This window comes from Streptomyces sp. NPDC050211 (assembly GCF_040656035.1).
Lineage (GTDB): Bacteria > Actinomycetota > Actinomycetes > Streptomycetales > Streptomycetaceae > Streptomyces.
In genome coordinates this window covers 287,564-370,128 of record NZ_JBFALC010000003.1, presented here as the reverse complement: position 1 = coordinate 370,128, position 82,565 = coordinate 287,564, and the positions used below count along the sequence as shown (strand labels likewise).

The 82,565-nt window shown below is 69.6% G+C and carries 68 protein-coding genes and 2 tRNA genes; 50 read left to right on the top strand and 20 right to left on the bottom strand.

Features of this window, described 5'->3' with window-relative positions:
• The first annotated feature begins 311 nt into the window (after window positions 1–311).
• Entirely contained in the window at window positions 312–2,090 is a 1,779-nt protein-coding gene (locus tag AB0I98_RS05610; protein WP_362935710.1) for a TIGR03767 family metallophosphoesterase, read from the top strand.
• A gap of 39 nt (window positions 2,091–2,129) precedes the next feature.
• Here AB0I98_RS05610 and AB0I98_RS05605 read toward each other — a convergent pair whose 3' ends face one another.
• Entirely contained in the window at window positions 2,130–2,759 is a 630-nt protein-coding gene (locus AB0I98_RS05605) for a TetR/AcrR family transcriptional regulator (RefSeq protein WP_362935707.1), read from the bottom strand.
• 95 nt (window positions 2,760–2,854) lie between these two features.
• Between AB0I98_RS05605 and AB0I98_RS05600 the strand changes: the two genes are divergently transcribed.
• Window positions 2,855–3,595 (top strand): SDR family oxidoreductase, encoded by a 741-nt coding sequence (locus tag AB0I98_RS05600; RefSeq protein WP_362935704.1) that lies wholly within the window; start codon window positions 2,855–2,857, stop codon window positions 3,593–3,595.
• 162 nt (window positions 3,596–3,757) lie between these two features.
• A complete protein-coding gene (locus tag AB0I98_RS05595) occupies window positions 3,758–4,897 on the top strand; it encodes a serine hydrolase domain-containing protein (protein WP_362935701.1) in 1,140 nt (379 codons plus the stop codon).
• 2 nt (window positions 4,898–4,899) lie between these two features.
• On the opposite strand, the gene AB0I98_RS05590 is transcribed toward AB0I98_RS05595, so the two are convergent.
• Together AB0I98_RS05590 and AB0I98_RS05585 are read right to left on the bottom strand one after the other, a co-directional pair.
• A complete protein-coding gene (locus tag AB0I98_RS05590) occupies window positions 4,900–5,826 on the bottom strand; it encodes a serine hydrolase (RefSeq protein ID WP_362935698.1) in 927 nt (308 codons plus the stop codon).
• Complete coding sequence (locus AB0I98_RS05585; RefSeq protein ID WP_362935695.1) at window positions 5,823–6,728, bottom strand: LysR family transcriptional regulator; 906 nt, start codon at window positions 6,726–6,728, stop codon at window positions 5,823–5,825. Before AB0I98_RS05585 ends, AB0I98_RS05590 begins: the two co-directional genes overlap by 4 nt.
• 142 nt (window positions 6,729–6,870) lie before the next feature.
• Here AB0I98_RS05585 and bla point away from each other — a divergent pair, with 142 nt between their 5' ends.
• On the top strand, window positions 6,871–7,815 hold the full coding sequence (gene bla / locus AB0I98_RS05580) for a class A beta-lactamase (RefSeq protein ID WP_362935692.1): 945 nt from the start codon (window positions 6,871–6,873) through the stop codon (window positions 7,813–7,815).
• 85 nt (window positions 7,816–7,900) lie between these two features.
• Here bla and AB0I98_RS05575 read toward each other — a convergent pair whose 3' ends face one another.
• Both AB0I98_RS05575 and pepN read right to left on the bottom strand, forming a co-directional pair.
• Window positions 7,901–8,938 carry a hypothetical protein gene (locus AB0I98_RS05575; RefSeq protein WP_362935689.1) on the bottom strand — a complete coding sequence of 346 codons (1,038 nt, stop codon included), beginning with the start codon at window positions 8,936–8,938 and terminating at the stop codon, window positions 7,901–7,903.
• A 246-nt stretch (window positions 8,939–9,184) separates the two neighbouring features.
• Window positions 9,185–11,773 carry an aminopeptidase N gene (gene pepN, locus AB0I98_RS05570; protein WP_362935686.1) on the bottom strand — a complete coding sequence of 863 codons (2,589 nt, stop codon included), beginning with the start codon at window positions 11,771–11,773 and terminating at the stop codon, window positions 9,185–9,187.
• Window positions 11,774–11,920: 147 nt separating this feature from the next.
• Here pepN and AB0I98_RS05565 point away from each other — a divergent pair, with 147 nt between their 5' ends.
• Window positions 11,921–12,565, top strand: coding sequence for a DsbA family protein (locus AB0I98_RS05565; protein WP_362935683.1), 645 nt, complete (start codon window positions 11,921–11,923; stop codon window positions 12,563–12,565).
• Window positions 12,566–12,575: 10 nt separating this feature from the next.
• Here the strand turns inward: AB0I98_RS05565 and AB0I98_RS05560 are convergent, their stop codons facing one another.
• From AB0I98_RS05560 to AB0I98_RS05545, 4 genes are read right to left on the bottom strand one after another with little or no spacing between them, the layout of a single operon-like run.
• Window positions 12,576–12,770 (bottom strand): hypothetical protein, encoded by a 195-nt coding sequence (locus tag AB0I98_RS05560; RefSeq protein WP_362935680.1) that lies wholly within the window; start codon window positions 12,768–12,770, stop codon window positions 12,576–12,578.
• Window positions 12,770–14,215 (bottom strand): FGGY-family carbohydrate kinase, encoded by a 1,446-nt coding sequence (locus AB0I98_RS05555; protein ID WP_362935677.1) that lies wholly within the window; start codon window positions 14,213–14,215, stop codon window positions 12,770–12,772. The genes AB0I98_RS05560 and AB0I98_RS05555 overlap by 1 nt, the downstream gene beginning before the upstream one ends.
• Window positions 14,216–14,234: 19 nt before the next feature.
• Window positions 14,235–15,269 carry a 2-hydroxyacid dehydrogenase gene (locus AB0I98_RS05550; RefSeq protein WP_362935674.1) on the bottom strand — a complete coding sequence of 345 codons (1,035 nt, stop codon included), beginning with the start codon at window positions 15,267–15,269 and terminating at the stop codon, window positions 14,235–14,237.
• Window positions 15,266–16,078, bottom strand: a complete 813-nt coding sequence (locus AB0I98_RS05545; protein ID WP_362935671.1) for a DeoR/GlpR family DNA-binding transcription regulator — start codon at window positions 16,076–16,078, stop codon at window positions 15,266–15,268. Before AB0I98_RS05545 ends, AB0I98_RS05550 begins: the two co-directional genes overlap by 4 nt.
• A gap of 162 nt (window positions 16,079–16,240) precedes the next feature.
• Between AB0I98_RS05545 and AB0I98_RS05540 the strand changes: the two genes are divergently transcribed.
• From AB0I98_RS05540 to AB0I98_RS05530, 3 genes are read left to right on the top strand one after another with little or no spacing between them, the layout of a single operon-like run.
• Window positions 16,241–17,674, top strand: coding sequence for an FGGY-family carbohydrate kinase (locus AB0I98_RS05540; RefSeq protein WP_362935668.1), 1,434 nt, complete (start codon window positions 16,241–16,243; stop codon window positions 17,672–17,674).
• 54 nt (window positions 17,675–17,728) lie between these two features.
• Window positions 17,729–18,349 (top strand): histidine phosphatase family protein, encoded by a 621-nt coding sequence (locus AB0I98_RS05535; protein WP_362935665.1) that lies wholly within the window; start codon window positions 17,729–17,731, stop codon window positions 18,347–18,349.
• A 21-nt stretch (window positions 18,350–18,370) separates the two neighbouring features.
• Window positions 18,371–19,144 (top strand): SAM-dependent methyltransferase, encoded by a 774-nt coding sequence (locus AB0I98_RS05530; protein ID WP_362935662.1) that lies wholly within the window; start codon window positions 18,371–18,373, stop codon window positions 19,142–19,144.
• Window positions 19,145–19,285: 141 nt separating this feature from the next.
• On the opposite strand, the gene AB0I98_RS05525 is transcribed toward AB0I98_RS05530, so the two are convergent.
• On the bottom strand, window positions 19,286–19,927 hold the full coding sequence (locus AB0I98_RS05525) for a superoxide dismutase (protein ID WP_362935660.1): 642 nt from the start codon (window positions 19,925–19,927) through the stop codon (window positions 19,286–19,288).
• A 103-nt stretch (window positions 19,928–20,030) separates the two neighbouring features.
• Window positions 20,031–21,407: an amino acid permease gene (locus tag AB0I98_RS05520; RefSeq protein WP_362935657.1), complete on the bottom strand. Its 1,377-nt coding sequence runs from the start codon at window positions 21,405–21,407 to the stop codon at window positions 20,031–20,033.
• A gap of 285 nt (window positions 21,408–21,692) precedes the next feature.
• On the opposite strand from AB0I98_RS05520, the gene AB0I98_RS05515 reads away from it, so the two are divergent.
• Entirely contained in the window at window positions 21,693–22,277 is a 585-nt protein-coding gene (locus AB0I98_RS05515; protein WP_362935654.1) for a biotin transporter BioY, read from the top strand.
• A gap of 87 nt (window positions 22,278–22,364) precedes the next feature.
• Here AB0I98_RS05515 and AB0I98_RS05510 read toward each other — a convergent pair whose 3' ends face one another.
• Window positions 22,365–23,090, bottom strand: coding sequence for an LPXTG cell wall anchor domain-containing protein (locus AB0I98_RS05510; RefSeq protein ID WP_362935651.1), 726 nt, complete (start codon window positions 23,088–23,090; stop codon window positions 22,365–22,367).
• A 194-nt stretch (window positions 23,091–23,284) separates the two neighbouring features.
• Here AB0I98_RS05510 and AB0I98_RS05505 point away from each other — a divergent pair, with 194 nt between their 5' ends.
• Complete coding sequence (locus AB0I98_RS05505) at window positions 23,285–25,150, top strand: protein kinase (protein ID WP_362935648.1); 1,866 nt, start codon at window positions 23,285–23,287, stop codon at window positions 25,148–25,150.
• Here the strand turns inward: AB0I98_RS05505 and AB0I98_RS05500 are convergent.
• Window positions 25,137–26,579, bottom strand: a complete 1,443-nt coding sequence (locus tag AB0I98_RS05500; RefSeq protein WP_362935645.1) for an amino acid permease — start codon at window positions 26,577–26,579, stop codon at window positions 25,137–25,139. The two genes, AB0I98_RS05505 and AB0I98_RS05500, sit on opposite strands and share 14 nt — an antisense overlap.
• 216 nt (window positions 26,580–26,795) lie before the next feature.
• Here AB0I98_RS05500 and AB0I98_RS05495 point away from each other — a divergent pair, with 216 nt between their 5' ends.
• Complete coding sequence (locus AB0I98_RS05495; RefSeq protein ID WP_362935642.1) at window positions 26,796–27,281, top strand: ribose-5-phosphate isomerase; 486 nt, start codon at window positions 26,796–26,798, stop codon at window positions 27,279–27,281.
• 67 nt (window positions 27,282–27,348) lie between these two features.
• A complete protein-coding gene (locus tag AB0I98_RS05490) occupies window positions 27,349–28,167 on the top strand; it encodes a DNA-formamidopyrimidine glycosylase family protein (RefSeq protein ID WP_362935639.1) in 819 nt (272 codons plus the stop codon).
• A gap of 7 nt (window positions 28,168–28,174) precedes the next feature.
• On the opposite strand, the gene AB0I98_RS05485 is transcribed toward AB0I98_RS05490, so the two are convergent.
• On the bottom strand, window positions 28,175–29,428 hold the full coding sequence (locus tag AB0I98_RS05485) for a GNAT family N-acetyltransferase (protein WP_362935636.1): 1,254 nt from the start codon (window positions 29,426–29,428) through the stop codon (window positions 28,175–28,177).
• 162 nt (window positions 29,429–29,590) lie between these two features.
• Between AB0I98_RS05485 and AB0I98_RS05480 the strand changes: the two genes are divergently transcribed.
• Together AB0I98_RS05480 and AB0I98_RS05475 are read left to right on the top strand one after the other, a co-directional pair.
• The gene (locus tag AB0I98_RS05480; protein ID WP_362935633.1) at window positions 29,591–30,772 is read left to right on the top strand and encodes a PP2C family protein-serine/threonine phosphatase; all 1,182 of its coding nucleotides are present in this window, start codon (window positions 29,591–29,593) and stop codon (window positions 30,770–30,772) included.
• Between the two features lie 21 nt (window positions 30,773–30,793).
• The gene (locus tag AB0I98_RS05475) at window positions 30,794–31,261 is read left to right on the top strand and encodes an HD domain-containing protein (RefSeq protein WP_362935630.1); all 468 of its coding nucleotides are present in this window, start codon (window positions 30,794–30,796) and stop codon (window positions 31,259–31,261) included.
• Window positions 31,262–31,264: 3 nt separating this feature from the next.
• Here AB0I98_RS05475 and AB0I98_RS05470 read toward each other — a convergent pair whose 3' ends face one another.
• Window positions 31,265–32,413: an acyltransferase family protein gene (locus AB0I98_RS05470; RefSeq protein ID WP_362935627.1), complete on the bottom strand. Its 1,149-nt coding sequence runs from the start codon at window positions 32,411–32,413 to the stop codon at window positions 31,265–31,267.
• Window positions 32,414–32,857: 444 nt separating this feature from the next.
• Between AB0I98_RS05470 and AB0I98_RS05465 the strand changes: the two genes are divergently transcribed.
• Complete coding sequence (locus AB0I98_RS05465) at window positions 32,858–33,052, top strand: hypothetical protein (protein WP_210577588.1); 195 nt, start codon at window positions 32,858–32,860, stop codon at window positions 33,050–33,052.
• A 50-nt stretch (window positions 33,053–33,102) separates the two neighbouring features.
• Here AB0I98_RS05465 and AB0I98_RS05460 read toward each other — a convergent pair.
• Window positions 33,103–33,176 (bottom strand) — tRNA-Gly (locus AB0I98_RS05460).
• A gap of 131 nt (window positions 33,177–33,307) precedes the next feature.
• Between AB0I98_RS05460 and AB0I98_RS05455 the strand changes: the two genes are divergently transcribed.
• From AB0I98_RS05455 to clpX, 5 genes are all read left to right on the top strand, one after another.
• A tRNA-Pro gene (locus tag AB0I98_RS05455) sits at window positions 33,308–33,384 on the top strand.
• Between the two features lie 178 nt (window positions 33,385–33,562).
• Window positions 33,563–34,945, top strand: a complete 1,383-nt coding sequence (gene tig / locus AB0I98_RS05450; RefSeq protein ID WP_362935624.1) for a trigger factor — start codon at window positions 33,563–33,565, stop codon at window positions 34,943–34,945.
• Between the two features lie 349 nt (window positions 34,946–35,294).
• On the top strand, window positions 35,295–35,909 hold the full coding sequence (locus tag AB0I98_RS05445; RefSeq protein WP_362935621.1) for an ATP-dependent Clp protease proteolytic subunit: 615 nt from the start codon (window positions 35,295–35,297) through the stop codon (window positions 35,907–35,909).
• A gap of 51 nt (window positions 35,910–35,960) precedes the next feature.
• Window positions 35,961–36,641 (top strand): ATP-dependent Clp protease proteolytic subunit, encoded by a 681-nt coding sequence (locus AB0I98_RS05440; protein WP_362935618.1) that lies wholly within the window; start codon window positions 35,961–35,963, stop codon window positions 36,639–36,641.
• A 184-nt stretch (window positions 36,642–36,825) separates the two neighbouring features.
• Window positions 36,826–38,112 carry an ATP-dependent Clp protease ATP-binding subunit ClpX gene (clpX, locus tag AB0I98_RS05435; protein ID WP_210577586.1) on the top strand — a complete coding sequence of 429 codons (1,287 nt, stop codon included), beginning with the start codon at window positions 36,826–36,828 and terminating at the stop codon, window positions 38,110–38,112.
• A gap of 74 nt (window positions 38,113–38,186) precedes the next feature.
• Here the strand turns inward: clpX and AB0I98_RS05430 are convergent, their stop codons facing one another.
• Window positions 38,187–39,149 (bottom strand): hypothetical protein, encoded by a 963-nt coding sequence (locus tag AB0I98_RS05430; protein WP_362935616.1) that lies wholly within the window; start codon window positions 39,147–39,149, stop codon window positions 38,187–38,189.
• A 136-nt stretch (window positions 39,150–39,285) separates the two neighbouring features.
• On the opposite strand from AB0I98_RS05430, the gene AB0I98_RS05425 reads away from it, so the two are divergent.
• From AB0I98_RS05425 to AB0I98_RS05375, 11 genes are all read left to right on the top strand, one after another.
• On the top strand, window positions 39,286–41,910 hold the full coding sequence (locus AB0I98_RS05425; protein WP_362935614.1) for a valine--tRNA ligase: 2,625 nt from the start codon (window positions 39,286–39,288) through the stop codon (window positions 41,908–41,910).
• 161 nt (window positions 41,911–42,071) lie between these two features.
• A complete protein-coding gene (locus tag AB0I98_RS05420) occupies window positions 42,072–43,556 on the top strand; it encodes a folylpolyglutamate synthase/dihydrofolate synthase family protein (protein ID WP_362935611.1) in 1,485 nt (494 codons plus the stop codon).
• An 8-nt stretch (window positions 43,557–43,564) separates the two neighbouring features.
• On the top strand, window positions 43,565–43,918 hold the full coding sequence (locus AB0I98_RS05415; protein WP_362935609.1) for a DUF4233 domain-containing protein: 354 nt from the start codon (window positions 43,565–43,567) through the stop codon (window positions 43,916–43,918).
• Between the two features lie 68 nt (window positions 43,919–43,986).
• The gene (ndk, locus tag AB0I98_RS05410; RefSeq protein WP_362935607.1) at window positions 43,987–44,400 is read left to right on the top strand and encodes a nucleoside-diphosphate kinase; all 414 of its coding nucleotides are present in this window, start codon (window positions 43,987–43,989) and stop codon (window positions 44,398–44,400) included.
• Between the two features lie 318 nt (window positions 44,401–44,718).
• Entirely contained in the window at window positions 44,719–45,738 is a 1,020-nt protein-coding gene (locus AB0I98_RS05405; RefSeq protein WP_005479350.1) for a rod shape-determining protein, read from the top strand.
• 135 nt (window positions 45,739–45,873) lie between these two features.
• Window positions 45,874–46,821, top strand: coding sequence for a rod shape-determining protein MreC (gene mreC, locus AB0I98_RS05400; RefSeq protein ID WP_362935605.1), 948 nt, complete (start codon window positions 45,874–45,876; stop codon window positions 46,819–46,821).
• Between the two features lie 10 nt (window positions 46,822–46,831).
• Entirely contained in the window at window positions 46,832–47,503 is a 672-nt protein-coding gene (gene mreD / locus AB0I98_RS05395) for a rod shape-determining protein MreD (protein ID WP_362935602.1), read from the top strand.
• Between the two features lie 80 nt (window positions 47,504–47,583).
• Window positions 47,584–49,824, top strand: a complete 2,241-nt coding sequence (gene mrdA, locus AB0I98_RS05390) for a penicillin-binding protein 2 (protein WP_362935599.1) — start codon at window positions 47,584–47,586, stop codon at window positions 49,822–49,824.
• Window positions 49,821–51,017: a rod shape-determining protein RodA gene (rodA, locus tag AB0I98_RS05385; protein WP_362935596.1), complete on the top strand. Its 1,197-nt coding sequence runs from the start codon at window positions 49,821–49,823 to the stop codon at window positions 51,015–51,017. Before mrdA ends, rodA begins: the two co-directional genes overlap by 4 nt.
• Window positions 51,018–51,108: 91 nt before the next feature.
• On the top strand, window positions 51,109–52,653 hold the full coding sequence (locus AB0I98_RS05380; protein WP_362935593.1) for a CYTH and CHAD domain-containing protein: 1,545 nt from the start codon (window positions 51,109–51,111) through the stop codon (window positions 52,651–52,653).
• A gap of 50 nt (window positions 52,654–52,703) precedes the next feature.
• Entirely contained in the window at window positions 52,704–54,647 is a 1,944-nt protein-coding gene (locus tag AB0I98_RS05375; protein ID WP_362935590.1) for a TIGR03960 family B12-binding radical SAM protein, read from the top strand.
• 26 nt (window positions 54,648–54,673) lie between these two features.
• Here the strand turns inward: AB0I98_RS05375 and AB0I98_RS05370 are convergent, their stop codons facing one another.
• Window positions 54,674–55,405, bottom strand: a complete 732-nt coding sequence (locus tag AB0I98_RS05370) for an SDR family oxidoreductase (RefSeq protein ID WP_362935587.1) — start codon at window positions 55,403–55,405, stop codon at window positions 54,674–54,676.
• 88 nt (window positions 55,406–55,493) lie between these two features.
• Between AB0I98_RS05370 and AB0I98_RS05365 the strand changes: the two genes are divergently transcribed.
• Entirely contained in the window at window positions 55,494–56,090 is a 597-nt protein-coding gene (locus tag AB0I98_RS05365) for a TetR/AcrR family transcriptional regulator (RefSeq protein WP_362935584.1), read from the top strand.
• A 36-nt stretch (window positions 56,091–56,126) separates the two neighbouring features.
• On the opposite strand, the gene AB0I98_RS05360 is transcribed toward AB0I98_RS05365, so the two are convergent.
• Window positions 56,127–56,774: a dihydrofolate reductase family protein gene (locus AB0I98_RS05360; protein WP_362935581.1), complete on the bottom strand. Its 648-nt coding sequence runs from the start codon at window positions 56,772–56,774 to the stop codon at window positions 56,127–56,129.
• A gap of 135 nt (window positions 56,775–56,909) precedes the next feature.
• Here AB0I98_RS05360 and AB0I98_RS05355 point away from each other — a divergent pair, with 135 nt between their 5' ends.
• The 14 genes from AB0I98_RS05355 to AB0I98_RS05290 all read left to right on the top strand — a co-directional run bounded on the left by AB0I98_RS05355 (window position 56,910) and on the right by AB0I98_RS05290 (window position 76,955).
• Window positions 56,910–57,800, top strand: coding sequence for a LysR family transcriptional regulator (locus AB0I98_RS05355; protein WP_362935578.1), 891 nt, complete (start codon window positions 56,910–56,912; stop codon window positions 57,798–57,800).
• An 18-nt stretch (window positions 57,801–57,818) separates the two neighbouring features.
• Complete coding sequence (locus AB0I98_RS05350; protein WP_362935575.1) at window positions 57,819–58,316, top strand: hypothetical protein; 498 nt, start codon at window positions 57,819–57,821, stop codon at window positions 58,314–58,316.
• A gap of 43 nt (window positions 58,317–58,359) precedes the next feature.
• On the top strand, window positions 58,360–59,454 hold the full coding sequence (locus AB0I98_RS05345) for a hypothetical protein (RefSeq protein WP_362935572.1): 1,095 nt from the start codon (window positions 58,360–58,362) through the stop codon (window positions 59,452–59,454).
• Window positions 59,455–59,502: 48 nt separating this feature from the next.
• A complete protein-coding gene (locus tag AB0I98_RS05340; RefSeq protein ID WP_362935569.1) occupies window positions 59,503–60,270 on the top strand; it encodes a TIGR03936 family radical SAM-associated protein in 768 nt (255 codons plus the stop codon).
• 262 nt (window positions 60,271–60,532) lie between these two features.
• Entirely contained in the window at window positions 60,533–64,528 is a 3,996-nt protein-coding gene (locus tag AB0I98_RS05335) for an Rne/Rng family ribonuclease (protein WP_362935566.1), read from the top strand.
• A gap of 228 nt (window positions 64,529–64,756) precedes the next feature.
• Complete coding sequence (gene rplU, locus AB0I98_RS05330) at window positions 64,757–65,077, top strand: 50S ribosomal protein L21 (protein WP_030601628.1); 321 nt, start codon at window positions 64,757–64,759, stop codon at window positions 65,075–65,077.
• Window positions 65,078–65,091: 14 nt separating this feature from the next.
• Window positions 65,092–65,346 carry a 50S ribosomal protein L27 gene (rpmA, locus tag AB0I98_RS05325; protein WP_328364533.1) on the top strand — a complete coding sequence of 85 codons (255 nt, stop codon included), beginning with the start codon at window positions 65,092–65,094 and terminating at the stop codon, window positions 65,344–65,346.
• Between the two features lie 104 nt (window positions 65,347–65,450).
• Window positions 65,451–66,887, top strand: a complete 1,437-nt coding sequence (gene obgE, locus AB0I98_RS05320) for a GTPase ObgE (RefSeq protein WP_362935563.1) — start codon at window positions 65,451–65,453, stop codon at window positions 66,885–66,887.
• A gap of 143 nt (window positions 66,888–67,030) precedes the next feature.
• Complete coding sequence (locus tag AB0I98_RS05315; protein ID WP_362935560.1) at window positions 67,031–68,509, top strand: FG-GAP-like repeat-containing protein; 1,479 nt, start codon at window positions 67,031–67,033, stop codon at window positions 68,507–68,509.
• A gap of 269 nt (window positions 68,510–68,778) precedes the next feature.
• Window positions 68,779–70,329, top strand: coding sequence for an alkaline phosphatase D family protein (locus AB0I98_RS05310; RefSeq protein ID WP_362935557.1), 1,551 nt, complete (start codon window positions 68,779–68,781; stop codon window positions 70,327–70,329).
• 123 nt (window positions 70,330–70,452) lie between these two features.
• Window positions 70,453–71,649 carry a hypothetical protein gene (locus tag AB0I98_RS05305; RefSeq protein ID WP_362935554.1) on the top strand — a complete coding sequence of 399 codons (1,197 nt, stop codon included), beginning with the start codon at window positions 70,453–70,455 and terminating at the stop codon, window positions 71,647–71,649.
• Between the two features lie 213 nt (window positions 71,650–71,862).
• Complete coding sequence (locus tag AB0I98_RS05300; protein WP_362935551.1) at window positions 71,863–73,359, top strand: bifunctional cytidylyltransferase/SDR family oxidoreductase; 1,497 nt, start codon at window positions 71,863–71,865, stop codon at window positions 73,357–73,359.
• Between the two features lie 152 nt (window positions 73,360–73,511).
• Entirely contained in the window at window positions 73,512–75,542 is a 2,031-nt protein-coding gene (locus AB0I98_RS05295) for a hypothetical protein (RefSeq protein ID WP_362935743.1), read from the top strand.
• A gap of 204 nt (window positions 75,543–75,746) precedes the next feature.
• Complete coding sequence (locus AB0I98_RS05290) at window positions 75,747–76,955, top strand: glycosyltransferase family 2 protein (RefSeq protein WP_362935548.1); 1,209 nt, start codon at window positions 75,747–75,749, stop codon at window positions 76,953–76,955.
• A gap of 97 nt (window positions 76,956–77,052) precedes the next feature.
• Here AB0I98_RS05290 and AB0I98_RS05285 read toward each other — a convergent pair whose 3' ends face one another.
• Window positions 77,053–78,447 carry a polysaccharide pyruvyl transferase family protein gene (locus AB0I98_RS05285; protein ID WP_362935740.1) on the bottom strand — a complete coding sequence of 465 codons (1,395 nt, stop codon included), beginning with the start codon at window positions 78,445–78,447 and terminating at the stop codon, window positions 77,053–77,055.
• Between the two features lie 212 nt (window positions 78,448–78,659).
• Here AB0I98_RS05285 and proB point away from each other — a divergent pair, with 212 nt between their 5' ends.
• The 4 genes from proB to AB0I98_RS05265 all read left to right on the top strand — a co-directional run bounded on the left by proB (window position 78,660) and on the right by AB0I98_RS05265 (window position 82,507).
• The gene (gene proB / locus AB0I98_RS05280; protein WP_362935545.1) at window positions 78,660–79,787 is read left to right on the top strand and encodes a glutamate 5-kinase; all 1,128 of its coding nucleotides are present in this window, start codon (window positions 78,660–78,662) and stop codon (window positions 79,785–79,787) included.
• A gap of 135 nt (window positions 79,788–79,922) precedes the next feature.
• Window positions 79,923–80,375, top strand: a complete 453-nt coding sequence (locus AB0I98_RS05275) for a hypothetical protein (RefSeq protein ID WP_301987333.1) — start codon at window positions 79,923–79,925, stop codon at window positions 80,373–80,375.
• A 94-nt stretch (window positions 80,376–80,469) separates the two neighbouring features.
• A complete protein-coding gene (locus AB0I98_RS05270) occupies window positions 80,470–81,756 on the top strand; it encodes a glutamate-5-semialdehyde dehydrogenase (RefSeq protein ID WP_328364547.1) in 1,287 nt (428 codons plus the stop codon).
• Window positions 81,757–81,931: 175 nt separating this feature from the next.
• On the top strand, window positions 81,932–82,507 hold the full coding sequence (locus AB0I98_RS05265; protein ID WP_362935542.1) for a hypothetical protein: 576 nt from the start codon (window positions 81,932–81,934) through the stop codon (window positions 82,505–82,507).
• Window positions 82,508–82,565 lie beyond the last annotated feature (58 nt).

Here is an 82,565-nt window from a genome sequence, read left to right as displayed (position 1 = left end):
CCCCTTAAGGGGCGCGGGGAACTGCGCGACCAGCCACGACGGACCCGCAGCCAGCACCCCGGAATTCCGCGGAGGCTTTGCTTCAGTACCCCCGAAGATGAACGCTGAGTGACCGTATCCCGGACGTTCGCGGAGCGGTCGCGTACGCGCAGGGTAGTCCAAGATCGACGTACGGTGATCGGCGTTGCGCGTTGTGGTCTTGTTTACGCGCAGGTCACCCCTGCTGCCAACGATCCAGTACGAGCGGGCAGTTCGCGAGAGCGACGGCTCGTGACCACTGTCGACGCGTTCGCACTCGGGGAGACACGCGCATGTCGCGGATACGCTCTGTCGCCAGCTCCGCGCTGGGGGTCCACCGTCGTACGCTGCTCGCCGCCACCGGGGCGGTGTCCCTGTCCGCCGGCGTCGGCTACGCCCTGCGGCCCACCGACAGCCAGGCCGCCACCGCGAGCGCCCATGCCGCCGACACGGGAGCCGCCGCCAAGGAGGCCCCGGTCATCGCCGCCCGCGAGGCCGCCACCGCACCCCTCGCGCCCTACACGCGCGGCACCACACTCGCCGGCGTCGCCGCCCCCCGCACCTCCTCCGGCTACCGGCGCCTCGGCGACGGCCCCGGCTGGCAGCGCGTCGTGCGCAGCGACCTGGCCGCGCCCAAGTCGGGGCGCGCGGGCCGCCGTACCGCGCTCGCCGCGTTCGTGCAGCTCACCGATCTGCATCTGATCGACAGCCAGCACCCGCTGCGTCTGGAGTTCCTCCGCTCGACGGACGTACACGCCTGGCGGCCGCAGGAGGCGCTGACCGTGCCGGGCGCCATCTCGCTGGTGGAGCGGGTCAACGCGCTGCGGGGAGCCCCCGTCACCGGCTCCCCGCTCCACTTCGCCATGACCACCGGCGACAACACGGACAACAACGCCAAGTCCGAGCTGGAGTGGTTCCTGACGATCATGAGCGGCGGCCGCGTCACCCCCAACACCGGGGATCCGCGCCGCTATGAGGGCGTCCAGAACAGCGGCCTCAAGCAGTACTGGCAGCCGGACTCCACCACCCGTGACGCCGACAAGCAGCTCGGCTTCCCGCACCTCAAGGGCTTCCTCGCCGCCGCGATCCACGAGATGAACAGCCCGGGACTGACCATCCCCTGGTACTCCACGGTCGGCAACCACGACGCCATGCCGCTCGGCACCTACGGCCACGGAGACTCCTACCTCGCCGAGTTCGCCGTCGGCGGCAAGAAACTGATGAGCCTGTCGGCATCTGAGGCGAAGAAGCTCCAGGACACGCTCAAGGGGGACACGGACCCCAAGGGCACCTGGTTCCGCGACCTGCTGAAGGCGCACTCCCGCGATCTGCGCTCGGTCACCCCGGACGACAGCCGCGCCCCGTTCACCGCCGCCGAGTACGTCAAAGCCCACCTGGACCCGGCGTACAAGGGCGCGGGCCCGGTCGGGCACGGCTACTCCGCGGCCAACGCCGAGGCGGGCACCCAGTACTACAGCTTCCGCATCTCCGACGACGTCATCGGCATCAGCCTCGACACCACCGACGCGGGCGGCCACTACAACGGGTCCATCGGAGCAGCCCAGTTGAAGTGGCTGGACCGGACGCTGAAGCAGAACAAGCACTCGTACGCGATCATCTTCAGCCACCACACCAGCGGCACGATGACCAACCTGCGCCCCGACCCCGCCCGCCCGAACGACCGCCGGCACGGCGGCGAGGACGTCCTCGCCGTGCTCGGTCGCAACAGCAACGTCCTCGCCTGGGTGAACGGCCACATCCACCGGAACGTCATCACCCCGCGCACCGGCTCCGGCGGCCACTCCTTCTGGGAGATCTCCACCGCCTCCCACGTGGACTTCCCCCAACTCGCCCGCATCATCGAGGTGGTGGACAACAAGGACGGCACCCTGTCCCTCTTCACCACCCTCATCGAGTCCGCCGCCCCGCACCGCACCGACTTCACCGACCTCTCCCAGACCGGCCTGGCCGCCCTCTACCGCGAACTCTCCTTCAACGCCCCGGGCGCCAGCACGAAGCTGGCGGGGGAGTCGGGCGACCGGAACACCGAGCTGGTGCTGAAGAAGGGGTGAGCTACCGGGCGCTGAAGTGCCGGGCCCGCACAACGGGCATCACGGGAGCTGTGCCGGGTTCGTGGCCGGCGGCCAGCTTTGCAGGGTCATGTCGGCCACCTGCTGGAGGACGTCGCGGGTGATGCCGCCGGCGGCTTGGACGGCGATGCCGTTGGCCACGGTCATGAGGTGGCGGGCGAGCAGTCCGGGATCGGTGCCTGGGGGCAGGTCTCCCTCGTCGACGGCTTGCTGGAACCGGTCGCGCAGGAGCGAGGTGTGCTCATTGCGCCAGGTGGTGAGCGCGTCGCGGGCGCCTCGTCCCGGTTCGCCTGCGGCGAGGGACCCTTGGACTCCCAGGCACCCGGTGGGGCAGCTGGGCCGGGTGGTGGCCCGCACGGAGCCGTTGAGGAACGCGGTGGCCACCTCGCGGGCGGTCGGCTCTTGCAGGGCCCGCGCCCCGTACGAGGCGGGGCCCTCGGTGTAGCGCTCCAGGGCCTTGCGGAACAGCTCCTCCTTGTTGCCGAAGGCCGCGTACATGCTGGTGCGGGTGATGCCCATGGCGTTGGTCAGGTCGGTGAGGCTGGCGCCTTCGTAGCCCTGTTCCCAGAAGACCCGCATGGCCTGTTCGAGGGCCGCGTCGGCGTCGAAACCCCTCGGTCGGCCGATCGGTGCCTTCTGCCGTTTCTCCATGCGAGCGATCGTACCTCTTCTGTACTGGTCGGTGCGGAAGGTGTTACGGTCTCCTTCGGTACCGATCGGTACCGAAATTTATGGAGGTCATATTCATGGGGCAGCTTGAGGGCAAGACCGCGGTCGTCACCGGCGGCGGCACCGGGATCGGCCTGGCGACTGCGAAGCGATTCGCCGCCGAGGGCGCGCACGTGTTCATCACCGGCCGGCGCGAAACCGAGCTGGAGAAGGCCGTCGCCGCCATCGGCTACGCCACCGCGGTGCCCGGTGACGTCAGCGTCGCGGCTGATGTGGACCGCCTGTACGAGCAGGTGCGGGAGCACGGTCAGGGCCTGGACGTACTGTTCGCCAACGCGGCCATCAACCACATCGCGACGTTGGACGAACTCACCGAGGACATCCATGACGCGGTCTTCGACATCAACGTCAAGGGCACCTTCTTCACGGTGCAGAAGGCCCTCCCGCTGCTCAACGAGGGCGCCTCGGTGATCCTCGCCGCCTCCACCGCCGCCGAGGGAGGCGCCGCGGGCATGAGCGCCTACGGGGCGTCGAAGGCGGCCGTGCGGGCCTACGCGCGCGCCTGGGCCGACGAGCTCGGCAGCCGGGGTATCCGGGTCAACGTGGTCTCGCCGGGCCCGGTGAACACCCCGCTGTGGGACGCGGCTTTCGGCGATCGCGCCGGGGAGATGCTCAAGGCGGTCGCGGCGGGCTTGCCCCCCAAGCGGGTCGCCGACCCCGACGAGATCGCCGCCGCCGTGACCTTCCTCGCCTCGCCGGACAGCAGCTTCGTCTACGGCGCCAATCTCTACGTCGACGGCGGGATGAACCAGATCTGACCGGACCGCATCATGAACGGCTGGCCGGTCGCCAGGTCCCTGACGACAAGGGCTGAAAGCCGCTCAACCTCGCCGCAGCGCGGCAACCTTCCCCCCGGACGCCGGGTCCTTCCCCGCGACCGAGCTCAAGGGCGTAGACAAGGTAGACAAGTGGGGGAAGACATGACCGTACGGATGACCCTGGCGGCGGCGACGGCAGTCGCGCTGTCGGCCGTGGCACTCGCGGGACCCGCCGTGGCCGCAGACCGCGGCGGTGACCACGACGCCACCCGCAAGGCGATCGAGGCCGCCGTCGACGCCGGTGTCCCCGGCGTCACGGCGACCGCGAAGGACGGCCGCGGCAGCTGGTCCACGACGGCCGGCGTCGGCAACATCAAGACGGACCAGCCGCGGTCGGAGCACGACCGGTACCGCGTCGGCAGCATCACCAAGACCTTCGTGGCCACGGTGCTGCTCCAGCTGGAGGCCGAGGGCAGGCTGTCCCTGGACGACACGGTGGAAAAGTGGCTGCCGGGCGTGGTCGAGGGCAACGGCCACGACGGCGCGCGGATCACCCTCCGGCAGCTCCTCAACCACACCAGCGGCATCTACAGCTACACCTCGGACGACGACTTCGTCCGCAAGTACTTCCTCGCGGACGGCTTCTTCAAGCACCGCTACGACACCCTGACGCCCCGGCAACTGGTGTCGATCGCGACGCGGCACAAGCCGGAGTTCGCGCCCGGTACTTCGTACAGCTACTCCAACACCAACTACATCGTCGCCGGCATGGTGATCGAGAAGGCCACCGGACACTCGTACGGCGACGAGGTGCGCCGGCGCATCATGCAGCCCCTGCATCTCACCGCCACCTCCGTCCCCGGCACCCGGGCCACGGTCCCGCAGCCCAGCAGCCGCGCCTACTCCAAGCTGGCCGAGGACACGACGGGACCGACCTACGACGTCACGGTGCTGAACCCCTCCGGAGCCGGCGCCGCGGGCGGGATGATCTCCGACTCGGCGGACCTGAACCGCTTCTACCGCGCCTTGATGCAGGGCAGGCTGCTCCCGGCCGAGCAGCTGAAGGAGATGAAGACCACCGTGACGGACCCCGACACGAACGACATCCGCTACGGCCTCGGCCTGATGGACGTCAAGCTCAGCTGCGGCGTCCACGTCTGGGGCCACGAGGGCGGCATCCACGGCTCCTCCTCGGTGGCCGTCACAACCGCCGACGGCCGCCACTCCCTCGCCTTCAACTTCAACGGGGACTGGACCGGCGACGCCGCAGCGGTGCTCGAGGGGGAGTACTGCGGCAAGTGAAGCTAGACCCACCTCGAACGGAGTTCGTCGCGCAGGCGCCGGGCGACCTGGCCCATGAGGGCGTCGGCGCCCGGCTGCCGGCCGGCGGCCACCTGTGACTCGGTCAGGGCGGCTATGGCGTAAGTCTGGCCGTCGGCGTGTTCGACGACGCCGACCTCGTGGCGCAGGTTGAGCAGCGTGCCGGTCTTGGAGGACCAGATGGAGGCGTCGGACTCGAAGTCCGGGGCGAGGCGGTTGCGCAGGAGGTTGTTGGCCAGGAAGCCGCGTACCTGTGCCGCGACCTCGGGGTGGATCGCCGGGCGCTCGGCGCCCTCGGTCCACAGGGCCTGGAGGAGGTCGACGAAGGCCCGTGCCGTGCCGGTGTTCGCACGCGAGATGTCGAGTTGCGGCACCCGGTGGCCGCGCCCCGGCGTGCCGGCGTCGATCGCGAGGGCATGCGCGAGGTGGACGTCGGCGGGGTCGAAACGCTCCACCGGGGTGTCCATCAGCTCGCCCATGGTGTGCCGGACGGCGATGCCGCGCAGCCCGAACTCGTGCAGGACCGCCCCGACTTGGGCAGGGGGCGTGAGGGCGAAGAGGGCGTCGGCGGCGTTGCTGTCGCTGATGCAGGTGCTGAGGTAGAGCAGGTCCTCCACGGCGATGTGGGCGGCGTGCCGGAACCGGCTCAGACCGGTCGGACCGGGCGTGGTGACCCGCCCGGGCTCCACCTCGATCACCTTGGCGCCGTCGAGTTCCCCACGCCGGATGCGTTCCAGCGTCGCCAGGGCGAGCGGGATCTTCACGAGGGACGCGGCCGGCAACTCGGTGTCGGGGTCGATCCCGATCTCGTCGCCCGTCGCCAGATCCCGGACGAGGAAGGAGCCGTACAACCCGCCGTCGTGCAGGGCCCGGCGCAGCTCGCCGAGCAGTCTCTCGGTACCGGTGGTCATACGGCCCCCTCCGCGCTCTCCGTGGCGCCGAGGCACCGGGCGATGCCGGGCGCGCAGGCCTGGCGTACGTGCCCGGCATCGACGTCCGTCTCGTCCGCCACCGCGAGCGAGAACCCGCGGGCGAAGCCGGGGCCCAGTTCGCCGACGGGCCGCCAGTGAAGGCGGAGTTCGCGGGCCTGCGGGGCCGAGCACAGCAGCGCGTCGCCGTGGCTGAGCACGTCCGCCGCGGCGGCGGCCACGGCCGGTGCGACGGCCAGCTGGGCCGGGCGCAGCCCGACGGCGTCGCGCAGCCGGGTCAGCCGGTCCCGGACGTGCGGCACGTCGTCCTCCGGCTGCAGCCACACCCGCCGGGGCCGCCGGTCGCGGTCGGCCCGGCCGGGGCGCAGAGTGTCCAGGTAGATCGCCCCGCCGCCGGGCTCGTCCGCGACCGCCAGCCCCAGCGGCACCGTCCAGGCCGCCTCGGCGGGCGCCACCGCGAGCAGCGCCGCGCGCACCTGCCGGGAGGACACGAGGTCGGCCCGCTCGGCCGGACCGGCGGGAAACGGGTCGAGCAGGACGCCCTGCTCGTGTGCGTCGGCGATGAGCCGGGCGAGGGCGCCGGTCGGGCAGACGGCGGGCACGGCGAGCCGCAGCGGCCGGCGCCGGGCCGCCTCCGCCTCGTACTCGAACCGGTCGGCGAGCAGCACGAGTTGCCTCGCCGTCGGCAGCATGTCCCGGCCGAAGGGCGTCAGCGTCACCGCCCGCGAGGACCGGTCAAGGAGCCGCTCGCCCAGGCGTTGTTCCAGCGCGGCGACGCGACGGCTCACCACGGACTGGGCCGTACGGGCCGCCGCGGCGCCCACCGTGAAGCTGCCGTGCTCGCTCACACTGACGAACGCCCGGCATGCCGCGACAAGATCCACGCGCCCTACTATGCCAAAACAGCATGGAGTTGAACGTCCGCGTCTTGGACCTCGGCACCCCGCGGCCCGGAGAGTTGGTCGCGGCCCAGGGGTTCCCCGGGGCCCACGGCCCATTGCCCATCGACGGCCTGGAGGTTCATCCATGACGTATCCGCTTCGCACCCGCCGAGGCGCCGCCTGGGCGGCGGCCGGACTGCTCGCCCTGGCCGCGCTTCCGGCGTGCGGCCAGGAAGCCGCGTCCGGGACCGGCTCATCCGCTAGTGCGGCGAGAGCCGAGTCGCTGACGGCAGCCACGAAGCAACCCACCGGCCCGGAATTCCGTTCCCTGGAGCGGCAGTTCGACGCACGGCTCGGTGTCTACGCCCTGGACACCGGCACGGGCCGCTCGGTCGGCTACCGCGCGGACGACCGGTTCGCGTACGCCTCCACGTTCAAGGCGCTGGCGGCAGGGGCGATCCTCCGGAAGTACGGCACGGACGGCATCGACAAGGTGGTCAAGTACTCCCGCGACGACCTGGTCGAGAACTCGCCCGTGTCCGAGAACTTCGTCGACACCGGCATGACCCTGCGGGGGCTGTGCGCCGCGACCCTCTGGTACAGCGACAACACAGCCGTCAACCTGCTCCTCGACGAACTCGGCGGCCCCGACGGCCTGGAGAAGGTGCTGGAGGAGTTCGGCGACGACGTCACCGAGATGGACCGCTACGAGACGGAGATGAGCGAGGGCACTCCGGGCGACATCCGCGACACGAGTACACCCCGCGCGATGGCGGGAAGCCTGCGCGCCTTCCTCCTCGGCGACGCCCTGAAAAGCGACGAACGCCTGCTCCTCAGGCAGTGGATGACCACGAACATGACCGGCCGCACCCTCATCCGGGCCGGCGTCCCCAAGCCCTGGGACGTCGCCGACAAGAGCGGCACCGCCGGATACGGCGGCCGCAACGACATCGCCGTGATCTGGCCGGACGACGGCGGCAACCCCATCCTCATGACCGTCCTGTCCACCCGCGGCAAGAAGGACGCCGAACGAGACGACGCACTGATCGCAAAGGCCGCCACGGTGGCGGTCGAGGGCCTCGGCCGCTAGGGGCCACGTGTGCATGAGGAGGGGCCCCGGGCATCGGGCCCGGTGGCCCCTCCTCTCCCCTCCTGATGCCGGTCCCGGTCCGTCGTTACCGGGGCAGCACCACGACATACGCGGCCGGATCGCGGTCCGCCGACGCCATCAGCGCCGTGCGGACGACCGTGGCCTGCTGTTCCATCGAGTCCCGGAGCTTCTTCGGCGTGATGTGGACGACGGTGATGCCGAGGCGCTCCAAGTGCTCGCGCTTGCGGGCGTATTCGGACCACAGGGCGTCCTCGTCCTGGCGGGGTGCCCGGGTGTCCAGCTCCACGGCGACCGCCTGCTCGGGCCAGTACGCGTCCAGGCCGCCGAGGTGAGGGCCACCGGGTAGCCGCAGGTCGACGTTCCACACCGGGTCGGGCAGGCCGAACTCGCGGACCATGCGGTACAGCCGGTCCTCCGCGATCGCGCGGCCCTCGGCCAGCAGGGAGTCCACCGCGTCCACGACATGCGGCCGGCTGAGCAGCTTGGCGTTGTTCAACTCCCGGACGACGGAGGCCGGCTCGCAGTGACCGCCGCGTACGGCTTCGGTGAGGAGGCGGCGTACGGCGCCGGCGTCCGCGAGGCCGGAGACCGCGTCGGCGAGGGCGCGGGGGACGGGGGCTACGGGCACGCCGGTGACCTGTTGCGGGGTGGGCAGGGCAGCCGTACGGACGATCCGGGCCGGCCCCGCGGAGCGCAGCCGGCGCAGCCGGGGGACCAGGACGTCGAGCTTCTCCAGGGACAGCAGCGGGGGAGCGGAGGCGAAACCGTGGAGGGTCAGCGCCGCGAGGCCCGTGATCATGGCCTCCGCGTACACGGGTCGGTGCGGGTCGCCCGCGCCGGGCTGGGCCGGCACGCCGGGGGACGACTCGCGTGCCGCGTACATCAGGACCGCGTGCAGCCGCTCCTCGCCGGTCGGCGGGCCCGGGTGGAGCAGGAAGACGCCCGGCAGGATCTGCTGCCAGGGGCCACCGGGCCGGCACTGGTCGTTCGCGTCGGCCGCGGACACGCCGTGCGAGCGGAGCTGGGCCGCGGTCATGACGCGGCGGTGCACCTCGGAGAGGTGGCGGAGGGGGCGGGGGGAGAGCGGGGTGTTGTGGTTCATGACCCGGAGGCTTCCGCGTCCGATCCGCCCCTTAACCGTTGTTACACGCCCGTCGACAAAAGCGGACAACCTGGCACTAAAGGACGGGTGTTCGGATGCCGAGTAGGCACGGAAAACCCCTGGTCCGTTCGGGTTGGACCAGGGGTTACGGCTGCTATTGCCTGAATTCCGTAACGGTCACGGAGGGCCGTGATCGTTGGCCAAAGGTCCCACGAGTCATGGATCAAAGGTCCTACGAGTCATGGATCACCGGCCGTCGGCCGCCGCATCGCACGCCTGCCCCCGCAGCCCCCGCGCCAGATCGTCCCGCGCCTCCAGCACCAGCCGCCGCAGCGCCGGAGCCGCCGACTCGTGCGCCGACAGCCAGACATCCGTGGCCGCCAGGGTCTCCTCGGAGTCCCGCAACCCCGGGAACAGCCCCCGCACCACATCCATCCCGATCTGGATCGACCGCTCGGACCACACCCGCTCGATGGCCGCGAAGTACTTCTCGGCGTACGGCGCGAGCAGCTCCCGCTGCGACGGCTGTCCGAACCCCGCGATCGTCGCCTCGACCAGCGCGTTGGACAGCGCGTCGGACTCGACGACCTGCGCCCACGCCTGCGCCTTGACCGCGGCCGACGGGCGGGCGGCGAGACAGCGGACCTGGTGCCGCTTGCCGGACGCGGTGTCGTCGCGGGCCAGTTCGGCGGCGAGCACCGACTCGTCGGCGACCCCGTGCGCGGCGAGGGGTTCCAGGAACGCCCACCGCAGCTCCTGGTCCACCGCCAGGCCCTCGATCGTCTCCGTGCCCTCCAGCAGCCCCTTCAGCAGCTTCAGGTCGCCCTCGCCCACCGCCACCGTCGCGAAGAACCGCGCCCACGCCAGCTGATGCTCACTGCCCGGCTCGGCACCCCGCAGCTCACGCAACGCGCCCTCGGCCAGCAGCCGTTCGCCGACCGGCCGCCACCCGGGCGCCACATAGTGCACCAGCGCCGAGTTCGCCCAGGCGTGCAGCATCTGGAGCACCCCGATGTCCGACTCGCGCCCCGCGAACCGCAGCACAAGACCGATGAAGTCCCGCGCCGGCAGCAGCGCGTCCCGGGTGAGATTCCACAGCGCCGACCAGCACAGGGCCCGCGCCAACGGATCGGTCATCCCGCCGAGACCGTCCTTCAGCGTGGCCAGCGACGCTTCGTCGAAGCGGATCTTGCAGTACGTCAGGTCGTCGTCGTTGACCAGGACCAGCTCCGGCGCCTGCGCACCCACCAGCTCCGCCACGACCGTACGCGGCCCGTCGACGTCCACCTCGGCGCGCGCGTACCGCTCCAGCGCCCCGCCCTCGGCACGCCGGTACAGCCCCACCGCCACCCGGTGCGGCCGCAGCTCCGGATGCGACTCCGCCGCCTCCTGCAACACCGCCAGCTCGTCGACCCGGCCCTCGGCGTCCAGCAGCACCTGCGGAGTCAGCGAGTTCACCCCGGCCGTCTGCAGCCAGGACCGCGCCCATGTCCCCATGTCACGCCCGCTGGTCTCCTCCAGCACCGACAGCAGATCACCGAGGCGCGTGTTGCCGTACGCGTTCCGCTTGAAGTAGCGCCGTGCGCCCTCCAGGAACGCGTTCTGACCGACGTAGGCGACGAGTTGCTTCAGGACCGAAGCCCCCTTGGCGTACGTGATGCCGTCGAAGTTCAGCTTCGCGTCCTGGAGATCACGGATGTCCGCCGTGATGGGGTGCGTGGAGGGCAGCTGGTCCGCGCGGTACGCCCACGCCTTGCGGCGGTTGGCGAAGGTGATCCAGCCGTCCTGGAAGCGGGTCGCGCCCACCAGGGCGAAGGCGCCCATGAAGTCCGCGAACGACTCCTTCAGCCACAGGTCGTCCCACCACTCCATGGTGACCAGGTCGCCGAACCACATGTGCGCCATCTCGTGCAGTACGACGTTCGCGCGGCCCTCGTACGACGCCCGCGTCACCCTGCCCCGGAAGATGAACTCCTCCCGGAAGGTGACCAGTCCCGGGTTCTCCATCGCACCGAGGTTGTACTCGGGCACGAACGCCTGGTCGTACTTCCCGAACGGGTACGGGTAGTCGAAGTGGTCGTGGAAGAAGTCCAGGCCCTGCTTGGTCACTAGGAACACGTCGTCGGCGTCGAAGTAGGGGGCGAGCCCCTTGCGACACAGGGCGCCGAGGGGGATGTCCATAGTCGTGCCGTCGGTGAAAGTGCGGGAGTACGAGTCCGTGACGTAGTGGTACGGGCCCGCCACCACACACGTGATGTACGTCGAGATCGGCTTCGTCTCCGCGAACCGCCAGATCCCGTCCGTGAGTTCACCGACGCCGTTGCTCCACACCGTCCACTCCTCGGGCGCCCGCACCTCGAAGCGGAACGGGGCCTTGAGGTCCGGCTGCTCGAAATTGGCGAAAACGCGGCGGGAGTCGGCCGGCTCGTACTGCGTGTAGAGGTAGACCTCGCCGTCCTCGGGGTCGACGAAGCGGTGCAGGCCCTCGCCGGTGCGGGAGTAGGCGCACTGGGCGTCGACGACGAGTTCGTTGTCGGCGGCGAGGTCCTCCAGGGTGATCCGCGAGCCGTCGAAGACCTCGCTCGGGTCGAGGTCCTTGCCGTTGAGGGAGAGGGCCGTCACGCTCGGCGCGATCAGGTCCGCGAAGCTGGTCGCGCCGGGCTCGGCGCAGCGGAAGCGGATCGTGGTGACCGAACGGAAGGTGCGCGGCGCCCCGTCCTCGCCGTCCCCGCCACCGATGGCGGAGCGCACATCGAGGGACACGTCGTACCCGTCGACGGACAGCAGGGCGGCCCGCTCCCGGGCCTCGTCGCGGGACAGATTCTCACCGGGCACGGGCGGCACTCCCTCGGGGTCTGTTCAGTATGTGGACGGCACTGATCCTGCCATGTGGCTCTGACCGGCGGCATCAGGGAATGGCCGGGCGAGCAGGGACGTTCTCCAGACGTTCCGCGGAGACCTGCCCGCCTCATGAGGAGAGACATGTCGGACAAGACCCCCGTCGATTTCTGGTTCGACCCGCTGTGCCCCTGGGCCTGGATGACCTCTCGCTGGGTGCTGGAGGTGGAGAAGGTCCGGGACATCGAGGTCCGCTGGCACATCATGAGCCTGGCCGTGCTGAACGAGCCGAAGCTCGACGAGCTGCCCGAGGAGTACCGCGAGCTGCTGGAGACCAAGGCCTGGCAGCCGATCCGGGTGGTGACCGCGGCCTGGCAGAAGCACGGCTCCGAGATACTCGGCCCGCTGTACACCGCGCTCGGCACCCGGATCCACAACGAGGACCAGGGCCCGACCCGGGAGGCCGTCGTCGGCGCCCTCGCCGAGACCGGCCTGCCCGCCGACCTGATCGACTACTTCGACCAGGAGGACTTCGAGTTCGACGCCGAGCTGCGCGCCTCCCACAAGGAGGGCATCGACAAGGTCGGCCAGGACGTAGGCACCCCCGTCATCGCCGTGCCCGGCGCGGACGGCCAACAGCTCGCCTTCTTCGGCCCCGTCGTCACCCCCGCCCCCAAGGGCGAGGAGGCCGCCCGCCTCTGGGACGGCACCCTCGCCGTGGCCTCGGTCCCCGGCTTCTACGAGATCAAGCGCACGCGGACGAAGGGGCCGGACTTCAGCAACCTGTAAGCATCACGACTCACTCGGGGAAGTTCCCCCCGTCGTCCCACTTGAGTTTCCGCTGGAACCGTCTGCAGCCGTCGCGGGCGCACCGGACGTAGGCCTCCGGCGGAAACTCCTTCTTCTGCTGCCGGACGATCTCCTTCTCCGCGTCATTCAGCTCGCGGAACTCCTGGAGCGGGCCGCCACCGCAGTTCGGGCAGCGCCTGAACATCAGGCGGTCCGCCCCGCGGCGCCGACAGCGGCCCGCGCCTGCGCCAGCCGGGCGAGGTGGTCCCGATACCCCCGCGCGTAGTACGCGGCCCGGCCCGCGTCCGGCTCGACGACCTCCGTCGGCTCCGTCCACACGCCCTCGTCCAGCGCGACCCCGTACCGCTCGGCCGCCGCCAGCACCGCGCCCCGCGCGCCCACCTCGCCCTCGACCACCCGCAGCGGCCGGCCCAGCACATCGGCGAGCAGCCGCATCCAGGCGTGGCTGCGGGTACCGCCCCCGCACACCGCGAGCGACCCCGTCAGGCCCGCCGCCTCCAGACAGTGCCGGGCGGCATAACCGATGCCCTCGCAGGTCGCCCGGACCAGGTCGCCACGGGTCGACTCCAGGCTGACGCCCGTGAGTTCGGCGCGCAGGCCGGGCTCGACGAAGGGCGCGCGCTCGCCCGAGGGCGCGAAGTACGGCAGGACGCGGACGCCGTGCGCACCGGGCGGCGTGTCGGTCAGCAGGGCGTCCACCTCCTCATGGGCGACGCCCGTCGTCGACAGCACCCAGTCCAGCGCCGCCGTCCCGACCATCGCCGGCATCGCACGCAGCCAGTGGCCGGGCCGGTCGGTGGAGATGTACAGCCCGGCCGGCTCACCGGTCAGGTCCAGGTCGGTCGTCGCGACGAGGGCGGCCAGGCATGTGCCCACGATCAGCAGACCGTCGCCCGGGGAGGTGACGCCGGCGCCGAGCGCGCTGGCGGGGAGGTCGTACGGGCCGTTCGCGAGCGGAGTCCCGGACGGCAGCCCTTCTCCGCGCGCCTCGGCGGTGGCCAGCGGGTCGCTGATGGGGGCGAGCAGGCCCCGGCGGTGGGTGAGGCCGAGCAGCTCCACCACCCGGTTGTCGTACGACCGCGACCTCGGGTCCAGGAACGGCATCGACGCATCCGACACGTCCGTCGTCGCCCGCGCCGCCCCCGTCAACCGCTGGAACACCATGTCCTTGCAGTACACGGCGGCCTTCGCGGCGTCGAGCGACTTCGGCTCGTGCGCGTCCAGCCAGGCCAGGAGCGGGCCCGGACAGCCGGGGAACATCGCGTTGCCGGTGCGCCGGAACACCGTCTCGAAGGTGCCGTCCGCCTGCCACCGGTCGAGCAGTTCGTGCGCGCGGCCGTCCATCCAGGAGGCGGCGGGGCGGATCGGGCGTCCTGAGTCGTCGACCAGCCATACTCCGTCGCCCTGGCCGGTGAGGCCCGCCAGTTCGATCGGTTCCTCCGGCAGGCGGGCGGTCAGCGCGTCGAGTACGGCGACCACCGCCCCGTACACCTCTTCCATGTCCTGCTCGACGAAACCGCCGTGGAGGGACAGCCGCACCGGCCGTGCCTCGACGGCGAGTTCACGGCCGCCACGGTCGAAGGCCGCGGCCTTGACCATGGACGTGCCCACATCGATCCCGACGTACATAGAGCCCTACCTCCAGTCCTCACCCCAAGGAGTGCGCCAGCGGCTCCCCGCGCACCCACCGTCCGACCTCCCCGGCCGCGATCGCCGCCGCCTTCTCGGCTGTCGCTCGGCTCGCTCCGCCCAAGTGCGGGGTCAGTACGACGCGTTCCGCGAGGCCCAGCAGTCGCGAGCCGGCGGGGAGCGGCTCCCGCTCGTATGTGTCCAGGGCCGCCGCCGACAGCCGTCCGCTCTCCAGCGCGTCGCAGAGGGCGTCCTCGTCGAGGAGGGGGCCGCGGGCCGCGTTCACGACGACCGCGCCGGGTGGGAGGAGCGCGAGTTCGCGGGCGCCGATGAGGCCGCGGGTCTCGGGGGTGAGGCGGGCGTGCAGGGTGATCACCTGGGAGCGGGTGAGCAACTCGTCCAGGGACGACAGCCGCAGTCCGTGGATCTCGCCGTGGACGTAGGGGTCGTAGACCATGACCCGGGCGCCGAAGGCGCAGAGGACGCGGGCCACACGGCTGCCGACCGCCCCGTAGCCGACGAGCCCGACGGGCAGGTCCTCCAGCTCCAGGCCGCTGTGCTCGTACGTGTAGTAGGTCGCCCCTTGCCAACTCCCTTGCCGGGCAAGGAGGTCATGGGCCTGCGGGATGCGGCGCAGGGCCGCCAGCATCAGGCCGACGGTGAACTCGGCGGTGGCGGCGGCGTTGCGGCCGGGTGAGAAACACACCCGTACGTCACGGGACTTGGCCGCTTCCAGGTTGACGTTGACCGGGCCGCCGCGGCAGACGACGACCAGGCGGAGGGAGGGGGAGGCGTCGAGGACGCGCTCGGTGACCGGGGCCATCTGGGTGACCAGCACTTCGCGGTCGTCCGACAGCGCCGCGATGAGATCCTCCTCGGCGTCGCTCGCCTCCGTCACCTCGGCGACCGGGCCGAAGGGTTCCAGGGGCCAGCCGAGGGTCAACTCCCGTACGTCACAGGGGTGGTCGCGGAGTTCCTGGCCCACCGACGACGCGATGAGCGACGGCAGTACGAAGTGATCCCCGGCGGCGAGGACCCGTAGCGTTCCGTTCATCGCGGTGCGTCTCCCATCGGCGTCGAAGACATGACGACCTCGTAGCGGACCTTGTGCTCGTCCAGGTCCCGCAGCGCCTCGGCCGACGCCCCGTCGTCGACGAGGAGCAGATCGAAGCGGGAGAGCGGGGCGACCCGGTGCAGGGCGACCCGGGCGAGCTTGGTGTGGTCGATCAGCAGGACGTTCCGCGCGGCCGAGTCGAGCATCGCCCGCTTCACGGACACGATGTGCTGCTCCTGGTGGTAGGCGTAGCCCCCGTGCACGGCCGACGTGGACGCGAAGCAGACGTCGACGCGGAGCGACTGCGCCGCCTCCACGCAGGACACGCCGAGGAAGGAGGAGTGCAGCGGATCGTAGTCGCCGCCGAGCGCCATCAGGTGGATGCCGCGCTGGTCGGAGAGGAGGTTGATGGCCTCCAGGAAGTTGGTGACGACCGTCAGCGGGGTCACCTCGCCGAGCCGCAGCCGGCGGGCTATCTCCAGGGCGGAGGTGGAGTCGTCGAGCATGATCGCCATGCCCGGCTCTATCGACTTCATCGCATGCGCGGCGACCGCGGCCTTCTCCGCCCGCATGGTCTTCAGCCGGTACTGCACATTCGACTCGAACACCCCGGACGGCTGCGCCGTCACGCCACCTCTGAACTTCCGTACGATCCCCTGCCGTTCGAGCTCGTCCAGATCCCGGTGGATGGTCATCAGGCTGACCCCGAAGCGCTCGGCCAGCTCGGCGGCGGTCGCCGAGCCGTCGGCCAGGACCAGCTCCGCCATGGCGGCCTGACGGGCCGCGGGCCCCTGCTGTGTGTTGCTCATTGCCCGATCCTTCGTCCTGGACGCTCCGGCCGGGTGCTGGGCCAACGGGTCGAGTCGACTCGTTAACAGAGGGTGGAACGGTGGAAGTGGGGCGTCAATCCCTCGCGCAGGTGGAAACCTCGGTGCAGAGTGAGAAGTTCACGGCCAGGTGTGGGAGGTCCGATGGAGTCATGGCTCGGGATCGACCTGGGGACGCAGGGCGTCCGGGCGCTGCTCGTCGCCGCGGACGGCACGGTCCTGGGCAGGGGTACGGCCCCGCTGACCGGTCGGCGCGACGGCGTACGGCACGAGCAGGATCCGGGGGAGTGGTGGGACGCGGTGTGCACGGCGTCCCAGGCCGCCCTGCCCCGGCACGCAGCGGTGCGCGGGGTCGCGGTGTGCGGGACGTCCGGGACGGTACTGCTGACCGACATCTCAGGGGAGCCGATCAGCCCGGCCCTGATGTACGACGACGGGCGGGCAGGGGAGCAGGGAGCCAAGGCCCGGGCGGCGGGGCTGTCGGTGCAGGACACCTGGGCACTGCCGAAGGCACGGTGGCTGGCGGAGACATACGGGCCCGGACGGCTCACCCACCAGCCCGACGTGATCACCGCACGGCTCGTGGGCCGGCGGGTGCCGGCCGACTCCAGTCATGCGCTGAAGACGGCGTACGACGTGGAGCGCGACGCCTGGCCGGACATCCTCGGCCTGCCGGACGGGGCGCTGCCGGACGTCGTACCGCCCGGCACCCGGCTCGGCGAGGTCTGCGTGGCCGCCGCCGAGGCCACCGGCATCCCCGCCGGCACCCCGGTGATCGCCGGGATGACCGACGGCTGCGCGGCCCAGATCGCCTCCGGCGCGCTGCGCGAGGGCTCCTGGAACTCGGTGCTCGGCACGACGCTGGTACTGAAGGGCGCCACCTCGCACCCCGTCCGGGACCCGGCCGGCGTCGTCTACAACCACCGTGCGCCGGACGGGGGGTGGCTGCCGGGCGGGGCGTCCAGCGTCGGCGCGGGCGTGCTCACCGCCGCGTTCTCGGGTGCCGACCCGGCCGCCATGGACGCACAGGCGGCGGCCTTCGAACCGTCCGGCGCGGTGACCTACCCGCTGGCGTCACCCGGCGAACGCTTCCCGTTCCTGGCGCCGGACGCCACCGCCGTCGTCCTCGGCGAACCCAGCTGCGACGCCGACCTGTGGGCCGCGCTGCTCCAGGGCGTCGCCTTCACCGAGCGCCTCTGCCTGGACTACCTGCACCACCTGGGCGCCCCGCTCGACGGCACCCTCACGTTCACCGGTGGCGCCGCCCGCAGCCCGTACTGGAACCAACTGCGCGCCGACGTCCTGGGCCGCACGGCCCGCGTACCGGAACAGACGGAACCGGCCCTGGGCATGGCCGCGTTGGCGGCATACGGCACCGGAGCCGGCACCTCCCTCGCCGACACAGCCGAACGCATGGTCCGCATCCGAACCGTCATCGACCCCCGCCCCGACCGCACAGTCCTCTTCGCCGAACCGTACGCCCGCCTCATCGACGAGTTGGAGGCGCGCGGCTGGCTACCGCCCCAGATCGCGGCCCACGCCCGCGCCCGCCTCACGATGGATACCGCCGAACCATGAGGCCCACCATGGATACCGCCGAACCATGACGCTCACCGTGGATACTCCCGAACCATGAGCACCACCACGACCCTTCTCCTGGCCCGCCACGGCCAGACCGTCTGGCACGCCGAGAACCGGTACGCCGGAGTCAGTGACATCGCCCTGACCGACACGGGCCGCGCCCAGGCCGAGGCGCTGGGCCGGTGGGCGGCGGCGCATCCGGTCGACGCGATCTGGACGTCCCCGCTCTCCCGGGCCGTCGCCACCGCGGAACCCGCCTGCCGCGCCCTGCGCCTCACCCCGCACCGCGAACCCGCCCTGGCCGAATGCGACTTCGGGGTCCTGGAGGGCCGTACGCTTGCGCAGTTCGCCGCCGAGAACCCCCAACGCGCGAAGGCGTTCCGTACCGACCCGGCAGCGAACCCCTTCCCCGAAGCCGAGGACCCGGTGACCGCCGCGGCCCGCGGCACGGCAGCCCTCCGCCGCATCGCCGCAGCCCACCCCGGCGACCGCGTCCTCGTCGTCGCCCACAACACCCTGCTCCGCCTCGTGCTGTGCAGCCTGCTGTCCATCCCACTGAGCGAATACCGCCGCGTCTTCCCGAAACTCCACAACACGGCACTCACCGAACTCCGTATGAACACCGGCGGCTCCGCCGCCCTGATCTCCCTCAATGTGCCGTGCGAGCTCTAACTGCCGTAGCACTATGGCCACATGACGGAGATCGACACCTCGGTGCCGCACTCGGCCCGGATCTGGAACTACTGGCTCGGTGGCCAGGACAACTACCCCGCCGACGAGTTGGCCGGCGACGCCTACACGGCCGTCTTCCCCGGCATCTCCACCATCGCCCGCAGCAGCCGCGCCTTCCTCGGCCGCACCATCCGGTACCTGACCAATGACGCAGGCGTTCGCCAGTTCCTCGACATCGGCTCCGGCCTGCCGACCGTGGACAACACTCACGAGGTCGCCCAGCGCCACGCTCCCGAGTCGAGGATCCTCTACGTCGACCACGACCCGCTGGTCCTCGCACACGCCCGCGCCCTGCTCACGTCCACGCCGGACGGCTCGACGGCATACGAGCACCTCGACCTCCACGACCCGGACCGCATCCTGGCCGCCGCGAACCGCCACCTCGACCTGACCCGCCCCACCGCCCTCATCCTCAGCGGCGTCCTCGGCCACATCCCCGACCACGACCGGCCCCGCGACATGGTCCGTCAGCTGCTGGACGGCCTGCCCTCCGGCAGCTACCTCTCCATCAACGACGGCTCCCGTGGCACCGACCGGGCCTATGAACAGGCCCAGGACACCTACAACGAGTCCGGCGCCGTGCCGTACTTCCTGCGCCCCGTCGACCAGATCGCGGCGTTCTTCGAGGGCTTGGAGCTCGTGGAGCCGGGAGTCGTCTCGGTGCCTCTGTGGCGCCCGGAGACCGAGAACCCGACGCCGATCGGTCAGCACGGGGGGCTGGGCCGCAAGCCCTGAAGTCCCGAAGCCCCGGCATATTCAGAGCCGACCCCGCGAGTCACGTCCTCGCGGGGTCGGCTCCTTCATCCGCCTGCCGAACGTGAACGGTGAGAAGACGATCACGAGGCAGGACGTCTCAGGGATCAGGGGATCAACGCATCAGGGCGTGAGCAGCAGGACGTCCGTGCGGGACTTGGCGGCCTCGTAACGGCGGGCCACGTCCTGCCAGTTGACGACCTGCCACATCGCCTCGATGAAGTCGACCTTCTGGTTCCGGTACTGCAGATAGAAGGCGTGCTCCCAGGCGTCGAAGACGAGGATCGGCGTGGCGCCCTGCCCGACGTTGCCCTGGTGGTCGTAGACCTGCTCCACGATCAGCCGCCCGCTCAGCGGCTCGTACGCCAGCACACCCCAGCCCGAACCCTGCGTCGTCGCGGCGGCCTTGGACAGCTGCGCCTTGAAGCCCGCGAAGGATCCGAAGGACTCGGCGATCGCGTCCGCGAGCTCTCCCACACCGTCCTTCTCCAGCGGCTCGCCACCGCCGTCACCGGTCATGTTCTGCCAGTAAATGCTGTGCAGGATGTGCCCGGAGAGATGAAAGGCCAGGTTCTTCTCCAGCCCGTTGATCGAGCCCCACGATTCCTTGTCCCGCGCCTCCGCCAGCTGCTCCAGCGTGTCGTTGGCGCCCTTCACATAGGCCGCGTGGTGCTTGTCGTGGTGCAGCTCGATGATCTCGGGGCTGATCACGGGGGCGAGCGCGGAGTAGTCGTAGGGCAGTTCCGGGAGTGTGTAGACGGGCATGAAGGGTCCCCTCAGGCTTGTTGCAAGTAGCTTGCAATAACAAGCTAACAGCAAAAAGCCCCCGGGTGGATCACCCGGGGGCTTTGGTGCCGTCGCAGGGGCGTCAGCGCTTGGCGCGCACCCTCTGCCACCCATACCCGGTCCCTGCCAGCACCAGCGTCATCGCGCCCGTCGAGTACAGCTGGACCCGGGTGTCGGGCTCGCGGGCCATCAGGGTGAGGATCGCTGCCATGCCGGCGAGGGCGACCCAGGTGAGGGTGGGGAAGGCCCACATGCGGACGACGAGTTTTTCCGGGCTCTCGCGTTCCAGGCGGTGGCGGAGGCGGAGTTGGGAGGTGGCGATGAAGATCCAGACGACCAGGATGACCGCGCCGATCATGTTCAGAAGCCAGGAGAAGACGTCGTCGGGGCGCCAGTAGCTGAGCAGGACGCAGCCGAAGCCGAAGAGGGAGGAGGTGAGTACGGCGGTCCGGGGCACGCCCGAGGAGACCTTGCCGAGTGCCTTCGGGCCCTGGCCGCGTTCGACGAGCGAGTAGGCGATGCGGGAGGCGCCGTAGATGTTGGCGTTCATCGCCGACAGGAGGGCGACGAGCACCACCACGTTCATGAGTTGGCCCGCGCCGGGGATGCCGAGTTCGTCGAGGGCGGCGACGTACGGGCCCTTCTCGACGACCTCCTTGGAGTCCCAGGGGACCAGGGTGACGATGACGGCCATGGAGCCGATGTAGAAGAGGGCGATGCGCCACATCGCCGTGCGGACCGCGCTCGCCACGCCCCGGACGGGGTTCTCGGACTCGGCCGCGGCGATCGTCACCGTCTCCAGTCCGCCGTAGGCGAAGACGGACGCGAGCAGGCCGATGACCAGGCCCTCGCCGCCGTTGGGGAGGAAGTCGGTGAGGTGGGCGGTGCCGGGGGAGTCCGTGCCGGGCAGGACGCCGGTGATCGCCAGCATGCCAAGGGCCAGGAACAGCGTGATCGCGCCTACCTTCAGCGCGGCGAACCAGAACTCGAACTCGCCGAAGTTCTTCACGGCGGCCAGGTTCGTGCCGCAGAACACCACCATGAAGAGGGCGACCCAAGCCCACTCCGGCGTGCCGGGCAGCCAGCCCGTCATGATCTTCGCCGCGCCGATGCCCTCCAGGCCTACGGCCGTACAGAGCAGAACCCAGAAGGACCAGCCCGCGGTGAAGCCCGCCCAGGGGCCGATCGCGCGCTCGGCGTGCGCGGAGAAGGAGCCCGAGGAGGGGTACGCGGCCGACATCTCGCCCAGCATCCGCATCACCAGCATCACGAGGATGCCGGAGAGGGCGTAGGCGACGACGATCGAGGGTCCCGCGGCGGCGATACCGGCGCCGGAGCCCACGAACAGGCCCGCGCCGATGACACCGCCGAGGGCGATCATGGACAGATGGCGCTGCTTCAGGCCGTGGGAGAGGGAGACGTCCGCGTCGGGCGGCGTCTCGACGGTGGTGCTGGGCATGGGCGCGGCTCGTCCAATGCGTGAGGGGGTGCGACCTCAGGAGTGTAAAGGGGAGGTATCGGTTCCGGATTGGCGAGACCCTACAGTGCCTGCATACGGCCGTATGGGTGACCCACGTGGCCTTACCTCAGTGACCCGTATCACGCCGGGTCACGTGTAACCGGCACTCTTTGTCAGGAGCCCACCACAGCCGCGCTCCGGCCTTTGTCGAGCGGTGACGGTGCTGCGCTCAGGTGCCCTGGGTTAGCGTCACGGTGTCCCGAACCGCCCTGACTCGGAGTCCCCATGAGCACCGCTGCCGTCGCCGCCCCCGCCCGCACCGGGCAGGTCCTCGCCGACCTCCTCCCCGCCTCCCGCGTCCGGGACGCCGCGCTCGTGCTCGGCGGCGCCGCGCTCACCGGCCTCGCCGCCCAGCTCGCCGTGCCGGTGCCCGGCTCCCCGGTGCCGGTGACCGGACAGACCTTCGCCGCGCTGCTGATCGGCACGAGCCTCGGCGCCGGGCGCGGGCTGCTCGCGCTCGTCGTGTACGCGCTGGCCGGCCTTGCCGGTGTGCCGTGGTTCGCGAACGGGGCGTCCGGGGTCTCCGCCTCCTTCGGCTACATCATCGGGATGATGCTGGCGGCCACCGTCGTCGGCGCCCTGGCCCGCCGCGGCGCCGACCGCTCCGTCCTGCGCATGGCGGGCGCGATGCTGCTCGGCGAGGCGATCATCTACGCGATCGGCGTGCCGTATCTCGCCTTCGCCGCCGACATGTCCGCGTCCGCGGCGATCGCGGCCGGCCTCACTCCGTTCCTGATCGGCGACGCCCTCAAGGCGGCTCTGGCGATGGGGCTGCTGCCGACCGCCTGGAAGTTCGTCAACAAGCGCTGAGCTACTGGCTGTTGTGAGTCGACAGCGTGAAACCGGGGTGCGGCAGTGAGCCGCACCCCGGTTTTTTGTGCTCTTTTGTGCCGAGGCTCAGGTCTCGCGCCTCCGCTGCGACCACCACAGCCCGGCCGCGCCGGCCGTGATCAGCGCCGCGCCCGCCGCGCCGAGCGGCAGGACGTCACGTCCGGGACCGGTCTTCGGCAGCTCGTCGCTGCCCGGAGCCACCGGCGCGTTGTCGGTGCCGAGCAGCAGCGGGGTGGCCGGGGCGTCCGGTGACGGGTTCGTCGTGCCGAACGGCACCGGGCCCTGTTGCCAGAATGTCTTGCTTCCGTCGCTGTTCTGCACGGGCAGACAGATCTTTCCGGTTTTCTCTCCGGTCTGGCTCACGTCGTACGTCGCATCGACGTCGTACGACTTGGAATCACCGGCCGCGAGATTGTCGATCGGGCAGGTGTAACCGCTGTTCGAGCCCTCGGGAAGATCGCCCTCCGCAATCGGCGAACACCCCTGGACGTTCTTTACGGTCAGGCCGTCGAAGCCAACGACCCAGAGCCTGATTTTGCCGCTGTCCTTGGTCCCCTCGTTCTTCACCGTGGCGGTCATCGCCGTTTCCTGTGAACTGTTGTCGACCGAGATCTCCTCGGGCAGCAGTGTGGTCAGCTCGACATCCGCCGGCGCCTCGTCAACGGCCTTGCCCCCCTTGCTGCTTCCGGGCCCCTGGTCATCCGCACTGGCGGTGACGGAAAAGATCATCACCGACGAAAGGGATGCCGCAACCAGCGATCCCGCGATGGTCGTCATACGACGAGAACTCATGTTCGTCCCCCTTGCCTGCGCCTGAATTCGCAGTACTTGAAGAGCTACCACAAGATTTCTCCGCACTATGCTGGTACGGCCTGAAGTGTGACCATTGTGTTTCAGACGAGGAGCAGTTGAGGGGGTGCAGCGGATTGCCGGGGAATACGGAAAGCACGGGAAACACGAGGAGCGGCGGGGTTCCTGGGCTATTGGTGACGGGGCGCTACCGATTGGTCGAAAGTATTGGGCAGGGAGGTATGGGGCGGGTGTGGCGAGCCGCCGATGAAATACTCGATCGTCAGGTGGCCGTGAAGGAAATGCGCATCGACGGCCTCGATGCCGAAGACGCGCGTACCCGCCGGGAACGCACCCTGCGCGAGGCCAGGGCCACCGCCCGGATCGACCACCCCAACGTCGTGCGGGTGTATGACGTGGTCGACGAGGGCGAACGCCTGTGGATCGTCATGGAGTTGGTCGCCGGCCGCTCCCTGGAACGGATCATGGCCGAGGACGGGCCGCTCGGACAGCGCGAGGCGGCACGGATCGGACTCGGCCTGGTGGAGGCGCTGCGCCAGGTGCACGCACGTGGCGTGCTGCACCGCGACATCAAACCCGGGAACGTCCTGGTCGAGAGCGGCGGACAGCGCGTCGTCCTCACCGACTTCGGCATCGCCGCCATCCAGGACGCCAAGGCGCTCACCATGGTCGGCATGCTGGTCGGCTCGCCCGACTACATGGCCCCCGAGCGCGTCTCCGGCCGCCCTCAGGGCCCGCCGTCCGACATCTGGTCCCTCGGCGCGACACTCTGCGCGGCGATGGGCGGCCGCTCCCCCTTCTCCCGCGACACCACCCTGGCCACACTGCACGCGGTGTTGTACGAGGAGCCCGAAATCCCCTCCTCCGCAGGCACGTTGGCCACGATCCTGGCTTCCCTTCTGGAGAAGGAGCCGTCGGTACGGCCGGGCCTGGACGACCTGGAGTCCACGCTGCGTTCCGTCGCCGCGGAAGCCGTAGAAGGGGAAGAGCAGGAGGAACCGGCGCCCACGCGCGCGGAACCGGAGCCACAGGACGCCCCACGGCCGCCGGAATCACCCACTCCGGCTCTCATCGAGCACCACCGCATTCCCGCCCCGCGCGACCCCCGGCAGTCGCAACCGGAACCCATCGAGGACGCGAAACCTCCCCAGTCCCAGGTCCACCCCCAGCCGCAACGACCCGTCGACACCCACGACTTCGGCCCCAGCCGCACCTCCATCCCCACTCCCGCATCCGCCTCGACCGAAGCCGCCTCCGAGTTGCGCTCGGAGACCCGCTCCGAGACCCCGTCCGCCAACTCGGCGGCAGGCAGCAGGACCGGTGTCTCCTTCGTACGCGCCGAGGCGGCGACGCAGGCGCACAGTCCGCCGTACGCCGCCCAGCCGGTCGCGATGCCGCCCGGCGAACTCCCGGGCCCCGCCGTCCCGGCCGGCGGCGGCACCGGGCGCGGACGCCGTCGTACGGGCCTGCTGGCCGCCGTGGCAGCGGTCACCGCCGGTGCCGTGATCGCGGTCGTGCTGATGCTGAACTCCGGGTCGCCGGACGACAAGAAGGCGGGAGCGTCCACGCCCTCGAGCGACACTCCCTCGGCCACCGTAGAAGGCACGTCCAGGCCGCAGACCCTGCCGCCGGGCGCCCGGAAAGAGGCGGGCGGATACGCCTGGGTGCCGCCCGAGGGCTGGCGGCGCGATGTGAAGACGGGCTCCGAGGTGCACTACACATCCCCGGACGCCAAGCAGGAACTCGCCACGAAGTCCGCGGTGGCCCGCGGTGACCTGCTGGAGACCTGGCGGCGCTCCGAGCAGAACGCCCAAGAAGGGCAGTACGACACGATCCGCCTGGAGGAGACGACCTTCCGCGGCTACCCGGCGGTCGTCTGGGAGTACGCCTTCACCATCAAGGGCGTCGCCTGGCACGCCGAGCTCCTGGGTTTCACCGTGGAGGGAACGTCGTACCAGGTCAACACGTGGTATCAGCCGGACATCGAGGCGCAGGCGCTGAAGACGTACAAGAAGGTCAAGGACACCTTCACCGTGCTGTAGGCGCCTTCGTCGTGCGGGCCAGCTTCTCCTTCGCGAAGGCGATGGCCAGGACGACCGCGGCGACCAGCAGCGACAGCAGTACCGTCTTGCGTCCGTCGTGCTCGGTGTCGGTGAGCATGTAGCCGAGGACGAACACGATCAGCGCGGCCGTGGCCCAGGTGAGGTACGGGTACAGCCACATCCGGACGACCAGCTTCTCCGGTGCCTCGGCCTGGATGATCTTCCGCATGCGCAGCTGCGAGAAGCAGATGACGAGCCAGACGAACAGCGCCACGGCGCCGGACGAGTTGACCAGGAAGAGGAAGACGGAGTCCGGGAACTTGTAGTTGAAGAAGACCGCGACGAAGCCGAAGACAACGGACGCGATGATCGCCGCGAGCGGCACTCCACGGCTGGTGGTCTTCGCGAAGGCCTTGGGCGCGTCACCGCGCTGACCGAGCGAGTAGGCCATGCGGGAGGCCGTGTAGAGGCCGGAGTTGAGGCAGGACAGCACCGAGGTCAGGACGATGAAGTTCATGATCTGACCGGCGTGCGGGATGTCGAGGGAGTCGAGGGCGGCGACGTAGGAGCCGTCGTCGGCGATCGACTTGCTGTCCCAGGGGAGCAGGGAGACCACGACGAAGATCGAGCCGAGGTAGAAGACGGCGACCCGCCAGATGATGCTGTTGGTGGCCTTGGTGACGGCCTGCTGCGGGTTCTCGGACTCGCCGGCGGCGAGCGTGGCGATCTCGCTTCCCATGAAGGAGAAGACGACGAGCAGCACACCGGTGAGGATCGCGCCCGGCCCGTTCGGCAGGAATCCGCCGTGGTCGGTGAGGTTGCTCAGCCCGGCCTGCTCGCTGTCGACGCCCGGCAGCAGCCCGAACACGGCGAGACCGCCGATGACGATGAACGCGGCGATCGCCACGACCTTGATCCCGGCGAACCAGAACTCGAACTCGCCGTACGACCCGACGGAGACCAGGTTGGTGGCGGTCAGCACCACCATCACGATCAGGGCCCAGGCCCACTGCGGGACGGCGGGTATCCAGCCCTCCAGGATCACCGCACCGGCGGTCGCCTCGACGGCCAGCACCACGACCCAGAAGAACCAGTACAGCCAGCCGATGGAGAACCCGGCCCAGCGCCCGAGCGCCCGGTCGGCGTGCGCCGAGAACGAACCCGAGGTCGGGTTGGCCGCCGACATCTCACCGAGCATCCGCATCACCAGCACCACGAGCGTGCCGACGAGGGCGTACGACAGGAGGATGCCGGGTCCGGCGGTGGCGATACCGGAACTGGAGCCGACGAAGAGTCCGGCTCCGATGACACCGCCGATGGCGATCATCGACAGATGGCGGTTCTTGAGACCTGCCTGGAGGCCGTTACCGGGATCGCCGGTGGGTCCAGGTTCCTTGCTGGCCTTGGAAAGGGTCGGCTGCGAGGTCATGGAGGGGATTTCCTTTGCGCCGGACGAGCAGATTCCCGTGCGAGCGGTGCACGGGGGCGTACGAATCGGTCCAGTGAATCGGAGGTGAATGGATTATTGAACCTTTGATTCCGGATCGTTACTTGAGGTTTTCCTGAGGTTCTGTAGTGTTGCTCACACTTTTCCTGAGTGGGCCCCGAGGCTGCCGCCCGGAAACAGCCGTGTCACACTCTCCCCATGCGCGTGTATCTCGGCTCCGACCATGCGGGCTTCGAACTCAAGAACCACCTCGTCGAGTGGCTCAAGGCGGCCGGCCACGACCCCGTGGACTGCGGCCCCCACATCTACGACGCCCAGGACGACTACCCGCCCTTCTGCCTCCGCGCCGCCGAGCGCACCGCGGCCGACCCCGACTCCCTCGGTATCGTGATCGGCGGCTCCGGCAACGGCGAGCAGATCGCCGCGAACAAGGTCAAGGGCGTCCGTGCGGCCCTCGCCTGGAGCGAGGAGACGGCGTCGCTCGGCCGGCAGCACAACAACGCCAACGTCGTCGCGGTGGGCGCGCGCATGCACACGACGGACGAGGCGACCAAGTTCGTCGAGACCTTCCTCGGCACACCGTTCTCGGGCGACGAGCGCCATGCGCGGCGGATCGAGATGCTGGCGGGGTACGAGACGACGGGGGACCTGCCGCCGATCCCGGCGCACCACCCGCAGCAGTAGAGGTTTTTTCGAGGCCCGCCTGTCAGGAGACCGAGACAGGCGGGTGGGTGGGAAAGGATCGCGGGACTTGCCCGAGGGCCACACAATTCACCGGCTGGCGCTGGACTACGCGGACCGCTTCTCCGGCCGTAGAACCCAAGTCACCAGCCCTCAGGGCAAGTTCTCCGACGCCGCCGCCCTCCTGACCGGCGGAACCCTCCGGACCGCCGACGCCCACGGCAAGCACCTCTTCCTCGGCTTCCGGGACGCCGACTGGATCCACATCCACCTCGGCCTCTTCGGCAAGGTCGGCTTCGGCGACGCCCCCGCACCCCCGCCGACGGACACGGTCCGCCTCCGCCTCGCGAACAGCACGTCGTACGTCGATCTCCGCGGCCCCACGACCTGCGCCCTGATCACGGACGCCGAGAAGGACGCGATACACGCCCGCCTCGGCCCGGACCCCCTGCGCACGGACGCCGACCGGGACGCCGCCTACCGGCGTATCTCCCGCAGCCGCACCACCATCGCCGCGCTCCTCATGGACCAGAAGGTCATCGCCGGCGTCGGCAACGTCTACCGCGCCGAGGTCCTCTTCCGGCAGGGCATCGACCCGTACCGCGAAGGCAAGGACATCACCCCGGCCGAGTGGGACGCGATCTGGACCGACCTCGTCGAGCTGATGCGTGAGGGCGTCCGCAACAACCGCATCGACACCGTCCGCCCGGAGCACACCCCGGAGGCGATGCGCCGCCCGCCCCGCGTCGACGACCACGGCGGCGAGGTCTACGTGTACCGCAGGGCCACCCTGCCCTGCCACATCTGTGGCGGCGAGATCCGCACCGCCGATCTCGCCGCCCGCAACCTCTTCTGGTGCCCCAAGTGCCAGCACTGCCAGCGAAGCTGACCAGACGTCAGAACCCGTGCGGCAGCCAGGGCGCCACGGTCGACGCGAACGCCACCGACGCCTCCGTCAGCGCCCCGTCCCGCAGCTCCCGCACCCGCCCGGCCGCCCCCAGCGCGCCCAGGGTCACGCCGCCGAGGTACGCCGCCCCCAACTCCCGTACGGACAGGGCGAGATCGGCCGCGTCCTCGGTACGCGCGCAGGACGCTCCCTTGGCGTCCCCGGTGAGCCGCCAACGCCCCGCGTTCCAGGGGCAGAACGCGTCCTCGACCTCGAACACCACGTCCACCGGGGCCTGATACGTCCGCGCCTCGAGCGCCGCCCCCACATCCACCAGCCGTACATGCAGCGAGTCCCGCACCTGCAGTGAACACCGCCGGATGTCGGACACCATGTACTGCCACGCCTCGTCCAGCGGCCGCCCGCGCGCACTCAGTGTCGAGGTGAGGTCGATGTCGCACAGGAAGCGCCACAGCGCGGCGTGCGCCGCCGGGTCCACCCCGAAGGCGTCCCGCAGCTGCACCGTGCCCTTGGGCCCGGTGACGTCCCACTCGGGCTTCACATGGAAGCGCGCATACCCGACGACCTCGCCGTCCCGCTCCGCCACCACGCACTGCAGCGCCGACGCACCCTCCCGTTCGCTCTCCGGGTCGAGCAGCCCCACCCGCTCCCACCCCGGCCGCCTGGCCAGCATGCCCGGCCGCAGCGACACCTCGCGCGCGTACAGCGCCTCGCATACGTCGAGCACGTCGGCCGGCGCCGAGTACCGCAGCCGTACGTCATCGGTGCCGGGCGGCACGGACAGCCGTACACGATTCGTGTCGATCTCGACGTTGGCGTGAAATGTCGCGACGCCGTACCCGAACCGCCCGTAGATCTCCGGCTCGGAGGCGGTCAGTACGGCGAGCGGCTCGCCCCAGGAGCGGACGTCGTCCAGCTGCCGCCGCATCATCGACGTCAGCAGCCCGCGCCGCCGGTGGGTGGCGGCCACGCTGACCATGGTGACGCCCGCCGCGGGCACCGAGGCACCGCCGGGCACGGTCAGCCGGAAGGTGAACGCGCCGGCCGTGCCGACGCACTGGTCACCGTCCCAGGCGGCGATCGAACGGTCCGTTTCCGTGAGCGAGTTCCACAGCTCCCGCTCCTCGGCCGACTCCGGGACCCCGCCGAAGGCGCGGATCAGGGAGTCGTAGAAGGTGTTCCACTCGTCCTGTCGCAGCACCCGCAGGTCGGTCTCGGCGTCCGTCGCGCTGTCTGTGCCCATGGCCCATGCCTATCAGGGTGTTGCGGGACGGGCGAGGGAATTTTGCCGGGGCGGGGGCGCGACGGGTTTCTGTGAAGTTCACTGTGAAGTCCAGCCTCGGACGGGGGACAAGTGGGACCTCCCGTGCCAAGCGGCTGGTCGGATGGATAGGGTCCCGAACTAATGGCAGCAGGACGAGAGCGGCGCACGGCCGCCGAGACGTTCACGGCCCGGTTGAAGATGCACGTGCACCGGGTCCGCACCGGCCTGCGCAGAAGTGCCGTCGACTACTTCCGCGGCGACGGCTCGGACTGGATCGCGCTGGCCGGACTGCTGCTCACCATCCCGCTGATCGCGATCACCACGCTCGCCAACTCGGTGTGGTGCTCACCGGCCGCGCTGGTCCTGCCCATCGTCGCGGGCGGGCTGCTGCTGCGCCCCGCCAGCCTGCTCGGCCTCTACGCGGCGGCGGCGACCGCGCTGATCGTGGAGTCGGTGCAGCTCGGGCCGTACACGGAAGGGCCGTCCCGGGTCACGCCGGGTGTGGTGCTGGTGGTCGCCGCCTGCGGGTTCTTCGGGCTGCTGATCGCACAGTTCCGCAGCCGGGTCGGCGTGCCCTGGCGGCGCGGCGGCACGATGCTGTTCGACCTGCGGGAACGTATCCGGGTGCAGAGCAAGTTGCCGAAGCTGCCGGTGACGTGGCACCGCGAGATGGCGCTGCGGCCGGCCGGCGGGCAGTCCTTCTCGGGCGACTTCGTGGTGGCCGCCCGCACGAACGGCGGGCGCACGCTCGAAGTAGTCCTCACCGACGTCTCCGGCAAGGGCATGGACGCGGCATCACGGGCGCTGCTGCTGTCGGGCGCCTTCGGCGGCCTGCTCGGCAGCCTGCCGCCGCACGCCTTCCTCCCCGCCGCCAACGGCTATCTCCTGCGCCAGGACTGGGACGAGGGCTTCGCCACCTCCATCCACCTCGTCCTCGACCTCGACTCCGGCGACTACGAGCTGTACTCCGCCGGGCATCCACCGGGGCTCCAGCTCAGCGCGGGCAGCGGACGCTGGGAGGAGAAGGCTGCCGAGGGACCGTTGCTGGGCGTGTACGACGGTGCCCAGTTCGACCCGGTGAAGGGGTCTTTGCGCCCCGGTGACGTGTTGATGCTGTTCACCGATGGTCTGGTGGAAACGTCCGACCGTGACATCGTCGAGGGCATCGACCGCCTCACCGGCGAGGCCGACCGCTATGTCGCCGGCGGCTTCCACGGCGCGGCCTGGCATCTCATCGAGGCGGTGGCGAAGGACGTCAACGACGACCGGGCGCTGCTGCTGATCTGCCGCGAGGGTCCGACGGCTCAGGCCGCGGCCCGCTGAGGGGTGACTCACACTGGAGGGGTGACTCCAACGCCCTTGACCCTCCCCGAAGTAGAAGCCCTCGCCCGCGCCGCCCACCGAGACCAGACCGACAAGGCCGGACGGCCCTACGCCGAGCACCTGCGGGCCGTCGCCGAGGGCGTAAGCGTGCGGGGCGGGGACGACGAGCAGATCGCGGCGGCCTGGCTGCACGACGCCGTCGAGGACGACAAGCTCTCCGACCAGTGGCTGGACGGGGCCGCGCTGAGCCGTCGTACGAAGGACATCGTGCGCGCGGTCACCAAACGGGCCGGGGAACCCCCAGAGGCGTACGCCGCACGCATTCTCACCACCCCGGGCGCCCTGCTGGTCAAGGAGGCCGACCTGGCACACAACGCGAACCCGGCGCGCCTCGCCGCACTCGACGCGCCCACCCGCACACGACTGACCGAGAAGTACGCACGGATGCGCGCGCTTCTCGGTCTGAAGGGTGAATCGAGCGGTGGATAGTGCCTAGGCGCGTGCCTTCTCGCGTTCGCGGGCCAGCTCGGCCGCGTCCCGTTTGAACGCCCACTCCATCTTCGGCTCCATCGCGAAGCGGAACACCCGTCGCACCGGCGCCGTGCAGAGGAGCGTCACGACGGCCGCCGCGAGGACGGTCACGATGATCTCGCCGAGCGGGCGGTGCAGCCAGGCGTGGTCGAACCAGCCCTGGTAGTCGCCGGCCTTGACCAGGAATCCGTGCAGCAGATAGCCGTACAGCGTGCCCGCGCCGAGCGCCGTGAACCACATGTGGCGGCGCGGCACCCAGGCGAAGAAGCAGGCGGTCAGCAGCGTCGAGCAGCCGAACGTCGCCAGCACCATCACCGGCCCGGTCCACCAGGGAGCGCCCAGGTTCTGCGCGGCGTCACGGTGGTAGAACCACGCGGTGTTCATCCGCGGCACGGCCCACCAGCCGACCATCAGCGCCGCCGCGAACACCGGCACGGACGCGATCCGCACCGAACGCCGGCGCACCAGCTGGAAGTGCTCGGGCTTCATGCACAGACCCAGCACGAAGTACGGCAGGAACTGCAACACCCGCTGCAGATCGAGGTCGTTGCCGATCTCCGGGGTCACCGACGCCAGCATGGCGATGGCGAGCGCGAGCGGCAGCGGCCACCGCACCAGCTTCCAGATCGGCGTCGTCATCCGCCAGATGAACAGCGCGCACAGGAACCAGGTGAGATACCAGGGGTCGAGCAGACTGACCTCCTGGCCAGGATCGTCGGCGACGACACGCTTGAAGAGCGGATAGGCCGTCTCGAAGAGGATGTACGGCACCGCCACACCGGTGATCAATCGCTTCAGCCGGTCCGGGCGCATGTCGAAACTGCGCGAGAAAAAGCCGGAGATGACGATGAAGGCCGGCATGTGGAACGAGTACACGACCGAGTACACGGCCTCCAGGATCCGGCTGTCCGCCTTGAGCGGTTCCCAGGAGTGGCCGATCGCCACCAGCACGATCGCCAGATACTTGGCGTTGTCGAAGAAAGCGTCGCGCTGCTGTTTCTGCTGTCTCTGCGGTGCTCCCGAACTCGGGGCTCCCGACGTCGGCGACTGCGCCGGGGGGAGCGGCGCTCGGGTGTGACCGCTGGTGGAGGGCGTGGCGGCGTGGAACATCTGAGGCACCCTAGCGTTGCCTGTGGGCTCTCGTAAAACCCCGACGTCATTCCCGCTTTTCCGCCGCGACCACCTGTGTTTGCCGGAAGTTGGCATGGCGGATGGAGTGACGGTGAACACACTGGGTCACTTGCGCCGAGCGACGGAATGTCCGCTTCCGTTGCCTTTGCGTGCAACAAATCGAATTCCCTGCGAACGGGTTGTGTGGACACCGAAACGAACCGGCCGAATTCCTTGCGCAGTTGACCGGCGAATTGTGTCGCAAGCTGTGACAGAGATATGAGTTCGTACGGACAGATCCGGACTTGTCGGATACGGGTGTGGCAGACGATACGTCACGGGCCGCATACCGGGGCCCCGTTGGTGGCACGATGGTTCTGGCGGGGGTGCGCGGGGCGGCATCCCAGGCCGGGAGAGCGGATCCGACCGAGGGTGTGATCAGTTGTGGCCATTTCACTGTCAGTGGTGCTGCTATTGGCGATCATCCTGGTGGTGATGATCCGGGCAGGGAACATCAAGGCCGGCCCCGCGGTCGTCGCGGTCCTCTTCGGCTTCTTCCTCGCCTCGACGGGTATGGCCGACGACATCCAGCGCTTCCTCGACTCGATAGCCCAGACGATCAACGAGATCCAGTTCTGACCGGACCCGTGACATGCAGAAGGGCCCGGTTCCGAAGAACCGGGCCCTCATGGAGCGGGCGACGGGAATCGAACCCGCGTAGCTAGTTTGGAAGACTAGGGCTCTACCATTGAGCTACGCCCGCACAGCACGCGCCGCAGGTCAGGTGACCGCGGCACTGCAGGCATCGTAGCGGGTCGTGCCCCCTCACCGCACACCCCATAATTGCGGCAGCCGCACTGCCTGCGGGCATGTACCCTACGTGTCGCACCAGCACGGGGTGTGGCGCAGCTTGGTAGCGCGTCCGCTTTGGGAGCGGAAGGCCGTGGGTTCAAATCCCGCCACCCCGACCACGTACGGATCTCCTCGCATGATCGCCTTTGGGGGCGTCCGGCGGCTACGGCTACTATGCAAGCTGCGCGTCCGTGTGTCTCGGCAGTGAAGATCACTGAAGTCCTCCGGGCGGCGAAATCCGCCGGGCCAGTCTGGCTCCGGCAGAAACCAAGAAGTCAGCCACAAGGAGACCGAACCGTGAAGAGCGCCGTGGAGACCCTGAACCCGACCCGGGTTCGGCTCACTGTCGAGGTGCCCTTCGAGGAGCTCAAGGACAGCCTCGACGCGGCGTACAAGAAGATCAACCAGCAGGTCACGGTGAAGGGCTTCCGCAAGGGCAAGATCCCGGCCCGCGTCATCGACCAGCGGTTCGGCCGCGGTGCGGTGCTGGAGGAGGCCGTCAACGACGCGCTGCCCAAGTTCTACACCGAGGCGGTCAACGAGGCCGAGATCGACGTCCTGGGCCAGCCCGAGGTCGACATCACCGAGCTGAAGGACGGCGAGACGCTGAACTTCACCGCCGAGGTCGACATCCGCCCGGCCCTGGAGATCCCGGACTTCTCCGGCATCGAGGTCGAGGTCGACGCCGTCGAGGTGACGGACGACGACATCGCGGAGTCGGTCGAGCAGCTCCGCGAGCGCTTCGCCTCCACCTCCCCGGTCGAGCGTGCCGCCGAGGACGGCGACGTCGTCACCCTCGACCTGGAGGCCAAGGTCGAGGGCGAGATCCTCGAGGACGGCGTGGCGAGCGGTGTCTCCTACACCATCGGCTCCGGCGAGCTCCTCGACGGCATCGACGACGCCGTGAAGGGCCTGGAGGCCGGTGGCGAGGCCACCTTCACCTCCGAGCTCAAGGGCGGCTCCGCGGCCGGCAAGGAGGCCGAGGTCACCGTCAAGGTCTCCCAGGTCGCCGCGCGCGAGCTCCCCGAGCTGGACGACGACTTCGCGCAGCTCGCCTCCGAGTTCGACACCCTCGAGGAGCTCAGGGCCGACAGCCGCAAGCGCCTCGAGAACATGAAGCAGTACGACCAGGCCACGCAGGCCCAGGAGCGCGTCCTGGAGAAGCTGCTCGAGCTGGTCGAGGTGCCCGTCCCCGAGAAGCTGCTCGAGGACGAGATCAACACCCGTAAGCACAACCTCGAGCACCACCAGCTCGGCCAGATGGGCCTCGACCTCGCGAAGTACCTGGAGATCCAGGGCAAGACCGAGGAAGAGTTCGAGACCGAGACCCGCGAAGCCGCGGTCAAGGGCATCAAGACCCAGTTCGTGCTCGACGAGCTCGTCAAGCAGGAGAAGCTCAACGTCAACCAGGAGGAGCTCACCGAGCACCTCATGCGCCGCGCCGCTTCCTCCGGCATGTCCCCCGACCAGTTCGCCCAGGCCGTCGTCGAGGGCGGCCAGGTCCCCCTCCTGGTCGGCGAGGTCGCCCGCGGCAAGGCCCTGGCCGTCGTCGTCGAGAAGGCCACCGTCAAGGACACCAACGGCGAGATCATCGACCTCGACGACGAGGACGAGGACGAGCAGGCCACAGAGACGGTCGAGCTCGCGGAGGGCGCCGCCGAGGAGAAGACCGAGGGCTGAGCCCACGGCGCTTGGCAGGTCGTAGGGAGGGCTCCTGGGTGGTTGTGAAACCCGGGGGCCCTTCTGTCATGCGGCCGGACAGCCAACCCAGGGGCGCGGGGAACTGCGCGAGCAACCACGACGCACCCGCAGCTGCCCACGTACCCGCACAATCACGGCGAGTAGCCACCGCCCAGCCCGCCGCAGGCTCTACGCCCCCGGCGAACACCCCTCTCTCCGGGATTCCCCGAAGGGACCAGCGCGTTAGGGTCCATGAATACGGGGCCCAGAACTCGGCCAAACCGCCGGAGGCCCCCGCAGGGATACGTGAGACGGCCCGGCGCCGTCGTTTAGACGAGCAGGTGGATACGTGACGAATCTGATGCCTACAGCCGCCGGCGAGCCTTCCTTCGGTGGCCTCGGCGACCAGGTCTACAACCGGCTGCTCAACGAGCGGATCATCTTCCTCGGCCAGCCGGTCGACGACGACATCGCGAACAAGATCACCGCGCAGCTGCTGCTCCTTGCCGCTGACCCGGACAAGGACATCAACCTCTACATCAACAGCCCCGGCGGCTCGATCACGGCCGGCATGGCGATCTACGACACCATGCAGTTCATCAAGAACGACGTGGTGACGATTGCGATGGGCCTCGCCGCCTCGATGGGCCAGTTCCTTCTCAGCGCGGGTACCCCGGGCAAGCGCTTCGCGCTCCCGAACGCCGAGATCCTGATCCACCAGCCCTCCGCGGGCCTCGCCGGCTCGGCCTCGGACATCAAGATCCACGCCGAGCGGCTGCTGCACACCAAGAAGCGCATGGCGGAGCTGACGTCCTTCCACACCGGCCAGACGATCGAGCAGATCACCCGCGACTCCGACCGCGACCGGTGGTTCGACGCCGACGAGGCCAAGGAGTACGGCCTGATCGACGATGTCATCACGCACGCCGCGAGCTTGCCGGGCGGCGGCGGCACCGGGGCCTGAGGCCCCCGCGCAGCCCCCAGCCGACCGCCTCAGCCTTCTAGGAGACAGACAGTGAACGACTTCCCCGGCCGCGGCATGTACGACCGCGCACGCGCCGAGAGCACGGTGCCCGTCGCCGAGTCCCGGTACGTCATCCCCCGCTTCGTCGAGCGCACCTCGCAGGGCGTCCGCGAGTACGACCCGTACGCGAAGCTCTTCGAGGAGCGCGTGATCTTCCTCGGCGTGCAGATCGACGACGCCTCCGCCAACGACGTCATGGCGCAGCTGCTGTGCCTGGAGTCGATGGACCCCGACCGGGACATCTCGGTCTACATCAACAGCCCCGGTGGTTCCTTCACGGCGCTGACTGCGATCTACGACACGATGCAGTTCGTGAAGCCGGACGTCCAGACGGTCTGCATGGGCCAGGCGGCCTCCGCCGCGGCCGTCCTGCTCGCGGCCGGCTCGCCCGGCAAGCGCATGGCGCTGCCGAACGCCCGCATCCTGATCCACCAGCCGTACAGCGAGACGGGCCGCGGTCAGGTCTCCGACCTGGAGATCGCCGCCAACGAGATCCTCCGGATGCGCGCGCAGCTGGAGGAGATGCTGGCCAAGCACTCCACCACGCCGATCGAGAGGATCCGCGAGGACATCGAGCGCGACAAGATCCTCACGGCCGAGGACGCGCTGTCGTACGGCCTGATCGATCAGATCATCTCGACCCGGAAGATTAACAACGAATCGGTCCGCTGACGCGGAAGGCTGTATCGTCTGCCGCTCCTTGGCACGGTTCGGCACTGTGCACGACAAAGCGCGCGTGGAAGTGAACCGTGCCAAGGGGGGCCCGAACGAGGGCCCCGGCAAGGTACCGTCGGACATAAGGCAGCACCAGGAGCCGCTGGACCTAGGCGTCTCCCAGGCGAAGGGGAAGCACACCGTGGCACGCATCGGTGACGGCGGCGATCTGCTCAAGTGCTCGTTCTGCGGCAAGAGCCAGAAGCAGGTCAAGAAGCTCATCGCAGGCCCCGGTGTGTACATCTGCGACGAGTGCATCGATCTCTGCAACGAGATCATCGAGGAAGAACTCGCGGAGACCAGCGAGGTGCGCTGGGAGGAACTCCCCAAACCGCGCGAGATCTACGAGTTCCTCGAGGGCTATGTGGTCGGCCAGGAGGCCGCCAAGAAGGCGCTCTCCGTCGCGGTGTACAACCACTACAAGCGGGTCCAGGCCGGTGAGAACGGCGGCGCCCAAAGCCGCGAGGACGCCATCGAGTTGGCGAAGTCCAACATCCTGCTCCTCGGCCCCACGGGCTCCGGCAAGACCCTGCTGGCCCAGACCCTCGCGCGCATGCTCAACGTCCCGTTCGCCATCGCAGACGCGACGGCGCTGACGGAGGCCGGGTACGTCGGCGAGGACGTCGAGAACATCCTGCTGAAGCTCATCCAGGCGGCCGACTACGACGTCAAGAAGGCCGAGACCGGGATCATCTACATCGACGAGATCGACAAGGTGGCCCGCAAGAGCGAGAACCCGTCGATCACCCGGGATGTGAGCGGCGAGGGCGTCCAGCAGGCGCTGCTGAAGATCCTCGAAGGCACGACGGCCTCGGTGCCTCCACAGGGTGGGCGCAAGCACCCCCACCAGGAGTTCATCCAGATCGACACGACGAACGTCCTGTTCATCGTAGGCGGCGCCTTCGCCGGACTGGAGAAGATCATCGAGTCCCGGGCCGGCGCGAAGGGCATCGGCTTCGGCGCGACGATCCGCTCGAAGCGGGAGCTGCAGTCCAAGGACCAGTTCGAGGACGTCATGCCGGAGGACCTGGTCAAGTTCGGCATGATCCCCGAGTTCATCGGCCGCCTCCCCGTCATCACGAGCGTCCACAACCTGGACCGCGAGGCCCTGCTCCAGATCCTGATCGAGCCGCGCAACGCGCTCGTGAAGCAGTACGAGCGCCTCTTCGAACTCGACGGCGTGGAACTCGACTTCGAACGCGAGGCCCTCGAAGCCATCGCCGACCAGGCCATCCTCCGCCAGACCGGCGCCCGCGGCCTGCGCGCCATCATGGAGGAAGTCCTCCAGGGCGTGATGTACGAGATCCCCTCCCGCAAGGACGTCGCTCGCGTCGTCATCACCGCCGAGGTCGTCCACTCGAACGTCAACCCGACCCTGATCCCGCGGGACGCGCGAGGGCGGGGCTCGGGCGAGCAGAAGTCGGCGTAGCAGCCGTACGCACACGGCAAGGGGCCCCGGTCAGCCGACCGGGGCCCCTTCGCGCTCGACGGGTGTGCGAGGCGTCAGGCCTTGACGCGGATCTCCTCGCGGAGCTTGCTGGTGAGGTCGGCGGCGACGTCCTTCGTCATGTCCTTGGCGGCGTCACCGGGGGAGACCATGGCCATCGTGCTGTAGTCGGCCCAGGCACAGAACCAGTCTGTCTTCGCCTTCTGCGTGGCCAGGTTGGTGCCCTTGGCCGCCTGGCACTTCATCACCGCACCGTCGATCTCGACCTCTTCGGGCTCGCCGACCATCTCGGTCTTCGGGGCCGCGGTGCTGCCCGAGGACGAGGAGTTGTCCTGGGACTCCTTCTTGATCAGCGCGAAGAACTCGTCCAGGGACTTCTCGGGATCGGCGATCTCACCGTAGGCGCCGATGTAGGTGATGCCCTTGGCCGTCGCGATTTCGCTGGGGTCGGGGGCGGTGGAGGGGTCGCTGGGGTCGTAGTCGCTCAGGTCGGCCGTCGAGTAGATGCCGGAGACCGCGGTGCCGTTCTTGACGCCGCTCTTCGTCAGGTCCTCCGCCGTGTCCGTGCCGGAGCCCTCGGAGTCCTTGGTGAACAGCTTGTACTCGCTGAGCACCGTCTCCGGCGTCGTCAGCTTGTGCGCGCCGTCGTCCTCGATGCCGCCCGCGCCGGCGCCGCCGCCGATCAGGAAGTACGCACCGACACCGATCGCCGCCACGACGGCCACCGCGCCGATGATGATGCCCGTCTTCTTCCCGCCGCCGCCCGGAGCCGGCGGCTGGGGGGCGCCGTACGGGGCCTGGCCGTACGGAGGCTGCTGGCCGTAGGGAGGGGTCTGGGGCGGGACGCCCTGCGGGGGCTGCTGGGGGTAGCCGTAACCGGGCTGGGCGGGCGGAGCCTGCTGGGGGTAGCCATAGCCGGGCTGGGGGGCCTGCGGCTGCTGGCCGTACGGACCCGGCTGGCCGTACGGTCCGGGCTGCTGGGGCTGCCCGCCGTACGGGCCCGGCTGGTTGTAGCTCATTTCTGGGTTCCCCTCCAGATGCTTATGTGTTCCCGACATCCTGGCGCAGGCACAGGGGGCGCACGGCATCGGGGGGCGCAGTGTTACAGAACAAACGCGTTTCGGGACACGCCCGCGACACCTCTAAACTGAGCGGGTGACCGAGAACGCTCAGCAGCAGCCATCAGCGCCCGACACCGAACTGCCGACCCAGTACGCGCCGGCCGATGTAGAAGGGCCGCTGTACGAGCGCTGGGTGGAGCGGGGTTACTTCGAGGCCGATGAGAAGAGTGACAAGCCTCCGTACACCATCGTCATTCCGCCGCCCAACGTCACCGGCTCGCTCCACCTCGGGCACGCCTTCGAGCACACCCTCATCGACGCGCTGACCCGTCGTAAGCGCATGCAGGGGTACGAGACCCTGTGGCAGCCCGGCATGGACCACGCGGGCATCGCGACGCAGAACGTCGTCGAGCGCGAGCTGGGCAAGGAGGGCAAGTCCCGGCACGACCTGGGCCGTGAGGCCTTCGTCGAGCGGGTCTGGCAGTGGAAGGGCGAGTCCGGCGGGCAGATCAGCGGTCAGATGCGGCGGCTCGGTGACGGTGTCGCCTGGTCGCGTGAGCGCTTCACCATGGACGAGGGCCTGTCCCAGGCCGTTCAGACCATCTTCAAGCGGCTCTACGACGACGAGCTGATCTACCGCGCCGAGCGCATCATCAACTGGTGCCCCCGGTGTCTGACCGCCATCTCCGACATCGAGGTCGAATACCAGGACGACGACGGCGAGTTGGTCTCCATGAAGTACGGGGACGGGGACGAGACGATCGTCGTCGCCACCACCCGTGCCGAGACCATGCTCGGCGACACGGCCGTCGCCGTTCACCCCGAGGACGAGCGGTACAAGCACCTCGTCGGCAAGCTCATCAGGCTGCCGCTGACCGACCGTTCCATCCCGGTCGTCGCCGACGAGCACGTCGACCCCGAGTTCGGCACGGGTGCCGTCAAGGTCACCCCGGCCCACGACCCGAACGACTTCGAGATCGGCCAGCGGCACGACCTGCCCGCCATCACGATCATGGACGAGCACGCCGTCATCACCGCCCACGGCCCCTTCCAGGGCCAGGACCGGCTGGAGGCCCGCTCGGCCATCGTCGCCGCGCTGCGCGCCGAAGGGCGGATCGTCGCCGAGAAGCGGCCGTACGTCCACTCCGTCGGCCACTGCTCACGCTGCAAGACCACCATCGAGCCGCGCCTGTCGATGCAGTGGTGGGTCAAGGTCGGCCCGCTGGCGAAGGCCGCCGGTGACGCGGTCCGCGACGGGCGTGTCAAGATCCATCCGCAGGAGATGGAGAAGCGGTACTTCGACTGGGTCGACAACCTCCACGACTGGTGTATTTCGCGGCAGTTGTGGTGGGGTCACCGGATCCCGGTCTGGTACGGGCCGAACGGCGAGGTCGTCTGCGTCGGCCCCGACGACGAGACCCCGACCGGCGAGGGCTGGCACCAGGACACCGACGTCCTCGACACCTGGTTCTCCTCCGGCCTGTGGCCCTTCTCGACCCTCGGCTGGCCCGAACAGACCGAGTCGCTCGCGAAGTTCTACCCGAACTCCGTCCTGGTCACCGGCTACGACATCCTCTTCTTCTGGGTCGCCCGGATGATGATGTTCGGCCTGTACGCGATGGACGGCACCCCGCCGTTCCACACCATCGCCCTGCACGGCATGGTCCGCGACCAGTTCGGCAAGAAGATGTCGAAGTCCTTCGGCAACGCGGTCAACCCGCTGGACTGGATGGACAAGTACGGCAGCGACGCCCTGCGCTTCACCCTGGCCCGCGGTGCCAACCCCGGTACCGACGTCCCGATCGGCGAGGACTGGGTCCAGGGCTCCCGCAACTTCGCCAACAAGATCTGGAACGCGACGCGCTTCGCGCTGATGAACGGCGCGACGGTGGAAGGCCCGCTGCCGTCTCCGGAGCAGATGTCGGCGACGGACCGCTGGATTCTGTCCCGCCTCAACTCCGTCGTCGCCGAAGTCGACGCGCTGTACGAGGACTTCCAGTTCGCGAAGCTCTCCGACGCGCTGTTCCACTTCGCGTGGGACGAGGTCTTCGACTGGTACGTCGAGCTGTCCAAGACCACGTTCAACGCGGGCGGCGAGCCGGCGGAGGTCAGCAAGCGCGTCCTGGGCGAAGTCCTCGACGTCACGCTCAAGCTGCTGCACCCGGTCGTTCCCTTCGTCACGGAGACGCTGTGGACGACGCTGACGGGCGGCGAGTCGCTCGTGATCGCGGACTGGCCGAAGGACAGCGGCTTCCGTGACGCGGCCGCGGAGCAGGAGATCGGGGCGCTGCAGCAGCTCGTCACGGAGGTCCGCCGCTTCCGCAACGACCAGGGTCTCCAGCCGGGCCAGCGCGTCCCGGCCCGCCTGACCCTGGACGGCACGGGGCTCGCCCCGCACGAGCCGGCCATCCGCCAGCTGGGGCGCCTGCAGCCGGAGGGCGAGGGCTTCTCGGCGACGGCGACGCTGCCGGTCGCGGGGGCGACGGTCGCACTGGACCTCTCGGGCGCGATCGACGTGGCCGCGGAGCGCAAGCGCCTGGCCAAGGACCTGGCCGCCGCGGAGAAGGACAAGGCCCAGTCCACCGCCAAGCTCGGCAACGAGGGGTTCCTCGCGAAGGCGCCGGACCACGTCGTGGAGAAGATCCGCACGCGGCTCGCCAAGGCGGACGAGGACATCGCGCGGATCAAGGCGCAGCTGGACAGGCTGCCGCCCGCGTAAGGGTTTCTACGTTGCCCAAGGCCCCCGGAGCTTGTCGGTTCCGGGGGCTTTTGGTTGCCGTCGGGGCGAGTCGCTCGCCCGCGCTGCGGGGTGCCGCCTGCGCCCACCCGTGCCGCCCCAGCGGCACGACTGCCCGCAGGCTGGGTACGTAGACTGACCCCGTGAGTGAAAGCGACCCGTTCGACGAGATCGTCGCCGCCGAGACAGACCGCGACCCCGACCTCGCGGTCATCGAGGCCGGCAGCCGCACCCTGCGTACCCAGGGCGGCCCGCCGGAGGCCACCGTGCCGGTGCGCCCCGAGGACCCCGAGGTCGACAAGGCCCTCCGTGAGGTCGAGGGGGAGCTGGCGACCCGTTGGGGCGAGACCAAGCTGGAGCCGTCGGTCGCCAGGATCGCCGCACTCATGGACGTCCTGGGCGAGCCGCAGCGCGCGTACCCCTCGATCCACATCACCGGCACCAACGGCAAGACCTCCACCGCCCGCATGATCGAGGCCCTGCTCGGCGCGTTCGAGTTGCGCACCGGCAGGTACACGAGCCCGCATGTGCAGTCGATCACCGAGCGGATCAGCCTGGACGGTGCGCCGATCTCCGCCGAGCGGTTCATCGAGACGTACCAGGACATCAAGCCGTACATCGAGATGGTGGACGCCCAGCAGGAGTTCCGCCTGTCGTTCTTCGAGGTGCTGACGGGCATGGCGTACTCCGCCTTCGCGGACGCGCCCGTCGATGTGGCCGTCGTCGAGGTCGGTATGGGCGGCTCCTGGGACGCCACCAATGTGATCGACGGTGATGTCGCCGTCGTCACTCCGATCGACCTCGATCACACCGACCGGCTCGGCGAGACGCCAGCCGCGATCGCCGGGGAGAAGTCCGGGATCGTCAAGCAGGACGCGACGGTCATCCTGGCGCAGCAGCCTGTCGAGGCGGCGCAGGTGATGCTGAAGAAGGCGGTCGAGGTCGACGCCACGGTGGCTCGCGAGGGGCTGGAGTTCGGGGTGGTCGCGCGGCAGGTGGCCGTCGGCGGGCAGTTGGTCACCCTGCGCGGGCTCGGCGGTGAGTACCCCGAGGTGTATCTGCCGCTGCACGGCCCCTACCAGGCGCACAACGCGGCCGTGGCGCTCGCCGCCGTCGAGGCGTTCTTCGGCGTCGGCGCGCAGCGTTCCGACCCGCTCGACATCGACCACGTCCGCAAGGCGTTCGCCTCCGTCGCCTCGCCGGGACGGATGGAAGTCGTACGGCGTTCCCCGACCGTCGTCCTGGACGCGGCCCACAATCCGGCGGGCGCCCGCGCAACCGCCGAGGCGATCGGGGAGGCCTTCGACTTCAGCCGGCTGATCGGGGTGGTCGGGGCCAGCGAGGACAAGAACGTACGGGGGCTGCTGGAGGCCTTCGAGCCGATCTTCGCCGAGGTCGTCGTGACGCAGAACTCCAGCCATCGCGCGATGGACGCCGACGCACTGGCCGCGATCGCCGTCGAGGTGTTCGGGGACGACCGGGTGCAGGTCGAGCCGCGGCTGCCGGACGCCCTGGAGGCCGCGATCACGCTGGCCGAGGAGGAGGGCGAGTTCGCCGGTGGCGGTGTGCTCGTCACCGGTTCCGTCATCACCGTCGGCGAGGCCCGGCTGCTGCTGGGGAAGGGCTGAATCCACGCATGCGTACGCTCTGTTCCTCGACCCTGATCGGCGAGCTGTTCATCATCGGCTTCGCTGGTCTGGTCGCGATGAAGGACGACGATCTGTCCATGACCACGGTGTGGACGGTCAGCGGTATCGCGATGTTCCTGTGCCTGGTGCTGTGCGGCCTGGTGACCCGGCCCGGCGGCGTCGCCCTCGGCTGGGCCCTGCAGCTCGCCCTCATCGCCTCCGGCTTCATCGTGCCGAGCATGTTCTTCCTGGGGGCGATCTTCGCGGCGCTGTGGTGGGCGTCGGTGCACTACGGCCGGAAGATCGACGAGGCGAAGGCCAGATTCGCGGCAGCCCAGGCGGATCAGCCTGACGCTGCGTAACAAGCACCAGGTTGCGCCCCGTATGCTCAGACCACCCCGCACAACCTTTGATTCAAAGGAGCTCGCTCGTGACCCAGCGCACCCTCGTCCTCCTCAAGCCCGACGCCGTACGTCGTGGCTTGACCGGCGAGATCATCGGCCGTATCGAGCGCAAGGCCGGCTGGCGGATCACCGCGCTGGAGCTGCGCACGCTGGACCAGGAGACCCTGGAGCAGCACTACGGCGAGCACAAGGGCAAGCCCTTCTACGAGCCGCTGGTGGAGTTCATGGCCTCGGGCCCGGTCGTGGCCATGATCGTCGAGGGTGAGCGGGTCATCGAGGGACTGCGCGCCCTGGCCGGTCCGACCGACCCGATCGCCGCCGCTCCCGGCTCCATCCGCGGTGACTACGGCGTGATCGTCCGGGAGAACCTGATCCACGCCTCCGACTCCGAGGAGTCCGCGGAGCGCGAGGTGAAGATCTTCTTCCCGGGCCGCGGCTGACCGTAGGCCCATGCGTCACCGAGCCTTCATCTGAGAGGCCGTCAGTTCCCTCGTGTCACCCTGCTTGACCTGGGACGGCTGGCTATTTCCGGCCGTCCCCCGGCATATGCGTGCCGATCGGGGGAACGAGAGCCCCCGATGGACCGTCTGAGGCAGCGAGGCGGCTCATCATCTGCTGACAATGGCGAAGACCCTCGCGCAGTGTTCGGGAAGGCGCGTCTACGATGGAAGCCTTCACGTCACAGCACCCACTTCGCCGACCTGAAAAGCCCTCAAAAGCTCTGTGGGAAGGCCAGACGAATCCTGATGGGGAACTCAATGTCGTTCATCGGCCGTGACATGGCTGTCGACCTCGGGACCGCCAACACGCTGGTGTACGTCAGGGGTCGCGGGATCGTACTCAACGAGCCGTCCGTGGTCGCGATCAACACCAATACCGGTGGCATTCTCGCGGTCGGCGCCGAAGCGAAGAAGATGATCGGGCGCACGCCCGGCAACATCGTTGCCGTACGTCCGCTGAAGGACGGCGTGATCGCCGACTTCGAGATCACCGAGCGAATGCTCCGCTACTTCATTCTGAAGATCCACAAGCGGCGGTATCTGGCTCGTCCGCGGGTCGTCGTCTGTGTGCCCTCGGGCATCACGGGCGTCGAGCGCCGTGCCGTCATCGAGGCGTCGTCCCAGGCCGGCGCCCGCCAGGTGCACATCATCGAGGAGCCCATGGCGGCGGCCATCGGCTCCGGCCTGCCGGTCCACGAGGCCACGGGCAACATGGTGGTGGACATCGGCGGCGGCACCACGGAGGTCGCGGTCATCTCCCTCGGCGGCATCGTCACCGCCCAGTCCATCCGCGTCGCCGGCGACGAGCTGGACAACGCGATCATCCAGCACATCAAGAAGGAGTACTCGCTCCTGCTGGGTGAGCGGACGGCCGAGCAGATCAAGATCACGATCGGTTCCGCGTACGACCTCGATGCTGACGAACACACCGAAATCCGCGGCCGGGACCTGGTTTCCGGGCTGCCCAAGACCGTCGTCATCTCGGCCGGTGAAGTGCGCAAGGCGATCGAGGAGCCGGTCAACGCCATCGTCGACGCCGTGAAGACGACCCTCGACAAATGCCCGCCGGAGCTGTCCGGCGACATCATGGACCGCGGAATCGTGCTCACCGGCGGCGGTGCTCTGCTGCGCGGCCTGGACGAGCGGCTGCGCCGGGAGACCGGGATGCCGATCCATATCGCCGAGGATCCGCTGGACAGCGTGGCGCTCGGTTCCGGTAAGTGTGTCGAGGAGTTCGAGGCGTTGCAGCAGGTGCTCGACGCCCAGCCCCGCAGATGACGTAACTCTTCGATTCCGCCGTACGAGACGATCTCTTCTTGTACGGCGGATCGTTGATATAGAGACATAAGCTCACCCATAAACGCTTCTCTTCAACACCTGCACATTCCTAGAGGGAAGGCACGGCCGCCGCACGTGAGGGACACGAAAGAGAGCCGGCTGCTTCTGGTGCTGCTGATCGCCATCGCGTTCGCACTGATCACGGTGGACATCCGCGGCGGGGAGGACTCACCGGTCGACGGTGCGCGCCAGGGAGCGGCAGCCGTGTTCGGCCCGATCGAGGACGGGGTGTCCAGCGCGGTCGACCCGGTCGGCAACGCCGTCTCCGCGATCCGTGACTCCGGCGAGCGGCACGACCGGCTCGCCGCCCTGGAGCAGGAGAACGCGGCCCTCAAGGCGAAGCTCGGCAGCGACGACCGCAACCGCAGTCGGCTGGCCCAGCTCGACAAGATGCTGAAGGTCGCGGGCAAGGGCCAGTACGGCATCAAGGGCGCGGAGGTCATCGCGATAGGGGCGGCCCAGGGCTTCTCCTGGACCATCACCATCAACGCGGGCGCCAACGACGGCATCAAGCGCGATATGACCGTCCTCAACGGCGACGGCTTGGTCGGCCGGGTGACGACCGTCGGCCCCAACACGGCCACCGTGCTGCTCGCCAGCGACCCCGACTTCACCGTCGGCACCCGGATGGAAGCCAGCGACGAGCTCGGCTTCGCCTCCGGACAGGGCGACCGTCCGCTGCGCGTGGAGCTCCTCAACGGCAAGGCCGAGGTGAAGAAGGGCGACCGGCTGGTCACCTTCGGCTCGCAGGCCGACAAGCCGTTCGTGCCCGGCGTCCCGGTCGGCGTGGTCTCCCGCGTCGACCCCTCCGGCGGCGACCTGACCCGCACGCTGTACGTCACGCCGTATGTCAGCTTCACCAAGCTCGACGTCGTCGGCGTGGTCGTCGAGACCCCGAAGCAGGATCCGCGCGACACGGTGCTGCCGGACAAGCCGCAGCCCAAACCCACGCCTACCGTGACGGTGACGGTCACGCCGTCCGCCGAAGCGCCCCTCGACGGCCAGTACGAGCAAGAGCAGTAGGAGCTGAGTCATGCGCGTCAACCGGATCCTGCTCTCCTCCTCGCTCGTCGTCGTCGCCCTGGTGCTCCAGGTGAGCGTCCTCGCCCGCCTCCACCTCCCGGGCGCCGTCCCCGACCTGCTGCTGCTTACCGTCCTGGGCCTGGCCCTGGTGTACGGCCATGTCGGCGGCGCCCTCGTCGGCTTCGGCGCCGGTCTCCTCGCCGACCTCGCCCCGCCCGCCGACCACGCCGCCGGCCGCTACGCGCTGGTGCTGTGCGTCATCGGCTATCTCGCCGGGCTCGTCAAACCGGAGAACGGCCGGCTGAAGTCGGCCACCGGCCCCATGGTCGTGGTCGCCGCAGCCGCCATCGGCTCCACCCTCCTGTACGCCGGAGTCGGCGCCCTCGTCGGCGACACCGCCGCCCGCCATGTCGGCCTCGGCAGCCTGCTGTTCACGGCCGCGCTGTACGACCTGCTGCTCGCCCCCTTCGTCGTCCCCGGGATCATGGCGCTGGCCCGGCGCGCGGAGAACGATCCGCTCGCCGACACCACGTCGGCCGCCAAGTCCGCCGACATCTCCACCGGCTGGCTCTCCTCCGGCACCGGCCTGCGGATCGGCGGCCAGCGAGGCGGCCTCAAGGTGAAGGCGGCCCGCGCACGGGTGGCCCGCGCCGGACGCATCAAGGGGGTCAAGCGGCTGTGATCCCCAGGGAGTTGGTGGCAGCGCCCACAGGTCCGTCGGATATGAAGACGTCGCACACGCTCTGAGAGGGGGAGCCAGCAGTGACCAACATCCCGGAGACCGGCCGGACGCCACGCGTGCAGATCCGGCTCGTCGTCATCCAGATCCTTGTCCTCTCCCTGCTCGGCACCCTCGGCGGACGCCTGTGGTACCTGCAGATCCGCGAGGGCGACGAGTACGCCAAGGAGGCGTCCGGCAACCACGTCCAGCAGGTCGTCCAGCCCGCCGTACGCGGCTCGATCCTGGACGCACGCGGAGTCGCCCTCGCGGACAACGAGACACGGCTCGTGGTGTCCGCCTCGCGCACCGAACTGCTGAAGATGAAGGACGACGGCAAGGCCGTCCTCACCAAGCTCGCGGGCGTCTTGGGCATGAAGCCCAAGGAGGTCATGGACAAGGTCCGGCTGTGCGACGCGAAGACGCCGCAGCCCTGCTGGAACGGCTCGCCGTACCAGCCGATCCCGGTCACCGACGAGGCCACGCCCCGCCAGGCCCTGCAGATCCGTGAGCGCACCGAGGACTTCCCCGGCATCACCGCCGAGCCGCAGGCCGTACGCCGGTACACCAGCCCCGGCGCCGCCAACGCCGCGCAGGTCCTCGGCTATCTCTCCCCGGTCACCGACGAGGAGATCACCAAGGCGCAGGACACCGACTCGCCCTATCTGCGCTCCGACCAGGTCGGCCGCTCGGGCCTGGAGCGCGCGTACGACAAGGAGCTGCGCGGCAAGGCCGGCGTCACCCGCTACGAGGTCGACAACCTCGGCCGCGTCATCGGCCAGGCCGAGGCCGACGAGGCCCAGCCCGGCGACAACCTCGTCACCAGCATCGACGCCCGGGTCCAGCGGGTCGCCGAGTACGAGCTGAACGAGGCGATGAAGAAGGCCCGCGACGTGTTCGACGACAACACCGGCGAGAACTACAAGGCGGACTCCGGTGCCGTCATCGTGATGGAGGCCAAGACCGGCCGCCTCGTCGCCATGGCGTCCAACCCGACGTACGACCCGAACGCCTGGGTGGGCGGTATCTCCGCCAAGGACTACACGCGGCTCACCGGCAAGTCCTCCAACTACCCGCTGCTGAACCGGGCCATACAGGGTCAGGCCGCGCCCGGCTCGATCTTCAAGGTGGTCTCCACGGCCGCCGCGGTCGAGGCCGGCTACCCGTTCGACGGCAACTACGACTGCTCCAGCTCCTACTCCGTCGGCGGCCAGGTCTTCAAGAACTTCGAATCGCAGAGCTACGGCCCGATCGGCCTCGGCCGGGCCCTGGAGGTCTCCTGCGACACCGTCTTCTACCGGCTCGCGCACAGCGAGTGGCAGAAGGACGGCGGCATCAACCCCAAGAAGGGCGAGCCCAAGGACTACTTCTACAAGGCCGCCCACCAGTTCGGCCTCGGCAAGGAGACCGGCATCGACCTGCCCAACGAGGTCACCGGCCGCGTCCCGGACCGCCAGTGGAAGCAGTCGTACTGGGAGGCCAACAAGGACGCCTGGTGCAAGACGGGGAAGAAGAACGGCAGTTACGTCGAGAAGATCTCGTACGAGAACTGCCTCGAGGGCAACAAGATGCGCGCCGGTGACGAGATCAACTACTCCATCGGCCAGGGCGACACCCTCGTGACCCCGATCCAGATGGCCACCATCTACGGGGCCATCGCCAACGGCGGCACCCTGTACGACCCGACCGTCGGCAAGGCGATCATCAGCGCCGACGGCAAGACCGTCTCGCCGATCAAGCCCAGCGCGCACGGCAAGCTGCCCGTCAGCCGGAAGACGCTCGCCGAGATGAACGAGGCCCTGGCCGGCGTCGCCACCCGCGGTACCGCTGCCTGGCGGTTCGGCGGCTGGCCGCAGGACAAGATCCCGATGCACGCCAAGACCGGTACCGCCGAGGTCTACGGCAAGCAGACGACGTCGTGGTTCGCGACGTACACCAAGGACTACACGGTCGTCATGACGATCTCCCAGGGTGGTACGGGTTCCGGCGCCTCGGGTCCGGCCGTCCGCAACATCTACGACGCGCTGTACGGCGTCTCCGACGACGGCCAGATCAACCCGAAGAACGCGCTGCTGCCGACGCCGCAGAAGAGCCTGCCGAAGATCAAGACGGACGGTTCGATCACCGCGCCCAAGGTCAAGGGGGACCCGGCGAAGGAGCAGCAGGCCAGCCAGAAGGGGGAGGCCGAGCCCGACGAGACCCAGCAGGCGGCGACCGTGCAGACGCCGGCCACGGGCAACCGTGACACCCGCAGGAGGCAGCGGCGTCTCAGGAGGCGCACATGACCGGCAACAGCTTCTCCGTCTCCGGGTACGGGCCCAAGCGCGCGGGCTGGACCCGGCTGTTCGCCCGTGACTCCCTCGCCCGCCGGCTCGACTGGCCGATACTGCTGTCGGCCATCGCGCTGTCGCTGATCGGCGCGGCCCTCGTCTACTCGGCGACCCGCAACCGCACCGAGATCAACGAGGGCGACCCGTACTACTTCCTGGTCCGGCATCTGCTCAACACCGGCATCGGCTTCGCCCTGATGATCGGCACGGTCTGGCTCGGCCACCGCACCCTGCGCGGGGCCGTGCCGATCCTGTACGGCCTCTCGGTGTTCCTGGTGCTGCTGGTGCTCACGCCGCTCGGCGCGACCATCAACGGCGCCCACGCCTGGCTCGTCCTCGGCGCCGGATTCTCGCTCCAGCCCTCGGAGTTCGTGAAGGTCACGATCATCCTCGGCATGGCGATGCTGCTGGCGGCACGGGTGGACGCGGGCGACAAGCAGTACCCGGACCATCGCACGGTCTTGCAGGCCCTCGGCCTGGCCACCGTGCCGATACTGATCGTGCTGCTCATGCCCGACCTCGGCTCGGTCATGGTCATGGTGATCATCGTGCTGGGCGTGCTGCTGGCCTCCGGCGCCTCCAACCGCTGGGTCTTCGGGCTGCTCGGCGTCGGTGTCGCGGGCGCGATCGCGGTCTGGCAGCTGGGGGTGCTGGACGAGTACCAGATCAATCGCTTCGCCGCCTTCGCCAACCCGGAGCTGGACCCGGCGGGCGTCGGCTACAACACCAACCAGGCCCGTATCGCGATCGGTTCGGGCGGACTGACGGGCTCGGGCCTGTTCAACGGCTCGCAGACCACCGGCCAGTTCGTGCCGGAGCAGCAGACCGACTTCGTGTTCACGGTCGCGGGGGAGGAGTTGGGCTTCCTCGGCGGCGGCCTGATCATCGTGCTGCTGGGCGTGGTGCTGTGGCGCGCGTGCCGGATCGCCCGTGAGACGACCGAGCTGTACGGCACGATCGTCGCCGCCGGGATCATCGCCTGGTTCGCCTTCCAGTCCTTCGAGAACATCGGGATGACGCTCGGGATCATGCCGGTGGCGGGACTGCCGCTGCCGTTCGTGTCGTACGGCGGTTCATCCATGTTCGCGGTGTGGGTGGCAGTGGGACTGTTGCAGTCGATTCGGGTGCAACGGCCCATGTCGGCGTAAGTCATTCAACCTCCCGGAACCCTGGCGTTCATTCGTGATTCACCTCCTGTAGGCACTGTCATCTGATCCCGACTGCCACTAGATTCGGTCCATGGCGGACACGAAGCGCGAAATCGAGCGCAAGTATGAATCCGACGAGAGTGGTCTGCCCGACCTCACCGGCGTCGCCGGAGTCGCGGCCGTCATGGACAAAGGTGTCGCCGAACTCGACGCCACCTACTACGACACGGTCGACACCCGCCTCGCGGCGGCCTCGATCACCCTGCGTCGCAGGACCGGCGGCTCGGACGCCGGCTGGCATCTGAAGTTCCCGGTCGGCCCCGGGGTCCGTGACGAAATCCAGGCCCCCCTCTCCGACACCCTGCCGCGCACCTTCGCCGGGCTCGTCCGCTCCCGCGTCCGGGACGCCGAGCTGGTCCCCGTCGTCCGGCTCCGCTCCGCCCGCGACGTACGCGACCTCCTGGACGCCGACGGCCGGCTGCTCGCCGAGGTCAGCGTCGACGCCGTACGCGCCGAGCGGCTCACCGAGGGCGGCGGCACCGCCCAGTGGACCGAGATCGAGGTGGAACTCGCCGACGGCGGCGACCCGGCCTTCCTCGACAAGGTGGAGAAACGACTCCGCAAAGCGGGCGTACGACCGTCCGCCTCGCCCTCCAAGCTGGCGCGCGCTCTGGCCGACACGGCCCCCAAGAAGAAGCGGCGCAAGGAGAAGCAGGCCCCCGCGACCGCCGCGCCCCGGACCGCCGGGGACCATGTGCTGGCCTATCTGCGGGCCCAGCGGGACGCGATCGTCGAGCTCGACCCGGCCGTCCGGCGCGATGTGTACGACTCCGTGCACCGCCTGCGCGTCGCCACCCGCCGGATGCGCAGCGCCTTCAGGTCGTACGGCAAAGTCCTCGACCGCACCGTCACCGACCCGATCGGCGACGAGCTGAAATGGCTCGCCGGCGAGCTGGGCGTCGACCGCGACCAGGAGGTGCTGACCGAGCGCCTCACCGCCGCACTGGACGAACTGCCCAGGACCCTGCTGTCCGGCCCCGTCCGGACCCGGCTGCGCACCTGGTCGCACGCCCGGCGCGGCGGCTCCCGGCGGCGGCTGATCGCCGTACTGGACGGGAAGCGGTACCTCGCACTGCTGGAAACCCTCGACGCCCTGATCGCCGACCCGCCCCTGCTGGCAGCGGCGGCCGGCAGTCCGGAGAAGGTGATCGGGAAGGCCGTACGCAAGGACTTCTCGAGGGTGTCCGAGCTGATCGAGGAGGGCCTCGCTCTGCCGTCGGGCCATGACCGCGATGTCCCGCTGCACGAGGCGCGGAAAGAGGCGAAGCGGACCCGCTACTCGGCCGAGTCCGCGGTCCCGGCCCTCGGCGATCCGGCCGCCGCCCTGCTGAACTCGATGAAGTCCCTGCAGAACCTGCTCGGCGACCACCAGGACAGCGTGATGGCCCGGGAGGCGCTGCGGGAGCTGGCGCAGCAGGCGCACGCGGCGGGGGAGAGCGCCTTCACCTACGGGCTGCTGTACGGACGTGAGGAGCAGCGCGCCGCCGCGGACGAGGCGGAGCTGCCCGGACTCTGGGCCGAGATCAAGGCCCGGACGGACAGCTGGGTGGGCGGGGGAGGTCGTCGGCCGCGTTAGGCTGGATGGTCACCCCCGTCAGTACCGTCCAGCCCACGAAGGTTCGCGAGATGCCCTCCGAAGTCGCTGCGGCCGCAGAATCCGTGTTCCCGCAGCTCGAAGCTCTGCTCCCACATGTGCAGAAGCCGATCCAGTACGTCGGCGGAGAGCTCAACTCCACGGTCAAGCCGTGGGAGTCGTGCGACGTCCGCTGGGCCCTGATGTACCCCGACGCGTACGAGGTCGGGCTGCCCAACCAGGGCGTCATGATCCTCTACGAGGTCCTGAACGAACAGCAGGGCGTCCTCGCCGAGCGCACCTACAGCGTCTGGCCGGACCTGGAGGCGCTGATGCGGGAGCACGACGTCCCGCAGTTCACGGTGGACAGCCACCGGCCGGTGAAGGCCTTCGACGTCTTCGGCCTCTCCTTCTCCACGGAGCTCGGCTACACGAACATGCTCACCGCCCTGGACCTGGCGGGCATCCCGCTGGAGTCGAAGGACCGCGGCCTGGACGACCCGATCGTCCTGGCCGGTGGCCACGCCGCCTTCAACCCCGAGCCGATCGCCGACTTCATCGACGCGGCGATCATCGGCGACGGCGAGCAGGCCGTGCTCGACATGACGCGGATCATCCGCGAGTGGAAGGCGGAGGGGCGTCCCGGCGGCCGCGAGGAGGTCCTCTTCCGCCTCGCGAAGACGGGCGGGGTGTACATCCCGGCCTTCTACGACGTCGAGTACCTCCCCGACGGCCGCATCGCCCGCGTCGTCCCCAACAAGTCGGGTGTCCCGTGGCGTGTGTCCAAGCACACGGTGATGGACCTGGACGAGTGGCCGTACCCCAAGCAGCCCCTCGTCCCGCTCGCGGAGACCGTCCACGAGCGCATGTCGGTGGAGATCTTCCGCGGCTGCACCCGAGGCTGCCGCTTCTGCCAGGCGGGCATGATCACCCGCCCGGTCCGTGAGCGCTCGATCACGGGCATCGGCGAGATGGTGGAGAAGGGCCTGAAGGCGACCGGCTTCGAGGAGGTCGGCCTGCTGTCCCTGTCCTCCGCGGACCACTCGGAGATCGGCGACATCGCGAAGGGCCTCGCGGACCGCTACGAGGAGGACAAGATCGGCTTGTCCCTCCCGTCGACCCGTGTCGATGCCTTCAACGTCGACCTGGCGAACGAGCTGACGCGCAACGGCCGCCGCTCCGGCCTCACCTTCGCCCCCGAGGGCGGATCGGAGCGCCTGCGCAAGGTCATCAACAAGATGGTCTCGGAAGAGGACCTGATCCGGACGGTGGCGACGGCGTACGGCAACGGCTGGCGTCAGGTGAAGCTGTACTTCATGTGCGGCCTGCCGACGGAGACGGACGACGACGTCCTCCAGATCGCCGACATGGCGATGAACGTGATCCAGAAGGGCCGCGAGGTCTCGGGCCAGAACGACATCCGCTGCACGGTCTCGATCGGCGGCTTCGTCCCCAAGCCCCACACCCCCTTCCAGTGGGCCCCCCAGCTCTCCGCCGAGGAGACGGACGCCCGCCTGGAGAAGCTCCGCGACAAGATCCGCGGCGACAAGAAATACGGCCGCTCGATCGGCTTCCGCTACCACGACGGCAAGCCGGGCATCGTGGAGGGCTTGTTGTCCCGCGGCGACCGCCGTATCGGCGCGGTCATCCGCGCGGTCTACGAAGACGGCGGCCGCTTCGACGGCTGGCGCGAACACTTCTCCTACGACCGCTGGATGCAGTCCGCCGACAAGGCGCTGGCCCCCTTCGGCGTCGACGTCGACTGGTACACCACCCGCGAACGCACCTACGAGGAAGTCCTCCCCTGGGACCACCTGGACTCGGGGCTCGACAAGGACTGGCTCTGGGAGGACTGGCAGGACGCCCTCGACGAGACGGAGGTCGAGGACTGCCGGTGGACGCCGTGCTTCGATTGCGGGGTGTGTCCGCAGATGGACACGTCCATTCAAATCGGGCCTACGGGGAAGAAGTTGCTCCCGCTGACGGTGAAGAAGTAGGTATGCCCACCGTTTGAGGGGCGCGGTCAGACCTGTGCCAGGCCTCCGTCGGCGAACCAGTCGACGCCGTTGACGAAGCTGGAGGCGTCCGAGGCCAGGAAGGTCGCCACGGCGGCGATCTCGTCCGGGCGGGCGATTCTGCCGAGCGGAATGGCCGAGGCGAGCTGGTGGTCCGGGCCTACGGCGCCGAGCAGGCCCGGGGTCTCGGTCGGGCCGGGGCTCAACACGTTGACCCGGAACTTCCGTTCCTGCGCGCTGCGCGCCCAGCTGCGCACCAGGTTGCGCAGCGCTGCCTTCGATGCGCCGTAGATTTCCATGCCCGGTGCGGGGCGGAGGCCGTCGGTCGATCCTGTCACCATGATCGAGGCGCCGTCCGACAGCAGGGGCAGCGCCTTCTGGACGGTGAAGATCGTGCCCTTCACGTTCGTGCCGAAGGTGGCGTCGAGGGCTTCCTCGGTGATCTCACCGAGACGCTGAGGGACGGTGCTGCCGGCGTTGGCGACCAGCACGTCGATGCGGCCCGCCTCCTCGCGTACGACCGAGTAGAGGGCATCGAGGTCCGCCTGCACCGAAACGTCGGTCCTCACACCGGTGGCCGCCGGCCCGATCTCAGCGACGGCCGCGTCGAGCGGCTCCTGACGGCGACCGGCCAGGAACACCCGTGCCCCCTCCGCGGCGAACCGCCTGGCGATGGCAAGCCCAATGCCGCTGCTGGCTCCGGTGACCACCGCCACCTTGCCTGCGAGTACTTCCGTCATCACGCGCCCGCCTCTCAATTCTTGACTGGTTCGTCCATAACGCTAGACCGTTATGGACGAACCAGTCAAGAATGGGTAGGCTGCCTCCATGGCACGGCCCAGGAAGTTCGACGAGCAGCAGGTACTGGACACTGCCCGGGAGCTGTTCTGGTCGGGCGGTTACGCCGCCACGCGCATGGAAGACATCGCCGAGGCAACGGGGCTCGGCAAAGGCAGCCTGTACGGCGCGTTCGGCGGGAAGCAGGAACTGTTCCACCGCGTGTTCGACGATTACTGCGGCTCCGTCGTCGATGCGGTGAGCCGGCAGTTGAGCGGCAGCGACGCGGACGCCTACGCGCGGCTGTCCGCCCACGTGTACGCGGTGGCCGCGGCGACTGCCGCGGACACCGCCCGCCGCGGATGTCTGCTCGCCAAGGGCACCGCCGAACTGGCCGAACACGACGAGACGGTGGCCAAGCGGGCGCACGCGGCCATCGAGGCGCTGCAGACGCTGCTGGAGCGCGACATCGCGGCCTGTCAGCGCAATGGCGACATCGCCGCCGACGCGGATCCGGGAAAGCTGGCCGCGCTGGTGCTCGCCGTACTGCGGGGCATTGAAGCGCTGGGCAAGGCCGGAGCGAGCGAGCAGACGCTGACCGATATAGCCTGCACGGCCCTTGCGGTACTGCCCCGCCCCGCTGACTGAGCTCGTCGGTGACGGGCGGGCGGACTGCTCGGCCGTTTAGAGGCCCGCGCGGGTGAAGGTCACGTGGGTGACTCCGGTGGGCGAGGAGGCGGACTCGATCTTGTAGTCCTGCTCGGTGGCCTCCAGTCCGTCCCAGAGGCGGACGCCTCGGCCGAGCAGGATCGGGGTCACCACGACGTGCATGTGGTCGATGAGGCCGGCGGCGAGGAAGTCGCGGATCACGGTGGGGCCGCCGCCGATGCGTACGTCCTGACCGTCCGCGGCCTCGCGGGCCGTCTCGAGTGCCTTTGCGGGCGAAGTGTCGAGGAAGTGGAAGGTCGTGCCGCCCTCCATCTCGATCGACGGGCGCGGGTGATGGGTGAGGATGAACGTCGGTGTGTGGAACGGCGGGTTGGGCCCCCACCACCCCTTCCAGTCCGGGTCCTCGTGCCATCCGGGGTAGCCGAACTTGCCGGCGCCCATGATCTCGGCGCCGACCCCGGGCTCGAACTGCCGCGCGAAGGCGTCGTCGAGGCCGCGGGTTCCGCCGGGCCGGCCGGTCATGTTGTGCCAGAACCCGGTGGTGAACATCCACTCGTGCAGCCTTTCGCCGGCGTGGCCGAACGGTGCGTCATGGCTCTGACCGTCACCGGTGCCGAAGCCGTCGAGGGAGATGGAGAAGTTGTGGACACGGGCGAGCGACATGGCTGGTGCTCCCTTGCGTCAGCTTTCGTTGTGTCAGCTTTCGGTGTGTCAGCTCTTCATGAAGCGATGATGGCCGTCCCGGTGCCATGACGTCTAATGTCATTTATTCCCAGGTCTCATAGATAAACTTAATCCATGCTGAACCTGACGCATCTCAAGGTGCTGGAGGCGGTCGCCCGTCATGGATCGGTGACCGAGGCGGCGAAGGAGCTGCACTACTCCCAGCCGTCGGTCAGCCACCACTTGGGGCGGCTGGAAGCAGCCACCGGAGCCAGGCTCATCCAACGAGCGGGCCGCGGTATCCGGCTCACCCCCGAAGGCGAACTCCTCGCCCAACGGGCGACAGAGATACTGGGACGCGTCGACGCCGCGTCTGTCGAGCTGGCCGCCCGCGTGGGGCTTCGCGCCGGACGGGTACGGCTCGCCGGTTTCCAGACCGTCCTCAGCACGCTCGTACCGAAGGCCGCCGCCGAACTGTCCCGGTCGTACCCGGGAATCGAGCTGAACCTCGTCGATGCCCACCCCGTCGAGGGCCTGCAGATGCTGCGTTCCGGAAACGTCGACATCGCCTTGATCTTCCGGCACGCCGACACTCCGCTGGAAGAGGAGGGAATCCGGCTCACCCACCTGCGGGACGACCCCCTCTACCTCATCAGCGACCAACCCCATCCGCGTCTCGAAGACCACCGTGACTCCGCCTGGGTCGGCGGCTGCGAACGCTGCCGAGCCGCCACGGTCACGGCATGCGAACGCGCCGGCTTCTCCCCACGCATCGCCTACTCCTGCGACGACACGGTCGTCACCCAGGCACTGGTGGCCGCCGGGATGGGTGTCGCCATACTCAACGGACTCGCGTTGCAGGCTCACCGGGCGCCGGGCATCCACACCACACAGCTCACCGGCAACGCCCGCCGGATCTACGCCGCCACGTACGGCGACCCACCGGACCCACCCGCCACCACCGCGCTGATCGAGATCCTGACCTCACAGTCCCGGGTACCGGACCGGGACCCCTCCCGTCAGTGAGCGCATAGCGTCCGCAAGGTGGCAGATCTCGGACGTCGGGGAGCGCTTGTGCTTGCGCTGGGTGGGGCAGTGGCGCTCTCCGCGTGCAGGCAGGGTTCGAGCGGCACCGATGGCGACAAGGTCCGTACGGACGTGGCACCACTGGAGCGCCGGTTCACCGCGCTCGGCCCACTGTCCGACGCTCATTGGCTGGGCATTGTCATGGGCTCCGACTCACGGGTGCAGGCGCCGGGCCCGACGGATGTGCGTGTCGTCGGCTTGGCGCGGCTGAGAGCGGGTGGCGTCGCCACACTCGTAGGGGCGCCGCAGTGGGACTTTCAGCCCGCCGAACCGGACCAACCGCCGGGTGTCCTCGCGCAGTTCATACCGAAGGGCGCAAGGTGGGTCCGTAGCGAGTCCTTTGACAGTGCGATGGCGAGCGATGCCGACCACGGCACGTTCTCCTTCGATCCGGGTACGGACACCGTCTACTTCGACACGATCAACCCGAGTCCTGCCTCCAGCTCCGGCCCGTGATGCCTACTGCATCCGAACGGGGCGATGCAGCGTCTACGCAGGTATGGATCTCGAGAAGTCACCCCCGCCGCAGCAGCAGAACCCCGAGGGGTGCCTTGTCGTCGCGATTCGGATACCCGTACGGATCGTGGTGCTGGTGCTGGTCGTGCCCGTACGGATGGTCTGGGACGGGCTTGTCGTCGCCGGGCGGTTCCTGAACGACACGGTGTTCCGGCCGCTCGGGCGGGCGTTGCTGTGGGTGGGGCGGGCGGTCTTCGTGTGGCCGTTCGTCGGGTTGTGGCGGTATGTCGTCGTGCCCCTCGGCAAGGGGCTGGCATGGCTCGGGAACGTGCTCGTCGTCGTGCCGTGTGTGTGGGCGTATCGGTACCTGCTGACTCCGGTCGGGCACGCGATCGTCTGGGTGGCCCGGGGGATCGGAGCCGGGCTCGCGTGGATCTACGTACGGCTGCTGACGCCTCTCGGACACGGGATCATGTGGGTGCTCAGGGGCATCGGGATGGTGCTTGCCGCCGTCGGGGCCGGTGTGTACGGCGTCGTGGCCTGGCTGGTGCGGTATCTGCTCGTCGTACCTGCTCTGTGGCTGTACGAGTGGGTCCTGACGCCCGTCGGACGGGCCACCGCGTGGTGCGTGACCGGGCTCGTCCGGGTCATCGGCGCGGCCCTCTACTGGACCGCGCGGATTCTGTTCGTGCTGCCCGCCCTCGGATTGTGGCGGTACCTCCTCGTGCCCGTAGGCCGGGTGCTCGCCGTCATCGGGCGGGAGGTCGGGGAGGCGCTCGGGCATGCGTGGCGGGTCGCGGGGCGGATCTCGCGGGCCGTGGGGCGGTTCCTCGGGACGCTTCTGCGGTGGATCTTCGTCGAGCCGGTGCGGTGGGTGTACCGGAGCGTGCTGACGCCGGTGGGGCATGTGGTGCGGGACGCCGTGCTGCGGCCCGTCGCCGAGGCCGCGCGCGGTGTGGGAAGGGTCGCCCGGCACGCGCTGGAATCCGCGCGGGAGTCCGTGCGGCAGGCCAGGGCCGACGTCCGGCAGATGCTGTTCGGCCGGCCGCGGGAGCGGGAGGAGGTCGTACGGCGGGAACCTGCGGCCGCCGAGACACGTACTCTTGGTAGCAGTACGACCGCTCTCACGAAGGACTGAACGACACTGGGCAAGCGACAGCCCGAAGGCCCGCCGCCCGCACCCGCGGTGCAGCGCATCCGACTGCGCTACACCAAGCGCGGCCGCCTCCGGTTCACCAGCCACCGTGATTTCCAGCGCGCCTTCGAGCGTGCGCTGCGCCGTGCCGAGGTGCCGATGGCGTACTCGGCGGGGTTCACGCCGCATCCGAAGGTGTCGTACGCCAATGCCGCACCCACCGGCACGGGCAGTGAGGCGGAGTACCTGGAGATCGCGCTCACCGAGGCGCGCGACCCGGAGAAGCTGAGGGTTCTGCTCGACGAGTCGATGCCCACCGGGCTCGACATCATCGAGGCGGTCGAGTCCCGCACCTCGGGGCTCGCCGACCGGCTCACGGCATCCGAATGGGAGCTGCGGCTCGACGGAGTGGACCCGGCCGACGCCGAGCGCGCGGTCCGGGCCTTCACCACCGCCGAGTCCGTGGAGGTCCAGCGGAGAACCAAGAACGGCGTACGGACCTTCGACGCCCGCTCGGCGGTCGTCAGCCTTGAAACGCACAGTTCGGCAGCTGATAGGCCGACCGACCAGCCCTGTGCGATACTGCGGCTGGTTGTTCGGCACGTGACGCCTGCCGTACGACCCGACGACGTCCTGTCCGGTCTCCGCGCCGTGGCCGACCTGGCGCCGCCGGTCCCCGCAGGGGTGACCAGGCTGGCGCAGGGGCTGTTCGATGAAGAGACCGGCACGGTGACCGACCCGCTCGCGCCCGACCGCGAGGCAGACACGGCCCCCCCATCGGCCGAACCATCGTCTGCCGCCGCGAAGGCGCCGGCGTAAGGAAGGTTCCGCGTAGGACGGACGTCGTAGCGCCGCCCTGGTACTCGGGAGCCACCTGGGTCGGGCAGCGCACCGACCACAAGACTTTCGCCAGGCCGTACGCAAATCGGCGTACGGAACCGGCGAGACAGGACACAGAGAGCTCCCGAGCGGCGCCCGCGCCCCGGACGGCGGCACCGCGCATCGCGCGAGCCGCGGACGTCACCGGCATCCACGCCGGACCAGGTGCGGCGCCCGGGAGCCTGACGGGAGAAACGCCCGCATGCTCGAGCCGACCGAATCGAACGAGTCCGTCATGGACTCCGAACCGAACACCCCAAGCGACACCCTGCCGCCGCGTCGTCGGCGCCGTGCCGCTTCCCGCCCGGCGGGACCGCCCACCGGCACCACAGAGGCCGCGGCGGAGACCGTCGCGCCGGCCATACCGGCCGTAGCTGAGCCCGCCGACCTCGCCGAAGAGGCTGTCGGGGCCGCTGCGACCGAGGCGAGCGTCGTGAGTGACGTGACCGAGAACATCGAAGAGGCCGCAGCGGTTGCAGCGGCCGAAGAGACTGAAGAGGCCGGAGACGCCGTGATGGCTGAAGAGGCCGCTGAGGTCCAGAAGACTGAAGAGGCTGAGAAGCCTGCTGAGGCTGAGGTTGCGGAGACGGCCGCGCCCGCCGGTCGTACGCGTCGTCGTGCTGTCCGCCGTGCGTCGGCACCTGCCGGGGCTCCGGTGGCAGCCGAGGCCGCCGAGGCCGCCGAGACCGTCGTACCGGCCACCGAGGTGGTCGTGCCCGCCGCTGAGACCGTCGAGCCTGCTGCCGACGTGGCCGCCGAGCCGGTCGCGGAGGCCGTCGAGGAAGCCGCTCCGCCCCGTGCGCGTCGGCGTGCCACTCGGCGGGTGTCCGCGCCTGCCGCCGCTCCTGCGGCCGCGGAGTCCACCGAGACCGCTGAGGCGTCCGCCGAGGCGGAGCCGGTCGCGGCTGCCGAGGTCGCCGAAGTCGCCGAGGAGGCCGCTCCGCGTCGTTCGCGTCGCCGGGCCACCCGGCGTGTGACCGCCGCCGAGTCCGCCGTAGAGGCTGCTCCCGCTGAGGCGGAGAAGGCTGCCGAGGAGGTCGCGGAAGAGCCGCGTGCCGCGGAGAAGCCCGTCGCCGAGGCTGCCGAAGGGGCTGCCCCCAAGCGTTCGCGTCGCCGCTCCATGCGTTCGGCTGCCGTCGGGTTCGCCGAGCCCGCGCAGCCTGCCGCGGCGGAGGGCGTCGAGGGCGAGGAAGAGACGTCGCGTCGGCCCAGGCGGCCGGTCGCGCCGGTGTTCCAGGCGCCCGTTTTCACCGAGCCGAAGTTCCAGACGCCCCAGCGGGCTGCCGCCGAGGCGGCAGCGGAGGCCGAGGTCGTGGAGCCCGAGGAGTTCCCGGAGGAGGAGCCGGCCGGGGCGCGGCGTCGGCGCCGGCGCCGGGGTGCGGCCTTCGCTGAGGAGGCCGAGCCGCAGGCCGCCGCCGAGACCGCCGTGGAGGACGCGGCGGACGAGGCCGAGGAGCAGGCCGAGGACACCGTCGAGAGTGACGAGGCCGAGGAGACCGGCTCGCGTCGTCGCCGTCGTCGTGGCGGCCGTCGCCGTCGCCGTGGTGAGTCCGCGGAGTCGGGTGGCGAGGACGAGTCGGAGGAGACCGAGGAGGTCGCCGCCGAGCAGGCCGCGCAGGACGCCGAGGACACCGCCGAGCAGGTCGAGGAAGACGAGGAAGAGGCCGAGGGCCGCGAGGAGCAGGGCGGTGGGTCCGGCGGCTCCAGCAGCAGCCGTCGCCGGCGCCGTCGTCGCCGTCGCTCCGGTGACGGCGGGGATGCCGGTGAGCTGTCCGAGGACGACCCCGAGCGCACCGTCGTCAAGGTCCGCGAGCCCCGCCCGAAGGCCGAGCCGTCCGACGAGGTGCAGTCCATCAAGGGCTCCACGCGTCTGGAGGCCAAGAAGCAGCGCCGCCGCGAGGGCCGTGAGCAGGGGCGCCGCCGCGTCCCGATCATCACCGAGGCCGAGTTCCTGGCCCGCCGCGAGGCCGTCGAGCGCGTCATGGTCGTACGGCAGAGCGGTGAGCGTACGCAGATCGGCGTCCTGGAGGACGGCGTGCTCGTCGAGCACTACGTCAACAAGGAGCAGGCGACCTCGTACGTCGGCAATGTGTATCTCGGCAAGGTGCAGAACGTCCTGCCCTCGATGGAGGCCGCCTTCATCGACATCGGCAAGGGCCGCAACGCCGTGCTCTACGCCGGTGAGGTCAACTTCGAGGCGCTCGGCATGGCCAACGGGCCGCGGCGCATCGAGTCCGCGCTGAAGTCGGGCCAGTCCGTCCTCGTGCAGGTCACCAAGGACCCGATCGGACACAAGGGCGCCCGGCTCACCAGCCAGGTCTCCCTCCCGGGCCGCTACCTCGTGTACGTCCCCGAGGGCTCGATGACCGGCATCAGCCGCAAGCTGCCCGACACCGAGCGGGCGCGGCTGAAGACCATCCTCAAGAAGATCGTCCCCGAGGACGCGGGCGTCATCGTGCGCACCGCCGCCGAGGGCGCGAGCGAGGACGAGCTGCGCCGGGACGTCGAGCGGCTGCAGGCGCAGTGGGAGGACATCCAGAAGAAGGCCAAGAGCGGCAACGCGCCGACGCTGCTGTACGGCGAGCCGGACATGACCGTCCGCGTCGTCCGCGACATCTTCAACGAGGACTTCACCAAGGTCATCGTCAGCGGTGACGAGGCCTGGGACACCGTCCACGGGTACGTCGCCCATGTCGCGCCCGATCTCGCGGACCGGCTGCAGAGGTGGACCTCCGAGGTCGACGTCTTCGCCACGTACCGGATCGACGAGCAGCTGATGAAGGCTCTCGACCGCAAGGTCTGGCTGCCCAGCGGTGGTTCGCTGGTGATCGACAAGACCGAAGCGATGATCGTGATCGACGTCAACACCGGCAAGTTCACCGGTCAGGGCGGCAACCTCGAAGAGACCGTGACCAGGAACAACCTGGAGGCGGCCGAGGAGATCGTGCGCCAGCTGCGGCTGCGGGACCTCGGCGGCATCGTCGTCATCGACTTCATCGACATGGTGCTGGAGAGCAACAGGGATCTGGTGCTGCGGCGCTTGCTCGAGTGCCTCGGCCGGGACCGGACCAAGCACCAGGTGGCCGAGGTGACCTCGCTGGGCCTGGTCCAGATGACCCGTAAGCGGGTCGGACAGGGGCTGCTGGAGTCCTTCTCGGAGACCTGCGTCCACTGCAACGGGCGCGGTGTCATCGTGCACATGGAGCAGCCGACCTCCACCGGAGGCGGCGGCAAGCGCCGTAAGCGCGGGCGTGGCGGTGACGGGCAGGTCCACGAGCACGAGGCCGCGGCCGTCGTCGAGGGCGCCGAGGCCTTCGAGACCGTCGAGCAGGAGGCGGAGAGCGAGGCCGAGGTGGCCGCCGAGGTCGCCGAGCCGGTCGCGCTGACCGCTCCCGAGTACGCGCCGGACGAGGAGCTGTACAGCAGCGTCGCCGAGGCGGAGGCCGCGGTCGGGCGAGGCCGTTCGCGGCGCCGGGCCGGCCGTCGGGCATCGGCTCCGGCGGGCGCGCCCAAGCGCGAGGCGGACAAGGCCGACCGCGCCGAGCGGGCCGCCGAGATCGAGCGGGAGGTCGAGCGTCCGGTGCAGCCGGAGTCGGCCGCCGAGGCGCACGCCGAGCCGGTCGCGGTCGAGGACCCGGTCGTTCCGGCCGCCGAGGAGGCCGCGCCCAAGGGCCGTACGCGTCGCCGCGCGACCCGCAAGGTGTCCGCACCGGCAGGTTCACCCGCGGGCGCCGAGGCTGCCGTGGTGACGGTCGCCGAGCCCGCGCCCACGGCGGTCGCCGAACAACCGCGGGCCGAGGCTCCCGTCGAGGCTCCGGCCGCCGAGGAGAGCGCGGCTCCGGCCCGCACGCGGCGCCGCGCGGTACGGAAGGCCACCGCGCCGACCATGTCCGAGGACACGGCCGTCGTGGTCGTACCGTCGGCCGGGGAAGCTGCCGCTGAGGCCCCTGCTGAAGCAGAGGGCGCCGAGGAGGCCGCTCCGGTCAAGAAGACGGCCCGTAAGACGGCCAAGAAGGCCACGGCGAAGAAGACCGTCGCCAAGAAGACGGCGGCCACCAAGACCGCCGCCAAGAAGACGACGGCCAAGAAGACGGCGAAGTCCACCGCCACCAAGAAGGCCGCGAAGTCGACGTCGAAGAAGACTGCGGCGGCGGAGCAGACGCAGCCGTCCGTCACGGCCTCCGCCGACGAGAGCTAGAACCGAACGCTGGTGTGCGGCCGATCACCTCGGCCGCACACCAGCGGGCCCGGTTTGACCCGTTCGGCCTCGGCCCCGTAGCCTTGACCGTCGGCGTGTCCACAGATGACAAGCCACATCCCCGTAAACCTCTTCCTCTCGGGCCGGTACCGGCCGGGAGAGGCTGCTCGCTCTGCCGGGCGGCTGGACTGCGGGGGTGCCGTTCCCGAGCGAGAGAGTGAGATCCGCGTGTACGCCATCGTGCGCAGCGGTGGTCGCCAGCACAAGGTTGCTGTCGGCGACATCGTTGAGGTTGACAAGATTTCCACTGCCAAGGTTGGCGACACGGTCGAGCTCTCGACCCTGCTCGTTGTCGACGGCGAGGCCGTCACCAGCGACCCGTGGGTGCTGGCCGGCATCAAGGTCCAGGCCGAGGTCGTGGACCACCACAAGGGCGTCAAGATCGACATCCTTCGCTACAAGAACAAGACCGGCTACCGCCGTCGTCAGGGCCACCGCCAGCAGTACACGGCGATCAAGGTCACTGAGATCCCCGCGGCTGCGAAGTAAGGGACTGAGGAGAGATGGCACACAAGAAGGGCGCATCGTCCACCCGTAACGGTCGTGACTCCAACGCTCAGCGCCTCGGCGTGAAGCGCTTCGGCGGTCAGGTCGTCAACGCGGGCGAGATCCTGGTCCGCCAGCGCGGTACCCACTTCCACCCCGGTGCGGGCGTCGGCCGTGGCGGCGACGACACGCTGTTCGCGCTGCAGGCCGGTGCTGTGGAGTTCGGCACCGCCCGTGGCCGCAAGGTCGTGAACATCGTTCCGGTCGCCTGATCGGAAGCTTTCGCGAGGCGGACCTCACTTCCCTCACGGGAAGCGGGTCCGCCTTTCGCGTGTTGATCAGAAGACATTCGCGTACGTAACTGGAGGCACCCCACATGACCACCTTCGTGGACCGCGTCGAACTGCATGTCGCCGCGGGTAACGGAGGCCACGGCTGTGCCTCCGTCCACCGTGAGAAGTTCAAGCCGCTCGGCGGGCCCGACGGCGGCAACGGCGGGCGCGGTGGCGATGTCATCCTCACCGTCGACCAGTCCGTCACCACGCTGCTCGACTACCACCACTCCCCGCACCGCAAGGCCACCAACGGCAAGCCCGGCGAGGGCGGCAACCGCTCCGGCAAGGACGGGCAGGACCTGATCCTTCCCGTGCCGGACGGCACCGTCGTCCTCGACAAGGCGGGCAATGTGCTCGCCGACCTGGTCGGGCACGGCACGTCGTACGTCGCCGCGCAGGGCGGCCGGGGCGGGCTCGGCAACGCCGCTCTCGCCTCCGCCCGCCGCAAGGCGCCCGGCTTCGCGCTGCTCGGTGAGCCGGGGGATCTGCAGGACATCGTCCTGGAGCTGAAGACCGTTGCTGACGTGGCGCTGGTCGGGTACCCGAGTGCAGGCAAGTCGTCCCTCATTTCTGTGCTGAGCGCCGCCAAGCCCAAGATCGCCGACTATCCGTTCACGACCCTCGTCCCGAACCTGGGTGTCGTGACCGCCGGGTCCACCGTCTACACGATCGCCGACGTGCCGGGACTCATTCCCGGGGCCAGCCAGGGCAAGGGGCTCGGCCTGGAGTTCCTGCGCCACGTGGAGCGGTGCAGTGTGCTGGTCCATGTGCTGGACACGGCGACCCTGGAGTCCGAGCGCGATCCGCTGTCCGACCTCGATGTCATCGAGGCCGAGCTGCGGGAGTACGGCGGGCTCGACAACCGGCCCCGGATGGTCGTCCTGAACAAGGTCGACGTACCGGACGGCAAGGACCTCGCCGAGATGGTGCGGCCGGATCTGGAGGCTCGTGGTTACCGGGTCTTCGAGGTGTCCGCGGTGGCGCACATCGGGCTGAAGGAACTGTCGTTCGCGCTCGCGGAGGTGGTGGGGCAGGCGCGGGCCGCCAAGCCGAAGGAGGAGGCGACGCGGATCGTCATCCGGCCCAAGGCCGTGGACGACGCGGGCTTCACCGTCACGCGTGAGGAAGACGGGCTGTTCCGGGTCCGGGGCGAGAAGCCCGAACGCTGGGTGCGCCAGACCGACTTCAGCAACGACGAGGCCGTGGGCTATCTCGCCGACCGGCTCAACCGCCTTGGTGTGGAAGACCAGTTGATGAAGGCGGGCGCCCGGTCCGGGGACGGTGTCGCCATCGGGCCCGAGGAGAACGCGGTCGTCTTCGACTGGGAGCCGTCGGTGATGGCCGGTGCGGAGATGCTGGGCCGACGCGGTGAGGACCACCGGCTCGAGGAGCCCAGGCCCGCGGCGCAGCGGCGGCGGGACCGGCAGGCGGAGCGGGACGAGTCGGAGCAGGAGTTCGACGACTTCAATCCGTTCTAGGCCGCAGCCCAAGGGGCGTTGTGGGCTTGGGCGGCGAATTTGGTTAACGGCAGGGAAAGTTGGGGCTGCTGCAAAGCAACCTGGTGGCTTGTCGGTGGGTCGTAGAAAGTGATAGCTCTACCCCACTAGACGCCAGGAGCCTCATGAGTAACCGCACGTCGTTCCGTCGTATCGCACTTGCCGCCGCCATCGCCGTCGCCGGTGCTGTCATCGCGCCGGTGACCGCGACGGCGGCCGAGGCGCAGCCCAACGCGGTGAAGCTGCGCAGCGACTTCGACGGGGACGGATATCAGGACGTCGCCGTCGCCGCGCCCCGCGCGAAGGTCGACGGGAAGGTGCGGGCCGGGTACGTCGCCGTGGTGTACGGCTCGGCAAAGGGGCTCGACCTCGCGCACCGGCAGGTCATCAGCCAGAACAGCCCCGGTGTACCTGGTGTCGCCGAGGCCGACGACTCTTACGGCGACAGCCTCGCCACCGGTGATCTCGACGGCGACGGCTACGCGGACCTCGTGGTCGGCTCCTCCGGTGAGGACGTCGGAGAGGTCCGCGACCCGGGCACGCTCGCCGTGCTGTGGGGCGGGGCGAACGGGCTGTCCGGCGGGACGGGGGTCGCGACCGGCGAACAGACCGACGGCCTTGACGTCCGGACCGCCGTGGGCGACTTCGACGGCGACGGCCACCTCGACATCGCCACGCCCGACCGTGTCCTGGCCGGGCCCTTCAGCCGTACGACGGGTGCGGCTGGCACCACCGCCCTGCAGCTCGACGCCTCCTACGTCACGGACGACATGGCGGCCGGCGACGTGGACCACGACGGCGTCACGGACCTCGTCGCCCTCATCCACGACCCCAGCGACAGCGACACGCACGACCCGGACGCCTTCAACCGCCGGGCCGTCCACCTGCGCGGCACCCCGGACGGCCTGTCCGCCCCGGTCACCCTGAAGAACCCCGACGGGACCGTGATGCGCGGCGGCGAGAGCGTGGGCGTCGGCGATGTGGACAAGGACGGGTACGGCGATGTCGTCATCGGGCGGACCAAGGACGGGTGGGGCGAGGTCCCGGACGTCGACCCGCAGCTGATCGGCGGTCAGATCGGCGTGGTGTACGGCTCGGCCGCCGGCCCCGACACCTCCCGTACGACGACCCTCACGCAGGACACCCCGGGCGTGCCCGGCGCCGCCGAGTACAGCGACTTGTTCGGCTCGGACATCGCGGTGGCCGACGTCGACGGCGACGGCTACGCGGATGTCGCCGCGGGCTCGGCGGGCGAGGATCTCGGCAGCGTGATCGCGGCGGGGCAGGTGAACGTGTTGCGCGGCAGCGCGGCCGGGCTCACCGGGAGCGGCGCGAAGTCGTTCAGCCAGAACACCGTGAACGTGCCCGGTACGGCGGAGCAGAACGACTACTTCGGCGCCCACACCGCGCTGGTCGACACCGACCGCGACGGCAGGGCCGAGCTGTACGCCGGTGCGGCGAGCGAGAACCAGGGCGACGGCGCGGTCTGGGCGTTCCGCTCCAACGCCACGGGTCCGACCACGACCGGCTCCCTCAGCTTCGGCGCGGGGACGCTGGGCGCTGAGCCGGCGGAGGCGAACCTCGGTGGTGAGTTCGCGCGGTAACGCTCTGCGGGGCCGTCCTTAGTCTGCGGGTTCGCTGTGGCTGGTCGCGCCGTTCCCCGCGCCCCTTTGGGGCGCTGACCTCACCGCCTGACGGTCCATGAGACCCGTTACGGCAAGATCGCGTTTGTCGTTCTGTATCCGTGTCGCAACGGGTCTCCTCTTGTCTCCCTATTTGTCATGCACGCGCACCCCTCTGTTCAACGGGTGGTCCGCCCGGAAGCGTGAGCCTTGCAGTGTCCAAGAGGCCAGCGAGGCAAGGGAGTTCGCGCATGACCCCAGCCGTATCCCCCGACCGACGCCGCTTTCTGACCGCGGGCGCCGCCGTCCTGGGCGCCGCCGCCTCCGCCCAGCTGTGGCTGCCGGCTGCCGCCCGAGCAGCCGAAACCCCGCTTCCCGACGGGGTGTTCAGCCTCGGTGTCGCCTCCGGTGACCCGCTGCCCGACGGCATCGTGCTGTGGACCCGGCTTGCCCCCGACCCGCTGAACGGCGGCGGCATGCCCGCGCGCACCGTGCCGGTGGAGTGGCAGATCGCCGAGGACGAGCGGTTCCGCAAGGGAGTGCGCCGGGGTCTTGCCCAGGCCCGGCCCGAGTACGGGCACAGCGTTCACGTCGATGTACGGGGACTGCGCCCGGGCCGTACGTACTGGTTCCGCTTCCGCACCTCCGGCCAGCTCTCGCCCGTCGGCCGTACCCGCACCGCGCCCTCCCGCCTCAGCTCCGGCGGACAATTGCGCGTCGCGCTCGCCTCCTGCCAGAACTGGCAGCACGGCTACTTCACGCCGTACGCCGACATGCTCGCGCAGGACCCGGACGTCGTGGTGTTCGTCGGCGACTACATCTACGAGTCGACGCCGTCGGCGACCGCGCTGCGCAAGCACGAGGGGACCGGTGAGCCGTACAGCCTCACCCAGTACCGCAACCGGTACGCGCAGTACCGCACCGACCCCGATCTCGCGGCGATGCACGCGAACGCGCCGTTCGTGGTCACCTTCGACGACCACGAGATCGACAACGACTTCGCCGGCGAGATCCCGCAGGACCCGGACAAGCAGACCCACGACGCGTTCGTGGCCCGGCTGACCGCGGGCTACCAGGCGTTCTACGAGCACATGCCGGTGCGGGCCTTCGCGATCCCCGACGGGCCGCACATCCAGATGTACCGGCGCCTGGATTTCGGCCGCCTCGCCCGGCTCAATGTGCTGGACACCCGGCAGTACCGCAGCGACCAGGTGACCAGCCAGGAAGCCGCCAAGAGCCCGTCGCTCACCATGCTCGGCGCCGAGCAGCGGGAGTGGCTGCTGGACGGGCTGCACGGCTCGCCCGCCCGCTGGAACCTGGTCGCCTCGCAGATAATGGTCGCCGAGACGGATCTGCTGATCGGCGAGGGCAAGCAGTGGTTCTACGACGCCTGGGACGGCTACCAGGTCGAACGCAACGCGCTGATGGCGGAGTTCGCCGAGGTCCGCAACCCGGTCGTGCTCACCGGTGACCGCCATCTGACGATGATCAGCGACCTGAAGAAGGACTACGCCGACCCGGGCTCCGACGTCGTCGGCGCCGAGTTCGTGGGCACGTCCATCTCCAGCAACGGCGACCAGGACCAGGCGGCCTTCCGCAAGGAGTGGGACCCGCGGATGCCGGACAACCCGCACTGGAAGCTGCTCGACGCCCACCGCGGCTACCACCTCTTCGACCTCCGCCGCGACGGGATCGACGCGCAGGTGCGGATCGTGGACACGGTGCGGCAGCCGACGGCGGCCGCGAGCACGCTGGCCAAGCTGCGGGTGGAGTCCGGCAAGCCAGGCGTCCACGTGGTGTAACCGTCCGCAGGGGAGAGCCTGGGACTCATCAGGGTTCCAGGCTCTTCTCTTCCAGGCTCTTCTCAGACTCGTCCCCGGATCTCTCAGCGAAGTCTCAGAGAGGGCTCTTACTCTCCTTTAACCATGGAGACGGACTGTACGAGAGATGAACTCCCGGCCAACGGCGCCGCGGTCATAACCCCGCTGCCCACCGGGACCCGGCTGCTGCACATCGGCCCGCACAAGACGGGGACGACCGCGATCCAAGGTGCGCTCTTCGAGGCGAAGGACGCGCTGCCGGAGCACGGCGTCGTCTTCCCGGCCGACAGCAGGCACCCCATGGAGGCCGCCCTGGCCGTCTGCGCCCTCCCCGGAATGCTGGGCAACGCCAAGCCCACCGAGCGGCACTGGGAGCGGCTGGTCGCGCAGGTCGCCGCGAGTGGCGGGCGCACCTCGGTCATCAGCAGCGAGTTCTTCGCCGACACATCGGACGACGAGACCATCGCCCGGATCGTCGAGGAACTCGGCGGCGACCGGGTGCATGTGCTGATCACCCTGCGCCCGCTGGCGAAGATCATGCCCTCGCAGTGGCAGCAGTACGTGCAGAACGGCCTGCGCATGGGCTACGAGGACTGGCTCACGCACATGCTCCGCAAGGCCCCCTACGAGCAGCCCAACCCGAGCTTCTGGCGCCGGCACCGGCACGACCGGCTCATCGAGCGCTGGGCCCGGGTGGTCGGACCCGAGCGGGTCATCGTCGTCGTGGTGGACGACCGGGACAAAGGCGGGCTGATGCGGACCTTCGAGGCGCTGCTCGGGCTGCCCGAGAATCTTCTGCGGCCCGTTCCGGACACGGCAAATCGGTCACTGACTCTCGCCGAGACCGAAATGCTGCGGAATCTTAATGTGGAATTCCGTGGCAGTGGACTTCCGGAGGAGCTTTATTCGCGGCTCGTCCGATATGGCGCCGTGATGCATATGAAGAACACGTGCGCTCCAGGCCCCCATGACGTGAAGATCGGCACTCCGCAGTGGGCCGTCGAGGCCGCCGCCGAGATCGGTGCCGAAATGGCCGGGCGGATCGGCGCGATGGGCGTACGGGTGCTGGGTGATCCGGGGCTGCTGTCCGTCGTACCGAAGCCGGTCGAGGAGGCCGGAGGGGAACCGCGGATCACTCCCGAGGTGGCCGCACACGCCCTGTACGGCGCGCTGGCCGCGGCCGCCGCGGCGCCCGTCAGGCACTCTGCCCCCACCAAGGCGCGCACCGTTCACCAGACGTCTTCCAAGGAGCTGGTGAAAGTGCTCGGGCATCGGTGCCTGAAGCGACTGCGGAGGCGCTGAGCCGCCGGGCGTCACGCTCCGCAATGCCGATCACCTGTGGAGTTACTCACAGCAATTGCACGGCGGTTCATGGAACGTCCTCGTCCATGACCAGGCGTGCAAGGTGAATGAGAGGTTGCGCGCACATATGCAGTGGAGGTCGCTCACCTTGCACTGCGGTAACCACAAGTGGGACCATTTCCAAGTTCCCAGTCGCCCCAAGGTAGGTCACCTGTGTCACAGCACAATGCCAAGCCCCGTACCACCGCAGTGATCCTGGCCGGTGGCACCGGCCAGCGTGTGGGTCTCTCGATCCCCAAGCAGCTGCTGAAGATCGCCGGCAAGGCAGTCATCGAGCACACCTTGACCACTTTTGAGAAGGCCGACTCGATCGACGACGTCATCGTCCTGATGGCGCCGGGCTATGTGCCGGACATTGAAAAGATCGTCGCCAAGGCCGGATTCCAGAAGGTCTCCCGGATCATCGAAGGCGGCTCGACGCGGAACGAGACCACCGAGCGCGCCATCGAGGCGCTCAGCGAGGGCCTGGCCGAGGGCGAGGACCGCAACGTCCTGTTCCACGACGCCGTACGCCCCCTGCTGTCGCAGCGCGTGATCGACGACTGCGTGACCGCGCTGGAGCGTTACCAGGCCGTCGACGTGGCCATCCCGTCCGCCGACACCATCATCGTGACCCGCACGCACGGCGAGGACGGCGAGTTCATCACCGAGATCCCGGACCGCTCCCGGCTGCGCCGCGGCCAGACGCCCCAGGCGTTCAAGCTGTCCACGATCAAGCGGGCCTACGAGGTCGCGGCCGGCGACCCCAACTTCCAGGCCACGGACGACTGCACGGTCGTACTCCGCTATCTGCCGGACGTGCCGATCCACGTCGTCGCGGGCGACGAGTACAACATGAAGGTCACTCAGCCCGTCGACGTGTTCATCGCCGACAAGCTGTTCCAGCTGGCCTCCACCGCCACGCCCGAGCAGTTCGGCGAGGAGGCCTACCGTGAGCTGCTCGGCGGCAAGACGGTCGTCGTCTTCGGCGGCTCGTACGGCATCGGCAAGGACATCTGCGAACTCGCGCAGGCGTACGGCGCCCACGTCTACGCGCTGGGCCGCTCCACCACCGGCACGCACGTGGAGAACCCGGAGGAGGTCGACGACGCGCTGTCCAAGGCGTACGCCGAGACCGGGCGCATCGACTACGTCGTCAACACGGCGGGCGTGCTGCGCATCGGCAAGCTCGCCGAGACCGACAACGCCACCATCGAGGAAGCGCTGAAGGTCAACTACCTGGCCCCGGTGCAGATCGCGCGCTCCTCGTACAAGTACCTCGCGGAGACCAAGGGCCAGCTGCTGCTCTACACCTCCAGCAGCTACACCCGCGGCCGTGCCGAGTACAGCCTCTACTCCTCGACCAAGGCCGCCATGGTGAACCTCACCCAGGCCCTGTCCGACGAGTGGGCCGGCGACGGCATCCGCGTCAACTGCATCAACCCGGAGCGCACCGCCACCCCGATGCGCACCAAGGCCTTCGGTCAGGAGCCCGCGGGCAGCCTGCTCTCCTCCGAGGCCGTCGCCCGCACCTCGCTAGACGTGCTGCTGTCCGAGCTGACCGGCCATGTCATCGACGTCCGTCAGCAGGACCCGACGGCGGGTGCGGCGAAGGCTTCCGGCTTCGATGCGGCGCTGGCCTCGGTCCTCGACCGCCAGGACGGCGTGTAATAATTACCGCTTAATAGATCTTGAATTCAGGCCTTTGTGGGTACCCATTTACGGGGTGTTCACAGAGGCCTGAAGCCGTACAGAACAAAACCGGCATTCCCCCTCCAGGAGCAGGTTTCTCCGTGATTTCCACCGCTATTCGCGTCGCCCGGGTGGGCAGCGCGGCCGAGCTGGCCGCGGCGGCCCTCATGATGCTGGGCTTCCCGGCGCTCATGCTGGCCGCGCTCGTCCCGAGCGTCCCTGCCTTCGCGGCCGCGGCCGCCGTGACGTATCTGGCGGACCACTATCTGCACCACAAGGGCAGCTATCTGATCAACCGCCTGAGCAAGGTGCGCGCGGGTCTGTCGATCCGCTTCCTGATCCGGCAGCTCCTGCTGGTCCTGCTGCTGGCCCGCCTCTCCCTCGCGGACGACCTGATCTTCTACGGTGCGGTCGCCGGCTTCATCGCCTTCTACGGCCTCCAGGCCCCGCACGGCGCGCTGGTCACCCTCATCCGCAACCGCCGCCGGATGCCGGTCGCCACCCGCAATGTCGACCTGGCCTCCCGCATCCGCATCCCGGACGCCCCGCCGCGCCCGCTGCTGCACCGCTCCGCCGAGAAGATGCTCCACCTCGACCTCGCGGCCGTCACCGGCGTGATCGTCTCCGCCGGCATGGAGTCGGCCGCGGCCGGCTTCATCGGCATCGCCGTGACGCTGTTCCTGGGCTGCCTGTACGTCCTCGCGCTGGTGCCGTACGTCCGCGGCTCGAAGATCCCGCCGAACGCGGAGAAGGTACTGGCCGCCGTCGACGACTGGCTGGGCGAGTACCGGCCGGAGACGGCGCTGTACTTCTCCGGGTCCAAGGACTCCGCGTACCAGGTCAACATGTGGCTGGAGACCATGGAGCAGCTGGACTCCAGGCCGCTGATCATCCTGCGTGAGCGCGCCGTCCTGGAACGGATGGCGCCCACCACGGTCCCCGTCATCTGCGTGCCCGGAGGGGTGCACCTGATGAACATGGACCTCTCCACGGTGCGCGTCACGCTGTACGCGGCGAACGTCGGCAAGAACATCCACATGCTGCGCGTCCCGACCATGAAGCACGTCTTCATCGGCCACGGCGACAGCGACAAGCTGGCCAGCGTCAACCCGTTCAGCAAGGTGTACGACGAGGTGTGGACCGCCGGGCGCGCGGGCCGCGACCGTTACGCCATCGCCGACGTCGGCGTCCGCGACGAGGACATCGTGGAGGTCGGCCGCCCGCAGCTGGCGCCGATCAAGACGTGGCAGGGCGTGCCGGAGGACGGCCCCCGCGGCGGAGCCGCTGATGGACGCTGCCCGACCGTCCTCTACGCCCCCACCTGGGAGGGCTGGGACGACAACCCCGGCAACACCTCGATCCTGCTCGCCGGCGAGAACATCGTCCGCACCCTGATCACCGCCGACCCGCCGGTCCGTGTCCTGTACAAGCCGCACCCCTTCACCGGCACCCGCAGCGCCGCGGCCAAGGCCGCCCATCAGCGCATCACCGCGCTGGTCGAGAAGGCCGCCGCCGAGGCCAGGGGCCCGGTGGACGAGGCCGCGCAGGACGCCGCCAAGGCCGAGCTGGCCCGCATCGAGGCCCGTATCGCGGAGCTGTCCGGCACCGGCGCGGAGAAGCGCGACGAGGCCGAGGCCACCCGGGACGGCGTGGTCGACGTGGCGAAGCACGAGGAGATCGCCCGGCTGCGCGCCGAGTGGAACGACGCCTACTGGCGCTCCTTCCCCGCCCATGAGCACCGCGTCATCACGGGCGCCGAGCCACGCCTGTACGACTGCTTCAACGTCTCCGACGCGATGGTCTCCGACATCTCCAGCGTGGTCTCGGACTTCATCGCCAGCGGCAAGCCGTACGCGGTCACCGACTCCGCCGAGCTGGGCGAGGAGGAGTTCAAGCGGCAGAACACCGCCGTGCGCGCCGCCGTCATCCTCAGCAACAGCGCAGCCGAGCTGGGCGGGCTGCTGGCCGCCGTCCGCGACCCGGCCGCCGACCCGCTGGCCGTGGACCGCAAGGAGCTGAAGCGGTATCTGCTCGGCCCGGACGAGCCGAAGTCCATCGACCAGTTCAACACCGCCGTGGCGAACCTGGCGTTGAAGGCCCAGACCCGCAACCTCGGCCAGGAGGCACGGATCGCGGCGACGGAGGCGGAGCTGACGGGCTGACCGACCGTCACAAGACCGACAGGGCCCCCGAGGAGCGAATTCCTCGGGGGCCTTTTCCATGCCCGATGAACAGACGACACCTGGAATTCGTATGACGTAGGTCACTAATTCACGGTCTTGAGGCAACCGCTTCACTTCTTCGCCCGTCTACAAGGTTGCAATAAAGAGATACGGGGGGAATGTCCCGTTAGCGAGGGGGAAAACGTGACCGTGGCGCAGCCTGATGTGACCGTGATCATCGGGGCGTACGAAGCGATGCCGTATCTGGTCGAGTGCCTGGCATCCGTCGAGGCACAGACCATCGACCCGGAGCGCATCGAGGTCATCGCGGTCGACGACGGCTCGACGGACGGCACGGGGGAGTACCTGGAGGAGTTCGCGGCCCGCGCGCCGATGCACGTGACCGTGATCCGGCAGGAGAACTCGGGCGGCCCCAGCGGCCCGCGCAACGTCGGCCTGGGCAAGGCGGCCGGGCGGTACGTCTTCTTCCTCGACGCCGACGACCGGCTGGGCGCCGAGGCCCTGGAGCGGATGGTCGCGATGGCCGACCGCAACGGCACGGACGTCGTCCTCGGCAAGGTCGAAGGCATCAACCGCAAGCCGCCCCGGTCGATGTGGGGCAAGACGCTGGAGCGCACCGACGTCTACTCCTCCAACATCAAGTTCACGCTCAGCGCCCAGAAGCTGTTCCGCCGTGCCCTGCTCGACCGGCACGGCATGCGGTTCGACGAGTCCCTGTGGACCGGCGAGGACGCGCTGTTCACGATGGAGGCGTATCTGCGGGCCGACGGCGTCTCGGTGGTCGCGGACTACGTCTGCTACTACCTGGTCGGCCGCGACGACGGCAAGCATGTGACGAAGAGCGGCAGTTACACCCTGCGCTTCGACTCCGCCCGCGCCCTGATGCGCCTGATCGCCGACCTCGTCCCGGCGGGCCCGCGCCGCGACACGCTCATGGTCCGGCCCTTCCTGATCACGCTGCTGCCGCAGTTCGGCCCCAAGTACCTCAAGGACAGCGAGGAGGTACGGCGCCACAAGCTGGAGCTGGCCAAGCCGCTGATGGAGGCCTACTGGACCGAAGAGGTGGCCCGCCGCCTCAAGGTCGAGGAGCGGCTGCGGCTGCACCTGGTGGCCGGGCAGCGGTCCGAACTCCTCGTCGAGGTCCTGGAGTTCCTCCGCGCGAAGAAGCAGGCCGCCGCCCTGCTGGAGAGGAAAGGCCGCCGCGTCTACCTCGCCTACCCCCACTTCCGCGACCGCACGGCCGCCATACCCGACTCCGTCTACCTCGCCGAACCCCGCGAGGCCCGCGCCTTCCCCGGCTACCGCGAGGGCGGCGCGGACTCATTCGCGCGAAAGGTGATCCGCCGGGTACGCAGGGCGCTGCCCGCATCCGGGATGCGAACAGCGGCCTGACACTCCCTGCGGATCAGCCGCGCCCCGAAGGGGCGCGGGGAACTGCGCGACCAGCCACAACGGACCCGCAGTCGAAGAACCGGACGTCAGCGGATCGCTAGCGTCCCGACTGAAGCGCCCGGCGGATCGGCCGCCCCACCACCCGCCGGGCCTTGCGATAGACCGAGGTCGGCGGCGGTGCCGGCGCCACCGCCGGGTTCGCCGAGCGCTTAAGCTCCCGCTTCAACTTGGCGTTGTCCGCAGCCAGTTCGCCGATACGGCTGTGCAGCCACCCGAACCGGGACGTGAGCGAAGCGATGTCCGCGTCGTTCCAGGGACGGATGCCCGCCGGGAAGGCCAGGGAGCCCATGCGCGCGTCGAAGGCCGCGCCGCCGTCCCCGTGCGTGAAGGTGTTCCGCAGCCCATTGCGGTCCAGGAACCCCGTGAACCGCTCGAAGCGCTCCTGATGGCCGCCCGTCAGCTCGGCGAGGTCGGCCTCCTCGTACAGCCGCGCGGGGTCGGTCGCTCCGGAGTCCTCGGGCAGCTGGTCGATCCTGCGGTGCGGGATGCCGAAGTAGCGGCACAGCTCCAGCGTGCGCGAGTCACCGCACAGCACGGTCGCGGGCGTACCGGCCAGCAGCGCCGCGATGTTGCCGTGGATACGGGAGCCGAAGGAGAAGTCGAACGGGCGCAGATCGTCGATCCACGTGATCGGATCGACGTAGACGCGGACCTTGTCCTCCCGGTACATCGGATGGTCCGGGTGCGTCGGCATAGCGGTGATCCGGCCGTTGGGGTCGGACAGGTCCCGCCAGTGCAACTGCCGTGCGTCACTGAGGTTCTGGCCGATGAACCGGAGATGCGGGTAGTGCTCGTGGGCGTGGCGGATGATCCGGTCCAGGCCCTGCGACCGTACGGCGCTGTGTGAGCCGTTGACGGCGATCCGGGAAGCGGCGGACAGCTCCGGCTGCCGCTTGGACACGGCGAGTTCCTTGCCGTAGAGGAACAGCGACGGGCAGCCGATCACCTCGACGTCCTTGAACCCCATGTCCTTGAGGTACATCTCGGTGAACTCGCCCCGCACCCCGATCGAGGCGCTGCGGTCCAGTACCGCCGAGACGAACTCGCGCACGACCGGCTCGATGGGCTTCAGCCGCGCCGGGTCGTAGGTCAGCCCGGCCTGCGCGCCGACACCCATCACGACGACCGGGATCCGCAGCCGGCCGATGAGCCGCGTCAGCCGCTTCAACTGCTGCTCGAACGACGGCCGGAAGGCGTTGGCCAGCGGCACGACGAAGGCGTCGTACTCCTCGTTGATCCGGGCCGCCGCGGAGACGTCCGTACGGATGCCGTTGGAGACGACCTCGGTGTCCGGTGTCTCGAGGATCTTGTGCGCGGCGTCGCTGAAGATCAGGTTGCCGGAGTTGGTGGCGAACACATCCCGGTGGAGGGCTTCCTCGATGGGGACGACGTCGTACGGGCTCTTCCCGGAACGGAGCAGAATGCGCTGCACGCGGGCGCCGCGATGATCTTTAGGTGGCACGCCGTTCACGTTAAGTTTGTGTAGCGTTTGATTACTAGAAGCAACCAGTACAACCTTTTTACCGTGCGCGACCCGTGAGGACACGGTTACCGGACGCACGTCCAGGGACTGATATCGATGCGCGGTACCTGGCCCCCTTCGCGTAGATTGCGGACAGCCGAGTGCGAGGGGACGGAAGCGAAGTGGCAGGGGCAAGGCAGGCCGTGAGCGAGGCCCGCAGGATCGTCGTCAAGGTGGGATCCTCGTCGCTGACCACCGCGTCCGGCGGCCTGGACGCCGACCGCGTCGACGCACTCGTGGACGTCCTCGCCAAGAGCCGCAGCGGCGGGGAGCGGGAGATCGTCCTCGTCTCCTCCGGCGCCATCGCGGCCGGACTCGCCCCGCTGGGCCTGCGCCGCCGCCCCAAGGACCTGGCCCGGCAGCAGGCCGCCGCCAGCGTCGGCCAGGGCCTGCTCGTCGCCCGCTACACCGCGTCCTTCGCGCGCTACGGCGTCCGCGTCGGCCAGGTGCTGCTGACCAGCGACGACATGAGCCGCCGCGCCCACCACCGCAACGCGCAGCGCACCCTCGACAAGCTCCTCGCGATGGGCGCCCTCCCGGTCGTCAACGAGAACGACACCGTCGCCACGGACGAGATCCGCTTCGGCGACAACGACCGCCTCGCCGCCCTCGTCGCCCATCTCGTACGGGCCGACCTGCTGGTGCTGCTCTCCGACATCGACGGCGTCTACGACGGCGACCCCAGCAAGCCGGGTACCGCGCGGATAGCGGAGGTGCGTGAGCCGTCGGACCTCGCGCACGTGGAGATCGGCAGCGCGGGCAAGGCCGGTGTCGGCACCGGCGGCATGGTCACCAAGGTCGAGGCCGCCCGTATCGCCGCCGCAGCCGGCATCTCCGTCGTGCTGACCAGCGCCATCCATGCCACCGAGGCGCTGTCCGGCGGTGACACCGGCACCTACTTCCACCCCACCGGCAAGCGCTCCGCCGACCGGCTGCTGTGGCTGCAGCACGCGTCCACCCCGCAGGGCTCGCTGACCCTGGACGACGGGGCGGTGCGGGCGGTCGTCGAGCGCCGCACGTCGCTGCTGCCTGCCGGGATCGCCGCCGTCGAGGGCGAGTTCAGCGCGGGCGACCCCGTCGAGCTGCGCGACACGGCGGGGCGTGCGGTGGCCCGCGGGCTCGTCAGCTTCGACGCCAAGGAGATCCCCCAACTGCTCGGCCGCTCGACCCGGGAACTCGCCCGTGAACTGGGCCCGGCGTACGAACGTGAAGTCGTACACAGGGACGACCTCGTGATCCTGCACCCGTAAAAGGTGACCGTTGCGCAAAACAGCCCCGCGGCGGCTTGCGGCCTGCTCAACTTTGTCTTAGGGACCAATCCCTTAGCGACCAATCCCTTGGGACCCATTCCGCACGACCATCGTAAGGAGGCCGTCGTGAGACGAGTGCGCCCTGGGGCGGCGGCGTCCCGCGACGGTGTTCCCTCCCGCGCGGGCGGTGAGGAGCGCGCCCTGACCAGCGTCGCGGCCGGCGACCGGTACGAGGAGCCCAAGGACGCGCCCCGCCTGTGGCACGTCACCTTGAGCGTCTCCGGCGCCGAGACCCCGCTCAAGGAGGTACGGCGCTGCCTCGAGCAGCTCGCCCACGACCACCCCTTTCTGCTGACCAGCCGCTACGCGGTCGACCACGCCGAGATCCGCTACTGGGAAGAGGCCCGCGACCTGCACGACGCCGCCGCCGTCGCCCTGCGCCTGTGGGGCGAACACCGCCAGTCCGCGGGACTGCCGCCCTGGGAGATCGTCGGCCTGGAGGTCATCGACCGCGAGACCTACCACCAGCGGATCGCGGAGGGCTACGGACCGCCACCGGCGTCGCCGGTAGGCGTCCACCCGTATTGAGCGGTCGAGCGGTCGTTTTGCCGAGTCTGGGCGGCTTGTCTCGGGGTTTGGGATGGCGGCCGGACCGACCCGTTCCGCGCACTACGCTTCCCTCATGACCACGCTTTCGCCGTACGACTCGATGTCCCCGGTCACCCGGGCCGCCTACCGCGCCAAGGCCGCCGCAGCCGACCTCGCGCCGCTGCCGCGGGCCGAGAAGGACGACGCGCTGCTCGCCATCGCGGACGCGCTGGAGGTCCGTACGAGCGAGATCGTCGAGGCCAACGCCAAGGACATCGCCAAGGCCCGTGAGGCCGGCACCAGCGAGGCCATCGTCGACCGGCTGACGCTGACGCCGGAGCGGATCCGGGCGATCGCCTCCGACGTGCGGGACGTCGTGGCCCTGCCCGACCCGGTCGGCGAGGTCGTCCGCGGCTCGACCCTCCCGAACGGCATCGACCTGCGCCAGGTCCGCGTCCCGCTGGGCGTCGTCGGGATCATCTACGAGGCCCGCCCGAACGTCACCGTGGACGCCGCCGCCCTCTGCCTGAAGTCCGGGAACGCCGTGCTGCTGCGGGGTTCCGCCTCCGCGTACGAGTCGAACACCGCGCTGGTGCGGGTGCTGCGCGACGCCGTGGGCGGCGCCGGGCTGCCCGCCGACGCCGTCCAGCTCGTGCCCGGCGAGAGCCGCGAGAGCGTACGCGAGCTGATGCGGGCGCGCGGTCTGGTCGACGTACTGATCCCGCGCGGAGGCGCCTCGCTGATCCAGACCGTCGTCCAGGAGTCCGTCGTCCCGGTCATCGAGACCGGCACCGGCAACTGCCACGTCTACGTCGACGCCCACGCCGACCTCGACATGGCCATCGACATCCTGATCAACTCCAAGGCGCAGCGCGTCAGCGTCTGCAACGCCGCCGAGACGCTCCTGGTCCACCAGGACATCGCGCCGCAATTCCTGCCGCGCGCCCTGGACGCCCTCGCGGAGGCCGGGGTCACCGTGCACGCCGACGAGCGGGTGCTGGCGTACGCGAAGGACTCCAAGGCCACGGTCGTCGAGGCCACGCCGGAGGACTGGGAGACCGAGTACCTGTCGTACGACATCGCCGCGGCGGTCGTCGACTCGCTCGACAAGGCCGTCGAGCACATCCGGCTGTGGACCTCCGGTCACACCGAGGCGATCGTGACGACCTCACAGCAGGCCGCCCGCCGCTTCACCCAACTGGTCGACTCCACCACGGTCGCGGTGAACGCCTCCACCCGCTTCACCGACGGCGGCCAGTTCGGCTTCGGCGCGGAGATCGGCATCTCCACACAGAAGCTGCACGCCCGCGGCCCGATGGGCCTGCCGGAACTGACCAGCACGAAGTACATCGTCACGGGAGATGGACACGTACGGCGCTGAGCGCCCCGAAGGGGCGCGGGGCTGTATCGATATGCGGCTCCGCCGCGCGGGCGCGACCAGCCACGACGGGCCTGCAGACGACCGACAACCATCGCCGCCCTTCCCGCGGAGCGAGAACGCGGATGAATTTCCATACCGTCTGCCCAAATTGACCCCTCCGGTCTACTCTGGATCCGTGCCGGAGGACGTGGGGGGCACGCCGTTCCCTGACGGCTGGGAGCCCGACGACGACCACGACCGCGGGGTGTCGGACGAAGAGTTCGCCTCCGTGGTCTTCGACGAGGCCTTCGTACGGTCGGCCGTGGTGCACGAGCCGACCGCCGTCGAACGCCTCCTGGCCGCCGCCCAGGCCAGAGCCGAGGCCTCCGAGGCAGAGGCCCGCCGGGCCCACCGCAGAGGCGAGCGCTACGAGGACGGGTACGGCCCCGACGATCGCGGCGGTTTCGGCCATGATCCGGACTTCGACGACCTGGACGACCCCGACACCCTCAATGGCCGCTACGGCGCTCCGGGGACCTACGGCAAGCAGGTCCGCTGGCACCGCCCGGTCGCCTGGATGCTCGCCATCCTGATGGGCATCGGCATGGTCGCGCTGGCCTTCACGGCGGTCTACCGGGGCGCGTCCTCGGGCAACCGGGACAGGGTCCCGCCACCCGCCTCCACCGGCCTCGAACAGGGCAGTGCGGCGGCACCCTCCGCTTCCGCCAGCTATTCCCAGCCACCGGTCCCCGCGACCCCGCGCACGCCCTGACACCTGCCCCGACAGGCCTTGACCATCCTGGTGAGAACCTGTCAGAACTTGTCGTATA

Bases quoted from the DNA above. Each gene is read 5' to 3' on its own strand.
- AB0I98_RS05610 (WP_362935710.1), top strand. From the start codon at position 312: ATGTCGCGGATACGCTCTGTCGCCAGCTCCGCGCTGGGGGTCCACCGT.
- AB0I98_RS05605 (WP_362935707.1), bottom strand. From the start codon at position 2,759: ATGGAGAAACGGCAGAAGGCACCGATCGGCCGACCGAGGGGTTTCGAC.
- AB0I98_RS05600 (WP_362935704.1), top strand. From the start codon at position 2,855: ATGGGGCAGCTTGAGGGCAAGACCGCGGTCGTCACCGGCGGCGGCACC.
- AB0I98_RS05595 (WP_362935701.1), top strand. From the start codon at position 3,758: ATGACCGTACGGATGACCCTGGCGGCGGCGACGGCAGTCGCGCTGTCG.
- AB0I98_RS05590 (WP_362935698.1), bottom strand. From the start codon at position 5,826: ATGACCACCGGTACCGAGAGACTGCTCGGCGAGCTGCGCCGGGCCCTG.
- bla (WP_362935692.1), top strand. From the start codon at position 6,871: ATGACGTATCCGCTTCGCACCCGCCGAGGCGCCGCCTGGGCGGCGGCC.
- AB0I98_RS05575 (WP_362935689.1), bottom strand. From the start codon at position 8,938: ATGAACCACAACACCCCGCTCTCCCCCCGCCCCCTCCGCCACCTCTCC.
- AB0I98_RS05565 (WP_362935683.1), top strand. From the start codon at position 11,921: ATGTCGGACAAGACCCCCGTCGATTTCTGGTTCGACCCGCTGTGCCCC.
- AB0I98_RS05560 (WP_362935680.1), bottom strand. From the start codon at position 12,770: ATGTTCAGGCGCTGCCCGAACTGCGGTGGCGGCCCGCTCCAGGAGTTC.
- AB0I98_RS05555 (WP_362935677.1), bottom strand. From the start codon at position 14,215: ATGTACGTCGGGATCGATGTGGGCACGTCCATGGTCAAGGCCGCGGCC.
- AB0I98_RS05550 (WP_362935674.1), bottom strand. From the start codon at position 15,269: ATGAACGGAACGCTACGGGTCCTCGCCGCCGGGGATCACTTCGTACTG.
- AB0I98_RS05545 (WP_362935671.1), bottom strand. From the start codon at position 16,078: ATGAGCAACACACAGCAGGGGCCCGCGGCCCGTCAGGCCGCCATGGCG.
- AB0I98_RS05540 (WP_362935668.1), top strand. From the start codon at position 16,241: ATGGAGTCATGGCTCGGGATCGACCTGGGGACGCAGGGCGTCCGGGCG.
- AB0I98_RS05535 (WP_362935665.1), top strand. From the start codon at position 17,729: ATGAGCACCACCACGACCCTTCTCCTGGCCCGCCACGGCCAGACCGTC.
- AB0I98_RS05530 (WP_362935662.1), top strand. From the start codon at position 18,371: ATGACGGAGATCGACACCTCGGTGCCGCACTCGGCCCGGATCTGGAAC.
- AB0I98_RS05525 (WP_362935660.1), bottom strand. From the start codon at position 19,927: ATGCCCGTCTACACACTCCCGGAACTGCCCTACGACTACTCCGCGCTC.
- AB0I98_RS05520 (WP_362935657.1), bottom strand. From the start codon at position 21,407: ATGCCCAGCACCACCGTCGAGACGCCGCCCGACGCGGACGTCTCCCTC.
- AB0I98_RS05515 (WP_362935654.1), top strand. From the start codon at position 21,693: ATGAGCACCGCTGCCGTCGCCGCCCCCGCCCGCACCGGGCAGGTCCTC.
- AB0I98_RS05510 (WP_362935651.1), bottom strand. From the start codon at position 23,090: ATGAGTTCTCGTCGTATGACGACCATCGCGGGATCGCTGGTTGCGGCA.
- AB0I98_RS05500 (WP_362935645.1), bottom strand. From the start codon at position 26,579: ATGACCTCGCAGCCGACCCTTTCCAAGGCCAGCAAGGAACCTGGACCC.
- AB0I98_RS05495 (WP_362935642.1), top strand. From the start codon at position 26,796: ATGCGCGTGTATCTCGGCTCCGACCATGCGGGCTTCGAACTCAAGAAC.
- AB0I98_RS05485 (WP_362935636.1), bottom strand. From the start codon at position 29,428: ATGGGCACAGACAGCGCGACGGACGCCGAGACCGACCTGCGGGTGCTG.
- AB0I98_RS05480 (WP_362935633.1), top strand. From the start codon at position 29,591: ATGGCAGCAGGACGAGAGCGGCGCACGGCCGCCGAGACGTTCACGGCC.
- AB0I98_RS05470 (WP_362935627.1), bottom strand. From the start codon at position 32,413: ATGTTCCACGCCGCCACGCCCTCCACCAGCGGTCACACCCGAGCGCCG.
- AB0I98_RS05430 (WP_362935616.1), bottom strand. From the start codon at position 39,149: ATGAGCTACAACCAGCCGGGCCCGTACGGCGGGCAGCCCCAGCAGCCC.
- AB0I98_RS05415 (WP_362935609.1), top strand. From the start codon at position 43,565: ATGCGTACGCTCTGTTCCTCGACCCTGATCGGCGAGCTGTTCATCATC.
- AB0I98_RS05405 (WP_005479350.1), top strand. From the start codon at position 44,719: ATGTCGTTCATCGGCCGTGACATGGCTGTCGACCTCGGGACCGCCAAC.
- mreD (WP_362935602.1), top strand. From the start codon at position 46,832: ATGCGCGTCAACCGGATCCTGCTCTCCTCCTCGCTCGTCGTCGTCGCC.
- rodA (WP_362935596.1), top strand. From the start codon at position 49,821: ATGACCGGCAACAGCTTCTCCGTCTCCGGGTACGGGCCCAAGCGCGCG.
- AB0I98_RS05380 (WP_362935593.1), top strand. From the start codon at position 51,109: ATGGCGGACACGAAGCGCGAAATCGAGCGCAAGTATGAATCCGACGAG.
- AB0I98_RS05375 (WP_362935590.1), top strand. From the start codon at position 52,704: ATGCCCTCCGAAGTCGCTGCGGCCGCAGAATCCGTGTTCCCGCAGCTC.
- AB0I98_RS05370 (WP_362935587.1), bottom strand. From the start codon at position 55,405: ATGACGGAAGTACTCGCAGGCAAGGTGGCGGTGGTCACCGGAGCCAGC.
- AB0I98_RS05365 (WP_362935584.1), top strand. From the start codon at position 55,494: ATGGCACGGCCCAGGAAGTTCGACGAGCAGCAGGTACTGGACACTGCC.
- AB0I98_RS05360 (WP_362935581.1), bottom strand. From the start codon at position 56,774: ATGTCGCTCGCCCGTGTCCACAACTTCTCCATCTCCCTCGACGGCTTC.
- AB0I98_RS05355 (WP_362935578.1), top strand. From the start codon at position 56,910: ATGCTGAACCTGACGCATCTCAAGGTGCTGGAGGCGGTCGCCCGTCAT.
- AB0I98_RS05345 (WP_362935572.1), top strand. From the start codon at position 58,360: ATGGATCTCGAGAAGTCACCCCCGCCGCAGCAGCAGAACCCCGAGGGG.
- AB0I98_RS05335 (WP_362935566.1), top strand. From the start codon at position 60,533: ATGCTCGAGCCGACCGAATCGAACGAGTCCGTCATGGACTCCGAACCG.
- rpmA (WP_328364533.1), top strand. From the start codon at position 65,092: ATGGCACACAAGAAGGGCGCATCGTCCACCCGTAACGGTCGTGACTCC.
- obgE (WP_362935563.1), top strand. From the start codon at position 65,451: ATGACCACCTTCGTGGACCGCGTCGAACTGCATGTCGCCGCGGGTAAC.
- AB0I98_RS05315 (WP_362935560.1), top strand. From the start codon at position 67,031: ATGAGTAACCGCACGTCGTTCCGTCGTATCGCACTTGCCGCCGCCATC.
- AB0I98_RS05310 (WP_362935557.1), top strand. From the start codon at position 68,779: ATGACCCCAGCCGTATCCCCCGACCGACGCCGCTTTCTGACCGCGGGC.
- AB0I98_RS05305 (WP_362935554.1), top strand. From the start codon at position 70,453: ATGGAGACGGACTGTACGAGAGATGAACTCCCGGCCAACGGCGCCGCG.
- AB0I98_RS05270 (WP_328364547.1), top strand. From the start codon at position 80,470: ATGACCACGCTTTCGCCGTACGACTCGATGTCCCCGGTCACCCGGGCC.